Here is a 99,447-nt window from a genome sequence, read left to right as displayed (position 1 = left end):
TGTGAAATTCTGGAAACAGGCAATGATTCGTTCAGGTTTAAACAGCGTAAAAAGGGGCAGAAAACGGGCTGACAAACTGGAAACTTTTGGACGCTGACGGGTGGAAAGTATTGGACGCTGATTGACATGGTTTCCGAAAACAATCCATACCAATGATCACTCGATAGTTGGCTCGTAATAATGAGTGACCCTGCATGCATGCGTGTATCGACAATATCAAGCAGCGTATAGCCAATTGTCGGTTCAATGGGAGCAAGCCCAAAATCATCAATAATCAGCAATCGTGCCTTAGCTAATGCACTTCGATATCGGGGTAAAGAACCATCACCCATTGCAATATGTAGCTCTTCATAAAGTTTAGAAGCACGTTTGAAGCTGACAGAAAAACCTTGTCTGCAAGCCTGACTTCCAAACGCGCAAGCAAGCCAGCTTTTCCCTGTCCCTGTTGCACCCGTTATGAATATGTTTTGATTCCGCTCAATCCATCCACAACCATAAAGATTACTGATCAGTTGCCGATCTAGCCGGCGAGTGCTGCTGTAATCAATGTCCTCTAAGTGGGCAGGGTATTGTAATTTAGCGTTGTTAAGTAGACGCTGGCTTTTCTTATTTTCTCGTTCAATCAGCTCCCGATCTAACATTAGCCCTAAACGTTCATCAAATGAGAGCGCTTGTAACGTGGGTGTTGTTAATTGCTCCCGATAATTTTTCGCCATCCCATGGAGTTTCAGAAGCTCAAAATTATTCAGTGTCTGCTGGTTTAGCATGCTTGACCTCGGCGGAAGAAAAATAATCAGCGCCACGCAAATTGGCGTGAACGACAGGAATAGAGCTTGTTAATAATTGTTGATTGGGACGTTTATCAGGCTGCTCACGTAAGATTGACTGCAGGCTTTTTAATGCAAAGGTTTTGAGCGTAATTGCGTATGCACATGCTTCCTCCAATCTAGAGTTCCCATGTTGCTGTGCAGCTCGACGTAGGGCACTGGCCGCTTTTTGTCCGTTTACTGGATCAGGACGTTCATGAAGGTGATAATGAATGTGAGTGGTGACAGCGGGCCCCACTGTTAGCGCCCATTTCGTAAGTGCTTCAGGTGTACTATCTGCATGAAACTGATGATTGAGTGGTTGGTGCTCCTTCTGTACGCTAAAGCCTGGGGTATTGTCCTTACGTTCGTGACTGGCAACGCGGAGGTGGTTATGAAAGATTTCAATGACGCATCTTGTTGCCCTAATATCGACCTTTTGCTGAACTAGTCTATTGGGCACAGAATAATAGTGTCCTGCATATTCAACGGCGTAGTCATTGCGAACACGTATATGAAAACGCCAGTCTGCATGTTCATAGGGTTGCGGTGGTAATGCCTTTAAAACACTTTGCTCGTGTGCAACAAATAAACTTCGCCGACTTTGATTTGGTTGGCGTTTGAATGGGCGTAAATTGAACTGTTCTAATAATCGAGCAATGGCCTGATTAAGTTCTTCTAAACTAAAAAAACGCTGATGGCGTAATGCGGCAAGCAACCAGCGCTGAATGATTTTCACGCCAGTCTCGACTTTTGCTTTATCTTGCGGTCGTCGACTTCGGGCAGGGATAACCACGGTTTGATAATGTTGGGCGAATTGAAGGTAAACCTGATTTAAAATGACTTCATAATGACCATGTGTAATAACGGCTGCTTTTAGGTTATCAGGTACTAATATGCGAGGTACGCCGCCTAGAAAATCACACGCGTCAATATTGCATTGAACCCAGTCGACGATCTGCTGGGTCCATACAGCGCAAGCAAATGTGTAATTTGAGTAACCAAGTACCGCAACAAAAATTTGCGCCATACGTGGTGTACTTTCCTCTTTAAGATATACCGGCATCGTTTTGCCGCAAAAATCTAAAAAAAGCTTATCTCCTGGTAGGTGGAGTTGCCGCATAACAAGTGGGCGCTGTGATTTAAATGCTCGATAGCCTGCAGTGAACTGAGAGTACGCAATCCCGTTGGGTTCAACGGCACGCCACTCTCGCCAGAGTAGTTCTAGGGTGACATCTGGGTCTTTTAGCTCGGTATGAACCCAGCCCCAGTCTGGCGTGGGCTTTCTCCTCCGCCCCTCCAATGAGGTGAGTTGCAGCCGCAACCGCAACTGATCATCATCAAGTTGATCTAAATCACCGAAATCAAACTGAATATTTTCAAGATGCCTGCGCAAACGTTGAACGGTATTACGCGACATTGATGTAGCTCGAGCGAGCTCACGTGTTGTGATTTTTGTATCGGCATATAGGCGTAAAAACTCGCGCAGCCGTTGCGCTTCAATATTTACTCTCATAAAAGTGCTCCCGTCCATCGATTTTATGGAACAGAATGAGGGGGATCATGAATATGCAGGCAAAGCCCGTCCTCTTCGGCCTTGACAGCCGACCACCCGTCACAGAGAATAAGAACTCAGTTTCCTCAACTGATTTTCTTTGTCTCATGCAAAAAGCTCAAAGTTGCCACTTTGGGCTTTTTGTGCGACTAGGGAAATGAAATATGTTTATCTCTTCGCTACCGCCTCCGATCAAGGGAGGGTCCCCTGAGTTTAATTGCAATTGTATGGCTCACCCCTGTTGCTATTGGCATCCTGCATCCGGCTTTACAGCGTTTGTTGTCGTTGCAAGAAAACGCTGCTCTGCAATCCACTGAGCAACGTCCTTAACTAATGCATATTTGCCACGGCGATGTTTAATCGCAAAAACGGGTATAGGCAATGTTCCTCGGGTAAATGCCTGACGAAATGCATCCACTGAGCAATACCCCAATGCCTGTAAGAGCGCGTCATCCGCAATCATCGGGCCATGTCGCTCAAATAAATTACGTTCAATCTCGTTGGCCAACTCAATTTGGGGTTGTTGCATTGGGATTAGTCCTATCTGGTCACTACAAAATGGTAGCGATTTATTGCGCTTTGCGCTAGAAAGTGACAATCACCCTGATTATCACTCGGTTATGAAGACAAAAACTCCTTGTATTGAAAAGCAAAACGCCGATTGGGATCATTTTTTTTCTGCTCTGCAAAATGAGCTGGATTCAGCAAATACGCCGCGGCGCGATCGCATTGATGTGATTCGTGTAGCTCTTTGGTTCTTGTTAATTAAGAACTATTTAGGGGTACCTACAGCGTACGCCATTGAAAAAAAAGTAGACCCGAAGGCATTTAGAAGGAAAGAAGAAACGGGCGATCTCAACCATAAAAATTTGTGGTCAACTTATCGCATCGGTCAACACGTCCCCCGAAAGAAGATCGTTGCCCAAGCAAATAAGCAGGTCCCACAATCTGCAGTTTTACTCAACAATGTACTCTGGGAAGCCATCAGAGGAAAAAAGCCTATCGGAAAGCTTTGGTCCAACGGCCTTGCGCAATTTGCACCAGAAATTTTAAGGGTGGTCGTTGCTTTAGACCACTTAGGTCAAACGACGGGTGAAATGCCTGCTCATATCAAACACAGTCAATTAAAGAGGCTAGAACGTCAGGGAGGGATTGATGCTCTAACATGTCTAACCCTGTTATTAAGGGGGGCTGTAGAGCGAGGGGATCAAAGTACTGCTTTTGCCATAGCGCAATCACTTTACTCAGTTTTGTTAGTTGTTTGTACTCAATCACCCTTCTATTATTTGTGTAATGAGGTATTTAAATTATTTAAAATTTATGTATTCTCTTTGCTTCGTAATGAACATTGCTCTTTTGATTTTGATGATTTTAATTTTAATCAAAAAGTTGAAATGCTTATTTATCACTATCACAAATTAAAAGGTTCTAGTACAGTCGAAGCTAAACCTATTGATGTCATGCGGTCGATGTATAAGGTGATCAATGGTGACCATGGAATCTATCTCCTTATTTTTTATACACCGCCCTTACGATTCCCTTCGCTAGAATCAATATAATTTCTTATAATTTTTAATTAACCTGAATAACGTCTTAGTCAGAGACATCATTCAGGAGTTAAATATGTGGGAAGGAATAATTCAATAAGAATTAGATCTTAATAGCTCAAATACAATTTAGTAGCCTCCCTTAAAACAGCATTTTCTTTTTCTAGAAAATGTAGACGTTTTTCCAATTTCTGACTGTTATTTTCTGCCATAGGTGGCGGCAAAATCACAGTGCCTGCTCTGTTTTGAAACTCCTGTATGCCAATGTATTTCCAGCTGTAAATTGTTGAGGGATGCATTCGAAATTTATGTGCTGCTTTGGCTACGCTACCCACTTTTTCGACATAGCGAAGGACTTCGATCTTAAATATTAAGGAATACGGCATCATAAGACTTGCAGACTAAGAAATCCTTAGTATACCTTAGACTGCAGCACTAAGAGAATCTTAGGCATGTTGACCCAATAGCGGTAATTTCATGCCTGAGCTCCACCCCTTACCCGCTCGATTAAAGCAGGTGAGAATTTTGAAACAGCTCACACAGCAAAAACTAGGGGAGTTACTGGGCCTTGATCCCAGTAATGCTAGCGCACGCATGAACCAATACGAACGTGGGAAGCACACACCCGACTTCGATACGCTTAAACGTATTGCGAACGTGCTTGATGTGCCAGTGGCTTATTTCTACTGTGAGGATGAATTGACTGCCTCTATTCTTCAGGCTGCTGAAGCACTAAGTGAAGAACAGAAGTTAGCTCTGCTTGTGTCTATTCGTGAGATGGTCATTACTGAGAAAGAAAAATAAAGGTCAAAGAAACCAATCACAGGGACATTGACCTGCAAAAGACTGGCCCTAAGAACTGAGTAGAAGTAATTAAAAAAATAAGTATTTTATGAAAGCATAAAAACAGGGAATATTGTTTGCGACATGACTTGCTCCCAAGCCGCACCTTTAAAGGAGTTGTTGGTATGCCGCTTTAAGCGATAATAACGGCCAATCTTAAGCATTATCAAAAAGTATGTGCCACACTACTGTAAGCTCACACTGTACTTACTGAAGCTAGGCTCATGAAACATCGCTTTTTAGCTCATCCGCTCGCAGTCCTGTTTATGATGATCTTGCTGACATTCAGCCAGTTCGTTGTAGCGGCGTATGCCTGCGCGGATGCTCTAGCAAGCTTGCCTACTGCGCCTGTTATGATGCAAATGGCCGACATGAGTGATTGTGTCGAAATGAAGGCCAATCAACAGCCTTTAGTGTGTAAAGCACACTGCCAAAAAGATTCGCAATTAGAAGCACACAAAACACCTGATCTGCCTGCCCCACAGCTATTTACCCTGTTTTATCTTGCGCCTTTATTCGATAGCTATTTGCCGATGGCTAATCAGCAATTAACAGCGCCACCTACACTGCTCGCATCCTCCCCGCCCTTACGTATCCAATATCAAGTCTTTCGCAACTAGCCTATTTCTCTGATCCATTTGAACATCACTAGGACTGCGGCGTGTCTTCGCTCGCCTTCATGTCTTGGTGTTTCGTATTCAGTATGATCTGGAGAAACACTCATGTTTCCTTATGCACTTCGCAGCATTGTGCTCTTACTCTGCGTGGCCAGCGCACAGGCACTGACCTTAGATGAGGCCCTCGTTGCGGCTCAAAATTACGCCCCTGATCTCATTGTTAGTCGATCAGGCGCTGCTGCAGCTCAATCTTTAACGCTATCTGCTGGTGCTTTACCTGACCCTAAGCTCTCTTTTGCCATTGATAACCTTCCGCTAGAGGGAGAAGACCAATACCGTATTGGCAAATCAATGCGCAGCATTGGCCTGATGCAGGAGTTTCCTAATGCGGGCAAGCGGGCAGCGGAGCGCCAAATCGCCACGGCAGCGTGGCAAGCCAGTAGCGCCCAGTATCGCTTTGCACAGCTTAATGTACAACGCGCCACCACACTCGCTTGGCTAAGCCTCTATTACACGCAAGAAAAAGCTCAGATTCTTGATGCGCAAGTCATCGAAAATCAAAACAGCTTAAACCTCAGTCGCGCAGCTATAGCTGGGGGTGGCACAGTCGACAGTGCCTTAGCCGCACAGCTAGAAACCCAGCAATTAGCCGATGCGCGGGATGATTTAAAGAGCGAAGTTCAACAGGCACGGGCGCTATTGGCGCGCTGGATTGGGCCAGATCACGTAGCGGACTCCGTAAGTGGCCCACTGCCTGTATGGCAAGCACAGCCTTCCCCCGAAGATCAATCTGACCAATTTAGCAAGCAGCCTGATCTGCACGCGGCCAGCTCGCAAATTAGCGCCGCCCGTGCCGAATTGGCTCTGATGGAAGCAGGCAAGCGGCCTGACTGGGGCTTGGAGCTGGCGCTGCAGCGCAGCGATATGGGGCAAAACCAAGCGATGGTGAAGGTTTCTTTTGACCTGCCGTTTTTTACCGCCTCACGGCAAGACCCCAAAATCGCCGCCGCTACCGCCAACTTGCAACGAGCCGAAGCAGAAAAAACCGCTCGTAGTGCGGGCTATCGTCAGCAATATGCCGAGTTAAATGCGCAAGGTGATGCGCTGACTAGCCAGTTGCAAAGGCTAAAGCAACAAACACTGCCCTTAATTCAAAAGCAAACTGAGCTGGCCTTAGCGGGCCTGCAATCTGGCAAAGCGAATAGCAATGCGGTACTTGAAGCGCGCAAAACGAAAAGAGTAGCCCAATTACGCGCACTTGATCTGACCTCCCGCCTTGCAGCCATTCAGGCGCAAATATTCTTCCTAACTGGAGGCCATTAATCATGAATCGCAACAACACAATCGCCTTAGCCATTGTCACCCTTTTTATCGGAAGTGCCGCAGGTTGGTGGCTAAAACCAACGCCAAGCCACTCCACCGCCAGTGCCCCCGTCGAGGCACGCAAAGCCCTTTATTGGTACGACCCGATGAAGCCAGAACAGCATTTCGATCAGCCAGGTAAATCTCCCTTTATGGACATGGAGCTGATGCCTCGCTATGCGGATGCTCCTGATGCATCTTCTTCAACGGCAAATACCAGTATCAAGATCGACCCCAGTCTCATACAAAACACCGGCCTTAAGTTGGCCACGGCTCAGCGCGGCACGATATCGCAGGGGATAGAAGTGCCCGGTAGCGTGGTATTTAACGATCGAGATGTCGCCATTGTGCAAGCGCGTAGCAATGGCATTGTGGAGCGGGTATATCCACTCGCAACTGGCGATATCATTCAAGCCGGAGCACCGATTGCCGAGCTGCGCGTGCCCGAATGGCTGGCCGCACAAAATGAATATCTAGCACTACGCCATGATGCCGAGCTAGCCGGTGCAATGCTCTCTCGCCTTCAGCAGCTTGGCATGAGCCCAGCACAGATTGCTCGCCTAAAACAAAGCGGCCATCCGCAAGCCACCATTACTATCACAGCGCCCCGCAGCGGAATGATTGCTGAGCTATCCGTGCGGCAAGGCATGGTACTGAGCCTTGGTGCGCCTCTGGCGCGGATTAATGGTTTGGCCAGCGTGTGGATCGAGGCCGAAGTGCCTGAGGCCCAAGCCGCCACGCTCAAAATCGGCGCACCGATTCACGCCCTTTTTGCGGCCTTACCTAATACGCCGATCAACGGCAAAGTTACTGCTCTCGTGCCAGAACTCAATAAAGAAACGCGCAGCCTCAGGGTACGGGCCGAGATCCCTAACCCTAAGGGGCTACTCCGCCCCGGCATGTTTGCGCGTATTTCTTTGGCTAAGCCTGACAGCGCAGCGGTCTTGCTGGTGCCAAGCGAAAGCATTATCGCCACCGGCAAACGCAGCGTGGTGATTATGAGCGACGGTCAAGGACGCTTTACACCCAGCGATGTTAAAACGGGCCGCGAGCACCAAGGGCAAACCGAGATTGTTTCTGGACTTAAAGAAGGCGAGCAGATTGTGGTTTCTGGGCAATTTATGATTGATTCAGAGGCCAGCTTACGTGGGGTATTGGCAAGGATGAATCCTGCGGCTTCTGCCGCCACTTCAGCTCATTCCGACCACACCGTCACCGCCCCCGTTCAAGCGACACACCAAGGCCAAGGCATCGTTAAAGCCATCGACAGCAAGCAAATTACGCTAGAGCACGGTGCGATTGCTTCCCTCAACTGGCCCGCCATGACCATGCCTTTTCCCTTGGCCACCCCCAATCTAACCAAGGGAATTCGCGTCGGCCAGCAGGTGAAGTTCTCCTTTATTGAGCAGGGCAGCGTGGTGCAAAGCGTTAAGGTCGTTGCCACGGGAGGTCAGCCATGATTGCCAAAGTCATTTGCTGGTCGATTCGTAATCGTTTTCTTGTCTTACTTGCAACCGTGATGCTGGTGGCTTGGGGCGTTTGGGCCGTAAAGAATGCACCTATCGACGCCTTACCGGATTTATCCGATGTGCAGGTGATTATTCGCACGCCTTATGCGGGGCAAGCGCCGAGGATTGTTGAGGATCAGGTCACCTATCCGCTTACCACTACCATGCTTTCTGTACCAGGCGTCAAAACCGTAAGGGGATTTTCTTTTTTTGGTGATTCTTATGTCTACGTTTTGTTTGATGACAACACCGACCTTTACTGGGCGCGTTCCCGCGTTTTAGAGTACTTAAATCAAGTGCAAGCAAAACTACCCGCCGCAGCTCGCCCAGCCCTAGGGCCAGATGCCACGGGGGTGGGCTGGATTTATGAATATGCGCTGGTCGATAAAAGCGGCAAGCATAGCTTGGCAGATCTGCGTAGCTTGCAAGATTGGTTTCTTAAATACGAGCTTAAAACCCTGCCTAATGTGGCCGAAGTGGCGTCGATTGGCGGCATGGTCAAGCAATATCAGGTGGTGCTTGATCCGCTGAAATTAGCCAGCTTTGGCATCAGCCATGATGCAGTGACCGACGCAATGGCAAAGGCCAATCAAGAAACCGGCGGTGCGGTGATTGAGCTGGCCGAAAGCGAATATATGGTGCGTGCCAGCGGCTATTTAAAAACGCTGGATGATTTTAGAGCCATCCCGCTTAAAACATCGGCCAATGGCGTGGCGGTGCAGCTGGGGGACGTAGCCCGTATCCAAATTGGGCCAGAAATGCGCCGTGGCATTGCCGAGCTAAATGGTGAAGGCGAAGTGGCCGGTGGCGTGGTGATTTTACGCTCAGGCAAAAACGCCCGCGCCACAATTAGCGCGGTGCACACCAAGCTAGAGCAGCTCAAAAAAAGCCTGCCCGCTGGGGTGGAAATTGTCACCACCTATGATCGCAGCCAGCTGATAGATCATGCAGTGGAAAATCTCAGCCATAAATTACTTGAGGAATTTATCGTCGTTGCCCTCGTGTGTGCCGTGTTTTTATGGCATCTACGCTCGGCGCTGGTGGCGATTATTTCGCTGCCGCTGGGCGTATTAGCGGCGTTTATCGTGATGCATTATCAGGGCGTGAACGCGAATATTATGTCGCTGGGCGGCATTGCCATTGCCATCGGGGCCATGGTCGACGCCGCCGTGGTGATGATAGAAAACGCGCATAAAAAGCTCGAAGAATGGGCGCATGCGCATCCTGATCAAAAGCTAGTTGGGGCCGAGCATTGGCAAGTCATCGGCCACGCCGCCGCCGAAGTGGGGCCTGCTTTATTTTTTAGCCTGTTGATTATCACCCTGTCTTTTATTCCGATTTTTACTTTAGAAGCGCAAGAAGGCCGACTCTTTGGCCCGCTCGCCTTTACCAAAACCTACGCCATGGCGGCGGCGGCGGGGATATCAATCACGCTAGTGCCGATTTTGATGGGCTATTGGATACGCGGCGCCATTCCCGATGAAAACCGTAATCCCTTGAACCGTTTTTTGGTCAAGCTGTATTCCCCGATGCTAGAAGCGGTGCTCAAGCGCCCTAAAACCACCTTAATCGTGGCGATCTTGGTGTTTATCACCGCGCTCTGGCCTGCTCGCCAATTAGGCGGTGAGTTTCTGCCGCAAATGAATGAGGGCGATTTGCTGTATATGCCCAGCGCCTTGCCCGGCCTTTCTGCAGCCAAAGCCGCCGAGTTGCTGCAACAAAGTGATCGCCTAATCAAGACCATTCCCGAAGTCGCCACCGTCTTCGGTAAAGCGGGCCGAGCAGAGACCGCCACCGATAACTCGCCTATGGAGATGTTTGAAACCACCATTCACTTCAAGCCGCAAGATCAATGGCGGCCCGGCATGACGCCTAAAAAACTGGTGGAAGAACTCGACCGCACGGTGAAAATCCCCGGCCTTGCTAATCTTTGGGTGCCGCCGATTCGCAACCGTATCGACATGCTGGCCACCGGCATTAAAAGCCCCATCGGCATTAAGGTGGCAGGCACCGATATCGCCAGCATTGACGTCACCGCGATTGCCATCGAACAAGTCGCCAAAACCGTCACCGGTGTTTCATCCGCCTTGGCCGAGCGCCTCAGCGGTGGGCGCTATATCGATGTGGATATCAACCGCGCAGCCGCCGCTCGTTATGGCCTGAATGTGGCCGATGTGCAATCGGTAGTCGCCCGCTTGATTGGTGGTGAAAACGTCGGCGAAACGGTAGAAGGTACGGCCCGCTACCCGATCAATGTGCGTTATCCGCGTGAGCTAAGAGACTCGCCCGAGGCGCTGCGCAATCTGCCGATTGTGACGAGCGGGGGCCAGCAAATTACCTTAGGATCGGTCGCTAAAATCAGCATCACCGATGGCCCGCCCATGCTTAAAAGTGAAAACGGCCGCCTTGCCTCGTGGATCTATATCGATGTAAGAGATAGCGATTTAGTCAGCGTGGTCCATCGTTTGCAAGCCGCCATTGATAAGCAAGTCACATTCAGTCCCGGCGTAAGTGTTAGCTACTCAGGGCAGTTTGAGTTTTTAGAACGCGCCAATGCCAAGCTCAAGTTGGTGATTCCGGCCACGCTGATGATTATTTTTGTGCTGCTTTATCTCACCTTTAGGCGCATCGATGAAGCCCTGCTAATTTTGGCCACGCTGCCCTTCGCGCTGGTGGGCGGTATGTGGTTTTTGTATATGCTGGGCTATCACCTATCCATCACCACCGGAGTCGGCTTTATTGCGCTGGCTGGGGTTTCCGCTGAGTTTGGCGTGATTATGTTGCTGTATCTCAAGCAAGCATTAGAGAAGCGGCAAGTAGGAGATGGACCACTGGAGTTAGCTGTGATCTTGGATGCAATCCGTGAAGGCGCGGTGCTCAGAGTGCGCCCCAAAGCCATGACCGTTTCAGTCATCTTGGCTGGTCTGTTGCCGATTCTATGGGGCAGCGGTGCAGGCTCAGAAGTTATGAGCCGAATCGCCGCCCCCATGGTTGGCGGCATGATCACTGCACCGCTGCTCTCCATGTTTGTGATTCCTGCGGCGTATTACTTGATGCGCAGGAGGAAACGTTGATGCCTAAAAACCTAAGATATGTAGACACGGAGAACAGTTTAAAAACAGAACGGGGAGAAAACCGTAAGGCGAATTAAATTTTAAAAAGTAAGGAGCAGATCACAAAATTATCTGTGGTCTGTTTTTTTAATTTCGATTACTTGAGAGCAGGGGCAGGCGCTACTTTGAACTCACTCTGTATCGAGTTCTATTCCCGTGAGTGCTTTAATTTTCGTTTTAATAAACCCATGCGCTAATTCTTTAAGCGTATCAATACCAAAGGATCCTAAGCTAAGCGCCGCCCCCTTTGTTTGCTTCCATATCTCATCCGCTCGAACTGACTCAAGAAACTCATGACCTTCCCAAGTCAAGTGGCGGGGTACGACATGAAATACATAGTCACTATCTAAGCGTAAGGATTTACCTGGAGGATGATTTAGTCCCCTGAGTGCCCAACCGTCAATAAGGCTGGCTTCAAACAATAGTATCAAGTGGTATAACAACGCTTCTTTAGTTGTACTAAGAGTCTCCGCAACGTGTACTTGGCTATACCCAAAATCCTCCTTGTTTGCTAGGTTTGGTGTACGAGCCTCTAGGTCTAGAAGAATTGATCGCACTAAATCCATGTCGCGTTTCATAAGAGAACATCGCTCTTTGTTGTGAAGATTGAATAAGCTTAGTGCGAAAGTGACGCTCTGCTAGTCCTATTGTTACAACGTTAGAAATTAGCCGCAATTTGTTTTAGGGCTGGACTGCTACCTGTTTGCGTATAGCCACATTGTGTTTTTGCATATGCACATTTTATCTTGTGGTTAAGGCGAGCGCGCGGCATTTGACTGTAAACCGTAATCGAGCTTCTTGGCTCTAATCGTCTTGGCCAATGCCCATTGTCGGTAAAAACGGGTGCCACTATCGCTCCACGTTCTGCTGTCCCATGAAAGAATACGCCAGCATCATTTACCGTTACGGGAAACGCACTAAGATTTGTGATTTCAATACAGAATTGAAGCAATTCATTCGTGCCGCCATAGGGAATTGCATGTGCTGGTACGACTTTAAGCTTTACACGTACTTTGTCTAGGCTATGCCATGTATTGATAATGCCAAGCACTGCACCTACCAATGCAATTCCTAGCGTAAATCCTTGAAGCCAAGTTATGTCCATCAATAATCTCTACAGTTGAAATAAGGTAGCCAATTTTCTTGAAGGGCGAATTAGGAAACCACACTATTGCTTAAAAGTGCAGACAAAACGAACAGAAATGATTAGTTCGCCCACAGAAAAATGCCAAACAGATACTAGCAGCTTTCAAGTTTCAACAGAAAAAAATACAAAATCAGTACATCATGCTTTCAATTATCAATAATATTGCTGGGTATGCCGCTCAAGATAAAAACGGTGTGCGCCTATTATTGATAGGTATAAACACCATACTCCTTAGCTTGTTACTCCCCCCCAAAAAAAATGTGTCTTATCGCTTTGAACTTCCAATTAAAATATTCAAAAATGACAGTGGGTTAGTTCAGAAAGATCCCTTCATCTACACCCAGCAACATCATAAAACTTCAAACAAAATGTGGTGGTGTTGGCGTGGCTCTTTACGGTTACCTCCCCATGATGCAGCTGCATAATCGAGGAAATAATGGCGAGGCCAAGGCCTGAGCCGCCGTCGTTACGACTACGGGCGGAGTCCACCCGGTAGAAACGCTCAAATAGATGCGCTAGGTGATCCGCTGCAATAACCTCGCCTTGGTTACTGATGGATATTAATAGCCTGTGTGCGTCTTGCTCTATGTCTACCGTAATCTTGCTGGCAAGATCAGCATGCCGAATGGCATTAGATAGTAAATTGGTCAGAGCGCGTTGCAGCATGGATTTGTCAGCTAATATTTGACCGCTACCACTTGCGAGTAATTGGATGTTTTTGCTTTCGGCAAGCGCATCAAAAAAATCAAATAACATTTCAATTAGCGGTTTTAAGTCTATTTCTTCTAGATTCAAAGCCTGTTCGGCTTGCTCTGCATTGGCTAGAAACAAGAGATCATTAATTAAACGATTTAGCCGCAGTAGCTCTTCTTCGGCCGAGGCCAATACTCGCTGATAATCTGCCACCTCACGGGTTTTACTTAGATTGACCTGAATATCGCCCAATACATTACTCAAGGGCGTACGCATTTCATGCGCTAGATCGGCAGAGAATTGTGATAGCCGTTCAACGCTATTCTCTAAGCGCTGCAACATGCCGTTAAAGCTGATTGCTAGTTCTTGTAACTCGGTTGGTACCGCTTCAATACCTAATCGGGCATGTAATGATGCGGCGGTCACACTGCTCACCAAAGCATTAAAGGTTTGCAAGGGCTGCAAAGCGCGCTTAGCAACCAGCCATGAGCCTAGCGCAATAAATAACACGGCAAATGGTAGCGCTAAAGCCTGAGATTGGCGAAATAGAAGCAGCAGTTTTTGATCACTTTCCCTTTCTAAAAAAACCAGCAACCATTGCGCTTGTGTAGGGTGCGCTTGAATGCCTAGTAAGATAGGATCGCCTAGGTTGTTTTTTCTAGCGAACACACCAGCAATCCATTTAGATTGGGGGCGGGCTTGGGCAAGGGCTTGCTCTCTGGCAAAAGGGTCCGAACTTTTTAAAACGGTCGAGTCTGAAACGAGGGCCCAGTGTAAATAAGGATGGCCGACTAATTGTGCGGAGAGCTTGGATTCATCAGTGCTCGTATTGGCATTGAGCACTTGCTGCAAAACTTCCATTTTGCCGATCAGTTCCGTTTTGGCCCGTTTATCTAAAGCTAAACGCAATAAGTGATCTGTTCCAATCGCAATTAAAAAAACCAAGACTGCACAGAATACCCCCACCATGCCGCCTACCCGCCAAGCCAAAGATTTCGGCACTTTCATGCTTGAAGCCTCGCATAAGAAAGATCACTGAGCGCGACGATCATTCTTCATCCCTTGCTTCAAAAACATAGCCCACACCACGCACGGTATGAATGAGCTTAGGGCTAAAGCCATCATCTACTTTGCCTCTTAAACGGCGAATGGCTACATCGACAATATTAGTGTCGGTATCAAAATTAACGTCCCAAACATTGGAAGCAATCAGCGTGCGTGTCAGCACTTCACCATGGCGGCGCATCAGCAAATGCAGCAGGGCAAACTCGCGGGCGGTCAGGTCGATCTGTTGTTGATTACGGTAGGCTTTATGTTTAACAGGATCTAACTCTAGCCCTGCCAGTTGTAGAGTTTCGGCGGGGCTCACTTTATTGTTTCTTTTAAGCAGTACCTTAATGCGAGCTAGCAGTTCAGGAAAGGCAAAGGGCTTAGGCAAATAATCATCCGCACCCGATTCTAGCCCGCGCACCCGATCATCAATCCGGCTACGTGCAGTGAGCATGAGTACCGGTGTTTGCTTGCTGCGCCGCAGGCCATCAAGCACACCCCAACCATCAAGTAGGGGCAACATCACATCCAAGATAATTAAATCAAACTCTTCCTCTAGTGCTTTATGTAAGCCATCAATGCCATTGCTGGCGATATCAATGGCATAGCCGCTCTCACTTAAGCCTTGCTTTAAATAAGCGGCTGTTTTGCTCTCATCTTCAATAATTAAGATGCGCATTTCTATTCCCCTTTGTTGCTTAAATTCTATCCTGAATCTTCTCTTGCTTTGGTTTATGACAAATTTGTAATGTTTGGGTCATCTTTGTAGTGGGTATGTCGTGGCTATACTTCTGACTTAGTCAGTTTAACCAACCATTGGGTCGAGGCAGCCATGAAACCATGCATATCCCTGTTTTTCATCAGTTTGCTTTTGACGACGGCTGCTGCCCAATCAGATGAAACCAGCGCCCCAGCCCCTATCCCTCGTTTGGAGTATCACTCGGTGCTTACTCAATATCAGCCATATCGAGAACAGGTGCTTATTCCCTGGCGTGAATCAAATGATACGGTCGCCAAAATAGGTGGTTGGCGCATGTATGCCAAAGAGGCAAGGCAAGCTTCTGCGCCTCAGACTCAACCCGATGCAAGTCATGGAGCTGCTCATGAGTGAACTATTTCGGGGGTCGAGAATGGGGCTTATCGTCCTTAGCCTGTCTGTTCTGGGATTAACAGCGTGTGCCAGTGTCGATTTTGAGCAATCACTCTCTCAAAGCAATCAAACTGCTGCCTCCTTTACCCAAGGCAAGCTGGCCCTCGCGACGACGACAGTACAGCGCACTGAGATGGACAAAGCGGCGACTGATTTACTGCAAAAGCCATTAGACCAAAATAGTGCTGTTTATTTGGCCTTGCTCAATAGCCCCAATGTGCAGGCCATGCTGGCGCAAAACTGGGCCGATGCGGCAAGCGCCGCGCAATCTGGACGTATCACTAATCCGCTATTCACTTTTGAGCGGGTCACACTAGGGAGTGAGCTTGAATTGGGCCGTTTATTGTCTTTTGGCCTACTGGATTTGCTCACCTTGCCACAGCGCTACGATATAGCGCAGCGTCGTATCGGGCAGGCTCAGCTGCAACTGAGCTTAGATACGATTGAGCAAGTGACTCAGATACGTCAAGTGTGGGTAAAGGCGGTTGCAGCGCAGCAGAGCTTGGTATATGCCAAGCAAGTTTTTGATACAGCAGAAGCCAGTGCCGAACTCGCCCGGCGATTATTAGCCGTAGGCAATTACAGTCGTTTAGCGCATGCAAAACAGCAAATTTTTTATGCTGAGTCTGCTACGCAATGGGCTGCTGCACAACATTCAGCCCTTGCTAGCCGTGAAGAGTTAGTTCGGGTACTGGGTTTAAATGATGCCCAAGCGGCTCAACTCCAATTGCCCAATAAATTACCCGACCTCCCTAAGAGCCCTCGTAGTGCAGAAGAAATTAGTCAGCTGGCCAGTAAAGAACGGCTAGATATCAAACTAGCCAAGGCCACATTTGATGCTTCAGCAAAGGCGCAGGGGCTGAATGGACTGACCAGCTTAATTGATATCGAGTTAGGCGTACGCCATGACACTGTCTTTGATAATGCAGAAAGGACAAAAAAGAATCGCAAGGGATATGAAATTGCGCTGCGTTTACCGCTATTTGACTGGGGTGGTGGCCAACGCGATGCTATGAATGCCCAAACATTAGTGGCGGCCAATCGCTTGGAAGCCACTGTGCGGGCAGCGGGCTCAAATTTACGCAGCAGTTATTCCGCTTATCGAACAGCCTACGATATGAGCCGTCACTACCGAGATGAAGTGCTGCCTTTACGAAAAGTCATCGCAGAAGAAAATACCCTGCGTTACAACGGCATGCTGATCAGTGTCTTTGAGTTATTAGCAGATTCTCGTGAGCAAATTAGCAGTGTTATTTCAGCCATCGCGGCAGAGCAGCAGTTCTGGCTTAGTGATGCGGCTTTACAAGCCGAACTGATGGGCAAGCCCAGTGCATCAATGATCAGCTCAGTGACAGCGGGAAGTGCCAGTGCAGATGCAGGGCATTAAGCTCATTCATTAAAAAGGCAGCAGTGATGAATTCAAGACGAGATTTTTTAAGAACGGCCGGCATGGCCGGTGCAGTGATTGCCGCCAGTGTGAGTAAAGTGGCGATGGCGGCCTTGCCGGAGCCGGTGAGCCAAACGCTGCCGGATACTATGCCGCCGTTGATTCCAGAAAACGGCCGCCCTTACAACCCGGTAGTGACTTTAAATGGCTGGACCTTACCTTGGCGCATGAATCAGGGTGTGAAAGAGTTTCACCTTGTGGCAGAGCCCGTCGTCAGGGAAATGGCCCCTGGCTTTAAGGCGCATTTATGGGGATACAACGGCCAATCGCCCGGCCCAACCATCGAAGTCGTTGAGGGTGATCGGGTGCGGATTTTTGTAACCAATAAGCTCCCCGAGCACACCAGCGTGCATTGGCATGGTCAACGCCTGCCTAATGGCATGGATGGCGTTTCGGGCTTGAATCAGAAAGCGATTCAACCAGGTAAAACCTTTGTGTATGAATTTGTAGCAAGGCGGCCCGGCACGTTTATGTATCACCCCCACGCCGATGAAATGACGCAAATGGCGATGGGCATGATGGGTTTTTGGATTACCCATCCTAAAACCAAGCATCCACTTATTGCAGAAGTCGATCGGGATTTCGTGTTTTTGCTGAATGCCTACGATATCGACCCCGGCAGCTACACGCCAAAAATCATGACCATGAGTGATTTTAATTTGTGGTCTTGGAATAGCCGCATTTTCCCAGGCATTGATTCTTTAAATGTGCGATTAAACGACAAGGTACGCATCCGCATCGGTAACTTAACCATGACCAATCACCCCATTCATCTGCATGGGCACGAGTTTATGGTGACCGGCACCGATGGCGGCCCCACGCCTAAAAGTACGCGCTGGCCGGAAGTCACCACCGATGTGGCGGTAGGGCAAATGCGGCAGATCGAGTTTTTAGCCGATGAAGAAGGCGATTGGGCCTTTCATTGCCACAAGAGCCACCACACCATGAATGCCATGGGCCACGACTTGCCGACCATGATCGGCGTAGAGCACCGAGGCCTCGCCAAGAAAATCACCGAGCTGATTCCCGATTATATGGTGATGGGCGAGCGTGGCATGGCCGATATGGCAGAAATGGAAATGCCGATTCCTGATAACACCGTACCGATGATGACCGGCGAAGGCCCATTTGGCTCGGTCGAAATGGGCGGCATGTTTAGCATGCTTAAAGTCAGGCGTGATCAAAAAGCGGGCGATTACAAAAACCCTGACTGGTACAAGCATCCTGCAGGCACGGTGGCTTATGAATATCAAGGCCCGCTCGCCGAGCCAGCCCGCTTTAAAGCCGAGGGCAACGCCAGCATGCCACGTAAGCAGAAAACCGCAGTAGAAGTACAAGTCCGTAAACCTAAAGGCCAATCTGGCCATTAATGATAAATAGCCCCTGGAGATACCATGAAAACCATTCCTTTACTCGCAATCACGACCCTGTTTCTTTCTTCTTTGACCTTTGCCAGCGGCGATCATGCCGGTGGCCACGGTGACAATATTGGCAAGCCCGGTGTTGCCAGTAAAGTCACGCGCACGATCACCGTTGAAATGGCCGATACCATGCGTTTTAGCCCAGAGAATATTGAAGTTAAACAGGGGGAAACAGTCCGTTTTGCTGTAAAAAATACGGGCAAAGTGAAGCATGAATTTATTCTTAATTCTGAGAAAGAAATCAAAGAGCATCTCTTAGAGATGAAAAAGCACCCAGAAATGGAGCATGACGAACCGAATATGCTGTCTTTAGCAGCAGGTAAAAGTGGTGAAGTGATTTGGCAATTCACTCAGCTTGGCAAAATCAACTTTTCTTGCCTGAGTCCTGGCCATTACGAAGCAGGCATGAAGGGTTTTGTTATTGTAAAAACAGCCGCTAAATAAACGATTCAATACTGGAGTTTAGATCATGAAAAGCACCCGATTAATCGCCGTACTGGCAATGGCTTTTGCTTTAAACACATCTTTTGCTAATAGCGATGACCTTAGCGATGGCGAAATCAAAAAAATCGACAAATCTTCCGGAAAAATTACGCTCAAGCATGGCGAACTTAAAAATCTGGATATGCCAGGCATGACCATGGTTTTTACTGCCAAAAACCTGGCTCAGCTGGAGCCTTTGCAAGCGGGCGATAAGGTGAAATTTAAAGCGGTTAGTGAGAATGGCAAGCTGCTTGTTACAGAGATTCAAGTGGCTAAATAATTGGCCTGCTGTTGCAAAAGTATTTAGAAAACAATCACAGTGTAAGTTGAATGACTTTCTTCTTGGGAAATGGGGTTCAATTTACGCTGGCCACTTATGCCCCATAAGTGGCCGATTAAAAATAGATTGCCGTCTTTTCGCTCCCCCCTTATCCTACCCTGCAGGATAGGATAAGGTAAATACATGAGCACACACACTTCACACCCCGACATCATCAAGCGCCTCAAACGCGCTCACGGCCATCTTGCCAGCGTGATTACCATGCTTGAACAAGAGCGAGCCTGCTTGGAAGTTGCTCAGCAACTTCAGGCTGTCGAAAGCGCTGTCGCCAATGCAAAGAAAATACTGGTCCATGATCACATCGACCATTGCCTTGAGCATGTTGTACGCGATGGCATACAGAGTATGGACGACACTATTCGCGAATTTAAAGCCATTACCAAGTATTTATAAGGACGCATCATGCTAGATTTTTCAACCTTGCTGCAGCAAGGCAACGCTTGGCTCTTTATTCCCAGTGCTATTTTACTGGGCGCTTTACATGGGCTGGAACCGGGCCACTCCAAAACCATGATGGCGGCTTTTATCGTGGCCGTGCGCGGCACACTCACACAAGCTGTTCTGCTGGGCTTGGCCGCTACGCTATCCCATACCGCCGTCGTCTGGGCGATTGCGATGGGGGGCATGTACTTCGGCCAGCGCTGGAGTGCCGAGACCAGCGAGCCTTATTTGCAACTGGCTTCTGCCGTGCTGATTGTTGCGACGGCACTGTGGATGATGTGGCGAACTTGGCAGCAACAGCGTTCGGCACATGAGCACGACGACCATGATCACCACCATGACGAAGTAAAACATATCGATACTGGGCATGGTGTCGTGCGTTTAGAAGTCTTCGAAGAGGGTGTGCCACCACGCTTTCGTCTGTACCGCCATAGCCCGACCGGCCAAAACTGGCGAGCTGATCAAGTTAATATAGAGACAGAACGCCCAGATGGTAGCAAGCAAGCTTTTAGTTTTGAACAGCGCGATGGCTTTGTTGAATCAAGGCAAGAAATCCCTGAGCCGCATCAGTTTGTAGCTCGCTTACGCTTAGGGCATGAACATCATAGCCATGATTATGATGTGGAGTTTACTGAGCATCATCATCATGCGATCGCAGATTACGAGCAGCTAGATATCTCTGCTCCGGGCTATCAAGACCCGCATGAACTAGCTCATGCCAACGATATCCGTCGCCGCTTTGCAAATCGCGAAGTCACAACGGGGCAAATCGTCATGTTTGGCCTAACAGGAGGATTGATCCCTTGCCCCGCTTCGGTCACCGTGCTTTTGCTCTGCCTGCAACTTAAGAAAATTGCACTTGGTGCAACGCTGGTTTTAGGCTTTAGTATTGGCCTTGCCTTAACCTTGGTGCTCTCAGGTGTAGTTGCCGCCTTAAGCGTGAAACATGTTTCAAAACGCTGGAGCGGATTTGGTGAGTTTGCCCGTAAAGCGCCGTATTTTTCTGGTGGGCTGATTCTGCTTGTCGGCTTATATGTTGGCTACCATGGCTGGGTTGGATTACATTAAGCAATTATTTTTCTTTTATTACTCGTAATATTTTTGAAAAGAGATTCTCTATGACCCAGTGTCCTTGTGGCTCCAAACAAAACTTCTCTGAATGTTGTGGTCCCATTATTGCAGGTACACCGGCAGTGACGGCGGAGGCTTTAATGCGATCACGGTATACGGCGTTTGTTCAAGGCTCGCTGGATCATATTGAGCGTACTCATGCGCCTGAGGTACGGGCCGATTTCAATCGTGCAGAAGCAGAAAGGCTATCTGAAGAATGTGAGTGGCGGCGTTTAGATATTCGTCGGGCGATAGAAACAGGAGATACAGCACAAGTTGAGTTTGCTATTCGCTTTAAACGAGATCAGCAAGAGATGATCCAGGCTGAGTTGGCCAGCTTTCGCCGCGAAGATGGCCAATGGTTTTACGTTAGTGGGGAGCTTAATCCTAAAGGGCCACAACGCCATGTGACTAAAGTGGGGCGTAATGATCCATGCCATTGTGGATCAGGTAAAAAAGCCAAAAAGTGTTGCGGAACGACGACCGTCATCGATATAGATGAGCAAGACTGATGGCTAAAAATTTCCTATGCACAGCATGTGGTAAGTGCTGCTATGGGCAATTACCTTTAACGATTGCGGATGCCTTTCTGCATGCAGATCGCTTTCCTTTAGCGATGATCTGGACGCCTTTGCGAGAAGGAAGCAAGGATTACCCGATGGTATCCCGCTTAGGCACCACTATTAAGCTCGCTAATCGCAAAGAGTTAGCTGTGCTGATTGTTCCAAGCTCCTACATCCCTTCCTCTTTTGCATGCCCGGCCTTGGGACAAGACAATCTCTGCAGTATTCATGCGAACAAACCATCTCGCTGCCGCACTATGCCGTTTTACCCTTACCGTGAAGAGCAATATCAAGCTGAGCTATTAACACCTCGACCTGGCTGGGAATGCGATACATCAGAAGCAGCCCCCGTGGTCTTTTATGAAAAGAAAATCATCATGCGTGAAGATTTTGATCAGGAGCGACAAGTCTTGTTGCAACAAGCTCCTTTAATACGCGTCTATGCTGATTATATTTTGAAATATATGCCCTTGATTGTTGATAGCTTGGTCCAAGCCTCCGCTAAAGCGAAAGCTGGCCAAGTCGTAACCAGCTTATCTTCATTTTTAACGGCGACCAGAAATACTGAAGCCAAGCAGATTGCTCGGCAACAACTGCCAATATTAAATTATTTTGTGATAAAAACTGCAGGGCAAAAAGACTTAGCTGAATACCACAAGAATTACGTGGCTTGGGCGAAAGAAATGACTTACTTGTCAAAGTGAATTGACATATTGCTGCTATTTGAATTAAGTAGCGACTGTAAAACAATTCCTCTAATGCCATATAAAAAAACCGGCAAACAGATATTTTGCCGGTTTAAGCAGGATGCTGAATGTTAGGCATAAGTATCAATTGTATTCCCTTTACCCACTTCTTTAGGTTGTTCACGAGCTCCTTCCGTACGCTCCACTGTAGAGATAGGGTTGAGTGCTGTTGTAGGCTCTAGCCTAGGGACTGGCTTCGCTGCCGTTTGTAATAATGAGAAATGCTCAATATTTCTGATGTCCATTATCTTTGCCCTGTTCTTTAAAAGCGCTCACGAAGCGGCTTCAACCTTAGCATTTTCTATCTCAAGATAAGGCCATAACATCAGCATTGAGCAGGCGGTTTTGTGCAACCACGATGCTGATCAGAGGCATTGTGGCCGGGGCTTGCCATCACACTTCCTGTAAAGGCTAATGCCATGATTAATACGATAACTTTCAGCATGATATGTATTCCTTTCATAATTAAAGTGAATTGCTACACATATTAACTATGTGTGCCATATGGAGTGTAGAAGATCTTCATTAACAATGAGATTGCCATTGAATGACAAATTTGAAATCTTATTCTTAATAAGAATTACGTGCTTTATTTTAAAATAGTAAAGGGTGAGTTCGTATCTTGATATTTATATTAAAAAATACTATCAAATGACAAAATTGTAACGTGGCGGCAACGCTACAGTTGGGATCACTTTTATAGACTAGAGGTAAGCATTTGATTGATGTGATGCGGCATTGATCGATAAGTGCTGGTCATGGTGAGCGAGATTGCAAACGCCCAAAAACGCGCTCTCTCACAAGGCTATTTTTGCATATCTCTTTCTACATAAAGGAATTTTGATTATGAAAACCAATTTTGTGCTTGCTTTGATGATTGCAGCGGTGATGTCTGCTTCTGCTTCTGCTAAAGATGGCAACCGGGTTGAAGGGGCTTCCTTAACAAGCGCCGCTACCGAACAAAAAACCACGTCCATGGTTACTGAAGAGAAGCAGAGTTCCTCGCCGTCTTCACATCACGCGATGAGCGAAGCAACACCATTTGGTGGTTGGAATGAACACCATAAGCAGCAGGTCAGTAATGATGTAAATAAAATGGAAAACACCAGCACGAGTTACGAAGCTTCGCCTGTTCATCATGCTCGCAGCCAAAATATCCCTTTTGGTGGTTGGGCTAAACATCATCAGCAATAAATAGGTGTGGTTATCATTACGGTGGGGGCTTAAAATTTACAGAGATTTAAAAGGTCACCTTAGTGTGTTCATCCGTTTCTATGCTCGCACAAAGGTGCTACTGGCTTTATTAATATGAGTGGAACAATGATAGGTTTGCCTGCTGAGGTTAGAATCTCGCCGCGTGGTAAGAACGATCGTGATGATGCAAAGATAAGGGGGAATAACATTGTATTCCCCCTTAAATAATTAGACGTTAATCGTATGCGTCCAGTGAGGGCGCCAACTCTTTGCTAAGTATGAAACTAGATTTGTATCACCAACAAACTGTAGTCTTCCACTTGATTGAAATGCCAAAGCAGATTGATCAACTTTTAGCCCAGATTGACGAGCTGAATTTGTTAGCTGGGCTAAAAGCGCACTATTATTTCCAGTCGTTGATTTTGCATCAAACACGGCAAAATCAATCCAACCACCATTTGTTGCTTGCACTCTTAAATGGGCCAAATTGATATTCATTTTTTACCTCCACGTGCTTGCGCAAGTGCACTGGCGGCGGCTGATTTTGAGGTTGCGCTGGTTCGACCATCTCTTAAAACTTTGGATGCAGCAGTTGCGGCTGCTGCGGATGTCTGTTTCTGTGGTGTGTGCGCTTGAGAAAGTGCACTTGCTGCGGCTGTACGCGAATTTGCGCCTGTAGAACCGTTATTCAACGTTTTAGAAGCTGCCGTTGCAGCTTTACTTCCGGTTGTCTTTAAATTAGACATTGTTAGATCTCATAGTTGATGTGGGTATACACGCCTTCCATCACCGCCTATTGAGAATGATCCTTATCAGAGGTATGCTTGCAGTCCCCACTGAAGCGATCTAATTCAGATTGTTCTCAAGCAGTTTAAGAAACTCCCGAGGCCGACGTCATGTCGGCCTTTGGTTTTTGCGTGGTTTCTAAACAAAAACACAAGATGTAGTGTTTTTGTTTAGCTAACGACACTAATGCTAGCAGGTTGCTTGATGTTTGTTAACAGCTGAATTAAACACCCGCTACAATGGTGCCAAATTTGGCCTATTTCAAAAAAAATGACTCCTGAACAAGAATCTCAGCACTTAAAACAAGCCTCTAATGAGGAGTTGTGTGCATATTTAGCTGCAAAAATTCGGCGGAGTCGTAAATTACGCAAAGAGTCACAAGTACAATTTGCTGCACGAGCTGGCATTGCATTAAGAACCTATAAACGGCTTGAAACATACGGCCAAGGGCATCTAGAAACATTTCTGAAAGCTCTCAGCGCTTTAGATCGCTGTCACTATTTAAATCTTCTATTCCCATTTGATCAGCCAAAACCACGAATTTTGTCACTTGAAGAGCGCTTAGAAGCGATGAGAAAACGGAGCAGTGAATCCAATAATTAAGGACATCACATGTCGGTAGATTCTAATTGCAGTACAAAGCCCTCCTAACGACGTCCTATATCTGGGGCGTTTCAGAAAGCCTGAGTCACACCGAAATAGTAGTGATCATATTTGGAGAATCTTTACCAGTAAGCTAACGAAGCTGAAGACGTGCAATGATGTCACCACTACGCATATTCAAGTAGCAGAACAGGAAGGGACGACGCTTGAATATGCATAAGCGTTGTAGGGGGCACATGTGTCTGCTGTGGATCCAAATAACTCAATAAGACAATACGTGGCAGAAGTGAACATCTATTTCTGAATACCTTCGTGGGTTAAAATACCCGACCAAAGTGCGGGATTATTCTAACCAGTGCGGCTCACCCTGCCCGGAGCATGGTAGCAATTCATCAGGCTCTACTCATAACAATCGCGGCTTGGGCCATATATGTGATTACTGTGGCCCAGTACAGCAGTTGATACGCACTAATTGCTAGCCCAATCTAAAATCCATTGCCGTTGCTCTTGTGTTTCAGGAGCGATTGGATGACGATGTATTTTATCGACGGACGACCATAGTTGCTGTAAATGAATGAGCGCTTCTTGCCCTGACATCCCCCCTTCAATTAAGTAGCAGCCCACTACGGTGCCTGTTCGCCCAACGCCACCCCAGCAATGAACATAAACACAATGTCCTTGCCCGATTGCATGATGAATCGAATCCAGAATGTTCCGCATCAACAGTTTGTTGCCAGGAACTGATTTATCCGGAATGGCAAAGCGCAAGTATCTAACTGGCTGACCATTTAAAGCTAGCTCTGGCAGCAAATTATCGTAGCGAGACAGCTCTCCTTCTTGCGTTAAATCCACAAAAAAACTCACGCCAGCATTTAGATATTTCTGCAGTTTTTGTTGTGATGTTTTGAGGTCTTGATCACGTGGATATTCACCCGCTAGCAATTGTCCTGCTGCTACCCAATAACAATTTTGATTAGGGCATTCCATTTCAAACTCCTGACTCAAACAGTTTAAGGAATGATCAAGTATCGAGAGATGATCTGTGAACATGACATTTGCCATGCCCAATGCGTGATTAATTTAAATCCACACGGCTGCTAAGGCATCATCCCCGGCAGAACAGCTCCACGCAGCCATGACAAAATAGTAACCATCTCACTTGATCAAAAACACAAGGCAAGTCCATTGTACTACCGCTCCACCATCACAAGAATTGATGGGTAGCGCTACGTTTCTACAGCAAAAGGTACATAATTTGTTCTTACATTTAATTTAGAAACCTATTTTTTGCGTAAAGATAAAATGGCATGGCTGTCATTTAGAATATTAATTAAAGTACTCACCTTGATAAGAAGTTGCCCTGAAGTGGCATTTTCATTTGGAGTAAGGACAATGGTAATGGCTAAAAGGTGGTGCACTACAATTCAAGACGCTGGTAGCGGCGATGGCATATTGCTCTTTCCTGATGGTTTATTGGAAGAAATGGGGTGGGTCGAGGGAGATGTTCTCGATTGCCAATTTCAGGACGATGGTTCAGTGCAATTGCAAGAAATAGCGCCACCTTGCTCAGAAAAATAAAGGCACCCTTATTTGGCAACCTACTTCAACTGGACCAAGGGTTAATTTTTAAAACATCTGCTCTAAGACCCGTGCCATTCAGAAACCGCATACTTTTTCTGTAACTTGCTGCGGGGGCTATTAATCTGTATTAGAAAGCTACCTTGCTGACACCAATGCCCCCTAAAAACCATGCTAGGAATAGCGTCCCAGATATGTCCACGATGGCATTGCTAAGTGATTTTCGTATTTGCATTCACATAGTAATCAGAGAGGCAATGCCCCTCACGTGCTTTTGACACCTTATGCGCCGTTTCCAGAGAAGGCCAGGAATCTTTCAAGCACTGTATACACCCTTTGCCACAATAACATCCCAACACTCTTTACTAGTTCATGACCATTTTTGCAGCGCAACTGTATAGGTGATCTTCTGTTCTCAGAATGCGTGTTAAGCGCTGCCAGTCACGAACCAGCACACTGGCTCAACTTAACCGGAACAGGTGGCCTTTCTAATCAGCGGGCTGGCTCAACTAAATCGGAAAAAGATGTCAACGTTATCGGTCCCTGCAGTCATGCGCAAGCGCTAAAATATCACCTGCTTTAAGTGATTCAGGATCTTTTACCGCCTCAGTATTGACACCAAGGCGTTGCATATCGGGTGCACCATAAGACAGCATGACCATTTCAGAAAAGCCGTAAACATTAGATTGATAATCTGCATGCGCCTTGGGGTTGTAAACTTCCATATTCCAATAAGTTCTGACTCCCGTAGTTAACTTTACGGGTAAGCCTTTGGGGGCTGCATATTCGCACAAGACTCTAATGGCGAAGTCTTCACAGGTGAATTTGTTTTCTTTGATACTGCCTTCTTTGTCCCAGTATTGTTCTGTACGCAGTCGCTCGACAATAGCAGGCACAGCTCTTTGAAAGTCTAAGATGTCCTCTTCTTTCCAAAAGCGCGTTGTTTTCCAGAAAACCTTAAACGTTACTTTAACGCCTGCTTTGTCCGCTTTGGGGGTCAGTTTTACTGAGCTGGCGGTGGAAGCGTCTGCCATTATTTATCCTGCTTTGTTATGTCATAGTCCATTGCATCCCCACTTTTTCCTGCTACTACGTGGGTTTTCCCGCTAGCGTCTGTTTTCCCCTCTACTATTGCGCCATCCGGGCCTTTTATTTGATAGGGCAAGCTGCTAATGGGCTTTCCTTCGTGGTCTTGAAAAATAACGTGCTGATTAAATTCAGCGGCTAGGCCTGGGGCTGATTTAGCAACTGCTTTAAGCGCTTCACTAACGGCGGAGCCTTCTTGTATTGCACCCATTCCCTCATATGCTCTGCCTAATTGCGGCATGCTGGATATGAGTGCCGCGCCACAGCTTATTTTATGGCCTTCAAGTGCTACCGGTTTACCATCAATATTCCACGATGGGTCTCCCTCAATAATCGTACAAGGACCGTGGCCATTAATGGGGCAGGTTACCGTGTCGCCTATTCTCGCCACTGCTTTGCCAAAGAAAACTGACTTGGGGGCCGCGCTGACAACCGCTCCGCCATGGCTGGTTTGGTCGCCTAAACGTATTACTTTTTTCATGCCTGCTACCTATAAGGGACCAAGATTAGTACAATAATCTTAATCTTTGCTTACTAGGCCCACAATAAGAGGTAGGGTGTATTGGCTAGGTAAGCTGATGTAATTAATGCACATTGGGCTTGGGTATGCTGGTATATGCTGAAAAGATCTCAGTAGATTTTTTGATGGGCGGTTCTAATAAGTAGAAAGAGGCCCTAGCAAAAATGCGGCTTAAAGGCATGTTGTTTGATGTTTTTTTATTAGAAGGTTTTATTGTTTAGTATAATTATATCAATGAGTTGTGAGGGTTTGAGCTGGCGAAGCTCAAACAAGTGGTTATCAAAGTCGTAGAAGTAGAGCGATTGCCCTTCGCCTTCTACCCTGGGGCGGGGTGGTTTGATTTCAACGCCCAGGGCTTCAAGCCTGGCCAGGCAGTCTGCCAGCTCGTGTTCTTCAATTTTAAATGCCACATGCTGATAGCTGCGTTCTGCAGGTGGATCACCCTGCATGGCGGCAATCCATATGCTGCCTAGGCTGAAGAACTTTTCATGGGAAAGCGAGAAGTGCTGGCTCTGGCTGTCGTAGATTTCAATCGCGCCCAAGCCCAGGCATAAAAACTGTGCCATGCGATTGAGATCTTTAACAATAAAGGTCAGGTGGCTGAGTTGCTGAATGGTCATATTAAGTCTCTATCAGTTCTGACAGGGCGTAAGCCTCAAATTCGTGCAGGGGCAGGGGGCGGCTGTACAGGTAGCCCTGATAGGACTGGCAGCCCTGGCTGGCCAGGAAATCACGCTGAGCTTCGGTTTCTACGCCTTCGGCGATGACACTCAGGCCCAGGCTGTCGGCCAGCACAATCACCATTTTGGCGATGGCGGCATCGTTTGTGTCGGTCAGAATGTCGCGGATAAAGCTCTGATCAATTTTAAGCTGATCCAGCGGCAGGCGTTTTAAGTAAGAGAGCGAGGAGTAGCCGGTGCCAAAATCATCAATCGAAAATCCCACGCCCTGCTGTTTCAAAATACTCATCTTAAGAATGACATCTTCTACATTGGCAATCAGCACGCTTTCGGTGAGCTCAAGCTTGAGCTGCTGTGCACTGGCCCCTGTGCGGGCAAGGATATTAAGGACCTGTTCAACAAAATCGGCCTGATGAAACTGGCGCGGGCTGACGTTAACGGCGATGGTGAGGTGGCTCATTTCAGGTGAGCTGGCCCAGCGGGCCAGTTGCTTGCAGGCGGCTGATAAAACCCAGTTGCCCAGCGCCAGAATCAAGCCGCTTTCTTCCGCTAAAGGGATAAATTTTGTGGGGGAGATCATGCCTTGCTGAGGGTGACGCCAGCGTACCAGTGCTTCAGCGCCGGTTAGCTGTCCTGTCCCTTTTACTTGTGCCTGATAAAACAGCATAAATTGCTGGCTCTCCAGTGCCTCCCTTAAGCCCGCTTCCAGTGCTACCCGGTGGGTAACATCGGCCTGCATTTGCGGATCAAAAAATCTCAGCGTATTGCGCCCAGCAGCTTTGGCCTGATACATGGCCAGATCGGCGCGTTTTAATGGCTCGTCTATGCTTTCGGCTTGTTCACCAAACAGCGTGATGCCTACGCTGGGCGTGCTGTGATGGCTGTAACCGGCAAGCTGGTAAATCTGATTGAGGGTGCTGAGGATTTTTTCACCGACAGCTTCTGCCTCTGTGGCCGCTTCGAGTGCATTAACGCTCAGGTCTTCCAGCATGACCACAAACTCATCGCCGCCCAGCCTTGCCACGGTATCGCCCTGGCGGGTACTGGCAGAAAGCCGCTTGGCTACTTCTACCAGCAAGAGATCGCCTGTATCGTGCCCAAGGGTGTCATTCAGAATTTTGAAATTATCCAGATCAATAAAAAGCAAGGCCCCTTTGCTTTCATGCCGTGCCCCCAGTGTCATGGCCTGGGCCAGCCTGTCCATCAGCAGGCGGCGGTTGGGCAGGGCGGTGAGCGGGTCATAAAAAGCCAGACTCTGGATTTGTTCTTCTGCGGCTTTGCGTGAGGTAATGTCGGTAAGGGTAGCCACATAGTGGGTGACTTCGCCATTTTCGGCTTTCACTTCGGTCAGAATCAGCCAGGCAGGGAAGATCTCGCCATTTTTGCGTTTGTTCCAGATTTCCCCTTGCCATGTGCCTTTTTGCCGGATGTGATGGGTCATCCCGCTGTAAAAAGCGGCTTTATGGCGTAAAGAGGTGAGCATAATCGGCGTTTGCCCCAGTGCATCTTGCGGGCTGTAGCCCGTGATGGTGGTAAACGCATGGTTTACCCGCAAGATGTGCCAGTCTACATCGGTCACAAACATCCCTTCTTGTGACTGAAAGGCAATTGCTGCGATGCGCAGCTCGGCCTCATCCTGCTTGCGCTGGGTAATATCCCGGGTGATGCCGTAATAGCCGGTAATCTGGCCTTGCGCATCACGCTCCGGGGTAGAAAGGATTTCGGTCCAGATCAGCCGCCCATCTTTGCACCGCTGCTGAATTTCTAATGTGTAAGGCCCGGTTTGAATGCCTCTGTTTTCTTCCTGCAGCCTCTGCTTTCTTTTTTGTTTGATAAAAGCGATTCCCTCAGGTGTGAGATGCTCAAAAATATGCAGGCCAACCACTTCGTGAGACGGATAGCCCCTCAGTATTTCATCTGCAGGGCTGATATAGGTGTAGTTGTTATTGATATCCTGCCGCCATGCTACGTCAGATACATTTTCGGTGAGTAAGCGATAGTGTGCTTCGCTGGCGCTGAGCTTCTCGGCCACAATGTTTCTTTCAATGGCGATACTGGCTAAATGGGCCGATTGCTCAATGATCCTGATGTCGTGAGGGTTAGGTGAGTGGACGATGGCATGGTAAATGGCAAAAGTGCCCAGTACCTGGTGGTTGGAGGCAATAATGGGCTGAGACCAGCATGAGGCAAGGCCTGCGTCAGCAGCGAGCTGCTTATACTGATCCCAAAAAGGATGGGTGGCGATATCTGCAGTAATTACGCGCTGCCCTGTAAAAGCAGCTGTGCCGCAGGCGCCCACTCCGATTCCTATGGCTACCCCATCTATGGCTTCATTGTAAAAATCCGGCAAGCTGGGGGCCGCGCCATGCCGCAGATGCTGGCCTTCCTGATCCAGTAATAAAATGCTGCATTTGATGGCGGGATAAAGCTGCTCTACGCCCAGAGCCAGCGTCGTTAGCTGCTGTAAAAGAGGCGCGCCGCTGGCTAATACCTCTAATGTGCGGTTACGAAATTGCTCGTACTGGCTGGCTTGTTTTCTTTGGGTAATATCCCGGATCAGCGCATGGATAGCGGGTTTGCCATCCAGTGTGATTAAAGTGCTTTGTACTTCGATATCAACCACCACGCCATCAGGGCGAATCAGCTTGATTTCGATCATGCGCTCGGCCACGCCGCCCTCAGAAATCAGCCTGGTGCGGTTTTGTACTGTCTGGTGATAATCGGGGTGAACCAAATTGAGTAATGACTGGCCGATGAGCGCTTGTGCATCCCTGGCACCAGCCAGCGCAATGGCGGCCGGGTTCATATAAATCAGCGTGCCATGGCGGTGCACGGCAATGGCTTCCGGTGACCATTCAACCAAAGTACGGTGGCGCTGCTCGCTCTCTTGCGCCAGTGCTTCAGCATGTTTGCGCTCATTAATCAGCAAGGCCAGCAGCACGCCCACCAAGTTCAGCACCATGGCATAGAGCCAGACATTGAGAAAACGATGCTGAGCCAGATCGGCAGCAAAAAAACCGATGCCGTGCAGCGCGCCAAACAAGGCCTGCGTGGTGGTCATGACGACCAGCAATAAGCTGCCATGCCGGCCAAAGCGCGTGGCTGCCCAGATCACAAACAGAAAAGCCCAGAAAGACTGAGCAATATGCCCCAGCGACTGGTGCCACCATCCTGCAAAAACAATTTGCCCAAGTAAAAAGGCCAGGCCAAAGCATAAGGATGCTTCAATTTTACGCTGGTGCCACATACTGGCGCGCTGTTGCCATACTAAAAGCAAGGGGCAGATGGTGGCAATGCCCAGCACATCACCCAGCCACCAGTTCAGCATGCTGCTGAAGAGCTGCTGCTGCCCGATCAGCCCATTTAACCAGAGCGTACCCGCGCCGCTGAATGCCCCTAATAAAGCACAGGGGGCGGCAATCAGCAGTAAATAAATATAATCACGGCTATGGCAAAGCAGGGGGCTGAATGAGGTGTTTTTTATTCTTAATTTATTCAGCAGGGCCGCAATCAGCAAGGCCTCGAGCACGATGGTGATGGCAATAATCAAAGAAGCCAGCGCCGGTGTTCCCCGGTACAGATCGCTGGCCAGCGCACTGATAAACAGCGCCGGCCAGTATTTTTGCCCTTTGATTAACAAAATAGCCAAGCCTAATCCGCAGGGAATCCAGAAAACAGAGGCATTGCCATCAAAGCTCAGATAAGCCAAAGTGAGCTGAGTGGATAGAAAAAGCAAAAAACTGAGGGCTGCGATACGGGGTAAATCAGCCAGGCGATAAATAGACAGAATATTCAAAATAGGCTCGATGCCATGTGAAGGTGTGTTTTTTTTATTAATTAATGACTATTAATAAGCCGGATTAATCTCAATATAGGTAATCAGCTGTATATGGGTTTTCGATTACAATTTTATGTAATCATCCGCGCGGCTTTTAATACTTCATGATTCTATAGGAAGCAGGCTATTTAAGTAAAATTGTGAGCTTGGGCCAAGGTTGTAAAAGACAGCCGCAATGATGAAGAGAATCGCCACAACACATTACTCCGCCAGCCTGTAAGGAAATAATCCGGTGCGGGCATGCCTGAGCCTGTAATAAAACAGGGGGGGGGCTTGCCGTCCTGCCTGCGAGTTGCCCGTTTTAATAAAAACGTACAGTTGTTTTTATTGCTGGTTTCGCTGCTTTTTCAGATTAATAATTGAATGGTCTGAAAAAGCAGATGATTTCTATGACTTAACTATTTTATATCTTTATTTTTTATTGGGCCGGGCCATGTATTCATCATTTAAATAAATGGTTTAGTTAAAAATGGTAAAGATAAGCTGGTTTTGGCTGGCTTGACTCCGGTTTAAATAATCGTGGAGCCGAAAGTAACAGAAGCAAAAGGGCCGGGTTTTACATCACACAAAAATAAAATTTACAGCAATTTGCAAAACCGTCTGAATTGACTGCTTTATTTCAAACATAAGACCTGATTCGGTGTCTTTTTGAGTCCTGTGTCTACTTGAACAGGTATCCGAAGCGGGTCAGTTGCATCTGGTCACGGTACCAGGACAGGATTCGCCGAAGAACTTCAGCCCACGTATCCGTATCGGCAAGCCTTGCGCTCATCACGCCCATATTGGGATCGTAGATGAGTATCCCCCCAACGTGGCGGCGAAGGCAGATAACATGCCCGGCACTGCTTCCTCCTCCCAGCATATAGATCATCATATTGTCCTGGCTTGATGTCATCATGCTGATTACAACGTTGGCCACGAATGTAGTCACATCACCAATGTATGAGCGTGGCTGCTGATGGGCAGAAATAGCGTATTGGATGGCCTGCACATCCTTATCTGAAATATTGCGGCCGCTGCTCCTAACCTTATCCAGCATCTGTTTCGGCATTTTGGGGCCGGAAATCGCATGTTTTTGGGCCAGCTTGAAAGTACTTTTGCTCATCGAGCTCAGCGCTGAAAGCGTCTCCATGAGGCCGTCTGTTGCGACGTGTTCCAAAAACCAAAGGCAACTGGCATGGCAAACATCAGGATTGTCGCGCAGGTTGGTCGACGTATAGAAACTCCCATGGCGTTCATTCAAAAACCCCATCAAAATTTTTATCAGCGCATCGATATCCATTGCCAGCTCTCTTTCATGGTTAACAGGGCGGTGGGTTTTAGTGTTTTGCTGCAGCTTTGACGTCAAACAAGGCCGCTGTTCTGCGCGGCATTTACGTTAAAGCCGCAGGCCCCGGCTCATCTGCCTGAATGCCGCAAACTCAAAAAACGAAGTAAGTGAGTCACTAAAACAGAGCCAGGGAATTAAAAGTCTTCCAAGGAAAACGTACCTGACAAGACAGTAATTCCTTCACATGCCAGAAAAACCACCGGACCCAAACGCGCCAGGCTTGGTTCCCTTGAGGGCGAAGCCTGACGTGTTTTGTGTAAATATAGTACACAATATTACACGTAAATTTATTTGATCATTGCTTTTTGCAAGCAAGTGAAAGGCGGCGTAAGAATCTGGCTTTGTCTGATTGTTTTTTCAGCGGTGGCGGGATAGCGCCAGCTTGCTTTCAATTCTGTTGAGGCGTTTTATTTTTTTGACAAAAAGTATGCAACCAGGGCATTTGCATGCCCGTGGCCTATCTTGTGTTCTTCTTTTAGCATCGCTACATATTCCATGTGTTTGCGCTCGCCTGAATGATTAAGTAATTCGAGCCAATAGCTTATCGGGTGTCCGTAATTTTTCTCTATCGAAGGAAAATACGATGCGGGGCCTTTAACTTTTTGCTCTGTTGACATATACCCTCCAGGGGCAGGTTGGATTTGATGTTTTTTACATGTATTTAATGATGGCAAATCCAGACTCACCTGCGCATTACTGCGTTCGGTAATGTGCCCCATTCAGGAAAGGGGGCCGCCGGATAGCTTAGGTTTGGGCTGCTTGCGATTGAGACACATAATAACTTTTGAAGTTTTTAGTGAATGGCGTCCACCCTTACTACATGCCAGCCAAATTCCGTTTTAACGGGCTTCGCTGATATCTGACCAATATTCAGCTGCTTTACCTCATCGGCAAAATTTGCAGAAAAGGCGCCGGCAGCAGACCACTGAGCGATTCGCCCGCCCTTGTTTTTTGTACCCGGGTCGGTCGATATGGTTTTAGCCACATCCTCGAATGGCTCTCCGGCCAGCACACGGAGACGTGCCTGATTGGCCTCTTGTTCAGTGGCACACATGATGTGACTGATCAAATATTGCTTTGGCTTTGTATCAGTCGACGCACAAGCTGTAAGGATGAAAAGGCTTAACAGAAACGACAGAACTTTCATTTTTTTACCTGTATATTCAAATTGCTAATGGCTCAAACGGGTAAGATACTCAGGCGTCAGGATCGTTTTGCGGCTTGCCATAAGAAGCCCCATGGAAGGATTGGGTAGCTGGCTGTGGTGGCAAAGGGACGGAAGATACCCGCTTGCCAAGGCAGATGGCTTCGGCCCTGCCGGTGTAGCGGCCGAAGTTGGGGATTGGGTGGTAACCATGACGCTCATAAAACGAGACTGCCCGCTCATTAACCCTGCGCGTTTCCAGCCAAAGCTCGCCATAGCCAAACTCGCTTGCCATTTGCTCAAGAAACGCGAGAACAGCAGCACCTGCACTTTTAGAATTTGGCACAGCAAACATGCGCTTGAGCTCGGCCACACCAGGCTGGAGCGGGCGAAGAGCGCCGCATGCAACTGGAACGCCGGTAGATAAGCGGCAAATGGCGAAGCAAGCTCCTTCAACTTTAACGTCGCTTATATCGAATGACGCCGTACCGCTGCTGCCCGTAATCTGCTGTAGCGTCTGGGAGAGGCTGGACAGAAGCTGCTGAGCCTCTGGAGATTCGGGATCGGCTAACTCAACTTTCACGCAAGACTCCTTCAGATTGCTAAAGTTTTATTTAGGGCGCTGCAGACCGGGCCGCCTGAAAAAGCGTTCAGGCCTTTAGTGCATCACTGTGATCTGCATGGGCCACGAGTGAGCAAATCATTGCGAGCTGAAGAAATGGTATGCGCATACTGTCCCTTTTAGGTAATGGCTAACGTTAAGGTAACCGGTGATCTGCCGGCTTTTTGAATCAGTCTGTTTGAATCAGCAACGTCCAGCGGCTGAAAGGAGCGAGGCTGAGCGCTGGGTTAGACATCAGTCGGAACGCGACCCAATGAAGATAACTGCCTTATTACTGCTGCGGAACAAAAAGGCAAAATCCCAGAAAACAGGATAGGCTGGGTGGCCTTCTTCCAGCCAAAACTGTTCGACTCTTTGTGACTCTTTTATGGTATTTCGAACGTCAGCCAATATTTCGGCTAGCAGGCTTTTGAAGTTCGCAGAATTCAGTACATCAGCGGATGGCCCCGCACCGCTATCGCCTGCATAGGTAAGACTTGCCTCTATTTCAGGAAGAATATCAGTGACGGCAATGTTCCGGATGCCATTGATAACCACACTCGGCCCAAGCGCCAGGCAAACCAGCTCTGACGAAGAAATACCTTCGCGAGCTACCATCTCATAAGTGCGTAGAAATACAGAGTAGTTCAGCGCGCCTTCGTTGAGAAGATCACTGATTTTTGATAAGAGTGTGTTAATCATAGGCGTGAATGTCATAACGTTTGAGGTGAGCGGCGCGCGAGGGCATGCCGTTGCGTGTCCGCTTGACCTAAGGGCTAGGCTGCAGGCTCTTGATGCTGATGCTCCACGAGCTGAGCAGCGAGGTGAAGCCTGAGGATCTTTTCCAGCGCAGGTGAAGGGGCGTTTGGATCAGAAGCCTTCAGAAGCGTAAAGATGTTTCTTCCTAGTTGAACCGGGGTCATAATGATGCCCCATGGAAATCCCCACCAGCCAAGAAACAGTGAGAAAGCGGTATCGCCCAGCTTCTGCTTTGTGCCGCATGACTTGCAAGCAACCAGCGGCCTGCTTGACCACGAGGTCATAACCAGTGCTGACCAAACCCGGTACGACGTATGTACATCGACTGGACCGGGGCCTGAACATTTTGGACAACTGCCCTGGTAGACCCGGTAGATGTAAGAGGCAACGTCCGCAGGTGAAAGTTGATTCGCAACTAAGGCAAGTGCCCCTTTTTGCGCGCATTTCTCATTGCAGAAGCGAAGATCGCCAGTGCGCTTGCCTCCGAAAAGAATTGTTGTGTTGCAGTATGAGCATGAAGCCATGGTTTTCTCTTTAGGTTTTTGCTGCGATTGAATCAAAAAGCCGCACGTTCCGGCCAGTCAGCCTGATTGATGAGTCAGGCTTTGCCCTTGTTGAAAAGCTGTTTCTCCCAGCGCGAATTACGAAGCAGATATATGCCGATGAGCGTGCCGATTGGAATGCCAGCGAGCATAAATAGTGCAACGATGATGGAGGCTGTTTGCGCTATTGAGTTTGCGCGGGCGGCGCCATAGGCGATTAGTCCATGGACTATAACCGGGATGCAGAAAATCAAAGGAACGGCGAAGTCCTTAATGCTTTCAGATCTAAATACGAAAACAGCAAAAACAATAGCGGCAATGGCCGTATAGAAAATGGCCAAAATACGATGGGCAGTCATTGCCTTTTCATTTTTTGGGATGCTGTTGCTTTCGTATGTTTGTTGATACTCATCCATGTGAATCCCCTCTGACGTCTGAATTAAGCCGGCCCGCGAAGCGGATTTGGCTTTAATGAATTGTTTGGCCCTGCTTTTGCGATACGAAAGCCGGTGGCAAAGCCTAAGCCTGCGAAGAACCAGATAAGGGTGCTGACCACTTCGAAGGTGTTGCGCAGCTCGGGATGATTGATGGCCAGCGGGGGGAGGATCATGGCGCGAAGCAGGCAGACCACTGCCATGCCCAACAGGCCCAGTCGCTGTAGCGGTGGCCGGCCAACCAGCCCAACCACGGACGCAGCATACAACGCGCAGATTGCCATCAGCCCGGCAATAGTCAGTGCGCTGACCGGAGCCAGCTAGGTTCCGGCACGAGCAGATGCAAACACGGATGGCGGGGCATTGAAAAAGGCGAACCAGGACGGACCGGCAATGACGGCGCCTGCGTGAATGACCACACCTGCCACGGCTATCAGTATGGCCAGGTAAACCAACAAGATGTTCGGTTGTTTCATTGCTGGGCCTGACGTTTGACATTAGAGGCGCGCTTTAGCGCATCCCGCTTGATGGACGGGTTAGGTTTAGATGGCATTTAGATTGGCTCCAAATCGGTGGGAAATTTTGAGGACTCAACCCATTCGGGTTCGGAAATATCTCCGCTTTTATTTCGATGATGCCAAGCCCGGTTTAAATGCGAATAAACATGGCCTAAATCAACTCTCAAATTGACTTCATCATATTCCGGGGTGTTTTGAGATTCCGTAATGAGGTTGCTTAGATGCTCTCTTGCATCATTTAACTCATGCATCAACATGGCCCAGCCGACAGGATTTTGTTCTTTATTTATCATCGCCGAAATGCTTGTACCTAAGTTGCAAGTGAGGGGCCGCCGGAGCGAAGCACCGGGAACCAAAAGCGCAGCGGTTGCCCCGCCCGGCTGCAGGGTTATGTGGCATTACTCGTAAGCCTTCAGCGTTTCGAAAATGTCCTGTACCAAAGTTTTAAATTGACTGTGCACTGATTCCGATAACTTTTTTGCATTATCAAAGTTCGGTGCCGAAAGCAGAGGAGCTTCGAAAATTGAATACTCCGGCATTGCCTCGTTATTCACCCACTTCACATCGCTTAGTTTTTTCCAATAAAGGATCTGCACATCCTTTGTTTGTCCAAGCAGCCACAATTCAAAGTTTGCGTTTTTATGGTTTAGAACCAATGCAAGCTTTAGCTTTCTAGTCTTGAGATAATTGTTTTGTAAGTAAAAGTATGTGAAATCTATGTAACCATGCAGCACATTCGCTACCGAGAATTCACCTTGGTATTTTTTTAAGAATTCAGTTCTTAGATTTTGAACAATACCAACTAAGTCTTGATAGGTTTTCTGGAGCTCTCCGCTGGAAAATACGCTTTTGTAAGCTGGTATACGTGCATTAAGACTATTGCTTGGCATCACCCATTCCTTCCAAAATCAACTGCACATAATGTTTGAGCTAACCGGTATGCCGTTGCGGGCCGGTTGAGCGATGGCTTAGGCCGTGCTTTGCAACCTGGCAGCGCCACGATAAAAAAGCAGCCAGAAGCCGAGCGAGACCTCGTAGATGAACATAGGGAGCATGCCGGCGACAAAGTAGTCGCTGGTGTTGGGCGACAAGACGACGCCAAAGGAATAGCTGGCGAGAAGAACTGATGCAAGTATCCCCCACGCAGCCAGGATCTTGGGGACGTAGCCTGAACGGAACAGCAAGAAGGCGAAAACTGCGGAGCCCAGGCCTAGTGGAATAAAGCCAATACCAAGCCCTGCCATCTGACCGTGCAACACCATGCCCACCATGCTGTGAAGTTGAGATTGAGTTAACCCTCCCGTGTACTCGCCGCCACCAAGCAGCGACATGCCTACCATGCCGAAAGCGATGGCAGAGAAGTGGACGCCCAGCTCAATCGTTCGGAAGATGAGCGCCAGGACCGCCAAATGAGAGTCGATTTCCCGGAGCAAGAGAAACAATGCCCATACAAGGACTGCGACCCCAACAAAGGTGAGAAGATCAGTCGCAAGGCCGATCCGGTACAAAGAATTTGATGCAATCAAGTTTGCGGCTGACCGTGCTGCGCTACTGCCGTCCAGCAGCGAACTGCGAACGTATGCTTCACCGAAGAGAGCGAATGCAATGGTAGCAAGGTACATCGCACCTGCGATGCGCGCCAAGCGAACCCGTTGACCCACCGACATCGCACGAGAGCTGGTTGAGTGCATACACTGAAGTCCTTGAATGCTGGCTGCGCGGCCTAACATTTGACATTAGAGGCGCGCTTTAGTGCGTCCCGCTTGAATGACAGGTTAGGCATGGAAACGCTCCGCAAGAGATTGACAGGCTGCTAACCCCACTTTTTTTGCCCACACAGTAGCTGCATCAATTTCGGGTTGATGCTTAGCTAAAGCTTCTTTAGACCATAATTCTCTTGATGTACCAATGGGAAGACTATCCGTTTCGGATGCAATTACAACAAAAGCCATAAAGTCAGGGTCGTTTTCTTCGACTGCGGCTTCATGGCGCAAAGATGCCAACTCAATCGCACCTTCAATAAATCCAACCTCGCCACTGAGCATGCCAAACGCTACAGTGCCTACGCGTTTGTGAACGGACAAAGCGTAGCTTTCATTCGTGATTACAGCGGACATAAATGCCTAACGCTTGAAATAACCGACGCGCTTTAGCGTGTCCGGCGCAGAAGGTGCGAAGTTGATTGAATTGTTAGCCATATTTCGCAATTACCTCCATACATTCTACAAGTATCAGCTCCCGATATTTCGACTCGATTTTTGCTAAAACTTTATCGGTTTTCAAAAGATATTTGTGCTCCATGTACAAGCGCGGAGGGCCAAATGGGATGTCAAGAGGAATTGCCTCAATAAACTGCCGGAATACTTTGTGTGAATCTTTAAATTCTGGTCCTAAATGATAGAGCGCATTTACCACTCGATGAGCGCCATGAGCCATACCCACCTCAAAAGAAAGTAGCGCCCTTGCGGCAGAAACCAAACGCTTTAATCGAGCTATTCTTTGTTCGGGAGTCATTGTGCCTAACGCTGGGCTATGCGGACGGCCGGTTTTTTCAGTCGTTGAGCTTGAGCCCATGTTAGCGCCCATACGGGCTTGCCATATGTGACTCTTGGAATGCTTTTAACTTGGGGCTGAGGAACAAATATGCTGCCGAGCCGGCCAAGAACAGCGCATACCCGTAGTTGAAACCTTTATCTACAGTGGGAAGCCTTGAAGAGACCAGAGCTCCATAGCTTGTAAACGCGGCACCGATAATGAAAAGACCGCCGAGCACCCAAGTTGATGATTGACTGCCCTTATACGCTTTCCAACCTGCGATTCCCCAAATCGCCAGCGGAGCGAGTGAGTAAATCTGTCCAGTAAGAAAAGCGTCTGCAACCTTGATAAGGAAATATGTTGCGAGAATTGCAATGAGAGTGCATGGGGCTTTCATGTGTTCCTTTTGGCGCTAACAAGAAGTAGACACCCTAAAACGGCAGAAAACCACCGTCCTTTGTGCATAAAAACGCTGCACTCCCTTTAAATCACTTGCTGGGCGCGGCCCGAAGTGATTTATGCCGATATACTACACCCGATTGAGCGGATGTTTCCACCTTGCCACTACTGTTGAGTCAGGTTGGTGGTTGATTTTTTGTGGTGGGATGTAAGGAGTTGGCTTGGTTTAGTATGAATAAAGGTGCATTCACTGTCATGTTCAATTAACTTTTCTGCAGGCTGATTACTTACCGCAATAAAAATGCGGCCTCCGGGGCCGCATTTTGTTGATGAAAGGTTTGAGCAAAATCTCAAACGGTTCAAAGCGGTATATGCCCCGCGAATCATGCGGGGCATATATAGAGCGCTAAGTCAGAGAAGGGGGCTCTTTAAAATTTGTAAGTCAGCTTGGCCGAGGCAAAGCGGCCGCGCGGGTCTGCTTGGGTGTGGTCAAAGAAATCAGTTGAAGAATCCCACGGTGGGCGGGTATTACTCAGGTTGATGACTTTGGCGGTCAGCGTGGTGTCTTTGGCGAGTTTCCAGCTGGCCGTCAGATCAAAGGTGTTGAATGAGTCAACATATTTGGCGGTATCGGTGTCGCTGGCAAAAGCCTGATCGTAGCCGCCAATATAGTTCCATGTCAGGGTGGTGGACCATGCGCCAATTTCCCATGTGGCATCGCTGACGGCGCGCCATTTTGGAATCGAGCCAAATTGGTTGCTGCCTGCGCCATCGGTGAGTGGCTCGCCAGTGGAAAGCGGCTCAGCAAATCTTAAAACATGGCTGATCTGGCTGCCCAGTTTTAAGCTGCCGTAGTCTTTGCTGTTAAAGCGCTGACGTAAATCCAGATCAATGCCCGATGTTTCGCGATCGCCCATATTGCTGTACTGGCGATAAAGCGTGCTGATGCGCCCCTTATCATCGCGCACAATTTTGCCTGAATCACGGCTTTCGTTGGCGATAATATCCACGCCACTTTGCGTGCCAATCAGACCACTTTGCTTAATGTTGTAGTAATCAAGGCCAATGCTGCTGTCGTTTGTTGGCGAGAGCACAAAGCCCAGATTAAAGTTATCCGAGCGCTCCGGCTGCAGATCTTTATTGGCGGCGATAATATTGGTTACGCCGCGTGATTTGGTCGGTGCAATCGGGTCGCGCGGATCAACCACAGCGCCATAGCTGACTGCCGAGCTTTTGGTGATTTCTGGCAAAGAGGGCGCACGGAAGCCGCGTGAAGCAGAGCCGCGCAGCAGCAGCCAGTCTGCAGCCTGATAACGGGCGCTGGCTTTAGGCGAGAAGGCATTGCCAAAATCGCTGTAATGATCGGCCCGTGCTGCCAGGTTGACGTTTAAGTCTTTAATCACCGGAATGTTGAGCTCGGCAAAGACGGCGGAGACTTTGCGTTCGCCATCGATAATATTAATCGCCGGGCGCAGCTCGGTGCCTGAAAGTACGGCATCGGACGTGCGTGAATCCATTTTCTCCTGACGGAACTGCGCGCCGGTGGCAAAGCCCACACTGCCAGCAGGCAGCTCGAACAATTCGGGCGAGGATGCGCTGATATCAGCAGTAATCAGGCTGGATTTGGCCGGGCGCAGGGTAGAGAGGCGCAGGCGGTTACGCACTTCTTCGCTGTTTTTTGATTGATCGGCAAAGTTGTAGCTGCCGTCTTTTAATACTTTTTCGTATTCATAGCGGTTTACAAAATTCTGTACGGTTTCTTCCAGCGAGCTTTGTGAATAGCCAAGCGATGCATCCCAATCCCAGCCAAAGGCCGTGCCTTTGATGCCGGATAAAACACGATGCAGGGTCACTTCATCGGTTTTCAGGCGTTTACCCAAATCAAACAGCGTGGCGGTGAAATCCAGCGGCGTGGTGCCAGGGTTATTGGGGTGGCCGACTGGCAATTTATTATTAATGGTGTCTAAAGCTTGCTTCTGATTATTCCATGCGCGCAAGGTGCTGCTAACTGTGAGTGGAGCGGCAAAAGTCAGATTAGCGCGGGAGAAACCATATAAATATTCTGCATAGGCTTGCGTATCATCGTTAATCCGCAAATTGGCGCGGGCAAAGGCGTGATAGCGCTCAATCCCTGGAATCAGCGTGCTGTAGGGAGCATCGTTATAGGCCAAAACCTGGCCGGTTTTACCGTTCGTAATGCTGCTGTAGTCTGTAAGCCTGATCGGGCCTTGCGGGCCGCCCAATAGCTTGGTTGGGTCGCCATCGTAGTAATTAGTGATCACCCGGTTCAGGCTGCCACCCGATTGGTTTCTGAAGTCGCCATCTTTCATCCAGCTCACATCGCTTTGGTCGAGCTGATCGCGCTTTTGCCCGTCTAAAGAAAATACGACATTGAAATTGTCTTCATTAAAATCACCAAAGCCGGTTTTGATCGAAAAGTTCTTTTCGGTCTGCCCGGTGCCTTCGGTGGATGAGCCCAGCTCGGCGCTTAGCTCGGTGCCTTTAAATTCTGAATATAAAATAATATTCACTACGCCCGCCACGGCATCCGAGCCGTAAACAGACGATGCGCCGTCTTTTAACACTTCAATTCTTTGCACGGCCGCCATTGGCAGGCTGTTCAGATCAACAAAGGTTTCTTGTAAGTTTTGTGCCGTGGCATAGCTGCTGATGCGCTTGCCATTAATCAGCACCAAGGTGTTCTTCTGGCCAAGCCCGCGTAAGGAAACGCCGGAGGTGCCTGCGGAGAAGCTGCCGGTAAATTGCTCGTTATAGCTGTTGCCGCTATTGGCAGAGATAGAGCGGATCACTTCAGAGACGCTGGTTTTGCCGCTGGCGGCAATTTCTTTGGCGCTGATCACCTGCACGGCGGTTGCGCCGGCTTTCTGGCTGACGCGAATATTAGAGCCGGTTACGGTCACGCGTTCTACTTTATTGGGCGTGGTTTCTGCTGCAACAGCAGGAAAAGCAGCGCTAATGGCCAGCGCGATGGCTAATGGTTTAAACATACTATCCTCGGTACATCTCTGTGGAGCTGAAAAAAGGCAAAGTTTGTCCCTGCGCCTTGTCTGAGCAAGGCGCATTTTTTATGCAGGGATAAGGTTTAAAGAGAGCGGCAGCAGCAGTGGCTGTTGGGCAGGGCGATCAGAGGGAAGAGATTTGCTTGCATGGCATTGCTTTCTTGGTAAGGTGTGAAACACTATAACGAGTGTTTAAAATTACCAAAAAGAATATAAAATTAATTATATATACTTATTTGGAATATAAGGCGTGGAGTAAGGAGTAAACATGGCAGAAAATAGCAGGGAAATGTGTAAATGAGGGGCAATATGCCTCAGTAGCCGGGGCTTTTTGATTGGGAATCAAGGGCTTGCTTGACGATCAAAGTGCTTGGGCTTTAAGCAGCGTTTGCAAGGTTTTGAATCCATGCTTTTGCAGTGAGCATGGCGTTTTTATGGAGAACCACACCGGCGCGATGGATTTTCTGTGTGCGCTGTGGTCTTTTTGGCACTACGGAGCCGTTTCTGGCTTTGGCTGATTCCGGGGGCAAAAAAAACGCCGCTCTTCAAATGAGCGGCGTTTTAGTGTGGGCGGAGTGCTTAGCTGGGCATCTCTTCACCCAGCGCAGTGATCAGCTCAGGAATAAACTGGCGTAATTCGCCGGTGGCCAGCGCAAAGCTGGATTCAAACATCGCGTCTTGCGTATCCACATCGGCGTCTTTCAGCTCGTCTTCTAATACATCCAGCATGCTCATGCGCTTGATTTCCAGCTTTTCAGTCAGCTGGAATGCAATGCGCTCATTCCACGCCATGCCCATTTTGCTGACCAGCTTGCCGGTGGCAAGGTGCTGCTTAACTTCATCACTATGTAAATCCTGGCGAACAAAGCGGGCAATTGCGCCATCGTCGCCGGGGAATTTCAATTCACAATCGGCATCCAGCTCAAAAGGCACCGGCACTTCGTTTTCCAGCCAGCTGGTCATGGCGGTTTGTGGTGTGATTTGAGTTTGAATCAATCGCGTTGGCAGGCTGCCCAGCGCATCTCTTAAGCTGACCAGCAGGTTTTCAGCTTTGGCGGCTGCGGCGCTATCCACCAAAATTAAATTGAGCTTTAAATCAATCAGGGCGCGGTGGGTGCTGACGCGGGTAAAGGCGCGCGGGCGAAGTTCTTCTGCCACGCGCTCACGAATATCTTTGGCTTCTTTGCGGCCCACTTTACGCGCTTCTTCTTCCTCTATATGGCGGATGCGCTCTTCTGCTTCTTGCTTAACCACCACGGCAGGCAGGATTTTTTCTTCTGTTTTTAAGCAGACTAAAACCATATCCTGGCGGGCAAAAATAAATTCATCCGGCACATGCGGTGCAGGCGGAATCCAGCCCTGGCTCATCAAATCATGGCTGCCACAGGGGAAAAATGGCTTTTTAATTAAGCATTCGGCAATTGATTCGGCCGAAAGTGCATGTTCGGGGCTAAGGCGGTAGAGCTGAATATTACGAAACCAGAGCATGGCAGAAACTCGATTAAAGGCAGTGAGGGGAGTGATTGCTTACAGAGCATTTGCTAAAGCGGCTCAGAGATCAGGGTTGATATTTTACGGTATTCAATGGGCGATAAATTAAGCGTTAGCGGGACGATTGTCCAGCCAAAAATTTGCCTGCAGCAAGGTGGTTTAAATGGCGGAGTGTTATTTTGGGGCTGCTTGGGAGCATGCCGCCAAAGGCAGGCGTCTGGAGTTTGCTTGTCAGGCGGGCTTACATCATTATTTTTTGCTGATGAATAACTTTTGCCACACGGAGTAAATCCGGCTGAGCGCTGCCGCTTGAAATCGCATAACCCATGCTTTTATCCACCCAGTAAAACACATTTACCGGTCCGTCCTGACCAAATTGAAAGGCGGAGCTGGCTTTGGTTTGAGAAGGAATTTCCCGGGTGACATACAGCGTAAGCCTTTGGCCTGATGCATCGTGGTACATCAGCTGGGCGACCGGCCCGCGCTCGCCCGGCAATAGCCTGCCCCCGATCAGTGTGTAGCCAACAGATTGCAGGCTGGGCGGCTTGATTGGGGAGCCTAAGCGCCGCGATAACCAGTGCTCCAGTTGTTGTTCCTCATCCGCGCCAACTTCAACGGGGCGGCTGGTGTCCGGGCTGTAAACCACATGGGCCACGGCAGCCCGCCTGGCAAAGCCAGCCAGCTTATGGGGGGCATCATCCCCGGCAGAGGGCTGTATAAAGGCGGTTTGCAACAGGTTTTCATCGGCCATGCCCCTTGCTACCCATGCGGACCCGGCGCTGCTGATTGCAATGACGATGCCAGCGGCAATCCTTTGCAAATGCCACTGCTTTGGCGGCTTGGCTGCATATTGCAGGCGTGGGGATATTTTTTCATTGAGCACGGGATGATATAAATCACGCAAAGCTTGTTTTTGCGCCTGATAGCTTTGCATGCGCCGTGCTTCTTCGGGATGCGCTGCCAGATATGCTTCAACTTCAAGCTGTCTCTCTGAGGAAAGCTGTCCGTCAATACTGGCGTGGAGTTCTGCTTCAGTCACCGTGTGCGTTGGATTCATCGGGGGGCTCATTTGACGATTTTTAAGCGGACAGGCTTAGCTTGTGTTTCCAGTACGATGCGTAAGCGCTCACGGCCTCGTGATAGCCGGGACATCACCGTGCCGACAGGAATATTTAATGTTTTGGCAATATCTGCGTAAGCCATTTCTTCCAGTGCCACCAGTAGTAATACTTCTCTTTGCTCATCGGGCAGCTGATTGAGTGCCGCTTGTAAATCACGCATCGCCAGCTGTTCTCCTTGCCGGGCAGAAACAGGGGTTTCCGGGGTGTTGTCATCCAGCTCAACCGTGTTAATCCGCGGGCGGCGTGCACCATCAGCGTGCAGATTATGCATGATGCTGAACAGCCAGGCGCGCATATCAGCAACCCCTCGCCACAGGCTGGATTTCAGCCATGCGCGTTCCAGTGTGTCTTGCACCAGATCGTCGGCCTCTTCTTTATGCCGCACCAGCGCCCGCGCATATCTGCGCAGGCGCGGCAGCATATTCAGCAGTTCGCGCTCGTCGCACTGCATGGAACGCGCTTAGTTAAAATTTAATTGTGGATCAATTTGCCATGTTTCATTGATGATTTTTCCTTCACGCCAGATCAGTACATAGCGGACTTTGATGTTGGCTTTGCCTTCAAAGAAAACATTGGCGGTGACGGTTGCCCCTTTGGGGTTGAGTGACTCTTCCAGTTTTCCGATGCTGACTTTTTGCGTGCCCTGCGCCTGGGTGAATTTATTCCATACCGTGCTGATGGCTGTTTTGCCCGCATAGAGGCCATCAATAGGGCCACCTATCCAGTTGAACTGGGCTTGCTCGGTATAGCTTTGCATCAGTTGTGCAACATCTCCTGAAGCGATGCTTTGAAAGTGAGCGCGGCTGTCTTCTGCGGGCGAGGCAAAAACATGAGCGCTCAGCAAAATGAGGGCTGCAGGTAAAAGGGCGCGTTTAAGCATGGTGATCAATCCTGTGTGTTATCGGGTGTGGAAACAGCCGGCTGGGCGGGGCATTGCCTGCTTTGCTTAAGCTGCTTAATTAAAGTGAGGCTGATTTTTGGGGGGCAACAATTTGCTGCACAATTTTTTGGCTGTCGCGGTCAACTTTGGCAATGCTGAGATCTTCATTGAGCACATAGGCCAGTTTGCCGTCGCGGGTAAATGCAATGGCCTGGCGCGGCTGCTTAAAGCCGGTGATGGTGGCCGCTACCTGCAGAGTGGCAATATCAACCACCGAAACGGTCTGATCGGCCAGATTGCCCGCATAAATAAAACGGCCATCCGGCGAGAGCGCTGCACCGTAAGGCTCGCGGCCAACAGCAACGAGGTTTTTGATTTCCCGTTTGGCAATATCAACAACCGCAAGAGTGTGTGTGCCGCTATTGGCGGCAAACAGCGTCTTGCCGTCTGCGCTGATTGAAATTGCGCGAATCTTGCTGAAGTCTTTGATCTCCCCCTCAATTTTGTCGGTCTTAGTGTCAATAATTGTGACTTTGTCGCCCAGAAAATTGGTGACATAGAGTTTGCTGCCATCGGGGCTAAGCTTTACACCCTGGCGGGGCTGAGCAAAGCCGGTGATTACACTGCGCGCCAGCCCACTGTGGGTATCAAAGCGGGTGACAGTGTTTGAGGCTTGGTTGTTCAGATATAAATTTTGGCCATCTTTGCTGATCGCCGTGCCAAAGGCGCCCGGGCCTGCGGCCATGCGCGACAGGACTTGCAGGGTGGCGGTGTCTGTTTTTATGATTTCACCAAGGCTGCTGTCGGAGACATAAAACGATTTGCCATCCGGAGCGAAAACAATATTTCTTGGTGTGATATAACCAGGTAAGGTTTGGCGAAGCTCCCCTTTTTTAAGATCGTAAACAAGCAACTCCGGGCGCTCGCTATAAGAGACGACCGCCGTGCTTTCATCAGGGCTCAGGGCCAGCGAATTGTTACGGATCTGGCTGTCAAATTTTACGGAGTTGGTGTCAGCGGCCCATAAACCAGAGCTGCAAGTCATGGATAAAAGGGCAGTACACAGATGGGCTGCGGTGGTACGAAAAGGGTGCTTCATATCGATCCTGTCAAAAGTAAAGGGCCTTGCGGTATACAAAGCGCCTCTTACAAAGGTGGACGTATGGCACCGGATTTTTATTCCATCACTTGTGAATTATTTTTGCCGGGCGGGCCTGACACGATCTTGTTGAGCTTGAAAAAGATAGGCCGCTATCTGTGATGCTTCCTGCTGAGTAATGGGCGCTTTAAAGGAGAGGCGCATTTTTTCTGTGATTTTAAACCACTCTTTTTCAGATAAATGGGGTTGATATAAAGCGTAATCGGCGGAGTGGCAAATTAAGCATTTTTGCAGTGTAGTCACATAAGCCGGGTTGGCATTGGCGGGATACATGCTGGTTTCGGCCGGGAGTTTTATTTCAAGCGCCAGTGCCGGGTTGATCAAAGCAAACAGTGCGATGATCAGGCTGAGATATTTCATGGCAGGCCTCATGATTCAAGCTGCGCATGTACGCGCTCAACCACATTGCGTGCATAGCCACCCGGATTCCATGGTTGCTCTAATGGCTGTATTTCCCCGCTATTGGCTGTTGCCCTTGCCATTAAATTAACCGGGCCATTTTTCAATTGTCTCAGGGTGATGCTCCATGGTCTGAAGGCATAATGGCCTATGTTTTTGCCCAGTGCGGCTGGAAGCCATGTTTTCCCGCCATCGGCAGAGCAATCTACAGCACGAATACCACTGCCACAGTCAAAAGCAATTCCCCGCAGCGTTAATTCACCATTGTTTAATTTTATTTTCTTGCCGTTTTCGATATTGGTAATTAACGATCGAACTTTGAGTTTGGTTAGCGGGATTTTGTTTTTAATGGGGGTATTGGGGGCGATGCCATTGTTTTCTGTGTCCGGAACCATATAGGCTTCTTTTGCAAACCAGCCATCAAATTCGGTGTTGATGACTTCTATTTCTGAAAGATGCTTCATCCAGAAGGGGGCAAAATAGCCTGGTACAACCAAGCGAGCAGGGAATCCATTCAGCATGGGCAGGGGTTCACCATTCATGGCCCATGCAATTAAAACATCATCAGATAATGCTTTATCAATATCCAAAGAGCGAATAAAAGCCGGGGTAACTGGCAAGGCCGGCTCGTCCAGCCCCCGGTATTTAATTTGCTTGGCATTGGGGCCAATACCTGCTGCTTTTAATACATCAGCCAGCCTGACGCCTGTCACTTTAAAACAGGCCATAGAGCCATTGCCGAGCTGTGCACCTGGCACGCGGGGTGAAAACAATGCACGGCCATTTCCTGCGCATTGCATCACAACATTGAATGAAACCTGATTAAAGCGCTGTTTTAAATCTGCAATACTGAGTTTAAGCGGATGGTTTACATTTCCTTTAATACTTATAAGATGTGTGCTTTCGTCGATATTAAGCGGGTGATTGGCAAGGTGGTAACGCACAAACACCGCTTTATTGGGCGTAATCAGGCTCTGATCAAAATAAGAAAAAGGGGTTTCTAAATGAACGGGGCGGGTGGTGATTCTGAGTAATGGATGTTTTTGCGGATAGGGTACTAATTCCCTTCGCCCGTTCTCAAAACCCTGGTCAAGCATTGAAAGTGCCCACGATTTATGAGGAAAGGAAAGCATGCCTGCAGATACGGCAGAGGCAAGCCCCCCTTTAAGAAGGGTTCTTCTGCTGAAAAATGAATGTTCATTTTTTTTCATAATGAGCGCCTTGTGATAAATAGCCTGCTTTGAATTGCTTCAGCTTATTTTTGTTTTAGAACCCAGCTCACAATCGTTTTCATGTCTTCCGGATTAATTTGTGGATTAGGCGGCATAGGCATCGATCCCCATACGCCACCGCCGCCATTTTTTACTTTGGCCATCAGCATATTTAAAGCGCCTGCATTGCCTTTATATTTAAGCGCCACGTCTTTATAAGAAGGGCCGACTATTTTTGTGTCCACCGAGTGACAGGCGAGGCAATTGTTTTTTTGCGCCAGCGCCATGCCATCAGCAGCAAAAGAGTAGCCCGACAGCAGGCCGATTGATAAAGCGAATGCGCTTTGTTTGAGTAAGTTCATATATATATCCCGTGGTGTAGTGATTCATTTTTTTATTTGAAGTGCAAATCAGTTGCTGCCGTTTTTAAACCGGTGAGCCAGCAAGTCAGCAGCGTAGCCTGAACTGATCATTTGACATATCTAAATGATTTGAATTACATGTATAGAAAAAATGAATGCCATGAAGGCTTTGGAGCAGGGGGCTGGCATGCTTCAGCCGCTTTGCAGCCTGCGGGGGAGTGAAGTGCTTGTGCATGTGGCAGGTCTTTGTGGCCTCATCAAAGCGCATCTTTTTCGGCATGGCTTGCGGGCTTTGCCTAAAATTGTGTGGAAAAGAGCGCGCTGCGGGGAGCTAAACCCATTCAGTAATGACGAAAGCGTGTAAGTTTTGATCTGTTGCTGGGTGAAAACGTGGCTCCGGCCGCTTCTTTTAAGTGATTTGTGTCTTCCTTTCTGTGCGCGTCTATGTCATTCTTGTCGCGAATTGAGAATGGTTTCTAATCATCTGTGGTGTTGTTTACATTTTAAAGAAGGATTTCCCGTGAAGCGTCTTGTACTTGCCTCCCTGCTTGCTGCTACCTCTCTTGCTCATGCTGAAAGCGTGACTTTGTATTCGGCCCGCAATGAACAGCTCTTAAAGCCTTTACTGGATGCATTCACTAAAGAAACGGGTATTGAAGTTAAGCTGCTTACCGATAAAGAAGGCCCTTTACTTGAGCGCCTGCGCGCAGAAGCGCAAAACACCTCGGCGGATGCCCTGATTACCGTGGATGCAGGTAATTTGTGGCAGGCTTCTAAAATGGGGCTGTTGAAATCGATTCAGTCCAATACCTTAAATGACAATATCCCCGCGCATTTACGCGATCCAAAAGGCGAGTGGTATGGCCTGTCGGTGCGCGCCCGGACAATGTTCTTTAATAAGAACAAGGTAAAAGCTGCCGATTTATCCAGCTATGAAGATCTGGCTAATCCAAAGTGGAAAGGCAAGCTGTGCCTGCGTACTTCCAAAAAAGTGTACAACCAGTCTTTGGTGGGTATGATGATTGCCCAGTATGGCGAGCCTAAAACCGAGAAAATTGTTCGTGGCTGGGTAGATAACCTGGCGACTGATGTATTTCAGGACGATACCGCCATGCTGAAAGCAATTGCAGCAGGCCAGTGTGATGTGGGTATTGCCAATACTTATTACTTTGGCCGCCTGATTGAGGCGCAGCCTAATTTGCCAGTCAGCATTTTCTGGGCAAACCAGCAGGCTGAAGGCGTACATGTGAATGTGTCTGGCGCTGGGGTGACGCGTTATGCTAAAAATCAGGCGGGTGCAATTAAGCTGCTTGAATGGCTGTCGTCAGATAAAGCGCAAAATCTTTATGCTGATAAAGATATGGAATTCCCGGCTAATCCAAAAATCAAGGCTTCCCCTCTGGTTGCAAGCTGGGGGCCGTTTAAATCCAATGTGATCAATGTATCTAAAGCCGGTGAGTTGCAATCGACTGCGGTACGTCTGATGGACAGAGCCGGTTATCGTTAAGCGTATCAAACGTTACAATTAAATAACGCCAGGCACGCAAATAAGGTTTGTTCCTTGTAAGTGAGTGTGGGGCGTTGCATAGTACGGGCAAGCAGATTTTCTGTCTTGCCCGTTTCTCTTCATAAAAATTGCACGGCTGCGTTAAAGACCAGTGCCTTATCTTTGCCCCCAAAGGCAGCGATAAACCTGCTTATTGTGGTTTTTTCGTGGGGCGCTGTCTCCTCTGTGTTTTCTGTGGTTCAGGATTTGGGTTTTCTTAATGATGCAAAAATTGTTCTCTAAAGGATCGCTGTACACGCTGCCGATCGCTTTACTGACCCTTATCCCCCTGCTGGTGGTGCTGTCTTCTTTTCTGCATCCGCAGCCAGAAGTCTGGCAGCATCTTTCCGAATATGTTTTGCCACGCGTGCTGAAAAACACCGCTGTTTTAATGCTGGGTGTATCGGCAGGTGTGCTGCTGCTGGGCGTTTCCCTTGCCTGGCTCACTGCCGTTTGTGAATTCCCCCTGCGGCGATTTTTTGCCTGGAGCCTGATGCTGCCGCTGGCCATGCCAGCCTATGTGCTGGCTTTTGTGCAGGTGGGTCTGCTGGATTTTACCGGGCCGGTGCAAACACTATTAAGGGAGTGGACAGGGGATTCATCCTGGTTTCCGCGTATCCGCTCAACCGGCGGGGTGATTCTGGTGCTCACCCTGGCGTTTTATCCCTATGTGTATTTGCTGGCAAGAAATGCGTTTTTAACCCAGGGCAAGCGCGGGATAGAGGCCGCGCAAATGCTGGGCATGTCCAGGCGCATGGCGTTTTTTCGGGTGTCTTTGCCCATGGCGCGGCCTTGGCTGATTGGCGGGGTGCTCCTGGTGCTGATGGAAACACTGGCCGATTTTGGTACGGTTTCCATTTTTAATTACGACACCTTTACCACCGCAATTTATCAATCGTGGTTCTCTTTATTTAATTTGCCTGCCGCATCACAGCTGGCATCCATCCTGGTGCTGTTTGTGCTGGCGCTGGCCGTGGCCGAGCAATGGGGGCGTGGCCGCAGGCATTATGCGGTGCGTGGCGGATCAGCAGAGCGGATTGTTTTGCACGGTGCTGGGCGCTATCTGGCGCTGGCCTGGTGCAGCGTGGTGCTGCTTATCGCGTTTGTGATTCCCTTTATTCAACTGCTGGTTTGGGTAAAAAGCGTGTGGGCGATTGATTTTGATGAGCGCTATCCCTGGTTTATTTTGCGCTCGATTGCCATTGGCGGGATGGCGGCACTGCTGGTCACGGGCTTGGGTCTGATCCTGGTTTATGCGCAGCGCCGTTACCACGACACACGCTGGCTGGTACGTATTGCCACGCTGGGCTATGCCGTGCCGGGTACGGTGCTGGCGGTGGGCGTGTTTATCCCGATTGCCTGGCTGGATAATCTGCTTATCCCTCTGCTGGCTTACTTTGGCATTGTGACGACGCAAGTTTTAAAAGGCACTCTGGCGGTGATGCTGCTGGCGCTGGCCGCGCGTTTTATGGCTGTGGCCTTTGCGCCCATCGATACCGCCATGCAGCGGATTACCCGCAATCAGGAAGATGCCGCCCGGTCTTTAGGCTTGTCATCAAAGCAGGTATTAAGACGCGTGCATTTGCCGCTGCTGCGCGGCGGTCTGCTGACAGCCTTACTGATTGCCTTTGTTGATGTAATGAAAGAAATGCCCATTACCCTGATGACCCGCCCCTTTGGCTGGGACACCCTGGCGGTGCGTGTATTTGAAATGACTTCGGAAGGCATGTGGGAGCGGGCAGCACTGCCGAGTTTCTTTATTGTGTTGATGGGCCTGATCCCGGTGATTCTGCTGGTCAGAAAAACTGAAGACTGATAAAGGGAAGTCAAAAAAATCTGCAGAAACATAAGAAAAGCAAAGAACACAGAGTACGGGGAGAAAGCCACGAGGGGGAATAATCTTCATATAAGTTGTGGCCCCTCTTAGTTGTTCTTTGTGTTCTCCGTGTCTGCGGAACTTAGGTTTGGTCTGGTCTGTTTTAAAGGTTTATATGCTGAAAATATCTGATCTTACGATTGCCCTTGGCGGTCGTACCGTGGTGGAAAACTTATCGCTGCATTTACAAGTGGGCGAAATTGGCTGTCTGCTGGGCGCTTCCGGCTGCGGCAAAACTACTGTTTTGCGGGCTATTGCAGGTTTTGAAAAACCGGCAGCGGGCGAGATGACGCTGGCGGGCCATAAAGTCAGCAGCGCCGCTAAAATGCTGCCGCCGGAGCAGCGTCAGATTGGCATGGTGTTTCAGGATTACGCGCTTTTCCCTCACCTTACTGTGGCGGGTAATATTGCCTTTGGCCTGAGAGGTGAAAGCAAAGCAGAGCAAGAAAAACGCGTGGCCGATGCTTTGCAACTGGTGGGTTTGGGGCATGTTGAGCATCGTTATCCGCATGAATTATCTGGCGGCCAGCAGCAGCGTGTGGCACTGGCCCGGGCACTGGCCCCGCGCCCGCAGCTGTTATTGCTGGACGAGCCGTTTTCAAATTTAGATGTGGAGCTGCGCGAAAGGTTGGGGCAGGAAGTGCGCGCCATCTTAAAGGCAGCGGGCATGACGGCGATTTTAGTCACCCATGATCAGAGAGAAGCTTTTGCCGTGGCCGATAAAGTAGGGGTCATGGCCGAAGGAAAAATCCGCCAGTGGGCCACGCCTTATGATTTGTACCATAAGCCGCTGGATCGTTTTGTGGCGGATTTTGTTGGCGAAGGTGTACTGCTGCCCGGCGTAGTGGCTGAAGGCGGAAAAGTAAAAATTGAGCTGGGTGTGATTGATGGCTCTATGCCGGAGGATTGCTGCCTGGGCTGCACGGCGGATGTGCTGGTTCGCCCTGATGATGTGTTGCATGACGATGCAAGCAGTACAAAAGCCACCGTGCTGGCTAAGGCTTTTCGTGGCGCGCAATTTCTTTACACCTTAGCTCTGCCGTCAGGTCAGAAAGTATTATCGCTGGTGCCCAGTCACCACAATCATGCCGTAGGCGAGGATATTGGTATTCGCTTAGAAATTGATCATGTGATTGCGTTTAAGCGCGCATAAGTTGGCCGCAATTGCCGCTCCTGGTGCTGCTATTTTCAGGGGACTATATATTTATTTTATTATTGTTTGATTTATTCATGGCCTGAAAAGGGTTTGCTATGCTCATTAGAAAACTGACGATTCATGATGCCGCAGCCCTCAGGGCGATCCGGCTGGAAGCGGTACAAGATTCCCCTTCTTCTTTTATGCCCAATGCAGAAGAAGTGCGCGCCCGAAGTATTGAAAGCTTTGCGCAACTGCTGAGTGATCCGCAAGATGTCGTTTATGGTGTTTTTATAGAAAATGATTTAATTGCAATTGCCGGATTAAGGCGAAATAGCGCAGCAAAATTAAAACATAAAGCCAATATATTTGGTGTTTATACCCAGGCCGCTCAGCGAAAAAAAGGCATTGCCCGACGCTTATTATTAACGCTGCTTGATGATGCGTATTCTGATCCCTCCGTTGTGCAAATCACCCTGAGTGTAAATACAGAAAATTACAATGCAAAATCACTGTATGAATCCATGGGGTTTGAGCAGTACGGCCTGGAAAAAAACGCCATGCTGGTGGATGGCGTATTTATTCATGAAGCGCATTTGGTGCTTTATGTGCCTGGCAGGTTGGCGCAGTTAAATTAAAATGCGCGGCTTATTGGCCAGTATTGATTTCAGGGTGCGCCGTTAACAATTGCTGGCGCATGGCTTGCAGCTCGGCCACTTTTCTTTCCTGCTGGGCGATAAGCTCGGGTGCGATGCCCAGGGCTTTGCCTTTTCGAATATCCTCCTGCAGTTGCGCGATCTGTGCTGGCACGGCTTTGCTGAAGGCCGCCAGCTCCTGCATATTTTGCCGCGCTTCATATTGCTGGTAGGCGGCGTGATCGGCCAGCTCTGCGGGAGTCGCTGCGATGTTTTGCGCTTGCCTGATGATGGGCGGGGTGCGTGATTCACCGTTGATGCGGGCCTCTGCCATGCTTTCGGCGGCGGGGGGGTCTGCCGCATGGGCGGCTTGATTACCTGCTTCCGGGTAAAAACGGGCCAGCCAGTGTTTTTTACTTTCAGAGGCTGCCGAAGCGTTTACCCTGGCAGAGGTGATGGCTGTGGCTGGTGTATCGCTTTCATCCTTGTTTTGCAGCCAGAAAAAAGCGGCAATCAGGCAGGCTGAAAAGATAAGATATTTCATTTTAATTCAGCCTGATTTTGCCAATGGATGGGTTGACTTCAATTTTTGCATGTTGCCATTGCTGATCCAGCAGGCGCTTAAATTGCGCTCTGGATTTTTGCAGTGCAATTTGTGCGCTGGCGGCATAGCGCACTGATTCTGAATCTGCAGCCTGATAATCTTCAATACGCTGCTCTACTTTAATGATTTCCCATGTGGCTTTTTCGTCCGGGCCTACAGGGGCGCGAAAGGCTTGCGATAATTCGGTCTGGCTGAAAGCAATTTGTTCAACCCAGTTTAATGTGCCCTGATGCGTAATCCAGCCTAAATCTCCTCCTTTGTCTGCGTCGCTGGCCATTGAGTGTTGCCGGGCGATGCCTGCAAAATCTTCGCCCAGTTTTAATTGCAGAATCAGCGTTTTGGCCAGTGCTTCATTATTCACGCGGATATGCCGGGCTTTTACTTTGGCGATGCGCTTGAATTCATTTTTATGCTTGCGATAATAATCGGCTATTTCAGCAGGGCTGGTTTTTTTAGCCAGCTGTTCCAAGTGTTCACTGCGATCGTGCTGATCTCCAATCCCATAAATTTTCATCAGGGCTTCAGCGTCTTCCTGGTCTTTTAGGCTGCGGCGGTAATCATTGACGGCTGCTGTGCCAAATTTTTTATTTGCCCAATCAATTGTAAATAAATTGGCAAAGGCAATTTGAATTTGCTGATTTAAATATTCCTGATTTTTGGCGTATAGCTCGATCCGGCCCTGTACATTTTGCCGGTGGTAAATATCGTACAGGGTGAGGCTGCCTTTATTTGCCAGCTGATAGCGTAATAGCGTGATTTCTTTGGCCTGATTGATTTGCTCAGGGTTTAAGGCGTATTCCAGACTGATTTGTTGCTTAGAGCCAAAAACGGCTAGCTGTTGTGCTGCAGTCAGGGTGTTTTCTTCGATATACAGGCTTTTGAGTGTGCTGCCGGGCAGGGCTTTGACTGATTGTTCAATTTCTTTGCCGTAGAGGGCGCGCAATGAGGAGGCCAGCCTGTCTTCGATGGCGGTGTCGCGGGCAAAGGCAATACGGCTGGCGGGGTGGAGTGTTTCGGGCGGATACAGGCGGCGTGCTTCGACGGCAAGCAAACGCTGGCGCAGCATTTGGGCCAGCTGGTCTGCGGCGCTAAGCGGTTTGTCGCTGCCCAGCTGCTGCATATTGCTCAGGCTGAATTGCAACAGCGCCTCACCGTTCAGTTTTGCTGCAATGTGGCTTGGCGGATAGTTGATTTGCGCATGGGGGCTGCTGCTGATCAGCGCCAGCATCAGCCAGACGATGTGTTTAAACATAGGGAATATCCATAGAACGCAACACGGCCGGGGCCGTGTTGCTGGTATTAAATTACTGAGCGAGGCGTTCTGCTGAGCGGTTTAAGATATGGACCACCATGGCAATGGCGTGCGGGATCATCTGCCTGGCGACGCGAACGCGGTCGCCATGATCGGTAGACGATAAAACAATGCCACCATTTTTATAAGAATAGGTGCCGCCCTCAGTAAGCAGCGTGCGGATATCGGTATCGGTGGCTTTAAGCGGGCTAAAGTCTTTTAAGGCGGCCGTAATCAGGGCAGGGTTATTCAGTTGTTCGGAGTCGTAATAATCCTTCACCCATGTCTCCCAGCCGGAATGGTTATTGGCCGAGGTGGTCCATGTATGGTGGGGTTGCAGCAGATCGGTGGTATGCATGACAAAGCCCAGTGTTTGCGCGCTGGGTTGGGCTAGAAATTGCTGCCACCAGTACTGTCCCAGGTTGTCGATGGGCTGAAAGGGCATGGTTTCAAAGTCGGCGTACATATTGGCCGATGAATTGCCACCCAGGCGGTAGTGCGCTTCAGTCAGCCCGTAGCTATTGTATTTAGAGCTGTCACCAAACCAGCCTTTTAAGCCGCCTGCGCCATCGTCGAGGTAATCACCAATTAACCAGGTTTTTGCCAGCTTGTCGATATCACCAGCTACGGTCAGCTTGGCGTAGTTGTAGCCGCCAAATTTATTGCCGTGCACATCGGGGCCGGAGGTGTGGTTTTGAAAGTGCCAGTAAGAGGTGTATTGCGCAATTTTTAGTGTGCTGTATACAGGTGAGATCTGACAGCTGCCGGTCGTGGCGCCACAGAGATAAGTGTCAGCAAAGTCATCCACATCGTAAGCGCCCTGGCCCACCGTTTCGGCAAACTGCTCCCAGGTAAAGCCTGCCTTGCTGATTCCTGCGGCTAATTTTTGATATTGATTGCTGCCGGGGTTGTTTTTAATAAAGGCCATGGCATCAAGAACGATGCGCTTGTGGGTGGTTTGATCCCAGGCTTGAGCAGGGGCGGATAAACAGCAAGCGAGGGCGAATGCGGTTAAAACAAATTTCATCTTTTGCTCCGTAACTGACTCAAGCGGACGTCATGGTGGTGGATTAGGGTGGGTCTGTAGCGGTGGCGCAGCGTAGCAAGCAATGATTACGTTTATTTGTAAGATTTATGACGAAATAAATTGGGTGTTTAATATCAGTGTAGAAGGGCGCAATGTGCATTGAACTGAGGGCTTACCCCAGGCTTGCAAAATAATTTATGCAATATAAATAAAAAGAGAGGAATGAATGACATTGCAGCTGATGCCACTGGCGGATGAGAATCTGCAGACTGCCAGGAATCAAGGCACGGCATGCCAGGGTTTGAAGCAGGGAGGCTGTGCCTTGTGGCTGAGCGTGCTGCTCAGATGCTGCAGGCGGGTGTGGCAGCGGCCTGGGCCAGGCCGTTTTATATATTGCGCCCAGGTGATTTACTTGCCGTGGGAAGTTGTGGTTTCAAGCAGGCACCGCAGCATAGACGGGTGGAAATTGGCTACGCTGTGCTGGCTGTGCATCAGGGGCAGGGCTTTGCAACGGCGGCGGTGGCAGCGCTGTTACGCCTTGCATTTTTAAGCGTGGAGGCGGACGAAGTACTGGCGCAAATTAATCCGGAAAATATCGCCTCGGTTTGCGTGGTGCAAAAGCTGGGTTTTGAGCGGGGAGCCTGGCTGATTGATGAAGATGGCGAGCCACTGGTGCAGTGGCTCGCCTCAGTATCTGGCTATAAATAAAGCGCGGTGCGGGGCTAATTGCTGCGCACAATGGGCTCTATACCCAGCCGTTTAAGCTTAGCGGCCGCAGCATCTGCGCTGGCTTTATCTTTAAACGGCCCAATTTGCACGCGGGTTTCGGTATAGGCAGGAATGCCGGCGGCTTTAAGCTGGCTGAGCAGTTTGTTCGCGTTTTGTGCCTGCAGAAAAACGCCGGCTTGTACGGTATAGCCGTCACGCGTGTGCTGTGCGGCAGGATAGGCGGCTTGTGGTGCCGCAGTGATCAGGGCTTGAGCAGGCTCAGCTGCGGCGGGCGGCGCAATAACGGGTGCGGGTGCTTTAACAGGAAGCGGGGTGGTTTGGATAACTGAGCTGGGTTTGCTGCCGGGCTCTGGTGGCACAGGCTCCAGCTTTAGTGTGGGTTTGTTGCCGGGGGCGGGGCTGGGTGTGGGAGGGCTTTTATGCGCAGCACCTGCAATCACGCCGGAATCTGAGCTGGATGCAATGGGTGTGCTGATGCTTAAAGCGCTGCTGGCTTCCACCGCTGCGCTGGCTGCCGGTGTTGGAAGCGCGATTTTTTCCGGTTTTGGTTCTGCTGCTGGCTGAACAATGGGCTCGGGCGTGCTGGCAGGGGGGGGCAGGTCTTTCTGACGATCCAGCCAGTTAATGCCAAAAAGAGCCAGTACAATTAATGTGGCGGCAATACCGAGCCGCCATGCTAATTGGACTTTTAATTTTCGTTGAGCTTCTTGCTGAAGGATTGGGTCGAGAGCGTCGTTCATTGGCCGATTTCACTTGGAGTTATTATTTGTGTTTACTCAATCGCTTTGCGGGTATTACAGGGCAGACGTGTTTTTTTATTGATATTGCCTCTGCCCGAATATTTAAGTTTTAACTTGCTTGCACGGAAGCGGATAGTTCATCAGCCGGTTTTGCCTGAATTTGTTATAATGTTCGGCTAATCCAATTTTTACCGGGTAAGGCAGAGTTGTCGAGACACTGTTTTACCTGCGGGCAATTGAATTTATGTATAAAAAATGGATCTGACTTCCGGTATAGCTTGCATGATTTGCAAGCAGGCTAGCCGAGTTTTTTATACGCTGCAAATATTTTGCTTATAAAACCACCCTCTGGAGAATTACATGGCTATCGAACGCACACTTTCAATCGTTAAACCTGATGCAGTTGCTAAAAACGTAATTGGTAAGATTTACGATCGTTTTGAATCAGCAGGCCTGAAGGTTGTTGCTGCAAAGATGAAACAACTGTCCCGCGCTGAAGCTGAAGGCTTCTACGCTGTACACGCTGCACGTCCTTTCTTTAACGATCTCGTGAACTTTATGATCTCCGGTCCTGTCATGATTCAGGCTCTGGAAGGCGAAGGCGCGATCCTGAAAAACCGTGATCTGATGGGCGCAACTAATCCTAAAGAAGCAGCTGCCGGCACAATCCGTGCTGATTTCGCTGATTCTATCGATGCAAATGCAGTGCACGGCTCTGATTCTGCTGAAAATGCAGCAATCGAAATCGCTTACTTCTTTGCTTCATCCGAAGTTTACAGCCGCTGATTAATTTAGCCCGCCAGGTCTGTTTTATGCCTGGCGGCTGGCTGGTGAGTAATGTGCTGAGCAGTAAGCTGCAAAGTAAATTGCTTGGCACATCTTGCAGCTGTAGTGGCTGGGTAGTGATTTTTATATTGGGTAGAAAGTAATGTCAGTTAATTTGTTGGACTATGATGCGGCGGGTTTGGCCGGCCTGATGGCGCAATATGGCGAGAAGCCGTTTCGTGCCAAGCAGCTGATGAAATGGATTCATCAGCGTGGTGAGCCGGATTTTGATGCAATGACCGATATCGCCAAATCGTTTCGGCAAAAACTGGCCTTGGACGCGGCCGTTACGCCACCTGCTTTGATGGCCGAGCAAATTGCCAAAGATGGCACGCGCAAGTGGCTGCTGGATGTGGGTACTGGTAATGGTGTTGAAGCGGTATTTATTCCTGAAGACGATCGCGGTACGCTTTGCGTATCCAGTCAGGTGGGATGCGCTTTAGATTGTAGTTTTTGCTCTACTGCCCGTCAGGGATTTAACCGTAATTTAAGTACTGCAGAAATTATTGGTCAGCTGTGGTGGGCCAATCGCCGTATGTCGCTGGATGCGTCACGCTTGGGTGATGCTGGCCTGGAAGACAACAGAAATGGTGATACCCGCATTGTGTCTAATGTGGTAATGATGGGCATGGGCGAGCCGCTGGCAAACTACGATAATGTGGTTGCTGCCATGAAGCTGATGCTCGATGACAATGCTTACGGTTTATCCCGCCGCCGCGTAACGCTTTCAACCTCGGGTATTGTGCCTGCGATGGATCGCCTGCGTGAAGATTGTCCGGTCGCATTAGCGGTGTCCTTACACGCGCCTAATGATAGAATCCGTGATGATATTGTTCCGATCAATAAAAAGTATCCGCTGAGCCAGTTATTGGCAGCGTGTACACGTTATTTGGAAAAAGCGCCGCGTGATTTTATTACCTTCGAATATGTGATGCTTGATGGTATTAATGACAGCGTAGAAAACGCGCGTGAGCTGGTTGCACTGGTGCGTGATGTGCCTTGTAAATTTAATTTGATTCCGTTTAATCCATTCCCCAATTCGGGCTATAAGCGCTCGCAGCGGGATGCAATTATGCGGTTTCGTGATATTTTGATTAACGCGGGTTATGTGGCCACCGTGCGTAAAACACGGGGCGACGATATTGATGCTGCCTGTGGTCAGCTTGCCGGGCAGGTATTGGATAAGACCCGCCGCGTTGAAAAGCGCCTGGCAGGTGATGCCCAGGCCATTATTTTCCACCCTCAAAATGGCGATCTCTGATGAAATTACCCGTGTTCGTAATGACGGCCGCTCTGCTTGTAACTTCTTTTGCAGGTGCTGCAGAAGGTGAGGAAGACAGAGCCTCTTTGCGAACGCAATTGGGTGCAGAGTATTTAAAACGGGGGCAGTACGCAGTAGCGCTTGATGAGGTGAATAAAGCCCTTGCTGTCAATGCTTCTTATGCCCCCGCTCATAATGTTATGGCCCTGATTCATGCTGAATTGGGTGAAGACGAGGCAGCAAGACAATCTTTTGCCCGTGCAGTGCAGTTATCGCCTAATGATGCGGATATCAATCATAACTATGGCTGGTATCTGTGCCAGAAAGGGCAGTATGCAGAAGGAATACAGCTTCTTTTAGCAACTCAAAAAAATGCGCTTTACAGCACACCGGATAAATCCTTATTGGCCGCAGGGCAATGTGCATTAAAAAGTGGTGATGAAGCCAATGCGCGCATTTATTTTGAACGCGCATTACGCATCCGCCCGGATAATTTAGCAGCCAGAGCAAAGCTGGTTGAATACGGCATGCGCACGAAAGATTTGGCGCTGGCGAAACGGTATTATTCTGAACTGCAAAGGCTGGCCCCGGCCAGCGCAGAATTGCTTTGGCTGGGTATTCAGCTTGAGCATCAGGCAGGCAACAAAGAGTCAGAAAATAAACTGGCAGAGCAATTACGCAAGAAATTCCCCGATTCGCAAGAAATGGCCCGCCTATCCAGCGGTTCCTATGATTGATTAACGGACGTGTATGACCGAAATAATTGATTCCTCTTCAGCGCCACAGAGTGTTGTCCAGACTGCGGGTGCTGCTTTAAAGGCGCGCCGGCTTGAGTTGGGTTATTCACTTGATAAAGTATCGGCCCAGCTTAAGCTGACTCCCCGTCAAATTGAAGCGATAGAAAGCGAGCGTTTTGATGAATTGCCGGGCAATACTTTTGTCCGTGGTTTTGTGCGTAATTACGCCCGCTTCCTTGATTTGCCTATGGCCCCGTTGTTGGCGCATTTAGAAACGTGCCTGCCTCAGGAAAGACAACAAGCTGCTTTGCCCCGCGTAAATGAAGATGCCTCGGTCTTGCTTGGGTCGGGCGGTAAGGCAAATACCTTTTTGCTGGGCGCAGTGGTAACCATTGGCGTAGCGGTTGGCGCTGCAGGCGTGGTTTGGTATTTGCAGCAGCCTGTTCAGCCTGAGCTCCTTGCCTCTGCTACTGCGACACTGCCCAAAGTGGTGGTGTTGGATGAAGCCAGTGAAGTAGCCGCTCAGTCAGCAAGTCAGACGGTCAGTTTGCAGGCAAGTGCTGTGGCAACTGAAACCGCCAGTGTGGCAAGTGCCGTGGCCATTGCCAAGCCAGCCGTTGCCAGTGCGCCTGTTGCAGCCCCTGCCAGTGCAGCGCAGGCGCTTGTGCCGGGTGAGCTGACTATTGCTGTGCAGCAGGATTCCTGGGTGCAGGTGCAAGACTCAACCGGAGCTAAATTAGTCAGCGAGCTGCTCAGGCCGGGAATGGCCAGAAGCGTGTCGGGTGTTCCGCCTTATCGTTTAAAAATCGGCAATGCGCCACATACCAAACTGACTTTCCGCAATCAAATTGTCGATTTAACCACTTATACCCGTGGCGATGTAGCGACGTTCGAGTTGAAATAAAACCCTTTTAGCTGAAGCAGAACATGACAACGATTTCAATCCCCCGCCGTAAAACACGCCAAGTTCAGGTTGGTAATGTATGGGTGGGCAGTGATCATCCGGTGGTGGTGCAATCCATGACCAATACTGATACTGCCGACGCCGCAGCAACAACACAGCAGGTTTATGAGCTGTGGAAGGCTGGCTCAGAGCTCGTGCGCATTACGGTTAACAGCCCTGAGGCGGCTGCTCAGGTGGCCACTATTCGCGCCAGCCTGGATGCCATGGGTTGCGATGTGCCGCTGGTGGGGGATTTTCATTTTAATGGTGACAGGCTGCTTCGCGATTATCCTGATTGCGCGCAGGCACTGGCCAAATACCGGATTAACCCGGGTAATGTGGGCAAGGGCAGTAAGCGCGATGAAAAATACGCGTTTATGATCGGGCAGGCTGTTAAATATAAAAAGCCGGTTCGTATCGGGGTCAATTGGGGATCTCTCGATCAGTCTGTCGTTGTGAAACTGATGGATGCCAATGCGAAGCTGGATAAGCCATTGCCTGCAGATGCGGTGATGCGCGAGGCTTTGATTGTATCGGCGCTGGAATCGGCAGATCAGGCGATCAGCTGGGGCCTGAGCCCGGATCAGATTTTATTGTCCTGCAAGGTATCGCATGTGCAGGATTTGATTTCGGTTTACCGTTCATTAGCCGCTCGTTGTGATTATCCATTGCATCTGGGGCTGACAGAGGCCGGCATGGGCTCGAAAGGGATTGTAGCTTCGACCGCAGCCTTGTCGGTGCTTTTGCAGGAAGGGATCGGCGATACAATTCGTATTTCTCTTACGCCAGAGCCGGGTGGTGATCGCTGTACAGAAATTGTTGTGGCGCAGGAAATTCTGCAAACCATGGGTTTGCGCTCGTTTACACCGCTGGTAACGGCGTGCCCCGGCTGTGGCCGCACTTCTTCTACTGTGTTTCAGGAATTAGCTTCCAGCATTCAGGCCTTCCTGCGTGAGCAAATGCCTGTGTGGCGCTTGCAATACCCTGGTGTGGCCGATATGACGGTAGCCGTTATGGGCTGTGTGGTGAATGGCCCGGGCGAATCCAAACTGGCTGATGTGGGGATTTCATTGCCAGGTACAGGCGAGATTCCTGTGTGCCCTGTTTATGTAGATGGTGAAAAAACCGTGACCCTGAAAGGGGATCAGATTAGCGAGTCTTTCCAGGCGATTGTGCTGGATTATGTGCAGACCCGTTATGGCGAAGGCGGTGCAAAGCGCCAGGAATTACGCCCCAAAGTTATTCCCCTGAAGGCGATTTAAGCCTGTATGGCTGAGGTCTGTTTTATTGTGCAGGCCAGAATAAAGAAGGATGAGTTGCTGGTCAAAACAGGAAGGATTAGAGGTTTGAGTGATAAGCGGGCAGGTGTGTCAGATTGCGCAGCCTTGTTTTGATCAGTTTCAGGTGATGTATTTTACATTTCAAGTAAACCATAATTAAGAAAAAATAAATGTCTAATCAAATCCAGGGTATCAGAGGCATGAACGATGTTCTGCCGGATGCGTCACCAGTATGGCTTTATTTTGAACAAGTAACGCGCGACTGGCTGGCGGCTTATGGCTATAAAAACATTCGTATGCCGATTGTTGAATCAACCCATTTATTTGTTCGTGGCGTGGGTGAGCATACTGACATTGTTGAAAAGGAAATGTATTCCTTTGAAGACAAGCTTAATGGTGAGAAGCTGACATTACGTCCGGAAGGGACTGCAGGCTGCGTACGCTCTTGCATTGAGCATGGTCTGCTTTACAATCAAACCCAGCGCCTTTGGTATATGGGCCCGATGTATCGTCATGAACGCCCGCAAAAAGGCCGTTACCGCCAGTTTCATCAGATCGGTGTAGAAGCTTTTGGCATGGCTACCCCTGATGTGGACGCTGAAATTGTGCTGATGCTGGCCGATCTTTGGCAGCGCCTTGGCTTGAAAAATGTCAGCCTGGAAATCAACTCTCTGGGTGATAAAGAAGAGCGTGCTGCGCATCGCGAAGCGCTGATCCGCTATCTGGAGCAGTTTGTTGATATTCTGGATGAAGATGGTAAGCGCCGTCTTTATTCAAATCCGTTGCGTGTTCTGGATACAAAAAATCCTGCTTTGCAGGAAATGGCTGAAAATGCGCCAAAATTGAGTGACTTTTTGGGTGAAGAATCAAGCCAGCACTTTGAGGGCTTGAAAGCTTTGCTTGATGTGGCTGGGATTAGCTATCGCGTTAATCCGCGGCTGGTGCGTGGTTTGGATTACTACAACCGTACTGTATTTGAGTGGGTTACTACTGATTTAGGCTCGCAAGGCACAATCGCGGGCGGTGGCCGTTACGATACCCTCGTTGAAATGCTCGGTGGTAAGCCTTGTCCTGCTGTTGGTTTTGGTCTGGGTATCGAGCGCATTCTGCTGCTGATTGAAGAGCAGGCGGTGGCTGTGCCTCTGGCAGCGCCTGATGCTTATATTGTTCATCTGGGCGATGCTGCAGGGCGGCTGGCTTTTGCGGCTGCGCAGCAGTTGCGCGCTGCAGGGCTGAAAGTGGTCCTGCATTGTGGTGGTGGTAGTTTTAAATCTCAGTTTAAAAAAGCCGATGCCAGTCAGGCGCGGTATGCTGTAGTCATTGGTGAAACAGAGGCAGAAACACAGTCTGCAAATCTTAAAACGCTTAATGGTGAGGGCGCGGGCGAACAACGCACGGTCGCCCTTGCTGAACTTGCAATGATTATCTCCAATACACACGAAGGGAAGTAAAACATGGCTTTCGATCTACAAGAACAAGAACAAATTGCGGAATTCAAAGCGTGGTGGGACAGTTGGGGTAAGTTGATTTCTTTGGGTTTGCTGGCTGCTCTGGTGGCCTATGCAGGCTGGAAGGGCTGGAATGCCTATCTTGCATCGCAATCTGCTAAAGCGGGTGTCATTTATGCAGAGCTTGATAAGCAGGCACAGGCTAAAGATCTTGCAAAAATGAAGCCTGCGGCCGAGCAGTTAAAGAAAGACTATTCAGGCACTGCTTTTGCGTCCCGCGGGGCCTTGCTTTTAGCTAAATCCAGTGCAGAAGCCAATGATGTGCCTGCTGCTGTGGCTCAGTTGCAGTGGGTGATTGCGAATGCGAAAGAGGCAGGCTTGCGTGACGTGGCCCGTTTGCGTCTGGCTGCAGTGCAGCTGGATCAGAAAAAATTTGATGACGCCCTGGCCACGCTGAAGTCAAACGAAGAAACAAGTTTTGCAGGTTTGTTTTTTGAAGCGAAAGGCGATGTATTACTGATTAAGGGTGATAAGGCTGCTGCCCGTGAATCATATAAACAAGCTGTGGCTAAGCTGCCAAAAGAAGCACCTAACGTGAAGTTTGTGGAAGTGAAACTGGAAGCCCTGGGGAATTCTTAATGCAAGATCTTTATCGCTTAGTTGTTGCTGTTTCTTTATTAGGCTTATCGGCTTGCAGTACGGTCAGCAATGCGCCAGAGCCATCACCCTTGCCGGTGATTTCACAAAGCTTGTCTGTTTCCAGCCAGTGGCGTGCTTCGGCTGGCGATAAAACATTGTTCCGTTTTGTGCCAGCGGTGGATGGTGATTTGATCGTTGTCGCGGGTTCTCCTGATAAGCTGCAGGCGCTTGATGCCGCCAGTGGTAAAAGCCGCTGGCAAATCAAAACTGAGCAGGAGATTGCAGGTGGAGTAGGGTTGGGTGGCGATGTTATTGCCGTTGGCTCGGTAAAGGGTGTCGTCTTAGCGTATGATCGCGGCGGAAAGTTTCTTTGGCGTACGCAGGCATCGAGCGAAATCATGGCTCCGCCAGCTGTTGCCAAAGGGATTGTTGTGGTTAAAACCGGCGATGGCCGGGTAAGTGCATATGCTGCAGCCGACGGAAAACAACTGTGGCAATATCAAAAACAACTGCCTGCCTTGATTTTGCGTAATTATGCTGCCGCCACTATTTCTGGCAATGTGGTTTATGCTGGTTTATCAGGCGGGCGTTTGGTGGCTTTGTCACTGCAGGATGGCCGCGTGTTATGGGATAGCCCTGTTGCTATTCCGCGCGGTGCCACTGAGCTTGAACGGGTGACTGATGTGGTGGCTCCGCCTGTTGTTGATGGGCGCTTAGTGTGTGCCGTTGCTTATCAGGGACGTGTTGCGTGTTTCGATGCGGTGAGCGGCAGCGCGGCCTGGACGCGTGAACTATCCAGCTGGTCAGGTTTGGCTATGGATTATCGCTATGTTTATGCGGTAGATGCAGCGGGAAATGTGAACGCTTTCGAGCGTGAAAGTGGCCGTAGTGTCTGGCGTCAGGACAAACTGGCCGCCCGCTCAGTGACTGCTCCGGCAGTATTGGGTAAGTATCTGGTTGTGGCTGATTTTGCAGGCTACACCCACTTTTTAAATACAGAAGACGGCAGCTTTGCCGCGCAGCAGGCTACAGATGGTGCGCGCATTGCGGTTAGTCCTTTAGTGGTTGGAGAGCATTTGCTGGTGCAAACGCTATCCGGCAATGTTTTTTCAATAGGCTTAAGTAAATAAATGAAACCTACAATTGCGCTGGTTGGTCGTCCCAACGTCGGTAAATCCACGCTCTTTAACCGACTGACCAAATCGCGCGACGCTCTTGTTCACGATATTCCCGGCCTGACGCGTGACCGTCACTACGGACACGGTCTGGTCGGTGAGAAGCCTTACCTGGTAGTTGATACTGGCGGTTTTGAGCCCGTTGTCGATGAAGGCATTATGTTTGAAATGGCAAGGCAAACCTTGCAGGCCGTTGACGAAGCAGATTGCATTGTTTTTATTGTGGATGGCCGTAATGGGATTACTCCGCAAGATAAGATTATTGCAAATCGTTTACGTCAGTCGACTTGCCCTGTTTGGGTTGCGGTAAACAAAGTTGAAGGGATGAATGCATCGGTTGTATGTGCGGACTTCTTTGAGCTGGGTTTAGGCCATCCCGTGGCGATTTCTGCGTCGCATGGTGAAGGTGTGCGTCTGCTGTTTAATGAGATTCTGGAAGACTTTCCGGAGCCTGAAGAAGAAGAAGACGCGGATCACCCTAAATTTGCCGTTATTGGTCGCCCTAATGTAGGTAAATCTACATTGGTAAATGCGATTTTAGGTGAAGAGCGGGTGATTGCGTTTGATCAGCCGGGCACAACGCGTGATTCGATTTATATTGAGTTTGATCGGAATGACCGTAATTACACGATTATTGATACGGCTGGTGTACGAAAGCGCGGCAAGGTGACTGATGTGATCGAGAAATTCTCGGTCATTAAAACCATGCAGGCGGTAGAAGATGCAAATGTGGCTGTGCTGGTGCTGGATGCAACGCAGGAAGTATCTGATCAGGATGCACGTATTGCCAGCTTCGTACTTGAGACTGGCCGGGCATTGGTTGTAGCCATAAATAAGTGGGAATCTGCTGATCAATTCCAGAAAGATATGATTAAGCGTGAAATCAGCCGGAAGCTGGGCTTTCTGGAATTTGCTAAATTCCATTATATTTCTGCATTGCAAGGGCAGGGGGTGGGTGAGTTGTTTGGCTCTATCGACCAGGCCTATGCTGCTGCAATGATTAAAATTCCTACGCCTAAGCTGATTCGCGGTCTGGAAATTGCGCTTGAGCGTCAGCAGCCGCCTATTGCCGGTAAAATCCGCCCTAAAATGCGTTATTGCCACCAGGGGGGCACTAATCCGCCTGTGGTGATTGTTCACGGCAATGCGCTGGAAAAAGTGCCGGACTCTTATTGGCGCTATCTTGAGCATCACTTTATGAAGATGTTCAATTTGCAAGGTACGCCATTGCGTGTGCAGTTTAAAAAGAACGTTAATCCGTTTGAGCAGAAAAAGCCAGCGGGTGCCAAGCCTATGCCTATGGCGCATCTGAAAGGTGCGAAACCAAAAAAATACGGTAAACGCTGATAAAGCTTGAAAGTATTTCGGAATTTTCACGCTTGGCATAGAATGCGTTTTGTACTATAACAGTCCGTCGAAATGCAAAGTAATGCGCTAAGACTGGGTCAAAAAATATTGAAATAACTGTGTTTTACTATAAAAAGACCTGTTTTTTAGCATTTTTTACTATGGCCTCGGTGCTGATTTTGCTTTTCAATGGACTGACAAGCGTAAGACCCATCTGTCTCTATCAAGATATAACAAGAATTTGGAGAAAAATATAATGAGCACCAAGGGGCAAATGTTGCAAGACCCATTCTTGAATGTACTGCGTAAAGAGCATGTGCCTGTTTACATTTATCTTGTAAACGGGATTAAGTTGCAGGGGCAAATTGAGTCTTTTGACCAGTACGTTGTTTTGCTGCGTAATAATGTGACGCAGATGGTTTATAAGCACGCAATTTCGACTGTAGTGCCTTCACGTCCGGTATCTATTCCGCATGAGCATGCAGGTCAGTTACCTTCTGTGACTGATGTTGTGCTTGATGCCTGAGGATCTGCTGATCTCATTGAAATGGCTTCAGTAAAAGCAGTACGGTTTAAAAACCCCGATGGACTGGGTCTTTCGGGGTTTTTTGTGTTGGGCTAAAACAGCTTTGCACGGTATTTGTTGATTAAAAGGTCATGCATGTTTGAACGCCATAAGGGTGGAGACAGAGCCGTCTTGGTTTGCCTTGATTTTGGTGAGGTGGATTATCAGGATGGAGTGGAAGAGTTTGTTCAGCTGGTAGAAAGTGCAGGGGCCCAAATTCTTGCAACGGTTGAGGGTAAGCGCAGCCGGCCTGATCGTGCCTACTTTGCGGGTACAGGCAAGGTGCAGGAAATTGCTGAAGTGGTACGGGTTCATGAGGCGGAACTGGTTATTTTTAACCATCAGCTTTCACCATCGCAAGAGCGCAATTTAGAAAAGGTTTTACAGTGCCGGGTTGTGGATCGCACGACGCTGATTTTAGATATTTTTGCACAGCGTGCACGGACTGCAGAAGGCAAATTGCAGGTGGAATTAGCGCAACTGTCGCATATTTCTACACGCTTGATTCGCGGCTGGACTCACCTTGAAAGGCAAAAAGGCGGGATCGGGATGCGGGGGCCGGGTGAATCGCAGCTTGAAACAGATCGCCGCTTATTGGGCGGGCGTGTTAAACGGCTGAAGGATCAGCTGGCGACAGTGCAAAAGCAGCGGGCAACACAGCGCCGTTCGCGTGAGCGCAACAGGCAGTTTAGTGTTGCAATTGTGGGCTATACCAATGCGGGTAAATCGTCCTTATTTAATGCATTAACTAAATCAAAAATTTATGTTGCAGATCAGTTGTTTGCAACTTTAGATACAACATCAAGAAAGTTGTTTCTTGATCCTGAGCATTCGATTGTATTGTCGGATACGGTTGGTTTTATTCGCCAATTGCCCCACACTTTAGTTGCCGCATTTCATGCTACTTTAGAAGAAACGATTCAGGCCGATTTACTTTTGCATGTGGTGGATATCAATCATCCATTACGCGATATGCAAATTATCGAGGTGAATAAAGTATTAAGTGAGATTGGTGCGGAACGTATTCCACAATTGATGGTCAATAATAAGATTGATCTGCGCGACATGCCTCCGAGTGTTGATCACGACGAGTATGGTAGAATTTGCGCTGTGCGTTTGAGTGCTACCCAAGGGACAGGGCTCGATGCACTTCGCGCCGCGCTGCTTGAGGCTTTAAGCCATCCACTAAAAACAGCTGAGTTAACTAATGAGTCAAAATGACCCGCAATGGGGTGGTCGCCGTAATGGCCCGCCTGATCTGGATGAAATTATTCGTAATATCACTGGCAAAATATCCCGCCTTTTAGGTGGCGATGGTGCGCCTCCAAACGGAGGAAGCAGCCGGGGCGGCGCTGGTGCTGCTGTGGTTGTTGCCGTCGCAGTTGCTGTGCTGTGGGCGGCATCTGGCTTTTATGTTGTTGATGAGCGCGAAAATGCCGTCATTATGCGTTTTGGCCGCTATGTGGAAACGGTTGAAAAGCCGGGTTTGCATTGGCATTTACCGTGGCCGGTAGAATCACGTGAAATCGTGAATATGACTGAAATTCGCAGTCTGGAAGTAGGCAGTCCAGGTGGCGAAGGCCGTGCGGGTGATGAATCCATGATGCTTACCGGGGATCAGAATATCCTCGAAGTGCGTCTGGAAGTGCAATACAACCTCAAATCTGCGCATGACTTTGTATTCTTTAACCGCACAACTGATCGTGATGCTAAAGACTTGGTTAAGCAGATTGCACAAACTGCGATTCGTGAAGTCGTAGGTAAGAATAAAGTCGATTACGTGCTGAATGAAGGGCGCGGCAAGATTGGTGAAGATACCAAGGAAATCGTGCAAAGCCTGCTTGACCGCTACGGCGTGGGCGTTGCGGTGTCTCGTGTCAATATCTCGGATGTACAGCCGCCAGATCAGGTTCAGGCTGCTTTCTCTGATGCAGTTAAAGCGCGTCAGGATAAGGCACGGCTGATTAACGAAGGTACGGCTTACGCAAATGATGTTATTCCGAAAGCGGGCGGTATGGCTGCGCGTCTTTCCGAAGAATCAGAGGGTTATCGCTCCCGCGTTGTATCACAAGCAGAAGGGGATGCGTCCCGCTTTAAACAGGTAGCTGCAGAATATGCAAAAGCGCCGCAAGTGACGCGTGACCGGATGTACTTTGACACGATGCAACAGGTTTTCCAGAACACAACCAAGTTGTTGATCGATCAGAAATCGAATGGCAATTTGCTTTATCTGCCTTTGGATAAATTGATGCAAATGACTTCACCAGCGGCTGCACCTGCTCCCGCTGCAGAGGCCGCAAAAGTGGCTGAGCCTGCTGCCGATGCAGCTGTTAATCGTAACGTTCGCGCTACTGTGCGCGATGGCCGCTAAGGGGAGAGCAATATGAATCGAATTCTTTCTACTTTAGCCTTGGTTCTGTTGGCTTTATTTGTTTTATCTGCTTCGTTTTTTACGGTGGATCAGCGTCAGTACGCCGTGGTGTTTCAGTTCTCTGAAGCGGTGCGCGTGATTAAAAATCCAGGTATTAATTTTAAAATACCTTTGCTCCAGGAAGTTCGCTACTTTGATAAGCGCATTTTAACGATTGATGAAGAAACGCCTGCGCGTATTCAGACCATCGAAAAAATGAACGTAAAAGTAGACAGCTTTATTAAATGGAAAATCATCGACGTAGAGAAGTATTACAAAGCCGTGGGTGTGGATCAGCGTAAAGCGGTTGAGCGCTTACGCAATACGGTAAACAATATGCTGCGCGATGAGTTTGGTAAGCGTACCGTACAGGATGTGATTTCCGGCAAGCGCGATGAAGTCATGGAAACAGTGCGTAAAGTGGCTGATGCAGATGCCGGACGGATTGGTGTGCAAGTGATCGATGTGCGCATTAAGCGCGTTGAGCTTGAAGACAGTACGCTTAACTCTGTTTATGAGCGTATGCAGTCTGAACGTAAGGCTGTTGCTAATCAGATGCGTGCAGAAGGCTCCGCAGAAGCTGAAAAAATTAAGGCCGATGCAGATCGCCAGCGTGAAGTGACTTTGGCAAATGCGTACAATAAGGCCCAGCAAATTAAGGGTGAGGGTGATGCAAAGGCGGCAGCTATTTATGGTGAAGCCTACGGTCGTAATCCAGAGTTCTATGCGTTTTATAAGAGCATGGATGCTTATAAGCAAAGTTTTGCGAAGAAGAGCGATGTGATGGTGGTGGATCCTAGCTCTGAATTCTTCAAATATATGAAAAACCCTAAAGCGAAGTGATTGATTCTTTGCTTGCAGCCTTTGCACTGATGCTGATTTTTGAAGGAATCATGCCTTTTGCGTTTCCTTCTGTATGGCGTAGTACAATGCAGAAAATGGCAGAGTTGGACGACTTTAAAATTCGTTTAATTGGTTTGGGGTGTTTGTTCGCAGGTTTAGTGCTGGCCTTATTGTCCCGCTAGACTATCTCTTTAAGAAGTGTGTGCCCGCACTGTGCAATTTGCACAGGCGGGCCTTTGTTTGAAGGGCTTTGTTTTTTAAAGCAAATGACTATGCGCAACTGGATTCTCCCTGAGTATATTTCTGATGTTTTACCTTCCGAAGCCCGCCAAATAGAGGCTTTGCGTCGTAAAGTACTCGATCTTTTTGCTTGTTATGGCTACGAGCAGGTTGCACCTCCCCTGATCGAGTATGTGGAATCATTATTTACACAAGATGACAGTGCCCTTGATTTAAAAACATTCAAACTTGTGGATGAATTAACAGGCCGTCAGATGGGCTTGCGTGCAGATATCACGCCCCAGGTGGCTCGGATTGATGCGCATATTTTAAATCGCCAGGGTGTGGCGAGGCTTTGTTATGCAGGCTCAGTGGTGAATACCCGGCCGGAAGGGGTGTTGTCAACGCGTGAGCCGCGTCAGATCGGTGCTGAGATTTACGGTTGTGCCAGTGTTGCTGCGGATGTAGAGGCGATTGAGCTGATGTTTGAGAGCCTTTCTCTGGCAGGTTTGCAGTCGCCACGTTTAGATATTGGGCATATTGGTTTGTTTCATGCACTGGCGGATGAGGCTGGGCTTGCTGGAAATCGTCGTGCAGAAGTTTTTGCGGCTCTGCAGCAAAAAGATTTGCCGACCATTCGTGAAACAACGTCAGGTATTGCTGCTGAATTACAGGCCGCATTACTGCTGCTGCCTTCTTTTTATGGTGGCAGCGAGGTGCTTGCCCGTGCACGTGCTGAGCTTCCAGCGCTGCCAGGCATCAGCTCGGCACTTGATAGCCTTGATCAACTGACTGCTGCATTGAAATTGCGCGGTATTGTGGTGCACTTTGATTTAGCTGAATTACGCAGCTGCTATTATCATACGGGCCTTGTTTTTGCTGCTTACGCTCATGGATTTACCAATGCGGTAGCGCGTGGCGGGCGCTATGATAGTGTGGGTGAGAAGTTTGGCCGCTCCCGCCCTGCTACTGGTTTTAGTATGGATTTACGTGAGTTTTCGTCTTTGCCTTTTCCGTCTTTGCGCTCTGGTGTGTTGGCCCCGGCAGGAGATGATGTGGGCTTGCTTGCGGCAATTCGCTTGTTGCGCAATGCCGGTGAAATTGTCATGGTTGATTTGGGTGTAAATACATCCGAAGTGAGTGTTGACCGTGAGCTTAAATGGGCAGATGGTCAGTGGCAGGTATTGCCGCTGCCTGATGGTAATAGTGATTGATTCCCCGTGGCGCTTCTGTGATGGAGTGCGCCGCTTAGTGCATTACGTGGTACTCAGATATCGCGTGTTTTGGTTACGTTGGTTTTAATAGTGAGGTTTGGCATGAGCAGAAATGTGGTCGTGATTGGTACCCAGTGGGGTGACGAGGGTAAGGGCAAGATCGTTGACTGGTTAACCGATCACGCACAAGGCGTGGTTCGTTTTCAGGGCGGTCACAATGCCGGTCATACACTGTGGGTAGGCGGTAAAAAAACCGTTCTGCGTTTAATTCCGTCTGGCATCTTGCATGCAGGCAAGGCTTGTTTTATCGGCAATGGTGTGGTGATTTCACCAGAGGCACTGCTCAAAGAAATCGATGAGCTGGAGGTTGCGGGTATTGATGTTGCAAGCCGTTTGCGCATTTCAGAAGCTTGCCCGTTGATTTTGCCATATCACATTGCCATTGATCAGGCGCGTGAAGCGGCTAAAGGCGAGATGAAGATCGGTACAACTGGTCGTGGTATCGGCCCTGCGTACGAAGATAAAATCGCTCGCCGCTCAATTCGCTTGCAAGACCTGTATCACCCTGAGCGTTTTGCAGCCAAGCTGAAAGAAAACCTTGATTGGTACAACTTTGCCCTGAAGAACTACTTCAAGGCTGAAGAAGTCGATTTCCAGACGGTTTACGATGAAGCACTGGTTTACGCTGAGCGAATCAAGCCTATGCTGGGTGATGTTTCACGTACGCTTTACGATATGAATAAAGCGGGTCAGCCGTTGTTGTTTGAAGGTGCGCAGGGCACATTGCTTGATATCGATCATGGTACTTATCCATATGTGACTTCCAGCAATTGCGTGGCGGGTGCTGCATCAGCAGGTGCAGGCGTTGCGCCACAAATGTTGCAGTATGTTTTAGGTATTGTGAAGGCTTACACCACGCGCGTTGGTTCTGGCCCATTCCCTACTGAGTTGTTTGATGATGTAGGAGCGGGTCTTGCGTCGCGTGGCCATGAGTTTGGTTCTGTAACGGGTCGTGCCCGCCGCTGTGGCTGGTTTGATGCGGCAGCATTGAAGCGCTCTATTCAGATTAACGGCGTATCAGGCTTGTGTGTGACAAAACTGGACGTGATGGACAGTATTGAAACGATTAGTATTTGTACTGGTTACAAGCTGGATGGCGAAATTATCGACATCTTGCCGGTTGGTGCAGAGCAGATTGCACGTTGTGAGCCAATTTATGAGCAAATGCCGGGTTGGTCTGAGTCTACTTTTGGCGTTAAAAAGCTGGAAGATTTGCCTGCCAATGCCCGTGCTTATCTGAAGCGCATTGAGGAAGTGTGTGGTGCACCAGTGGATATTATTTCAACTGGCCCGGATCGTACAGAAACAATCGTATTACGTCATCCTTATAACGGCTGATACTTTTTGTGCTCATAAAAAAACCCGCTGATGCGGGTTTTTTTATGAGCCGCAGATAGATGATGAATTTTTTATAAAAATTTTTTCATAATAGTACTAAATTTGTATGCTTTCATGGTTTTATCTGGTGATGGATATGTTTTTTTATGGTATTTTGTTGCTTGATTTAATTTTAATGATTTGAATTGTTTTTTTGTTGTAAAAAAGACTCGATATTTGTCTAGGGGTTTTTTTGTATTTTTCGGTATTTTTTGTGATTATTTTTTCGATGCTGGACGTGTAAATCTGATTGGCGGTTTGTTTGATGTGTGGCATGTTTGTGCTTTATGGTGTTTTTAAATATTTTTTTCGCAGTTTGGGTGTGTTTGTAAATTATTTACTTGCTTGTCGGTAGATAAGCTGTGTCGTTCGTGCACTGTTTTGGTGCGGTTTTTGGCTTTTGCTGCAAGTGCGTGGTTTTACATTAAGTCAGTGTTAATGTGAATTGTTCCTTGTTGGCGGTGTAAGAAGCTGGGCTTTATTGTGCGTCGGGCTTGGTAGTGTTTTTCTTTTTCGCACTATTTTGGTGCGTATTAAATGAGGTGCCGTTTTTACAACTGGAAAACCAGGCTGTTTGCAATTAGTGGTTTCATTTTTAATTTTCTTTCTGGTGCGGAAAGCAGAAAGAGCGACGCTGCAGGGGCTAGTCATCAGGTAAAGAAAAAGCATATTGTTCTTTACACATATGGTGGTCTTATTGACCTTAAGGAGAATTAAAAATGACTGTTAAGAAAATTCTGGCTGTAGCAGTAGCAAGTTTATGTGTTGTTTCTTATGCCCAGGCAGACGTAACACTTTACGGTATTGCACAAAAATCGATTGATTACGGCAATTCTGTAAGCGGTACTGACGAAGCTAACAAATTCTCGCTTGAAGATATTGGCAGCCGTGTTGGCTTTAAGGGTACGGACAAACTGGATAATGGTTCTAATTTACTATGGAAAATTGAGTCAGATGTTGGTGGCAATTTTGGTACTCGTGAAGCGTGGATTGGTGTTGAAACAAAAGATCTTGGCACTGTGCGTTTTGGTCGAAGCAAAGGTGCTTATGACCTGCTGGTAGAAACTTTTGATCTGTTTGAAAGCAATACAACGCTGGCTAGCACCTTTAAGGACGCAACTTACCGCACACGTCATGAAAATGCTGCTTATTACACAACACCTACATGGGGTGGTTTTTCTGCCTCGGTAAATGCTGTGATTGATACCCGCGCTGATCTTGCCGGTAGCCAAAAAGGTTACGATGCTACTGCTAACTATACCCACAGTAAGTTTGCAATTTATGGCGGTGTTAATAGCTTGAAAAACCAAGCACGTACAAGTGAAACTGGTGGTACTTCGCTTAAGGGCGATGGCAAGATGACTTCATACTTGCTGGGCGCAAAAGTATTCCCAATTGAAGGTCTGCAAATTGGTGCGTTATATCAAAACACTAAGCAAGATATGCTTGCTGGTGGCGAGTTCAAGCGTGATAGCGCTATTGTAATGGCCCAATACGAAATCGGTAAGTGGGTTCCACGTGTTGGATATGTTTACCAGGGTGAAGGTAAGATTGGTGGCGCTAAGGCGGTTGCTAAGGCTAATCAGTTTGAAATCGGTACTGATTACAACCTGTCTAAATCATCCTTGTTGTACGTAGAAGGCTCAGTAATTCAGAATAAAGATGAAAATGCGTTTGAAACCAGCGTCAGCAAAGGCCTGACAAAAACACCTAAAGTAATCAGCGCAGGTATGATTCTTTTATTCTAAGTAGTCGTTTTATCTGATGTAACACGGGTTTAAGCCGTGTATCTTCATTTGAGCCACTTCTTCAGATCGAAGGAGTGGCTTATTTATCTTGCAATAATCGGGTATCGCCCTTTAAGGAGACACAATGAGCTGGACTATGAAATCAGTGACATTCGCGCTTTCACTTGCCTTAGGCGGAGCAGCATTCGCAGCAACTGTGCCTGCGGGCGTTAAGCTTAGCGACAAGCAAGAAATGATTCGTAATAATGGGTCCGAGGTAGAAACACTGGATCCTCATCTTGCTGAATCTGTTGGTGCGAATAACATTACCCGTGATTTGTTTGAAGGTTTAACCACCAGTGATAATGAAGGGCGCTTACAACCAGGTGTAGCTACAAGCTGGAAGCAAAAAGACCCAACGACTTGGGTATTTACTTTGCGTAAAGACGCTAAATTTTCTAATGGTGACCCGATTACAGCGGCTGATTTTGTATATGGCTGGCAACGTTTCCTTGATCCAAAAATTGCATCAACCTACGGCACGGTATATGGTATTTTTGTATTGAATGGCTTAGAAATTGCAGAAGGCAAAAAAGCGCCTGGTACTTTGGGTGTTAAGGCCATTGATAAATATACCCTGGAAGTAAAAACACCTAATCCAATTGCTTATTTGCCAAGTGTATTAGCTAATTCGCAATTTGCGCCTGTACATAAAGCCACGGTGGATAAGTTTGGTAAAGACTGGACCAAGCCGGGCAATATGGTTGGCAATGGTGCTTATGTATTAAAAGATTGGAAAGTGAACAGCAAAATTGTGCTGGAAAAAAATGCCCAATACTGGGATGCAAAAAATGTACAGCTGACACGTGTAACCTATTTGCCTGTTGAAGCGGGCAATGCAGAATTAAAACTCTATCAGTCAGGCGATAACGACTTTGTTTACCAATTGCCTGCAGGTCAGTACGAAAAGCTGAAAAAAGATTTCCCTAAGGAAATCCAGAATGGCCCTATCCTGGGTTTGCGTTATTATTCTTTAAATAATAAAGATCCAATGATGAAAGATGTGCGCGTGCGTAAAGCGCTGTCTATGGTATTGGATCGCGATATTCTCGCACAAAAAGTAACGGTTGATGGCCAGATTCCTGCGTATGGCGTGACGATTAAAGGCCTTGAAGGTGCTGATGTAACCACTTATGACTGGGTCAAGTGGCCAATGGCAAAACGAGTGGAAGAAGCTAAAAAATTACTGGCTGAAGCAGGCGTTAAACCAGGCACAAAAATTAAATTTACTTATAACACCGATGATTACCATAAGAAAATGGCTTTGTTTGCCTCTTCTGAGTGGAAAACCAAGCTTGGCCTGGATACTGAATTAGACAGCCTCGAATTTAAAGTGCTTTTAAAGAAACGCCACGATGGTGATTTCCAAATCGCACGTAATGGCTGGCTGGCTGATTACAATGATGCCACAACTTTCCTTACTTTAGTTCAGTGTGGTTCTTCACAAAATGATAATGCAAACTGCAATACGAAAGCAGAGGAATTAATTAAACAGGGTAATGAGCAGCAGGATGTGGCAAAACGTAAAGCATTGCTGACTCAGGCTGCAAAAATGATTATGGATGATTATCCAATGATTCCATTATTGCAATATACCCTGCCACGCCTGGTTAAATCTTATGTGGGTGGCTATTCAACCAAGAACCCGGTTGATCGTTATCTGAGCAAAGAGTTTTATATTATTAAGCATTAAGATTTAAATTTGTGATGCGTTGCCGCTTTGGGCTATAGCTCAAAGCGGCGTTGTTTTGTCTGTGTAGCGCAGCCAGAGAGCGGCTCACACTGAAAGCAGTTTGATTAAACATAAGAACCAGGGAAGGAATGCCGATGTGGGCTTATACATTCCGCCGAATTTTGGCGACGATACCTACAATGCTGGCAGTAATTACTATCTGCTATTTATTGCTGCATTTAACACCAGGCGGCCCGTTTGATACCGAGCGCAAGGTGTCTGAAGCTGTTTTGGCTAATTTACAAGCTAAATACCATTTGGATTTGCCGCTTTGGCAGCAATATTTATATTACCTGAAAGGTTTATTGCACGGTGATTTAGGTGCGTCTTTTCGCTATGCCGACTGGAGTGTTAATGATCTGGTTGCTGCGGCTTTGCCTGTATCCCTGACAATTGGTGGCGGGGCCATTTTATTGTCAATAATTATTGGTGTCGGCTTGGGTATTACCGCTGCACTTAAGCAAAATAGTTTTATTGATTATTTTGTGATGCTGATTGGTAATATTGGCAGCACAATCCCTTCTTTTGTATTAGGGCCGGTATTAATTCTGATATTTGCTATCTGGGTTCCGATTTTACCTGCTGGCGGCTGGGATGAATTCAATCTTCGCTTTATTGTTTTACCCCTTTCCCTGCTGACTTTTATTAATGTTTCGACCATTGCGCGAGTGATGCGTGGCAGCTTAATTGAAGTGATGAGCAGCAATTTTATTCGTACAGCACGCGCTAAGGGCCTGCCTTTAAAAACGATTGTGTTTCGTCACGCCTTAAAGCCGGCATTATTGCCTGTTGTATCTGTATTAGGCCCATTGGCTATTTCATCCATTACTGCGGCGGTTGTCACTGAATCGGTGTTTTCTTTGCCCGGTATTGGTAAGTTAATTGTGAATGGTGCAAGTAATCGTGACTACACCCTTGTATTAGGGCTGGTTGTATTGGTGACTGTGGTTGCTGTATTGCTTAATTTATTAGTCGATTTAGCCTACGCGCTGCTCGATCCTAAAATTCGTTACTAACAGGCGGGGTTGTCATGTTATTCAGAAATAAAAAACTCGCCGCTACGCTGGAAAGCTTGCCTGTTGAAGGCCGCAGCCCCTGGGCAGATGCACGCCGGCGTTTCTTTAAAAATAAGGCTGCAGTGATCAGCGCCATTATTTTAATGCTGATTACAATTGCCTGTATTTTAGGCCCATTTGTATTGCCCAATTCTTATGAAGATACTGATTTTGGTGCAATGGGTTTAGCCCCTACATTACAAAACTGGCACTTGTTTGGTACGGATGAATTGGGCCGGGATTTATTAGTCCGCAGTTTAATTGGTGGCCGCATTTCTCTGATGATTGGTGTACTGGCTACCTTAACTTCGGTTGCGATCGGCGTAATATGGGGGGCGACTGCCGGTTTTCTTGGCGGGAAAGTGGATTCCGTGATGATGCGTATCGTCGATATGATGTATGCAATTCCTTATCTGCTGATTGCCATTTTAATGGTTACCCTTTTAGGCCGTGAATTTTATCTGGTTGTTTTAACAATTACGGTATTTGGCTGGATGGATATGGCTCGTGTGGTTCGCGGGCAAACCTTAGCCATTAAATCAAAAGAATATATTGAAGCTGCCCATGCTATTGGCGTTCCAACATGGAAAATCATTTTCCGTCATGTTGTGCCAAATCTTTTAGGTATTGTGGTGATTTACACGACGGTAACCGTGCCGGGTGTGATTTTAACTGAGTCGGTTTTGTCATTTTTAGGCTTGGGTATTCAGGAGCCGATGACCAGCTGGGGAGTGCTGATTCATGATGGCGCCAGTGTAATGGAAACCACGTCGTGGTTATTGCTCTTCCCGGCGGCCATGCTGTCTGCCACTTTGTATTGTGCCAATTATATCGGTGACGGCATGCGTGATGCGCTTGACCCGAAAGATCGGTAAGCGGAGCCCAGTATCGTGTGTTTATTATCTGTGGGTGTTCATTATTTGGGCGGCAATCATTTGCGTGACCAAATTGGATTAAAGGCAGCATCATGAGTTTATTATCTGTAAAAGACCTCGGTGTGCAGTTTGCCACCAATGATGGCTCGGTCAGCGCGGTCAATGGCGTATCTTTTGAGCTCAATCGCGGTGAAACGCTGGGTATTGTCGGTGAGTCAGGCTCGGGTAAAAGCCAGACTGTGCTGGCCCTGATGGGTTTGCTGGCTAAAAATGGCAAGACCCAGGGGCGTGCCTTATTTGATGGGCAGGATTTGCTGACGATGCCTGCTCAGCAATTGAATAAGATTCGCGGTAATCGTGTGGCGATGATTTTTCAGGACCCGATGACGTCCCTGAATCCTTATCTTACGGTTGAGCGCCAAATGACCGAAGTGCTGGAGTTGCACAAGGGCATGAGCCGCCGCGATGCAAAAAAGCGCTCGATAGAGCTGCTCGATGCGGTAAAAATTCCTGAAGCAGCTCGCCGTGTGATGATGTATCCGCATGAGTTTTCTGGCGGGATGCGCCAGCGGGTGATGATTGCAATGGCACTTTTATGCGAGCCGGAGCTGCTGATTGCAGACGAGCCGACAACCGCTTTGGATGTGACGGTGCAGGCACAAATTATTGCGCTGTTAAAAGACTTGCAGCGTGATTTTGGTACCGGCATTGTGATGATTACGCATGATTTGGGTGTGGTGGCCGGCCTCTGCGAGAAAGTGCTGGTGATGTATGGTGGCCGTGTCATGGAGCAGGGCAATGCCAGTGATATCTTTTATCACGCAACGCATCCCTATACCGTTGGCCTGCTTGGGGCGCTGCCGCGCCTTGATCATGATGACAGTGAGAGCCTGATTTCTATTCCGGGCAACCCGCCGAATATGGCGCATATGCCTCCTGGCTGTCCGTTCAGCGAGCGCTGCAACCATGCGGTGGCGCGCTGCCACAGCGAATTGCCTTTATTGCTGCCTGTTGGTGCGGGCGGTGTTTTGCGTGCTTGTCATAAGCCGGTAGAAGAAACCAAGCTGGAGGAGGCTCATGTCTGATACACGCCAACCGATTCTGTCTATTCGTGATTTAAAAGTTCATTTTTCTGTGCGTCAGGGCGTGAAATGGCCTTGGCAAGCCAGTAAAACGCTGAAAGCCGTGGATGGTGTATCACTTGATCTTTATGCGGGTGAAACGCTGGGCGTGGTGGGTGAGTCGGGGTGCGGTAAGTCGACTCTGGCGCGTGCTGTGCTGAATTTAATTCCGGCCACCAGCGGCAGTATTGTCTGGATGGGTAAGGAAATGAGCGGCGCCAGCAGCGCAGACTGGCTGGAGGCGCGCAAAGATATTCAGATGATTTTTCAGGATCCTCTGGCGTCTTTAAATCCGCGGATGACCGTGGCGCAGATTATTGCAGAGCCGCTTAAGACCCATTACCCGCATATCTCAGAAGCCGAGGTAATGGCTCAGGTAAAAGCGATTATGGTGCGGGTTGGTTTGCGTGAGCAGCAGATTAATCGCTATCCGCATGAATTTTCGGGCGGGCAGTGCCAGCGTATTGGTATTGCGCGTGCACTGATTATGAAGCCTAAGCTGATCGTTTGTGATGAGCCTGTTTCAGCGCTGGATGTGTCGATTCAGGCGCAGATTGTGAATCTGCTTAAAGAATTGCAGCGTGAAATGGGCCTTGCACTTATTTTTATTGCTCATGATCTTGCGGTCGTTAAGCATATCAGTGATCGGATTCTGGTGATGTATCTTGGGCATGAAATGGAGCTGGCAAAGAAAGCAGCGCTTTATTCGCATCCCAGCCATCCTTATACCCAGGCACTTTTGTCTGCGATTCCTATCCCTGATCCAGAGCGTGAGAAAAATAAGGTGATTCAGATCTTGCAGGGTGATTTGCCCAGCCCAATTAATCCACCATCTGGCTGTGTATTCAGAACCCGTTGCCCTAAGGCATCAGATCAGTGCTCTAAAGATATTCCTCAGTTGCGGGCGCTGACAGAGCAAACACAAGCGGCATGTATACTGGCCTGATGCTACGCTGAAAAAAAGCAGCGCAGAAGATTAATTCTTCTGCGCTGCTTTTTTTGAAATGAAGTTTTAACTTGCCCCGGCAAAATCCATTTGCCGCCATGCTTCAAACACTGTGATGGCCACTGCGTTTGATAAATTTAAGCTGCGATTATCCGGCATCATGGGCAGGCGAATGCGGCGGTCTGCTGCAAATTCTGCGCGAACTTCCTCTGGCAGGCCCCGCGTTTCCGGGCCGAACACAAAAACGTCACCTTTCTCGTAGATAATGCGGTCGTGCCTTGCTGATCCTTTTGTAGTCATGGCAAAAAAACGATGGCCAGCTAAAGATTGCTGACAATCTGCCCATGATTCGTGGATTTGCATGCTGGAAAACTCGTGGTAATCCAGTCCGGCACGACGCATACGCTTGTCATCCAGCTCAAAGCCCAGTGGCTTGACTAAATGCAGGCTGCAGCCCGTATTGGCGGCGAGGCGGATAACATTGCCTGTATTAGGCGGGATTTCAGGCTGAAATAAGACAATATGGAACATATGTGGGCTGACAGGTGGCAGGCGAAACGCCTTGTATTAAACAGATAGAAACCCAGAATAAAACAACATAGTAAATATTTTGGGGGAGTGATGGACTTGATTCAAAAAGAAATTTTACTTGCCGCTGTACGTGTGGCCTTACAGGATAAATTGTCTCCTGAAGAAACCATCGCTGTTGCATTAAGGTCTCTCGATCACGAGATGATGGGGCCAGATGGCCGATCTTTCAACCCCGCACGTATTTCCGGTGTGGGTTCTGCAATTTATGCAGCCATGTTTAATTATCCGGTGGATCTGCTGGACGTGCCTGAGGAAGGCTATGTCTGGAGAGCAAAAATACCTAAACACCGTTTCAGCACCCCGTTTGAGCAGCTGTTAACAGATGGAGAACGAATGGTAGAGCAGTGCCGTCAGAAACAAAAAGACTGTCTCTCTGCGCAGAATCATCATTGAGCGTATTTTGCCATGGCTGGACTAATGCCTTAAGGCGGGTGTTGCTGTTAGAATTAGGAATAGATTTTACTAGAGTCACTGAATGAATACCGCAACACTACTGATTAGTTGTCCGGATCGAAAAGGTTTATCTGCTGCGATTGCCAATTTTCTGTATACCTATAACGCCAATATTGTTCACGCCGATCAGCATCAGGACGAGACAGAAAATCTCTTCCTGATGCGGGTAGAGTGGGATGTCACCGATTTTTCATTGGATATGAGCGCGTTCGCTGCTGCTTTTCAGCCTATTGCTGATCGCTTCCAGATGACATGGTCGGTGGCCTTGTCTGCCCGCCGCCCCAAAGTGGCTATTTTTGTTTCTAAATATGACCATTGTCTGGTTGATTTGCTGCACCGGCATAAGAGCGGCGAATTGCGCTGCGATATTCCGCTGATTATTTCTAATCATGAAGATTGCCGTGGCCTGGCGGATTACTATGGCATTCCTTATCATGTGATTACCGTAACTAAAGACAATAAAGCCGAATCAGAACAAGCCCAGCGTGCATTGCTGGAAGCCAGTCAGATTGATTTAATTGTGCTTGCCCGGTATATGCAGGTATTAAGCCACGAATTTACCGCGTCTTATCCGCAGCGTGTGATTAATATTCACCATTCATTTTTACCCGCATTTGAAGGGGCAAAGCCTTATCACCGCGCATTTGCCCGTGGTGTAAAGCTTATTGGTGCAACCAGCCATTATGTCACCGAGGTGTTGGACGATGGCCCGATTATCGAACAGGATGTGATGCGTATTTCGCACCGTGACGATATAGATATGCTGATTCAGAAAGGCCGTGATTTGGAAAGAATGGTGCTTTCACGTGCGGTACGGGCCCATCTTGAAAACCGGATTCTGGTTTATGCAAAGAAAACGGTGATTTTCTCTTAAATATTTAAAGAGAATGCGGGCCGTCTTTGATTTCTTGTATAAAATCAGGGGCGGCTTTTGTATGAATTATAAAACCCTCAGTTTAATTAACCACTCCTGAACAAAATAATAAAAATGATAATTTGTTGGGTACTTCATCTCTCTGGTATTTCCGTATGACCGCTTTTCGCTACCGCGCTGTGAACGAGGGCGGGAAGGCTGCGCGTGGCGTTATCGAGGCGGAAACGTCTCGCTTAGCCAAGGGTTTGTTGCGTCAGCAGGGTTTGTGGGTTTCCGAGCTGGAAGAAATCGCCTCTGCCGGGGCAAAAGGTGAGCGCAGCTTAGGCACAGCAAAGCTCTCCTTGCTCACACGCCAGCTGGCCACCCTGCTGGATGCGGGTTTGCCTATTGAGCAGGCGCTCTCTGTTTTGATTGAGCAAAGTGAAGTCGAGCGCGAAAAGCAGCTGGTTGCCGCGCTGCGCAGCGAGATTCTGGCTGGCTCCTCACTTTCTCAGGCGCTTACACGTCATCCCCGTGTTTTCCCGGAGCTTTACCGTACGATTGTCAGCGCGGGAGAGGAATCAGGCAAAGCGGCTGCCGTGATGCAGCGCCTGGCCGATTATCTTGAATCCCGTGCGTCTCTGGCCTCAAAAGTGGGGCTGGCCTTTATTTACCCCGCTGTGGTGATGTTTGTTTCGGCGCTGGTGATTGTCGGGCTTTTGACTTGGGTTGTGCCGCAGATGGTGACGGTGTTTCAGAGTGCCAAGCAAACGCTGCCTCTGCTCACGCGTCTTTTGCTTTGGGCCAGCCAGTTTGTGCGCGATTGGGGGCTGATTTTCTTTGTGCTGCTGGCGATAGCCACGGCAGCAGGCTGGCATGCCCTTAAAAAACAAGCGGTAAGACGGCAGTTTGATGCATGGCGTTTAAAGCTGCCTCTGATTGGGCGCTTTGAGCGTACTGCAAATACCGCTCAGCTGGCTTCTACTTTGGCGATTCTGGTAGGAAGCGGCGTGCCGCTTCTGAATGCTTTGCAGGCTGTGAGTGGCGTGCTGGGCAGCTTGCCCCTGCGCGATGCGGTGGCTGAAGCGGCGAGGCAGGTGCGTGAAGGGATGACCTTGTCGCGTGCACTGGCGGTAAGCAAAATGTTTCCGCCCGTGCTGATCCATCTGATCGGCAGCGGTGAAGCAACGGGGCGCCTTGAACATATGCTGGAAAAAGCTGCTGCGCAGCAAACGCAAGAATTAGAAAATCGCGTTTCAACCTTTACCGGGCTGCTTGGCCCGCTGATGGTCCTGTTAATGGGCGGCGTGGTGCTTGTGATTGTATTGGCGATTCTGTTACCTGTTTTTGAAATGAATCAATTGGTTAAATAAAAAGCCGAATACGAACAAATCGTAATGGCTTTCATAAAGGGGAGTATGAAATGAAACGCAGGCAAGGCGGTTTTACGCTGATTGAAATTTTGGTGGTGATTACCATTCTGGCTATTTTGGGCGCTTTAGTGGTGCCTAAAATTATGAATCGCCCGAATGAGGCCCGCGTTGTGGCCGCTAAACAAGATATCCGTTCTGTGGTCCAGGCGCTCAAGCTTTATAAGCTGGATAACGGCCGTTACCCAAGTACCGAACAGGGCTTAAAGGCACTGGTAGAAAAGCCAAGTGCTGCTCCTGTGCCAAATAACTGGAAAACCGGTGGTTACCTGGAAAAGCTGCCTAAAGACCCATGGGGTGGTGATTATCTTTACCTCAGCCCGGGCATTAAGGGTGAAATTGATGTCATGAGCTATGGTGCTGATGGCCAGCAGGGTGGTGAAGGTACAGATGCTGATATTGGCTCCTGGGATAACTGATGCCCTTTAAGCAACAGATGATGGCTTGCACCGGGCGATGAAAGCGATGGTTCAGCGTGGCTTTACCCTGATAGAAATCCTTGTGGTGCTCAGTATTATCGGCATCATTATGGGTTTGGCCGTGGTGCGTCTGGATTTATCAGACGGGCAAAGGGTGGAGCGCGAGGCCAGCCGCCTGGCTTCGTTATTTGAATCCGCCCGGGATGAGGCCATTACCAGCGGGCAGGCCATTGCATGGTCATCGGATGGTTTGGGGTATCAGTTCTGGTTGCAGGATGCACAAAACAACTGGCAATCGATTGCCACGCATGATTTGCTTAATCCGCATGTTTTAGAAGAAGTCAGGGTGGAAGGTTTTGCTGTTAATTTGCGTGAGCAGCGCCTGGGAGAACGTCTGGTGTTTGAGCCTTCGGGTGTGAATGCCCCTTTTCGCTTGCAGCTGCGCTTAAATAACAGCCGCTTGGAATTGCAGGGTGATGTGATGGGGCGGGTTGAAGTTCACCAGCCAGATGCCTCGGCACCTGCGGCCCTGCCTCATGCGTAAATATGCAGGTTTTACCCTGATTGAAGTGCTGGTTGCACTGGCCGTGATTGCCATTGCCATGGGGGCCGCGATGAAAGCGACCCTGGCAAGCACTAATAATGCGATTGAGCTGAAAAGCCGCACGGCAGCAGGCTGGGTGGCGCAAAACCGCTTAAACGAGCTGGCTGCCATGGGGGCATGGCCCGATATTGGCTCGGCTGAGGGTAAAGAATCACAAGCGGGCATGGATTTTGTCTGGCGCGTAGAAACTGGCGGATCCCCCAACCGCAGCTTTCGGCGCATCGAAATAAAAGTATTTTCTGCCGGTGATGATCAGCACGCGGCAGCGACTCTGGTAAGTTATCTTGCTCATGTTCCCCATTAAGGTGTTTAAACCCAGGCATGCAGGCTTTACCCTGCTGGAAATCTTAATCGCGCTGGCGGTATTTAGCGTGGTGACTTTGATTTCATATAAAGGCCTGGAATCGGTGGCGCAAACGCGTTCTGCTCTGGATGCCGAGGCTAAGCGCTGGCGCGATTTATCTTTGGTGTTTGATCGCATGGAAGAGGATGTCAGCCAGGCGGTGGATCGCCCCTGGCGGGATCAGGGCGGGGTAGAGCAGGCCGCAATGCGTGGCACGAATAAACCGGAGCGTAAAGATGATCAGCCACTGGAACTGATTCGCCTGGATCGCAACCGGGATGCTTTTCATGTGGCCTATCGTTTGAATAATGGCCGCTTAGAGCTGCTGCTGTGGAATGCGCTTGATCTGGGGCCGCGTGAAGAGCCGCAGGTGCACACCTTGCTGGAAAATATCCGCGGGTTTGAAGTGAATTTTTTAGATGCCTCCAGCCAGTGGAAGCCCAGCTGGCCGCCCGCAGGCAATAGTAAAGTGCCGCCACGGGGTGTGAAAATTAAGCTGACGCTCGCCGATGACACTACCGTAGAAAGGATATACACCCTGCCATGATGCGCAAACAACAAGGCGTTGCCATCATTACCGCCGTGCTGACTGCTGCGCTGGTGACCACCCTGGCGGTGGCCATTGCCTGGCGCCAGCAGCTGTGGTTCCGGCAACTGGAAAATCAGTTTGATCTGGCCGAGGCACGCGGCATAGCCCGCGCTTCCATTAACCTGGCAAGGCTCACCCTAAGGGATGACGCCCGCAATAATCAGATTGATCATCAGCTTGAGCCATGGAATATTCCGATTCCGGCGATTCCGGTTGAAACAGGTCGGGTAGGCGGGCGTTTATTAGAGCAGCAGGGGCGTTTTAATTTAAACAATGTAGTGCAAAACGGGGTATTGAATGAGTCCGCATTCGCGGCTTTTCAACGTCTTGTGCAAACGCTGGGCCTGCCGCCGGATATCGCTAATGCACTGGTCGACTGGCTGGATGCAGATAACCTGACCCGCTATCCGGGAGGGGCAGAAGATGTTGAATATCTGGCGATGGCCGAACCCTACCGCGCAGCTAACCGCGCTTTGCTGGATATTCAGGGCTTGTCCCGTATTCGTGGCTTCACGCCCGAAGTGATCGCCAGACTGGAGCCCTTAATCAGTGTTTTACCGCAGGCAACGCCCGTGAATGTCAATTTTGCCGGGCCGGAAGTATTGGCGGCGATTATTCCGGGCCTGTCAGTGTCTGCCGCGCAAGGTGTTGTGGCCAAACGCTCAGGCAAGTATTTTAAAAATATTGAAGAATTTAAACTGGCCTTGCCCCAGACCCTGCAAGCCACCGTATCACTGGATGGCGTATCCATAGAAAGCCGTTATTTCATCAGCGAAGTGGACGCGCATTTTGGCCGGGTTAATATGAGCTTTCAGGCACTGCTGGAGCGCAAAGGCGATCAGATTCCAAGGATTGTCTGGCTGAGAAGGCGTTGATGTAAATTGCCGGAGACCAGGTTTTTACCAGTGCGTTTGCGTGTAAAAACTGGTGGAATCAATGCGCTGTGTTTTTATTTCAATCAACTTCAGAGAAACAAATGAATCAATGTTTGTTGTTTGATTGCGATGGCACGCTCGTTGACAGCGAATGGCTGTGTAATCTGGGCTTGGTGATTCAATTCAAAGAGTTGGGTGTTTCACTGGATGCTGATGAATTAGTACTTCGCTTTAGAGGCTGGAAACTTGCACGAATTTTAGAAATATTAAGTATGGAAAATGATCTTGCTCTGACAGATGATTTTATTCCTGCTTATAGGGCAGTTGTAGCACAGCTTTTTCTGACGGAGCTTAAGCCTGTTGATGGTGTGCTCGAGATGCTGAGCAATATGCCGCAAATGAAGGCGGTTGTTTCTAGTGGCCCTTTAAATAAAATACGGCAAGCCTTGGATGTTTGCGGCTTATCTTCATACTTTGGCCCGAATTTATATAGTTCGTATGAAGTGGGTATTTGGAAGCCAGACCCGGGTATTTATCAGTTTGCAGCACAAGATATGGGCTTTGCTAATGCTGATTGTATCGTTGTTGAAGATGGATTACTTGGGGTGGAGGCAGGCGTTAAGGCAGGGATTCAAACGTATTTTTATAACCCTTTTGGTGAAGCTTGCCCTTTTGGCGGGGTTATTCATTTCGATTCGATGAAAGTATTGGCTGAGCTTATTCGGGCGAATAAAGCAATGTGCTGAGGGCGAGGGTTTATTCAGCTTTAATCGGCAGCAGAACGCGCACAATCAGCCCGTGTGGCTTGGCATCAAGCAGGCGGATGCTGCCACGATGCCTTTCGGTGATTTCTTTAACAATTGCCATCCCTAATCCACAGCCATTACCGGTTTGCTCGCGGCGGTAAAAGCGCTCGAACACGCGCTCTTTATCGGCATCCGGAATTCCGGCCCCATCGTCTTCTACTTCAACCACGTAATTCTCGCCTTCGATGCTCAGGCGGGCGGTGATATTACAGCCGCGCGGGATATATTTGATGGCGTTTTCAATCAGATTGGTAAACAGCTCCCTCAGCAGGGCGGAGTTGCCGTGCATGGGCGCTTCGGATACATCGGTGTCACAGCCCAGATCCATGCCGGCAGCCAAGGCGCGTGGCACGCATTCTGCCGTCAGCTCGCGTATTAGTTTGGCTAAATCAAGCGGGACGCGCGGCATGCCTTTTGCGCTGTCCGGCTCAGATCTGGCAAGGGTAAGTAGCTGATTAACAAGGTGAATGCTGCGGTTGGCGCTGGTGTGCACCATGGTCAGGCGGTTGCTTAGCCCTTCTGGTGTGGTTTCGCGCATGGCCAGCTCGGTTTGCGATTTTAAGCCGGCGAGAGGGGTGCGGAGCTGATGCGCAGCATCGGCAATAAAGCGGCGTTGCCGGGCCACACTTTCATTGGTGCTGCTTAAGAGTTGATTAAGTGCCGAAGTGAGCGCGCCCACTTCTTCAGGTTCATCATCCAGTTGCAGAGGGGATGGGTCCTGGCCTGAGTGTTCTTCAACCCTGCGCTGCAGGCGGGCTAAGGGGCGCAGACCCCGGTTTATGCCCCACCAGACCAGAAAACTCATGGCAAAAATCAGCAGGGCCAGCGGTGCGGCAATGGCAATCAGGATTTCTTTAGAAAGCTGGCTGCGTGCTTCGGTGCTTTTGCCCACCAGTACGTGCATCCACTTTTTTTGCTGGGTAATTTCTACCGGGAAATAGAGCGAAACAATGCGCAGCGATTCGTTTTGAATGCGTGAATCATAAAAAACAATTTGATTGTCGGGCTTTAAATGGCTTTGCAGCGCGGGCAGCTCGCTATTACTGAAGATAATGCCGCCTGTATTGAGCGATACCGTATAAAACAGGCGCTCGTCTGAGTCGTCATCCAGTAAAAGCTGAAGAGCGTGGGGGAAATCAATAATCAGCCCATTGTCCTGGGGCTTGATTTGCCGGCCAATCGAGCGTGCTGTTTGCAGCAGGCTGTCGTCGATCGCCATATTGGTATAATGCCGGGCTACGTTATAACTTAAGAATGCACCGGCAAGCCAAAGCACCCCCTGCGGTATGAGTAACCACAGGAGGAGCTGACGCTTGATTGAGAATTTACCCCTCAACATCCTGCGCTTGACTAGGTTGCTTCTCAAGTAAATAGCCAAGGCCACGAATAGTACGGATCACTACGCCGCAAGGATCCAGCTTTTTGCGGAGGCGGTGTACATAAACTTCGATGGCATTCAGGCCAACTTCAGCATTTTCTGAGCCCAGCTCACCCACGATTTGTTCTTTGGTGACTACACGGTCAATATTGGACATTAAGATTTCCAATACGGTGAGTTCACGCGCAGATAAATCGAGCGGTGTGTCATTGCACCATGCACGCTGGCCAGCGCGATCCAAACGCAGATTGCCCAGTTGCTGCACGGACTGCGGTAAGATTTTGCTGCGGCGAAGCAGGGCACGCAAACGCGCTTCAAGTTCGGAGAACTCGAAAGGCTTAGCCAGATAATCATCGGCACCTGCATCTAAGCCGGCTACGCGATCTTCCAGACCATCAAGAGCCGTCAGGATCAGGATAGGCAGGGAAGGTTTATGCTGACGGACGTTTTTTAAAACTTGCAGGCCATCCATGTTTGGCAGGCCAACGTCCAACACCACAACTTCGTAGTCATTGTGCAGTAAAATTTGTAAGGCTAGAGCGCCATCGTTAACACAATCAACTTGAAAGTCAGCCTGAGACAGGCTGGTTTTCAGAGCGTCAGCGAGAATTAGGTCGTCTTCAGCGAGAAAGAGCTTTGTGCTCATGTTCTGAACCTCGTTTTGTAAGAATAAGCTTACCGGCAGTTTAACTGTAATTTCTTTAATACCCAAGTTAATTTTGTGCACCTAAAGCCCGGGCCCTGCTTAATGTGCATTGTTGTGTATTGTCTATAGCAGTGTTGTCAGTAAGTAGCCAGCCAGAAAGTTCTTTTTTTGTCAGCGCGGTTAAAGCATCTATCCAAAGAGGGGAATCATTCAGGCAGGGAATGAAGTGGTACTCCTTACCACCGGCCTGTAAATAGTCCTGTTTTCCTTCGATGGCTATTTCTTCAAGTGTTTCTAAGCAGTCAGCTACAAAGCCAGGGCAGACTACATCCAGCCTGCCTGTACCTGCTTTGCCCAGTTGTTTTATGGTGGCCGTCACATAAGGTTGCAGCCATTCGGCACGGCCAAAGCGGGATTGAAAGGCTACGGTGTATTCAGATTCGGCAAGGCCCAGCTCTTCTGCTAACAGGCGGCCGGTTTTGCGGCAATAGCAGTGGTAAGGATCGCCCTTATCCAGTGTGTAGCGCGGCACGCCGTGAAAGCTCATCAGCAAATGGTCGCCGCGCCCTTTGGCTTGCCAGTAAGCGCGTACCTGCCCGGCCAGCGCTTTAATATAGCCTTCGTCATCATGAAAGCTGCGTACAGTTCGCAGCGCAGGCTGGTTGCGGTAGGTGGCGAGTACCCGGCCCACTTCATCAATGACGGTGGCGCTGGTGCTGGCTGAATACTGGGGGTAGAGCGGCAGAACCAGTAATTTTTCACACCCTGCAGCTTTCAGTTTATCCATCTGCGCTGCAATTGAAGGCTGCCCGTAACGCATGGCATAGTCGACTAAAACCTCCTTGTGGCCTTGCTCGCCCAGCCAGCCTTTTAAAAGCTTAGCCTGTTTTGTTGTCCAGACTTTTAGCGGGGAACCTTCGCTCATCCATACACTTGCATATTTTGCGGCCGTTTTTTTGGGGCGAAAAGGCAAAATAAAAGCATTCAGAATGGTCAGCCATACCAGTCTTGGTATTTCTACCACACGGGGGTCCGACAGAAACTGGCGTAAATAGGGGCGGATCGCTGCGGGAACAGGTGCCTCCGGGGTGCCAAGATTGACGAGCAGTACGCCGATCCGGCTGGCTTGATCATGGCGAAAGGGTGGTTCAGGCAGAAATGAAGACATAGAAATGGGCTCGGATTGTTTTTCTGAATCATAACAGGCTCTGTTTAATTTGATTACACGAGAAATAACGCACTGCTTTCTGCAGCTTTAATAGCGCATCAGTATCCTTTCCATAACGGGCCGCAATATATTGCTGGGTGATGTAATGAATCTGCTCATGATGCTGGGGTAATTGCAAGCTGGCACGCTGGCCAAATGTAAGCGGGCCTTCATGGGGAAGGGGGCGGCAGCCTTTGCCGGCAAGCTGACGGCAAAAGGTTTGCCATGCACGGCTTGCAGGATCGCGCCTGGCTGCTGTGCTGCGGGTGGCAAGGAAAAAGAGCAGTGCAAGCACGATGCTGCTGCCAAGGGCCATGCGCAGAATAAATTCGCCGGACAATACATCGGGTATGCCCAGCTTTTTGAACAACTGCATCTGTTTGCGTGAGTCGTAACCCATTACCCACTGATTCCAGCCATTCACAAGACTGTCCCAGTTCAGGCGCAGATGGTGTATCCATTCGGGAGGAGCGCCTTCCATAAAAGGCAGGCTGTCGGCCTGATTGAGGCTGATATCCGGCCCGTTGCTGATGCGCGAGGGCGAAATCATGGCAGTGGGGTCTGCACGCTGCCAGCCCCCCTGTGCCAGCCATATTTCGCTCCATGCGTGTGCATTGGCTTGCCGCACAATCAGGTATTTGCCGTTGTTATTCCATTCCCCTCCCTGATAGCCGCCCACAACCCGGCTGGGAATTCCTGCGGCGCGCATTAAAAAGGTAAAACTGCTGGCGTAATGTTCACAAAAACCTTGCTTATGTTTAAACAGGAAAGTGTCTATGGCATTGGGGCCTTTATTGAGCGGTGGCTGCAGGGTGTAGCTAAAACCGCCATGCTTCAGAAAATTTAAGCCTTGCCTGACGCGCTCCGGCGGGGGAAGTGAACGCCAGCTTGCTGCCAGTGCACGGGTCTGGGGATTGCCTGCCGGCGGCAGTTGTAATGCACTTTGTACGGTGTCGTCCTCGCTGGTCCGCCAGAGTAAATGGCTGCTTAAGTGGTAGCGCTGGCGCTGGCTGACGGGAGCACTGTTAACCGCCTGCAGGCGATTACTCATCAGTGCGCTGTCTGGAAGTGTGCCTGGGATATCCAGCGCCAGCAGCCAGTTTAAATTATGCGGCTCCATGGTCATGGTGTAGCCAATAGCCGGGCCCTGGTGGGTGATGGAGGGGCCGCCCGCAACCGTGACAGGTACTTGCAGCCAGGCTTCTCCGTCGAAGAGATCAAAGACCGGGCCGCGCCAGTACCTTGCCTGCGCCTTAGGTACGGGGCCCTCAAACTCTACCCTGAATGCCACGGATTCGTCTCTTGCCAGTTTGCTGAAATCGCCTGGGCGCATTTCATCGCTTAAACCCGTGCGGGCAACAGGCTGCTCGTCGGGCATGCTCCAGAGCGGGGGCAGGCGTGGAAAAAAAACAAATAAGAATATGGCAAAGGGCAGGGCTTCACACAGCATATAAAAGAGCTGTTTAGCGAGTGTCTGTAGTGATTGCAGGCTTTGCCACTGCATTAATTGCCCGGTGATGGCCAGCATGGAAAGGCTGGCCCAGAGCAATATCCAGCTGGATGGCACACTTAAAAAACCTGCACCCACCAAAAAATAGGCTAACAGGCTGACTACTTTGATGTCTCTTGGCGTGCGGGTCTCAAAAAGCTTGACGGTGGCAAGGCTGGCCAGCGTGGCTACACCGCCTTGCCTGCCGATTAAGGTTTGATAATCCAGCCAGATTAATGCAAATAAGCCCACAGACAGAATCAGGCCAAAATAGGCCGGGGGCAGGGCTTTTCCGCTATAGGCAATCCAGGCGCGCCAGAGCAAAAGCAGCGCCAGGGCCAGTGTCAGCCATGGGCTGAATTGCAGTCCGTGCGGCACCAGCACCAGCGCCTGGGTAGCAATCAGATATTGCATGGGTTTACGGGCAAGCGGCGTATTCATGATGGCCCGGCGCCTGCGCTGTGGGGCGCTTGCTCATCAAACAGGGCTAGTGCATTCAGGCAATTGATTTGATGGGACTCACCCAGTGCCGGAGCGATGTGCACGCCCGGCAGTGACAGGCCAAAAGGCGTGCCCATCTGCTGGGCCACTAAGATCCATGCGCATAGCCTGGATAAGCGCGCCTCTGTGTCCATGCCGGCGAGCTGCTCCCAGCTGAAAATCTGAGAGGCTGCGCCTTGCGAATCAAAAAATTTAACAGGCAGTGATTCGCTGTGTGCGGCTTGTTTCCATGCGATCCTGCGGAGTGAATCGCCTGTCTGGTAGGGCCGCAGACCTGCAAAGTCTTCTTCGCTGCGTCCTGTGCTGTTGCCCTGATTGTTTTCGGTAAGCCATGGGGGCGGGTCGTTTTCCGGGCTGGGCCAGATAATGCAGCGTGCAGGGCTGTTGAGGTAGCTCCAGGCGTGGCACCAGCCCACGGGATAAAAGCTGGATAAATGCAGGGCAGGGGCAAGAAGCCAGCCGCGCTCATGGCTGAGAAGAGGAATGGCCAGCTCGGCCTCTTGCTCAAGCGTGTTAAGGATCACTTTGTTTTGATTTGAAAACTGAAAAATAAGGGCGTGGCGGCTTAAGCTGCTGTGGTGGCTGATATGAAGTGGAAAAGAGGCCACTTCACCGGCAAAAACGGCCGGAGCATCAAAAAGCTGTAATCGCAATTTAAGTAAATTTCTGAAGGTACGCAGCAGCACCGCATGCCCCAGTCCCAGCAGGGTAAAGGCAAATAAATAGGCAAGACTCAGCTGGTAATTGATCGCCCCGATCAAAATCAGGATGGCCGTAAAGCAAAAGGCATAGCCAAAGCCGCTGGGTAAGATATAGATACGATCATACTTCAGCACGAGCGCGCTGCTTTGGGCTGGGTGCCGTTTGTTAAACCAGCGTTGCCGGCTTTGCCTCAGAAGCTTAAGCATTATTAAGGGATGGGGGTTTCTAAAATTAATGCCCTGACCATTTCAATGGCCGCTTTGCCGCTGCCTGGCATCACCAGCCTGTGCTGGCTTACCGGCAGAAAAACCGCCTGAATATCTTCTGGTAAAACCAGATCACGGCCATCCAGCCATGCCCATGCCTGGGCTGCATGTAACAGCCCTAAGGCGGCGCGGGGTGATAGGCCACACATAAAGCGCCCTGGCTGGCGCGATGCCGCGATCAGCATTTGTACATAATCAAGCAGCGCGGGCGCGATATAAACATCCCGCACGATTTGCTGGCTGGCTTGTAAATCGCTGCTGCTGATTGCTTCTGCCAATGATTCGATTAAATGGCGGCGGTCCGACCCCGCCAGCATGGCGCGCTCGGCTTGCGTATCGGGGTAACCCAGCTCTATACGCATTAAAAACCGGTCCAGCTGGGATTCGGGAAGTAAAAATGTACCAATCTGATGTGATGGATTTTGTGTGGCAATCACAAAAAAAGGCTCGGGCAGGGGCCATGTTGTGCCATCGGCGGTGACCTGACCTTCTTCCATTGCCTCTAAAAGGGCAGACTGGGTTTTGGGTGAGGCCCGGTTGATTTCATCTGCAAGCAGCAGCTGCGTAAAAAGCGGGCCGTGGTGAAATTGAAAACGCTGGTTTTCTCTGTCATAAATAGAAACCCCCGTCAGATCGGCAGGAAGCAGGTCGCTGGTGAACTGAACCCTTTGAAATTTCAGGCCCAGTGTGCGGGCAAGTGCATGGGCCAGCGTGGTTTTGCCTACACCGGGAAGGTCTTCAATCAGCAAATGACCCTGTGCCAGCAGGCAGGAAAGCGCCTGCCGGATTTGTACAGGTTTGCCCAGAATAATGGCTTCAAGTTGCTTGAGCACCGCAGGCAGGCGTGGGGCCATGGTATGGCTTCCTGTTTATTTATCACTTCAGTGTTGACCATGAATCGCAAACTGTCTATTCGCTTTCGTTGCCAGTGTATTTGCCCAAGGCGTAAACTAATAGTCAGAATAGCGTGTACTAAGGATTGATGCAGCCTGTTGCTGGCTGAATCAGGGCGGATTAAACAGGTAGCGAAGGCAGCCTGACTTGAAAGGGGTAGTGCCGGTGAGTAGTGGTCCAAGCGCTTATATTAGTCACCCCGCCTGTGCGATGCACAATATGGGCAAGGGGCATCCCGAGTGCGCGGAGCGCTTAGAGGCCATTAAAGATCGTTTGATGGCGGCAGGGATATGGGATTTCTTATGGCATATTGATGCGCCTGCTGCCACACGGGAGCAGCTGGCGCGGGTACACGGCACTGAATACCTGGATCGCCTTGCGATGATTTCCCCTACGCATGGCTTTGTGCATGCCGATCCGGATACGGCGATGAATCCATTTACCCTGAGGGCGGCTTATCATGCGGCCGGGGCGGGCATTGCGGCGGTCGATGCGGTGATGCAGGGTAAGGCAGCCAATGCTTTTTGCGGGGTGCGCCCGCCAGGGCATCATGCAGAAAAAAATAATGCGATGGGTTTTTGTTTTTTTAATAATGTGGCGGTCGCTGCGCGCCATGCTCTCGATCAATATGGTCTGGAGCGGGTGGTGATTGTCGATTTTGATGTGCACCACGGCAATGGCACCGAAGATATCTTCTGTGAAGATGAGCGGGTAATGATGGTGAGCTTTTTTCAGCACCCTTTTTTCCCTTATTCAGGGGATGTGCCCCGTGGCGCGAATATGCGTAATTTCCCAATGCCGCGCGGCACAACGGGTGCGCAGTTCCGTGACTTGGTTGTGGAAAAATGGCTGCCCGTTTTAAATGAGTTCTCTCCGCAGCTGATTTTGATTTCAGCAGGTTTTGATGCGCATTTAGAAGACGAAATGTCGACCATGGGCCTCGTGGAGGCCGATTATGCATGGGTGACTAAGCAGCTGATGAAGGTGGCCGATCAATATGCAGACGGGCGCATCGTGTCTTTTCTGGAAGGCGGCTATGATCTTTCGGCCTTGGGGCGCAGTGTGGCGGCGCATATTAAAGAGCTGGCTGATATTTAGGTGCTGTTGACCTTAGATTCACAATTGCGCTTGGGGGAAAAGATCAGCATGCCCGTGGGCATCAGGGGGCTGATTGGGCTGTAATCCAGTGCATTGCTTAAGGCTGTGGCTGCATGCCCTTGTTTGTTTTTTAATGTCATTGCGTGCTTCCGGACCAGCCATTTTGCTGCTGAGTATTCTGCCGCACAGCCTTCTTCTTGCTTCTGCGGTGGAATATTCAATGGGTATTCGGGCAGGGGCGCACCTTTATTTGTTACTTGCGATAATCTGACAAGCTTCTGTGTCCCACCTTTGCTATAAATGCCACTGAGATAACAATAAGTGGACAGCAAGATGCGGGGCTTTCTCATACTTCTGTTGTTTGCTGTGCTGGCTGCCTGTGGTGGCGGGGCGGGCGATGTAAGCAGCGGGGCAGCCAGTGCGGTGGCTGTGGCCAGTGGTGCGGCTCAGCTTTCTGTGGTGCTGCAAGACAGTGCCGGGCAAACCTCCGCAACGGTTTATGCAAATTCCATCTCTGCCCTGGTGGTGACGCTGAGTGATGCGAAGGGGCAGCCCCTGAGTAACCGCGTTGTTAAACTTGGCGTAAGTACTTCTTCCCTCAGTAAAATCAGCCCTGATACGGTGTTAACCGATGCATCAGGACGGGCGCAGTCTCAGCTGATAAGCAACGACAATACGGGGGCAGATTCGATCAATGCCAGTATTGATGTGGATGGCAAATCGTATAGC

At 49.2% G+C, this 99,447-nt stretch carries 106 protein-coding genes (1 of these 106 only partly in view); 55 read left to right on the top strand and 51 right to left on the bottom strand.

The features are described from left to right. From HA050_RS16605 to HA050_RS16595, 3 genes are all read right to left on the bottom strand, one after another. A partial coding sequence (locus HA050_RS16605) for an ATP-binding protein (protein WP_166828544.1) occupies window positions 1–767 on the bottom strand: 767 nt, incomplete at its 3' end. Next, the gene (istA, locus tag HA050_RS16600) at window positions 742–2,322 is read right to left on the bottom strand and encodes an IS21 family transposase (RefSeq protein WP_166828541.1); all 1,581 of its coding nucleotides are present in this window, start codon (window positions 2,320–2,322) and stop codon (window positions 742–744) included. The genes istA and HA050_RS16605, both read right to left, overlap by 26 nt. A gap of 283 nt (window positions 2,323–2,605) precedes the next feature. After that, a complete protein-coding gene (locus HA050_RS16595) occupies window positions 2,606–2,890 on the bottom strand; it encodes a hypothetical protein (protein ID WP_166828538.1) in 285 nt (94 codons plus the stop codon). Window positions 2,891–2,933: 43 nt separating this feature from the next. On the opposite strand from HA050_RS16595, the gene HA050_RS16590 reads away from it, so the two are divergent. Beyond that, entirely contained in the window at window positions 2,934–3,920 is a 987-nt protein-coding gene (locus HA050_RS16590; RefSeq protein WP_166828536.1) for a hypothetical protein, read from the top strand. Between the two features lie 98 nt (window positions 3,921–4,018). Here the strand turns inward: HA050_RS16590 and HA050_RS16585 are convergent, their stop codons facing one another. Beyond that, a complete protein-coding gene (locus HA050_RS16585; RefSeq protein ID WP_166828533.1) occupies window positions 4,019–4,297 on the bottom strand; it encodes a helix-turn-helix domain-containing protein in 279 nt (92 codons plus the stop codon). An 88-nt stretch (window positions 4,298–4,385) separates the two neighbouring features. On the opposite strand from HA050_RS16585, the gene HA050_RS16580 reads away from it, so the two are divergent. The 5 genes from HA050_RS16580 to HA050_RS16560 all read left to right on the top strand — a co-directional run bounded on the left by HA050_RS16580 (window position 4,386) and on the right by HA050_RS16560 (window position 11,312). Next, complete coding sequence (locus HA050_RS16580; protein ID WP_166828530.1) at window positions 4,386–4,712, top strand: helix-turn-helix domain-containing protein; 327 nt, start codon at window positions 4,386–4,388, stop codon at window positions 4,710–4,712. Window positions 4,713–4,975: 263 nt separating this feature from the next. Continuing rightward, window positions 4,976–5,371 (top strand): hypothetical protein, encoded by a 396-nt coding sequence (locus HA050_RS16575; RefSeq protein WP_166828527.1) that lies wholly within the window; start codon window positions 4,976–4,978, stop codon window positions 5,369–5,371. A gap of 102 nt (window positions 5,372–5,473) precedes the next feature. Continuing rightward, complete coding sequence (locus tag HA050_RS16570) at window positions 5,474–6,691, top strand: TolC family protein (RefSeq protein WP_166828524.1); 1,218 nt, start codon at window positions 5,474–5,476, stop codon at window positions 6,689–6,691. 2 nt (window positions 6,692–6,693) lie between these two features. Continuing rightward, window positions 6,694–8,190 carry an efflux RND transporter periplasmic adaptor subunit gene (locus tag HA050_RS16565; protein WP_166828522.1) on the top strand — a complete coding sequence of 499 codons (1,497 nt, stop codon included), beginning with the start codon at window positions 6,694–6,696 and terminating at the stop codon, window positions 8,188–8,190. Next, window positions 8,187–11,312, top strand: a complete 3,126-nt coding sequence (locus tag HA050_RS16560; RefSeq protein WP_166828519.1) for an efflux RND transporter permease subunit — start codon at window positions 8,187–8,189, stop codon at window positions 11,310–11,312. Before HA050_RS16565 ends, HA050_RS16560 begins: the two co-directional genes overlap by 4 nt. Window positions 11,313–11,482: 170 nt before the next feature. Here HA050_RS16560 and HA050_RS16555 read toward each other — a convergent pair whose 3' ends face one another. The 4 genes from HA050_RS16555 to HA050_RS16540 all read right to left on the bottom strand — a co-directional run bounded on the left by HA050_RS16555 (window position 11,483) and on the right by HA050_RS16540 (window position 14,920). Beyond that, complete coding sequence (locus tag HA050_RS16555; protein ID WP_205836474.1) at window positions 11,483–11,917, bottom strand: DUF2513 domain-containing protein; 435 nt, start codon at window positions 11,915–11,917, stop codon at window positions 11,483–11,485. Between the two features lie 92 nt (window positions 11,918–12,009). Continuing rightward, window positions 12,010–12,456: a hypothetical protein gene (locus HA050_RS16550; RefSeq protein ID WP_166828514.1), complete on the bottom strand. Its 447-nt coding sequence runs from the start codon at window positions 12,454–12,456 to the stop codon at window positions 12,010–12,012. 372 nt (window positions 12,457–12,828) lie between these two features. After that, window positions 12,829–14,199 carry a heavy metal sensor histidine kinase gene (locus HA050_RS16545; RefSeq protein WP_166828511.1) on the bottom strand — a complete coding sequence of 457 codons (1,371 nt, stop codon included), beginning with the start codon at window positions 14,197–14,199 and terminating at the stop codon, window positions 12,829–12,831. A 40-nt stretch (window positions 14,200–14,239) separates the two neighbouring features. Further along, on the bottom strand, window positions 14,240–14,920 hold the full coding sequence (locus HA050_RS16540; protein WP_166828508.1) for a heavy metal response regulator transcription factor: 681 nt from the start codon (window positions 14,918–14,920) through the stop codon (window positions 14,240–14,242). Window positions 14,921–15,344: 424 nt separating this feature from the next. Here HA050_RS16540 and HA050_RS16535 point away from each other — a divergent pair, with 424 nt between their 5' ends. From HA050_RS16535 to HA050_RS16500, 8 genes are all read left to right on the top strand, one after another. After that, window positions 15,345–16,778 carry a TolC family protein gene (locus HA050_RS16535; RefSeq protein WP_205836473.1) on the top strand — a complete coding sequence of 478 codons (1,434 nt, stop codon included), beginning with the start codon at window positions 15,345–15,347 and terminating at the stop codon, window positions 16,776–16,778. A gap of 26 nt (window positions 16,779–16,804) precedes the next feature. Beyond that, on the top strand, window positions 16,805–18,208 hold the full coding sequence (locus HA050_RS16530) for a multicopper oxidase domain-containing protein (RefSeq protein WP_166828505.1): 1,404 nt from the start codon (window positions 16,805–16,807) through the stop codon (window positions 18,206–18,208). Between the two features lie 24 nt (window positions 18,209–18,232). Next, window positions 18,233–18,703 (top strand): cupredoxin domain-containing protein, encoded by a 471-nt coding sequence (locus HA050_RS16525; RefSeq protein ID WP_166828502.1) that lies wholly within the window; start codon window positions 18,233–18,235, stop codon window positions 18,701–18,703. 25 nt (window positions 18,704–18,728) lie between these two features. Further along, the gene (locus HA050_RS16520) at window positions 18,729–19,022 is read left to right on the top strand and encodes a copper-binding protein (protein WP_166828501.1); all 294 of its coding nucleotides are present in this window, start codon (window positions 18,729–18,731) and stop codon (window positions 19,020–19,022) included. A gap of 183 nt (window positions 19,023–19,205) precedes the next feature. Further along, window positions 19,206–19,475 (top strand): metal-sensing transcriptional repressor, encoded by a 270-nt coding sequence (locus HA050_RS16515; RefSeq protein ID WP_166828499.1) that lies wholly within the window; start codon window positions 19,206–19,208, stop codon window positions 19,473–19,475. 9 nt (window positions 19,476–19,484) lie between these two features. Continuing rightward, window positions 19,485–20,591 carry a nickel/cobalt efflux protein RcnA gene (locus HA050_RS16510; protein WP_166828497.1) on the top strand — a complete coding sequence of 369 codons (1,107 nt, stop codon included), beginning with the start codon at window positions 19,485–19,487 and terminating at the stop codon, window positions 20,589–20,591. A 50-nt stretch (window positions 20,592–20,641) separates the two neighbouring features. Then, a complete protein-coding gene (locus tag HA050_RS16505; protein ID WP_166828495.1) occupies window positions 20,642–21,145 on the top strand; it encodes a YchJ family protein in 504 nt (167 codons plus the stop codon). After that, a complete protein-coding gene (locus HA050_RS16500) occupies window positions 21,145–21,900 on the top strand; it encodes a YkgJ family cysteine cluster protein (protein WP_166828493.1) in 756 nt (251 codons plus the stop codon). The genes HA050_RS16505 and HA050_RS16500 overlap by 1 nt, the downstream gene beginning before the upstream one ends. A 113-nt stretch (window positions 21,901–22,013) precedes the next feature. On the opposite strand, the gene HA050_RS16495 is transcribed toward HA050_RS16500, so the two are convergent. Further along, window positions 22,014–22,187 (bottom strand): hypothetical protein, encoded by a 174-nt coding sequence (locus tag HA050_RS16495; RefSeq protein ID WP_166828491.1) that lies wholly within the window; start codon window positions 22,185–22,187, stop codon window positions 22,014–22,016. A 601-nt stretch (window positions 22,188–22,788) separates the two neighbouring features. On the opposite strand from HA050_RS16495, the gene HA050_RS16490 reads away from it, so the two are divergent. Next, window positions 22,789–23,136 (top strand): hypothetical protein, encoded by a 348-nt coding sequence (locus tag HA050_RS16490; protein WP_166828489.1) that lies wholly within the window; start codon window positions 22,789–22,791, stop codon window positions 23,134–23,136. Between the two features lie 228 nt (window positions 23,137–23,364). Here HA050_RS16490 and HA050_RS16485 read toward each other — a convergent pair whose 3' ends face one another. Beyond that, complete coding sequence (locus tag HA050_RS16485) at window positions 23,365–23,634, bottom strand: hypothetical protein (protein ID WP_166828488.1); 270 nt, start codon at window positions 23,632–23,634, stop codon at window positions 23,365–23,367. Beyond that, the gene (locus tag HA050_RS16480; protein WP_115228118.1) at window positions 23,631–23,882 is read right to left on the bottom strand and encodes a hypothetical protein; all 252 of its coding nucleotides are present in this window, start codon (window positions 23,880–23,882) and stop codon (window positions 23,631–23,633) included. Before HA050_RS16480 ends, HA050_RS16485 begins: the two co-directional genes overlap by 4 nt. A gap of 310 nt (window positions 23,883–24,192) precedes the next feature. Between HA050_RS16480 and HA050_RS16475 the strand changes: the two genes are divergently transcribed. Continuing rightward, the gene (locus HA050_RS16475) at window positions 24,193–24,525 is read left to right on the top strand and encodes a hypothetical protein (RefSeq protein WP_115228117.1); all 333 of its coding nucleotides are present in this window, start codon (window positions 24,193–24,195) and stop codon (window positions 24,523–24,525) included. 468 nt (window positions 24,526–24,993) lie between these two features. Here the strand turns inward: HA050_RS16475 and HA050_RS16470 are convergent, their stop codons facing one another. After that, window positions 24,994–25,512 (bottom strand): protein-tyrosine phosphatase family protein, encoded by a 519-nt coding sequence (locus HA050_RS16470; RefSeq protein WP_166828486.1) that lies wholly within the window; start codon window positions 25,510–25,512, stop codon window positions 24,994–24,996. 300 nt (window positions 25,513–25,812) lie between these two features. On the opposite strand from HA050_RS16470, the gene HA050_RS21975 reads away from it, so the two are divergent. Continuing rightward, window positions 25,813–26,103, top strand: a complete 291-nt coding sequence (locus HA050_RS21975; protein ID WP_205836472.1) for a hypothetical protein — start codon at window positions 25,813–25,815, stop codon at window positions 26,101–26,103. 533 nt (window positions 26,104–26,636) lie between these two features. Here the strand turns inward: HA050_RS21975 and HA050_RS16460 are convergent. From HA050_RS16460 to HA050_RS16330, 27 genes are all read right to left on the bottom strand, one after another. Continuing rightward, on the bottom strand, window positions 26,637–27,137 hold the full coding sequence (locus tag HA050_RS16460; RefSeq protein WP_166828484.1) for a hypothetical protein: 501 nt from the start codon (window positions 27,135–27,137) through the stop codon (window positions 26,637–26,639). Next, window positions 27,137–27,670, bottom strand: a complete 534-nt coding sequence (locus HA050_RS16455) for a PAAR domain-containing protein (RefSeq protein ID WP_166828482.1) — start codon at window positions 27,668–27,670, stop codon at window positions 27,137–27,139. Before HA050_RS16455 ends, HA050_RS16460 begins: the two co-directional genes overlap by 1 nt. Window positions 27,671–27,909: 239 nt before the next feature. Further along, complete coding sequence (gene fosX / locus HA050_RS16450; RefSeq protein ID WP_205836471.1) at window positions 27,910–28,329, bottom strand: FosX/FosE/FosI family fosfomycin resistance hydrolase; 420 nt, start codon at window positions 28,327–28,329, stop codon at window positions 27,910–27,912. Window position 28,330: 1 nt separating this feature from the next. Beyond that, window positions 28,331–32,185 (bottom strand): EAL domain-containing protein, encoded by a 3,855-nt coding sequence (locus tag HA050_RS16445; RefSeq protein WP_166828479.1) that lies wholly within the window; start codon window positions 32,183–32,185, stop codon window positions 28,331–28,333. A gap of 703 nt (window positions 32,186–32,888) precedes the next feature. Next, window positions 32,889–33,509 (bottom strand): hypothetical protein, encoded by a 621-nt coding sequence (locus tag HA050_RS16440; RefSeq protein WP_166828476.1) that lies wholly within the window; start codon window positions 33,507–33,509, stop codon window positions 32,889–32,891. Window positions 33,510–33,964: 455 nt separating this feature from the next. Beyond that, window positions 33,965–34,174 carry a DUF4287 domain-containing protein gene (locus HA050_RS16435; RefSeq protein WP_166828473.1) on the bottom strand — a complete coding sequence of 70 codons (210 nt, stop codon included), beginning with the start codon at window positions 34,172–34,174 and terminating at the stop codon, window positions 33,965–33,967. Between the two features lie 176 nt (window positions 34,175–34,350). After that, a complete protein-coding gene (locus HA050_RS16430; RefSeq protein ID WP_166828470.1) occupies window positions 34,351–34,704 on the bottom strand; it encodes a peptidylprolyl isomerase in 354 nt (117 codons plus the stop codon). 49 nt (window positions 34,705–34,753) lie between these two features. Then, entirely contained in the window at window positions 34,754–35,284 is a 531-nt protein-coding gene (locus HA050_RS16425; RefSeq protein ID WP_166828467.1) for a GNAT family N-acetyltransferase, read from the bottom strand. A gap of 273 nt (window positions 35,285–35,557) precedes the next feature. After that, window positions 35,558–36,004, bottom strand: a complete 447-nt coding sequence (locus HA050_RS16420; protein WP_166828464.1) for a hypothetical protein — start codon at window positions 36,002–36,004, stop codon at window positions 35,558–35,560. Between the two features lie 74 nt (window positions 36,005–36,078). After that, complete coding sequence (locus HA050_RS16415) at window positions 36,079–36,621, bottom strand: hypothetical protein (protein WP_205836470.1); 543 nt, start codon at window positions 36,619–36,621, stop codon at window positions 36,079–36,081. Between the two features lie 38 nt (window positions 36,622–36,659). After that, window positions 36,660–37,019, bottom strand: coding sequence for a hypothetical protein (locus HA050_RS16410; protein WP_166828461.1), 360 nt, complete (start codon window positions 37,017–37,019; stop codon window positions 36,660–36,662). A 23-nt stretch (window positions 37,020–37,042) separates the two neighbouring features. Beyond that, window positions 37,043–37,321 carry a hypothetical protein gene (locus HA050_RS16405; RefSeq protein WP_166828458.1) on the bottom strand — a complete coding sequence of 93 codons (279 nt, stop codon included), beginning with the start codon at window positions 37,319–37,321 and terminating at the stop codon, window positions 37,043–37,045. A gap of 269 nt (window positions 37,322–37,590) precedes the next feature. Then, a complete protein-coding gene (locus HA050_RS16400) occupies window positions 37,591–37,848 on the bottom strand; it encodes a hypothetical protein (RefSeq protein ID WP_166828456.1) in 258 nt (85 codons plus the stop codon). A gap of 105 nt (window positions 37,849–37,953) precedes the next feature. Further along, a complete protein-coding gene (locus tag HA050_RS16395; RefSeq protein ID WP_166828453.1) occupies window positions 37,954–38,445 on the bottom strand; it encodes a DUF7000 family protein in 492 nt (163 codons plus the stop codon). A gap of 78 nt (window positions 38,446–38,523) precedes the next feature. Then, window positions 38,524–39,246, bottom strand: coding sequence for a DUF4386 domain-containing protein (locus HA050_RS16390; RefSeq protein WP_166828451.1), 723 nt, complete (start codon window positions 39,244–39,246; stop codon window positions 38,524–38,526). An 84-nt stretch (window positions 39,247–39,330) separates the two neighbouring features. Next, the gene (locus HA050_RS16385) at window positions 39,331–39,672 is read right to left on the bottom strand and encodes a DUF2489 domain-containing protein (protein ID WP_166828448.1); all 342 of its coding nucleotides are present in this window, start codon (window positions 39,670–39,672) and stop codon (window positions 39,331–39,333) included. 73 nt (window positions 39,673–39,745) lie between these two features. Continuing rightward, a complete protein-coding gene (locus HA050_RS16380; RefSeq protein WP_166828446.1) occupies window positions 39,746–40,141 on the bottom strand; it encodes a hypothetical protein in 396 nt (131 codons plus the stop codon). After that, window positions 40,131–40,487 (bottom strand): hypothetical protein, encoded by a 357-nt coding sequence (locus HA050_RS16375; RefSeq protein ID WP_166828443.1) that lies wholly within the window; start codon window positions 40,485–40,487, stop codon window positions 40,131–40,133. The genes HA050_RS16380 and HA050_RS16375 overlap by 11 nt, the downstream gene beginning before the upstream one ends. Before the next feature lie 430 nt (window positions 40,488–40,917). Continuing rightward, window positions 40,918–43,497 carry a TonB-dependent receptor gene (locus HA050_RS16370; RefSeq protein ID WP_166828441.1) on the bottom strand — a complete coding sequence of 860 codons (2,580 nt, stop codon included), beginning with the start codon at window positions 43,495–43,497 and terminating at the stop codon, window positions 40,918–40,920. A gap of 591 nt (window positions 43,498–44,088) precedes the next feature. Then, window positions 44,089–44,997: a recombination-associated protein RdgC gene (locus HA050_RS16365; RefSeq protein ID WP_166828438.1), complete on the bottom strand. Its 909-nt coding sequence runs from the start codon at window positions 44,995–44,997 to the stop codon at window positions 44,089–44,091. A 244-nt stretch (window positions 44,998–45,241) separates the two neighbouring features. After that, window positions 45,242–46,057: an anti-sigma factor family protein gene (locus tag HA050_RS16360; protein ID WP_240929100.1), complete on the bottom strand. Its 816-nt coding sequence runs from the start codon at window positions 46,055–46,057 to the stop codon at window positions 45,242–45,244. Window positions 46,058–46,065: 8 nt separating this feature from the next. Beyond that, the gene (locus tag HA050_RS16355) at window positions 46,066–46,572 is read right to left on the bottom strand and encodes an RNA polymerase sigma factor (protein ID WP_166828434.1); all 507 of its coding nucleotides are present in this window, start codon (window positions 46,570–46,572) and stop codon (window positions 46,066–46,068) included. 9 nt (window positions 46,573–46,581) lie between these two features. Next, window positions 46,582–47,001: a nuclear transport factor 2 family protein gene (locus tag HA050_RS16350; protein WP_166828431.1), complete on the bottom strand. Its 420-nt coding sequence runs from the start codon at window positions 46,999–47,001 to the stop codon at window positions 46,582–46,584. Between the two features lie 79 nt (window positions 47,002–47,080). Further along, complete coding sequence (locus tag HA050_RS16345) at window positions 47,081–48,100, bottom strand: YncE family protein (protein ID WP_166828429.1); 1,020 nt, start codon at window positions 48,098–48,100, stop codon at window positions 47,081–47,083. Window positions 48,101–48,196: 96 nt separating this feature from the next. Next, the gene (locus tag HA050_RS16340) at window positions 48,197–48,520 is read right to left on the bottom strand and encodes a hypothetical protein (RefSeq protein WP_166828426.1); all 324 of its coding nucleotides are present in this window, start codon (window positions 48,518–48,520) and stop codon (window positions 48,197–48,199) included. An 8-nt stretch (window positions 48,521–48,528) separates the two neighbouring features. Beyond that, window positions 48,529–49,656 (bottom strand): molybdopterin-dependent oxidoreductase, encoded by a 1,128-nt coding sequence (locus HA050_RS16335; RefSeq protein ID WP_240929095.1) that lies wholly within the window; start codon window positions 49,654–49,656, stop codon window positions 48,529–48,531. Between the two features lie 158 nt (window positions 49,657–49,814). Beyond that, on the bottom strand, window positions 49,815–50,132 hold the full coding sequence (locus tag HA050_RS16330; protein ID WP_166828422.1) for a c-type cytochrome: 318 nt from the start codon (window positions 50,130–50,132) through the stop codon (window positions 49,815–49,817). Window positions 50,133–50,652: 520 nt separating this feature from the next. Between HA050_RS16330 and HA050_RS16325 the strand changes: the two genes are divergently transcribed. The 4 genes from HA050_RS16325 to HA050_RS16310 all read left to right on the top strand — a co-directional run bounded on the left by HA050_RS16325 (window position 50,653) and on the right by HA050_RS16310 (window position 55,327). Beyond that, window positions 50,653–51,639 (top strand): extracellular solute-binding protein, encoded by a 987-nt coding sequence (locus tag HA050_RS16325; RefSeq protein ID WP_308418910.1) that lies wholly within the window; start codon window positions 50,653–50,655, stop codon window positions 51,637–51,639. A gap of 259 nt (window positions 51,640–51,898) precedes the next feature. Beyond that, window positions 51,899–53,494: an ABC transporter permease gene (locus tag HA050_RS16320; RefSeq protein WP_166828415.1), complete on the top strand. Its 1,596-nt coding sequence runs from the start codon at window positions 51,899–51,901 to the stop codon at window positions 53,492–53,494. Window positions 53,495–53,669: 175 nt separating this feature from the next. After that, window positions 53,670–54,707 (top strand): ABC transporter ATP-binding protein, encoded by a 1,038-nt coding sequence (locus HA050_RS16315; RefSeq protein WP_166828412.1) that lies wholly within the window; start codon window positions 53,670–53,672, stop codon window positions 54,705–54,707. A gap of 98 nt (window positions 54,708–54,805) precedes the next feature. Then, on the top strand, window positions 54,806–55,327 hold the full coding sequence (locus HA050_RS16310) for a GNAT family N-acetyltransferase (RefSeq protein WP_166828410.1): 522 nt from the start codon (window positions 54,806–54,808) through the stop codon (window positions 55,325–55,327). 10 nt (window positions 55,328–55,337) lie between these two features. Here HA050_RS16310 and HA050_RS16305 read toward each other — a convergent pair whose 3' ends face one another. Genes HA050_RS16305 through HA050_RS16295 form a run of 3 tightly spaced genes read right to left on the bottom strand, consistent with a single transcriptional unit; the run spans window position 55,338 to window position 58,246 of the window. Continuing rightward, entirely contained in the window at window positions 55,338–55,868 is a 531-nt protein-coding gene (locus HA050_RS16305; protein ID WP_166828407.1) for a hypothetical protein, read from the bottom strand. A 1-nt stretch (window position 55,869) separates the two neighbouring features. Then, complete coding sequence (locus tag HA050_RS16300; protein WP_166828405.1) at window positions 55,870–57,180, bottom strand: peptidylprolyl isomerase; 1,311 nt, start codon at window positions 57,178–57,180, stop codon at window positions 55,870–55,872. Window positions 57,181–57,232: 52 nt separating this feature from the next. Further along, complete coding sequence (locus tag HA050_RS16295) at window positions 57,233–58,246, bottom strand: phospholipase C/P1 nuclease family protein (protein ID WP_166828403.1); 1,014 nt, start codon at window positions 58,244–58,246, stop codon at window positions 57,233–57,235. A 291-nt stretch (window positions 58,247–58,537) separates the two neighbouring features. Here HA050_RS16295 and HA050_RS16290 point away from each other — a divergent pair, with 291 nt between their 5' ends. Then, complete coding sequence (locus tag HA050_RS16290; protein WP_166828401.1) at window positions 58,538–58,954, top strand: GNAT family N-acetyltransferase; 417 nt, start codon at window positions 58,538–58,540, stop codon at window positions 58,952–58,954. Between the two features lie 14 nt (window positions 58,955–58,968). Here the strand turns inward: HA050_RS16290 and HA050_RS16285 are convergent, their stop codons facing one another. Next, the gene (locus tag HA050_RS16285; protein WP_166828398.1) at window positions 58,969–59,715 is read right to left on the bottom strand and encodes an SPOR domain-containing protein; all 747 of its coding nucleotides are present in this window, start codon (window positions 59,713–59,715) and stop codon (window positions 58,969–58,971) included. 360 nt (window positions 59,716–60,075) lie between these two features. Between HA050_RS16285 and ndk the strand changes: the two genes are divergently transcribed. From ndk to oppF, 22 genes are all read left to right on the top strand, one after another. After that, complete coding sequence (gene ndk, locus HA050_RS16280; RefSeq protein WP_099396948.1) at window positions 60,076–60,501, top strand: nucleoside-diphosphate kinase; 426 nt, start codon at window positions 60,076–60,078, stop codon at window positions 60,499–60,501. Between the two features lie 142 nt (window positions 60,502–60,643). Beyond that, complete coding sequence (gene rlmN, locus HA050_RS16275; RefSeq protein WP_166828396.1) at window positions 60,644–61,801, top strand: dual-specificity RNA methyltransferase RlmN; 1,158 nt, start codon at window positions 60,644–60,646, stop codon at window positions 61,799–61,801. Beyond that, window positions 61,801–62,538 carry a type IV pilus biogenesis/stability protein PilW gene (gene pilW, locus HA050_RS16270; protein WP_166828393.1) on the top strand — a complete coding sequence of 246 codons (738 nt, stop codon included), beginning with the start codon at window positions 61,801–61,803 and terminating at the stop codon, window positions 62,536–62,538. The genes rlmN and pilW overlap by 1 nt, the downstream gene beginning before the upstream one ends. Before the next feature lie 13 nt (window positions 62,539–62,551). Then, on the top strand, window positions 62,552–63,442 hold the full coding sequence (locus HA050_RS16265; RefSeq protein ID WP_166828390.1) for a helix-turn-helix domain-containing protein: 891 nt from the start codon (window positions 62,552–62,554) through the stop codon (window positions 63,440–63,442). 23 nt (window positions 63,443–63,465) lie between these two features. Continuing rightward, complete coding sequence (gene ispG, locus HA050_RS16260) at window positions 63,466–64,743, top strand: flavodoxin-dependent (E)-4-hydroxy-3-methylbut-2-enyl-diphosphate synthase (protein ID WP_166828387.1); 1,278 nt, start codon at window positions 63,466–63,468, stop codon at window positions 64,741–64,743. 188 nt (window positions 64,744–64,931) lie between these two features. Beyond that, window positions 64,932–66,212, top strand: a complete 1,281-nt coding sequence (hisS, locus tag HA050_RS16255) for a histidine--tRNA ligase (protein ID WP_166828384.1) — start codon at window positions 64,932–64,934, stop codon at window positions 66,210–66,212. A 3-nt stretch (window positions 66,213–66,215) separates the two neighbouring features. After that, window positions 66,216–66,848, top strand: a complete 633-nt coding sequence (locus HA050_RS16250) for a YfgM family protein (protein WP_166828381.1) — start codon at window positions 66,216–66,218, stop codon at window positions 66,846–66,848. Then, entirely contained in the window at window positions 66,848–67,978 is a 1,131-nt protein-coding gene (gene bamB, locus HA050_RS16245; RefSeq protein WP_166828378.1) for an outer membrane protein assembly factor BamB, read from the top strand. Before HA050_RS16250 ends, bamB begins: the two co-directional genes overlap by 1 nt. Then, complete coding sequence (der, locus tag HA050_RS16240; RefSeq protein WP_166828375.1) at window positions 67,979–69,370, top strand: ribosome biogenesis GTPase Der; 1,392 nt, start codon at window positions 67,979–67,981, stop codon at window positions 69,368–69,370. 256 nt (window positions 69,371–69,626) lie between these two features. Beyond that, window positions 69,627–69,896: an RNA chaperone Hfq gene (hfq, locus tag HA050_RS16235; protein ID WP_166828372.1), complete on the top strand. Its 270-nt coding sequence runs from the start codon at window positions 69,627–69,629 to the stop codon at window positions 69,894–69,896. 135 nt (window positions 69,897–70,031) lie between these two features. Beyond that, window positions 70,032–71,156 (top strand): GTPase HflX, encoded by a 1,125-nt coding sequence (hflX, locus tag HA050_RS16230; protein WP_115227151.1) that lies wholly within the window; start codon window positions 70,032–70,034, stop codon window positions 71,154–71,156. Continuing rightward, the gene (gene hflK / locus HA050_RS16225) at window positions 71,143–72,306 is read left to right on the top strand and encodes an FtsH protease activity modulator HflK (protein WP_166828369.1); all 1,164 of its coding nucleotides are present in this window, start codon (window positions 71,143–71,145) and stop codon (window positions 72,304–72,306) included. The genes hflX and hflK overlap by 14 nt, the downstream gene beginning before the upstream one ends. A 12-nt stretch (window positions 72,307–72,318) precedes the next feature. After that, window positions 72,319–73,188: a protease modulator HflC gene (gene hflC / locus HA050_RS16220; RefSeq protein WP_166828366.1), complete on the top strand. Its 870-nt coding sequence runs from the start codon at window positions 72,319–72,321 to the stop codon at window positions 73,186–73,188. Next, window positions 73,185–73,370 carry a DUF2065 domain-containing protein gene (locus tag HA050_RS16215; protein WP_166828363.1) on the top strand — a complete coding sequence of 62 codons (186 nt, stop codon included), beginning with the start codon at window positions 73,185–73,187 and terminating at the stop codon, window positions 73,368–73,370. The genes hflC and HA050_RS16215 overlap by 4 nt, the downstream gene beginning before the upstream one ends. Window positions 73,371–73,460: 90 nt before the next feature. Continuing rightward, the gene (locus HA050_RS16210; RefSeq protein WP_166828361.1) at window positions 73,461–74,621 is read left to right on the top strand and encodes an ATP phosphoribosyltransferase regulatory subunit; all 1,161 of its coding nucleotides are present in this window, start codon (window positions 73,461–73,463) and stop codon (window positions 74,619–74,621) included. 102 nt (window positions 74,622–74,723) lie between these two features. Continuing rightward, window positions 74,724–76,019 carry an adenylosuccinate synthase gene (locus HA050_RS16205; protein WP_166828358.1) on the top strand — a complete coding sequence of 432 codons (1,296 nt, stop codon included), beginning with the start codon at window positions 74,724–74,726 and terminating at the stop codon, window positions 76,017–76,019. A 758-nt stretch (window positions 76,020–76,777) separates the two neighbouring features. Beyond that, on the top strand, window positions 76,778–77,806 hold the full coding sequence (locus HA050_RS16200) for a porin (protein WP_166828356.1): 1,029 nt from the start codon (window positions 76,778–76,780) through the stop codon (window positions 77,804–77,806). 124 nt (window positions 77,807–77,930) lie between these two features. Further along, entirely contained in the window at window positions 77,931–79,538 is a 1,608-nt protein-coding gene (locus HA050_RS16195; protein WP_166828353.1) for a peptide ABC transporter substrate-binding protein, read from the top strand. A 134-nt stretch (window positions 79,539–79,672) separates the two neighbouring features. Further along, entirely contained in the window at window positions 79,673–80,593 is a 921-nt protein-coding gene (oppB, locus tag HA050_RS16190) for an oligopeptide ABC transporter permease OppB (RefSeq protein ID WP_099396930.1), read from the top strand. Window positions 80,594–80,607: 14 nt separating this feature from the next. Next, window positions 80,608–81,507, top strand: coding sequence for an ABC transporter permease subunit (locus tag HA050_RS16185; protein ID WP_099396929.1), 900 nt, complete (start codon window positions 80,608–80,610; stop codon window positions 81,505–81,507). Window positions 81,508–81,599: 92 nt separating this feature from the next. Next, complete coding sequence (locus tag HA050_RS16180) at window positions 81,600–82,592, top strand: oligopeptide/dipeptide ABC transporter ATP-binding protein (protein ID WP_166828349.1); 993 nt, start codon at window positions 81,600–81,602, stop codon at window positions 82,590–82,592. Continuing rightward, on the top strand, window positions 82,585–83,574 hold the full coding sequence (oppF, locus tag HA050_RS16175; RefSeq protein ID WP_166828346.1) for a murein tripeptide/oligopeptide ABC transporter ATP binding protein OppF: 990 nt from the start codon (window positions 82,585–82,587) through the stop codon (window positions 83,572–83,574). Before HA050_RS16180 ends, oppF begins: the two co-directional genes overlap by 8 nt. A 66-nt stretch (window positions 83,575–83,640) precedes the next feature. Here oppF and trmL read toward each other — a convergent pair whose 3' ends face one another. Next, window positions 83,641–84,105 carry a tRNA (uridine(34)/cytosine(34)/5-carboxymethylaminomethyluridine(34)-2'-O)-methyltransferase TrmL gene (gene trmL, locus HA050_RS16170; RefSeq protein WP_166828343.1) on the bottom strand — a complete coding sequence of 155 codons (465 nt, stop codon included), beginning with the start codon at window positions 84,103–84,105 and terminating at the stop codon, window positions 83,641–83,643. Between the two features lie 90 nt (window positions 84,106–84,195). On the opposite strand from trmL, the gene HA050_RS16165 reads away from it, so the two are divergent. The 9 genes from HA050_RS16165 (at window position 84,196) to HA050_RS16125 (ending at window position 90,477) form a co-directional block, all read left to right on the top strand. Continuing rightward, complete coding sequence (locus tag HA050_RS16165) at window positions 84,196–84,558, top strand: hypothetical protein (protein WP_166828340.1); 363 nt, start codon at window positions 84,196–84,198, stop codon at window positions 84,556–84,558. Between the two features lie 82 nt (window positions 84,559–84,640). Continuing rightward, complete coding sequence (gene purU / locus HA050_RS16160) at window positions 84,641–85,492, top strand: formyltetrahydrofolate deformylase (RefSeq protein ID WP_099396924.1); 852 nt, start codon at window positions 84,641–84,643, stop codon at window positions 85,490–85,492. 155 nt (window positions 85,493–85,647) lie between these two features. After that, complete coding sequence (gene gspF / locus HA050_RS16155; RefSeq protein WP_166828337.1) at window positions 85,648–86,844, top strand: type II secretion system inner membrane protein GspF; 1,197 nt, start codon at window positions 85,648–85,650, stop codon at window positions 86,842–86,844. 50 nt (window positions 86,845–86,894) lie between these two features. Then, the gene (gspG, locus tag HA050_RS16150; protein ID WP_099396922.1) at window positions 86,895–87,320 is read left to right on the top strand and encodes a type II secretion system major pseudopilin GspG; all 426 of its coding nucleotides are present in this window, start codon (window positions 86,895–86,897) and stop codon (window positions 87,318–87,320) included. Between the two features lie 37 nt (window positions 87,321–87,357). Beyond that, window positions 87,358–87,864, top strand: a complete 507-nt coding sequence (gene gspH / locus HA050_RS16145) for a type II secretion system minor pseudopilin GspH (protein WP_166828334.1) — start codon at window positions 87,358–87,360, stop codon at window positions 87,862–87,864. Then, window positions 87,857–88,228: a type II secretion system minor pseudopilin GspI gene (gspI, locus tag HA050_RS16140; protein ID WP_166828331.1), complete on the top strand. Its 372-nt coding sequence runs from the start codon at window positions 87,857–87,859 to the stop codon at window positions 88,226–88,228. Before gspH ends, gspI begins: the two co-directional genes overlap by 8 nt. Beyond that, window positions 88,215–88,814 (top strand): type II secretion system minor pseudopilin GspJ, encoded by a 600-nt coding sequence (gspJ, locus tag HA050_RS16135; RefSeq protein ID WP_099396919.1) that lies wholly within the window; start codon window positions 88,215–88,217, stop codon window positions 88,812–88,814. Before gspI ends, gspJ begins: the two co-directional genes overlap by 14 nt. Continuing rightward, on the top strand, window positions 88,811–89,731 hold the full coding sequence (gspK, locus tag HA050_RS16130; RefSeq protein ID WP_166828328.1) for a type II secretion system minor pseudopilin GspK: 921 nt from the start codon (window positions 88,811–88,813) through the stop codon (window positions 89,729–89,731). The genes gspJ and gspK overlap by 4 nt, the downstream gene beginning before the upstream one ends. A gap of 101 nt (window positions 89,732–89,832) precedes the next feature. Continuing rightward, entirely contained in the window at window positions 89,833–90,477 is a 645-nt protein-coding gene (locus HA050_RS16125) for an HAD-IA family hydrolase (protein ID WP_166828325.1), read from the top strand. 10 nt (window positions 90,478–90,487) lie between these two features. On the opposite strand, the gene HA050_RS16120 is transcribed toward HA050_RS16125, so the two are convergent. The 6 genes from HA050_RS16120 to HA050_RS16095 form a co-directional block, all read right to left on the bottom strand. Further along, complete coding sequence (locus HA050_RS16120; protein WP_308418909.1) at window positions 90,488–91,813, bottom strand: sensor histidine kinase; 1,326 nt, start codon at window positions 91,811–91,813, stop codon at window positions 90,488–90,490. 49 nt (window positions 91,814–91,862) lie between these two features. Further along, on the bottom strand, window positions 91,863–92,561 hold the full coding sequence (locus tag HA050_RS16115) for a response regulator transcription factor (protein ID WP_099396974.1): 699 nt from the start codon (window positions 92,559–92,561) through the stop codon (window positions 91,863–91,865). Window positions 92,562–92,628: 67 nt separating this feature from the next. Continuing rightward, window positions 92,629–93,729 (bottom strand): ferrochelatase, encoded by a 1,101-nt coding sequence (hemH, locus tag HA050_RS16110; protein ID WP_166828319.1) that lies wholly within the window; start codon window positions 93,727–93,729, stop codon window positions 92,629–92,631. Window positions 93,730–93,757: 28 nt separating this feature from the next. After that, a complete protein-coding gene (locus HA050_RS16105) occupies window positions 93,758–95,698 on the bottom strand; it encodes a transglutaminase TgpA family protein (RefSeq protein ID WP_166828316.1) in 1,941 nt (646 codons plus the stop codon). Beyond that, window positions 95,695–96,594: a DUF58 domain-containing protein gene (locus HA050_RS16100; RefSeq protein WP_166828313.1), complete on the bottom strand. Its 900-nt coding sequence runs from the start codon at window positions 96,592–96,594 to the stop codon at window positions 95,695–95,697. Before HA050_RS16100 ends, HA050_RS16105 begins: the two co-directional genes overlap by 4 nt. Window positions 96,595–96,668: 74 nt before the next feature. Next, complete coding sequence (locus tag HA050_RS16095) at window positions 96,669–97,580, bottom strand: AAA family ATPase (RefSeq protein WP_166828311.1); 912 nt, start codon at window positions 97,578–97,580, stop codon at window positions 96,669–96,671. Between the two features lie 205 nt (window positions 97,581–97,785). Here HA050_RS16095 and HA050_RS16090 point away from each other — a divergent pair, with 205 nt between their 5' ends. Then, a complete protein-coding gene (locus HA050_RS16090) occupies window positions 97,786–98,718 on the top strand; it encodes a histone deacetylase family protein (protein ID WP_332841474.1) in 933 nt (310 codons plus the stop codon). Here HA050_RS16090 and HA050_RS16085 read toward each other — a convergent pair. Further along, complete coding sequence (locus tag HA050_RS16085) at window positions 98,715–98,858, bottom strand: hypothetical protein (RefSeq protein WP_166828308.1); 144 nt, start codon at window positions 98,856–98,858, stop codon at window positions 98,715–98,717. The genes HA050_RS16090 and HA050_RS16085 overlap by 4 nt on opposite strands. A gap of 193 nt (window positions 98,859–99,051) precedes the next feature. On the opposite strand from HA050_RS16085, the gene HA050_RS16080 reads away from it, so the two are divergent. Continuing rightward, window positions 99,052–99,447, top strand: partial view of a hypothetical protein gene (locus tag HA050_RS16080; protein ID WP_166828304.1) — the beginning only. 1,635 nt of this gene lie beyond the right edge of the window; the window shows 396 of its 2,031 coding nt (coding positions 1–396); its start codon is at window positions 99,052–99,054; its stop codon lies off the right edge, out of view.

Origin of the sequence: Iodobacter violaceini (genome assembly GCF_011601265.1) — a bacterium.
Classification (GTDB): domain Bacteria; phylum Pseudomonadota; class Gammaproteobacteria; order Burkholderiales; family Chitinibacteraceae; genus Iodobacter; species Iodobacter violaceini.
The sequence above is the reverse complement of the archived record's forward strand: the minus strand, read 5'-3'. Positions and strand labels throughout refer to the sequence as shown.

Bases quoted from the DNA above. Each gene is read 5' to 3' on its own strand.
- istA (WP_166828541.1), bottom strand. From the start codon at position 2,322: ATGAGAGTAAATATTGAAGCGCAACGGCTGCGCGAGTTTTTACGCCTA.
- HA050_RS16595 (WP_166828538.1), bottom strand. From the start codon at position 2,890: ATGCAACAACCCCAAATTGAGTTGGCCAACGAGATTGAACGTAATTTA.
- HA050_RS16585 (WP_166828533.1), bottom strand. From the start codon at position 4,297: ATGATGCCGTATTCCTTAATATTTAAGATCGAAGTCCTTCGCTATGTC.
- HA050_RS16580 (WP_166828530.1), top strand. From the start codon at position 4,386: ATGCCTGAGCTCCACCCCTTACCCGCTCGATTAAAGCAGGTGAGAATT.
- HA050_RS16575 (WP_166828527.1), top strand. From the start codon at position 4,976: ATGAAACATCGCTTTTTAGCTCATCCGCTCGCAGTCCTGTTTATGATG.
- HA050_RS16570 (WP_166828524.1), top strand. From the start codon at position 5,474: ATGTTTCCTTATGCACTTCGCAGCATTGTGCTCTTACTCTGCGTGGCC.
- HA050_RS16565 (WP_166828522.1), top strand. From the start codon at position 6,694: ATGAATCGCAACAACACAATCGCCTTAGCCATTGTCACCCTTTTTATC.
- HA050_RS16560 (WP_166828519.1), top strand. From the start codon at position 8,187: ATGATTGCCAAAGTCATTTGCTGGTCGATTCGTAATCGTTTTCTTGTC.
- HA050_RS16555 (WP_205836474.1), bottom strand. From the start codon at position 11,917: ATGGATTTAGTGCGATCAATTCTTCTAGACCTAGAGGCTCGTACACCA.
- HA050_RS16550 (WP_166828514.1), bottom strand. From the start codon at position 12,456: ATGGACATAACTTGGCTTCAAGGATTTACGCTAGGAATTGCATTGGTA.
- HA050_RS16545 (WP_166828511.1), bottom strand. From the start codon at position 14,199: ATGAAAGTGCCGAAATCTTTGGCTTGGCGGGTAGGCGGCATGGTGGGG.
- HA050_RS16540 (WP_166828508.1), bottom strand. From the start codon at position 14,920: ATGCGCATCTTAATTATTGAAGATGAGAGCAAAACAGCCGCTTATTTA.
- HA050_RS16535 (WP_205836473.1), top strand. From the start codon at position 15,345: ATGAGTGAACTATTTCGGGGGTCGAGAATGGGGCTTATCGTCCTTAGC.
- HA050_RS16530 (WP_166828505.1), top strand. From the start codon at position 16,805: ATGAATTCAAGACGAGATTTTTTAAGAACGGCCGGCATGGCCGGTGCA.
- HA050_RS16525 (WP_166828502.1), top strand. From the start codon at position 18,233: ATGAAAACCATTCCTTTACTCGCAATCACGACCCTGTTTCTTTCTTCT.
- HA050_RS16520 (WP_166828501.1), top strand. From the start codon at position 18,729: ATGAAAAGCACCCGATTAATCGCCGTACTGGCAATGGCTTTTGCTTTA.
- HA050_RS16515 (WP_166828499.1), top strand. From the start codon at position 19,206: ATGAGCACACACACTTCACACCCCGACATCATCAAGCGCCTCAAACGC.
- HA050_RS16510 (WP_166828497.1), top strand. From the start codon at position 19,485: ATGCTAGATTTTTCAACCTTGCTGCAGCAAGGCAACGCTTGGCTCTTT.
- HA050_RS16505 (WP_166828495.1), top strand. From the start codon at position 20,642: ATGACCCAGTGTCCTTGTGGCTCCAAACAAAACTTCTCTGAATGTTGT.
- HA050_RS16500 (WP_166828493.1), top strand. From the start codon at position 21,145: ATGGCTAAAAATTTCCTATGCACAGCATGTGGTAAGTGCTGCTATGGG.
- HA050_RS16495 (WP_166828491.1), bottom strand. From the start codon at position 22,187: ATGGACATCAGAAATATTGAGCATTTCTCATTATTACAAACGGCAGCG.
- HA050_RS16490 (WP_166828489.1), top strand. From the start codon at position 22,789: ATGAAAACCAATTTTGTGCTTGCTTTGATGATTGCAGCGGTGATGTCT.
- HA050_RS16485 (WP_166828488.1), bottom strand. From the start codon at position 23,634: ATGAATATCAATTTGGCCCATTTAAGAGTGCAAGCAACAAATGGTGGT.
- HA050_RS16480 (WP_115228118.1), bottom strand. From the start codon at position 23,882: ATGTCTAATTTAAAGACAACCGGAAGTAAAGCTGCAACGGCAGCTTCT.
- HA050_RS16475 (WP_115228117.1), top strand. From the start codon at position 24,193: ATGACTCCTGAACAAGAATCTCAGCACTTAAAACAAGCCTCTAATGAG.
- HA050_RS16470 (WP_166828486.1), bottom strand. From the start codon at position 25,512: ATGGAATGCCCTAATCAAAATTGTTATTGGGTAGCAGCAGGACAATTG.
- HA050_RS16460 (WP_166828484.1), bottom strand. From the start codon at position 27,137: ATGGCAGACGCTTCCACCGCCAGCTCAGTAAAACTGACCCCCAAAGCG.
- HA050_RS16455 (WP_166828482.1), bottom strand. From the start codon at position 27,670: ATGAAAAAAGTAATACGTTTAGGCGACCAAACCAGCCATGGCGGAGCG.
- fosX (WP_205836471.1), bottom strand. From the start codon at position 28,329: ATGACCATTCAGCAACTCAGCCACCTGACCTTTATTGTTAAAGATCTC.
- HA050_RS16440 (WP_166828476.1), bottom strand. From the start codon at position 33,509: ATGGATATCGATGCGCTGATAAAAATTTTGATGGGGTTTTTGAATGAA.
- HA050_RS16435 (WP_166828473.1), bottom strand. From the start codon at position 34,174: ATGTCAACAGAGCAAAAAGTTAAAGGCCCCGCATCGTATTTTCCTTCG.
- HA050_RS16430 (WP_166828470.1), bottom strand. From the start codon at position 34,704: ATGAAAGTTCTGTCGTTTCTGTTAAGCCTTTTCATCCTTACAGCTTGT.
- HA050_RS16420 (WP_166828464.1), bottom strand. From the start codon at position 36,004: ATGATTAACACACTCTTATCAAAAATCAGTGATCTTCTCAACGAAGGC.
- HA050_RS16410 (WP_166828461.1), bottom strand. From the start codon at position 37,019: ATGGATGAGTATCAACAAACATACGAAAGCAACAGCATCCCAAAAAAT.
- HA050_RS16405 (WP_166828458.1), bottom strand. From the start codon at position 37,321: ATGGCAATCTGCGCGTTGTATGCTGCGTCCGTGGTTGGGCTGGTTGGC.
- HA050_RS16400 (WP_166828456.1), bottom strand. From the start codon at position 37,848: ATGATAAATAAAGAACAAAATCCTGTCGGCTGGGCCATGTTGATGCAT.
- HA050_RS16395 (WP_166828453.1), bottom strand. From the start codon at position 38,445: ATGCCAAGCAATAGTCTTAATGCACGTATACCAGCTTACAAAAGCGTA.
- HA050_RS16390 (WP_166828451.1), bottom strand. From the start codon at position 39,246: ATGCACTCAACCAGCTCTCGTGCGATGTCGGTGGGTCAACGGGTTCGC.
- HA050_RS16385 (WP_166828448.1), bottom strand. From the start codon at position 39,672: ATGTCCGCTGTAATCACGAATGAAAGCTACGCTTTGTCCGTTCACAAA.
- HA050_RS16380 (WP_166828446.1), bottom strand. From the start codon at position 40,141: ATGGGCGCTAACATGGGCTCAAGCTCAACGACTGAAAAAACCGGCCGT.
- HA050_RS16375 (WP_166828443.1), bottom strand. From the start codon at position 40,487: ATGAAAGCCCCATGCACTCTCATTGCAATTCTCGCAACATATTTCCTT.
- HA050_RS16370 (WP_166828441.1), bottom strand. From the start codon at position 43,497: ATGTTTAAACCATTAGCCATCGCGCTGGCCATTAGCGCTGCTTTTCCT.
- HA050_RS16365 (WP_166828438.1), bottom strand. From the start codon at position 44,997: ATGCTCTGGTTTCGTAATATTCAGCTCTACCGCCTTAGCCCCGAACAT.
- HA050_RS16360 (WP_240929100.1), bottom strand. From the start codon at position 46,057: ATGAATCCAACGCACACGGTGACTGAAGCAGAACTCCACGCCAGTATT.
- HA050_RS16355 (WP_166828434.1), bottom strand. From the start codon at position 46,572: ATGCAGTGCGACGAGCGCGAACTGCTGAATATGCTGCCGCGCCTGCGC.
- HA050_RS16350 (WP_166828431.1), bottom strand. From the start codon at position 47,001: ATGCTTAAACGCGCCCTTTTACCTGCAGCCCTCATTTTGCTGAGCGCT.
- HA050_RS16345 (WP_166828429.1), bottom strand. From the start codon at position 48,100: ATGAAGCACCCTTTTCGTACCACCGCAGCCCATCTGTGTACTGCCCTT.
- HA050_RS16340 (WP_166828426.1), bottom strand. From the start codon at position 48,520: ATGAAATATCTCAGCCTGATCATCGCACTGTTTGCTTTGATCAACCCG.
- HA050_RS16335 (WP_240929095.1), bottom strand. From the start codon at position 49,656: ATGCTTGACCAGGGTTTTGAGAACGGGCGAAGGGAATTAGTACCCTAT.
- HA050_RS16330 (WP_166828422.1), bottom strand. From the start codon at position 50,132: ATGAACTTACTCAAACAAAGCGCATTCGCTTTATCAATCGGCCTGCTG.
- HA050_RS16320 (WP_166828415.1), top strand. From the start codon at position 51,899: ATGATGCAAAAATTGTTCTCTAAAGGATCGCTGTACACGCTGCCGATC.
- HA050_RS16315 (WP_166828412.1), top strand. From the start codon at position 53,670: ATGCTGAAAATATCTGATCTTACGATTGCCCTTGGCGGTCGTACCGTG.
- HA050_RS16310 (WP_166828410.1), top strand. From the start codon at position 54,806: ATGCTCATTAGAAAACTGACGATTCATGATGCCGCAGCCCTCAGGGCG.
- HA050_RS16305 (WP_166828407.1), bottom strand. From the start codon at position 55,868: ATGAAATATCTTATCTTTTCAGCCTGCCTGATTGCCGCTTTTTTCTGG.
- HA050_RS16300 (WP_166828405.1), bottom strand. From the start codon at position 57,180: ATGTTTAAACACATCGTCTGGCTGATGCTGGCGCTGATCAGCAGCAGC.
- HA050_RS16295 (WP_166828403.1), bottom strand. From the start codon at position 58,246: ATGAAATTTGTTTTAACCGCATTCGCCCTCGCTTGCTGTTTATCCGCC.
- HA050_RS16290 (WP_166828401.1), top strand. From the start codon at position 58,538: ATGCCAGGGTTTGAAGCAGGGAGGCTGTGCCTTGTGGCTGAGCGTGCT.
- HA050_RS16285 (WP_166828398.1), bottom strand. From the start codon at position 59,715: ATGAACGACGCTCTCGACCCAATCCTTCAGCAAGAAGCTCAACGAAAA.
- ndk (WP_099396948.1), top strand. From the start codon at position 60,076: ATGGCTATCGAACGCACACTTTCAATCGTTAAACCTGATGCAGTTGCT.
- rlmN (WP_166828396.1), top strand. From the start codon at position 60,644: ATGTCAGTTAATTTGTTGGACTATGATGCGGCGGGTTTGGCCGGCCTG.
- pilW (WP_166828393.1), top strand. From the start codon at position 61,801: ATGAAATTACCCGTGTTCGTAATGACGGCCGCTCTGCTTGTAACTTCT.
- HA050_RS16265 (WP_166828390.1), top strand. From the start codon at position 62,552: ATGACCGAAATAATTGATTCCTCTTCAGCGCCACAGAGTGTTGTCCAG.
- ispG (WP_166828387.1), top strand. From the start codon at position 63,466: ATGACAACGATTTCAATCCCCCGCCGTAAAACACGCCAAGTTCAGGTT.
- hisS (WP_166828384.1), top strand. From the start codon at position 64,932: ATGTCTAATCAAATCCAGGGTATCAGAGGCATGAACGATGTTCTGCCG.
- HA050_RS16250 (WP_166828381.1), top strand. From the start codon at position 66,216: ATGGCTTTCGATCTACAAGAACAAGAACAAATTGCGGAATTCAAAGCG.
- bamB (WP_166828378.1), top strand. From the start codon at position 66,848: ATGCAAGATCTTTATCGCTTAGTTGTTGCTGTTTCTTTATTAGGCTTA.
- der (WP_166828375.1), top strand. From the start codon at position 67,979: ATGAAACCTACAATTGCGCTGGTTGGTCGTCCCAACGTCGGTAAATCC.
- hfq (WP_166828372.1), top strand. From the start codon at position 69,627: ATGAGCACCAAGGGGCAAATGTTGCAAGACCCATTCTTGAATGTACTG.
- hflX (WP_115227151.1), top strand. From the start codon at position 70,032: ATGTTTGAACGCCATAAGGGTGGAGACAGAGCCGTCTTGGTTTGCCTT.
- hflK (WP_166828369.1), top strand. From the start codon at position 71,143: ATGAGTCAAAATGACCCGCAATGGGGTGGTCGCCGTAATGGCCCGCCT.
- hflC (WP_166828366.1), top strand. From the start codon at position 72,319: ATGAATCGAATTCTTTCTACTTTAGCCTTGGTTCTGTTGGCTTTATTT.
- HA050_RS16210 (WP_166828361.1), top strand. From the start codon at position 73,461: ATGCGCAACTGGATTCTCCCTGAGTATATTTCTGATGTTTTACCTTCC.
- HA050_RS16205 (WP_166828358.1), top strand. From the start codon at position 74,724: ATGAGCAGAAATGTGGTCGTGATTGGTACCCAGTGGGGTGACGAGGGT.
- HA050_RS16200 (WP_166828356.1), top strand. From the start codon at position 76,778: ATGACTGTTAAGAAAATTCTGGCTGTAGCAGTAGCAAGTTTATGTGTT.
- HA050_RS16195 (WP_166828353.1), top strand. From the start codon at position 77,931: ATGAGCTGGACTATGAAATCAGTGACATTCGCGCTTTCACTTGCCTTA.
- oppB (WP_099396930.1), top strand. From the start codon at position 79,673: ATGTGGGCTTATACATTCCGCCGAATTTTGGCGACGATACCTACAATG.
- HA050_RS16185 (WP_099396929.1), top strand. From the start codon at position 80,608: ATGTTATTCAGAAATAAAAAACTCGCCGCTACGCTGGAAAGCTTGCCT.
- HA050_RS16180 (WP_166828349.1), top strand. From the start codon at position 81,600: ATGAGTTTATTATCTGTAAAAGACCTCGGTGTGCAGTTTGCCACCAAT.
- oppF (WP_166828346.1), top strand. From the start codon at position 82,585: ATGTCTGATACACGCCAACCGATTCTGTCTATTCGTGATTTAAAAGTT.
- trmL (WP_166828343.1), bottom strand. From the start codon at position 84,105: ATGTTCCATATTGTCTTATTTCAGCCTGAAATCCCGCCTAATACAGGC.
- HA050_RS16165 (WP_166828340.1), top strand. From the start codon at position 84,196: ATGGACTTGATTCAAAAAGAAATTTTACTTGCCGCTGTACGTGTGGCC.
- purU (WP_099396924.1), top strand. From the start codon at position 84,641: ATGAATACCGCAACACTACTGATTAGTTGTCCGGATCGAAAAGGTTTA.
- gspF (WP_166828337.1), top strand. From the start codon at position 85,648: ATGACCGCTTTTCGCTACCGCGCTGTGAACGAGGGCGGGAAGGCTGCG.
- gspG (WP_099396922.1), top strand. From the start codon at position 86,895: ATGAAACGCAGGCAAGGCGGTTTTACGCTGATTGAAATTTTGGTGGTG.
- gspH (WP_166828334.1), top strand. From the start codon at position 87,358: ATGAAAGCGATGGTTCAGCGTGGCTTTACCCTGATAGAAATCCTTGTG.
- gspI (WP_166828331.1), top strand. From the start codon at position 87,857: ATGCGTAAATATGCAGGTTTTACCCTGATTGAAGTGCTGGTTGCACTG.
- gspJ (WP_099396919.1), top strand. From the start codon at position 88,215: ATGTTCCCCATTAAGGTGTTTAAACCCAGGCATGCAGGCTTTACCCTG.
- gspK (WP_166828328.1), top strand. From the start codon at position 88,811: ATGATGCGCAAACAACAAGGCGTTGCCATCATTACCGCCGTGCTGACT.
- HA050_RS16125 (WP_166828325.1), top strand. From the start codon at position 89,833: ATGAATCAATGTTTGTTGTTTGATTGCGATGGCACGCTCGTTGACAGC.
- HA050_RS16115 (WP_099396974.1), bottom strand. From the start codon at position 92,561: ATGAGCACAAAGCTCTTTCTCGCTGAAGACGACCTAATTCTCGCTGAC.
- hemH (WP_166828319.1), bottom strand. From the start codon at position 93,729: ATGTCTTCATTTCTGCCTGAACCACCCTTTCGCCATGATCAAGCCAGC.
- HA050_RS16105 (WP_166828316.1), bottom strand. From the start codon at position 95,698: ATGAATACGCCGCTTGCCCGTAAACCCATGCAATATCTGATTGCTACC.
- HA050_RS16095 (WP_166828311.1), bottom strand. From the start codon at position 97,580: ATGGCCCCACGCCTGCCTGCGGTGCTCAAGCAACTTGAAGCCATTATT.
- HA050_RS16085 (WP_166828308.1), bottom strand. From the start codon at position 98,858: ATGACATTAAAAAACAAACAAGGGCATGCAGCCACAGCCTTAAGCAAT.